The following is a 115,343-nucleotide window of genomic DNA, read 5'->3' as shown; positions in this document are numbered from 1 at the left end:
GCACTCAAACTGAACTTGGTACAAAGGCTTGGGATACTTTTATATCTTTGGTTGATACTACTCGTAAATTGGGAATTAGCTTTTTTGAATATGTGGCTGACCGTATTTCTGAAACTAGAAACATTCCACCTCTAGCAACCATCATTGAAGAAAAATCATCCTTTAATTTTTGGGGTGAATCTTGGCAAGTTTAATCCTGCCTTACCCCTAACTATTGAGTGGATACGTTGAAATTCCTAGTTTACCCGGTTGCATCAGTCAAGGAAAAACTCGTGAAGAAGCTATCTCTAATATACAAGAAGCGATGGAACTTTATATTGAGTCTTTAATTCAAGATGGGGAATTAATCCCTGAAGATCGTTATGAGGTAATCAAAATTTAGCAATGCCTTCATTACCTGTCATTTCTGGGAAAAAATGTGTTAAGGCTTTAGAAAAAATTGATTTTATTGTTGATTCCCAAAAAGGAAGTCATATTATTTTAGGGAGTTTGGGAAGGTTCGATCGAGTTTTGGGAAGGTTCGATCGTGCAGCGCCACTTTTAGTGATGGAGTTTTGAGAGTTTGGGGAGTTCGATCGCACTACTAAAGAACGATCGAGTTTTTTTCATGAAAAATTAGCACCTTACTTAGGGCTTTTGAAATAAGCCTCTAAAACCTCCCGCACGATCGGACCCGCTGTTGAGCCTCCGCCTCCTCCTGAGTGTTCCACAAAAGCCACTACTACAATTTCAGGATTTTCGTAGGGGGCATAAGCTCCAAACCAAGCATGGGATTTTCCCGGAGGGGCTTCGGCAGTGCCACTTTTCCCCGCTACGGCAACACCTGATAAGGCGGCTTTTCCTCCTGTCCCTCTAGTAATGACGGCTCGTAATCCTTCTTTAACGGCTTTGATGGTTTCGGGTTTAATGTTAAGGGATTCTCGTTTACTCATATAAGTAGCTTTATCTTGTTCTAAATGGGGTACGACTCGATAACCACCGTTGGCAGGTACAGCAAACATTACTGCTACTTGTAATGGAGTTGCTAGGGTAAAACCTTGTCCGATCGACATATTAACGGTATCTCCCACTGTCCAATCCCAGTTAAAACGCTTTTGTTTCCATTCATTATCTGCAATTAATCCTGCGCTTTCTTCTTTTAATTCGATGCCGGTAGGGCTACCAAAACCGTATTTTCTTGACCATTCGATGAGTTTTTCTCCCCCGATACCGTTGCCGATTTGTCCAAAAAATGTGTTGCTACTCCACGCCATAGCACTTACAAAACCCATGGGTCCAAAGCCCGATCGATTCCACTCTCCAAAGGCTGTACCTCCTACCCTAAGATAAGCATAGGTAGGTAATATGGTTGATGGTTTATACTTACCAGATTCCATTCCTGCGGTGGCGGTGACGATTTTAAAGGTGGAAGCTGGAGGGAATCCCACAACGGCACGGTTAATGAAAGGGTTGCCTTTTCCTTGTACTTCTTGCCAAATTTGTTCGGTGATGCGTCCTGAAAAGATGTTAGGATCAAAGGCTGGATAACTCACCATGGCTAAAACTCCACCATCACGAGGATCTAAGGCGACTACTGCCCCTTTTCTTTCCCCTAGGGCTTTTTCGGCTACTTTTTGTAATTCTAAATCGATGGTTAAGGTGACATCATTTCCTGCTTTGGCTTCTTTAATGCCCAGTTTTCGTATAACTTTTCCACTACCATCTCTTTCCATGAGGATTCCTCCCCATTCCCCTCGTAATTGGGATTCTAAACCAGCTTCTGCTCCCATTTTACCGATGACATCCCCCATGCGATATCCTTCACTTTGTCTAGCTTTTAATTCATCGCCATTAATTTCTCTGGTGTAACCTAAAACATGAGAACCAATTTTGCCGTGGGGGTAATATCTAACGGTGTCGGTGTCCACTTCGACTTCTGAGAGGATGTTACGATTTTCTTCTATGGCGGTAATTTGTTTTGGGGTTAGGTTACGAGCAATTCTGACTAAGGTGGGAGAATCATAACCTTCTTTTTCTAACAATTCTTGCAATTTGTCTTCTGATATGTTAAGAATATTGCTTAACATCGATCGAATTTCTAACCAGTTTTCCTGTTTTTGTACGGCAGGCCACAAGTAAGCTGAATGAGATAGTTTAGTAGCACTCAAAATACGTCCTTTTCGATCGAACAAATTACCTCTTACAGGGGGTTTAGGAATAATTTTAGTACGGTTACTATCAGCTTTTTGGGAATACTTGTCACCCTCGACTATTTGTAGGTATCCTAGACGAAGACCGATAGCGCCGAATAAAAAAAGACTAATTAAGATCATAATAAAGATAGGTTGATCTTTTTGTCCCACTGTTAACCAAATTTTTTTCGGCTCATTAACTCTAAAAGTGGTTTTTCTTACTGGCTTTTTGACTAAATTTGCTAATCCCATGTAATTATTATTGATTGAGTAATTATTCCTATTATGATCCAAAATAGCTTATCATCTTTACTATTTGAATTAGAATCCCATTGTAATTCTAGTGCCATTGTTACTTTTCTTGACAGTGATGGGGAAGTTTTTGTGGTAGATTTAGAACGCAAAAAACAGAAAGTAATTTATGGTTATCAAAAAGGTGTTAGAGAGCTATTTATGTTACGTTTATCAAAAGGTGTGAAAAATCAAGGCTCGATTATTTTACGATCGTTCACTGATGAAGTAGATGAATATACAAATCTACCTATTAAAGAGTTACGAGGTTATATTTTACAAAAAGAGGACGATCGTATTGAATTTACGAAAATTTCTGCTAAAATGATGTTTGCTTGTCATAATACTGACGCTGAAACAGGAGAGCCTCGATCGTTGGAGCAGTCCGTGCGCTATTGTTAAATAGTAAGAGAATTAATCAGTTTTTATAAACATCTTGACGATGTCTAACTCTAGTGATTTTAATGAATTTCTGACAATCATCAATATATGACGAAAAAAGATAAATTATGGCAGAAAGCAAAAACTAATCCTCAGAATCTTACCTTTGCTGAATTTAAAACTTGATTACAACAATGTGGTTGGCAATTTAGCCGTCAAAAAGGTAGTCATCGTTTGTGGTATTCCCCTCAAAATCAACCCTTACCAATTCAACCTCAAAAAGACGGCAAAGCTAAAGTTTATCAAGTCAAACAATTTTTTAATTATCAAGAGGAAATATAACTATGAGTATCAATAATTATGATTTTGACGGATTCACCATTAATCTTTATGTCGATGAGAATGGTGATTGGTTATGCCATTTTGTGGAAATGCCAAACATCTCTGCTTTTGGAGATACTTCAGAGGAAGCATTAATAGAATTACAAACGGCATGGGAAATGGTAAAAGAAGATTTTATCGCTAAAGGTTTAGAAATTCCCATAGCACCTCGTAAATTAGCTTATAGTTAATGATATGATAAACCGAAATCAAATAGAGGTATTTTAAGCTATCCCAAAGTCTTTATCTACTTCAAATTTTTTATATAGTTAAAATAAGTATATTTTTTAGTATCAAAATTTTTTTTTTATACCCTTTAATTCTTCTCTTCATTTTATCACTCAACTTATTAATTTTTCAGATGTAAGAGTCAATAACTATCATTTTATTACAGATCATGAAATTTTTATAGAGCTTACAAATAAACAATCAGAATCTGTTTGCCCTCATTAACCAAATAATTTAGGATTACAATATTTGCTATTATTATCAATTTTATGGATGAAAATTTATCGACAATTTTAACTAATTTACCCTCTGATGCTGGGGTTTATTTTATGAAGGATAAACAGGGTAATATTCTTTATATTGGTAAAGCTAAAAACTTAAAAAATAGAGTCAAATCTTATTTTAATGCCAGTCAAAAACATAGCAACAGAATTGCTTTAATGGTGCAACAAATTCGAGATATTGAATTTATTGTTACGGATACCGAAGCGGAGGCTTTAGCTTTAGAGGCGAATTTAATTAAACAACATCAGCCTCATTTTAATGTACTTTTAAAAGATGATAAAAAATACCCTTATATTTGTATAACATGGTCTGAAGATTATCCTCGTATTTTTATTACCCGTAAAAGGCGCTTAAATAGTAAGCTCGATCGATATTATGGTCCTTATGTAGATAGTGGTAAACTAAAAGATACCCTTGAGATTATTAAACGCACTTTTCCCCTGAGACAACGATCGAAACCCCTATATAAAAATCGTCCTTGTTTGAACTATGATATGGGAAAATGCCCCGGAGTTTGTCAAAATTTAATTACTTCTGAAGACTATCGAGAAATTATCAATAAAATTGCCTTAATTTTTCAGGGAAGAATTGATGAATTACTGCAACAATTGACAGAAAAAATGGCAAATTGTGCCGAGAATTTAGAGTTTGAAAAAGCGAGTAAATATCGAGATCAAATTCGCAGTTTAACTCAATTATTTACTACTCAAAAAGTAGCTTTACCTGATGATACTATTTCCAGAGATGCGATCGCACTAGCTCAAGACGACAAACATACTTGCATTCAATTATTCCAGATTCGGGCAGGAAAATTAATTAGCAGATTAGGCTTTTTTACTGATAATTTAAGCAATGAAAAAACCTCATTTTCACAGACAAAAAATGAGTCTCAAACTATTAATATTAACGAGAAATATGAACAAGATTTATACAATAATAAGGGAAAAATGTCATTTCGATCGATAGCTAAGGAATCTCAAACTATTAGTGATAAATACCAAGATTCTAGTAATAATAAAAATGATGATAAAGGAGAGATTCTACAAAGAGTTTTAGAAGAACATTATTCTAATATTGACTCCCTAGAAATCCCCTCAGAAATTTTAGTACAATATAACTTACCCCAAGAAGAAATTTTAACTAATTGGTTAAGAGAAAAAAAAGGTAAAAAAGTTACTATTATCACTCCTCAAAAACAGCAAAAAGCAGAGTTAATTTCTATGGTAGAAAGAAACGCACAAATTGAGTTAGAAAGGAGTCAAAAATTTACGCAAACTAATTTACAAGCTATGGAAGATTTAGCGAAAATTTTAGATTTATCTACTCTCCCAAGACGCATCGAAGGTTATGATATATCTCATATACAAGGTTCAAATGCTGTTGCTTCAAGGGTTGTCTTTATCGATGGTTTACCTGCAAAACAACATTATCGCCATTATAAAATACAAAATCCAGACATAAAAATAGGACATTCTGACGATTTTGCTTCCCTTCAAGAAATCATTAAAAGACGCTTTTCTAAAACGGAAGAATACCCAGATTTAGTGATAATTGACGGAGGAAAAGGACAACTTTCTTCGGTATGGGAAGTGTTAGAAGAAATGAATTTATCTTCCAAAATTAACGTTATTAGTTTAGCTAAAAAAAGAGAAGAAATTTTTATCCCTAATCAATCTCAACCTTTATCAACTAATAAGGAGCAAATGGGGGTACAATTATTACGCAGATTGAGAGATGAAGCCCATCGTTTTGCGGTGACTTTCCATCGTCAACAGCGATTAAAAGCTAGTCGTCGATCGATCTTAGATGATATTATCGGCTTAGGATTTGAACGTCAAAAATTGTTATTATCTCACTTTCATTCGATCGATTATATCAGGGAAGCTAGTGTTAAACAACTGCAAGAAGTGTCGGGAATTGGAGATAATTTAGCTCAAAATATTTATGATTATTTTCATCCCAATTTCTAATAATCTTTTGATAACTTAGATGTCTCATTAGTCACAAAACTATCCCAAAAATTTGCCAATTATTTTAATTATGTCAAAAACTCTTATCCATCAATATCGCCGAGACTTAGAAAGCCGTAAAATATACGGCGGTAGCAACAACGAAGGCTCAATTCGTTACGCTTTTGCAACCTTACTTAATGGTTATTGTAAGGGCAAGGATTTTTTATTGGTGGAGGAATTAACAATTAACAGCAGTTTAAATAAACCCATTCGCCTTGATGGTATTGTCAAAGATGCTTTGCGTCTTGATTGGGGATATTGGGAAGCAAAAGACGAAAAAGACTCTTTAGATGCTGAAATTGAAGCAAAATTTAAGAAAGGTTATCCTAACGATAATATTCTTTTTGAAGATACGAAAACCGCCGTCTTAATCCAAAATGGCACGGAATCCCTCCGTATTAACATGGCGGATGATGATGCTTTAGATACTTTACTTAATCAATTTTTAGACTACGAAAGGGCAGAAGTCAAAGATTTTCGTCAGGCTATCAGCAATTTTAGTCAAGATTTACCCACCATAATTGATACTCTCAGAAAATTGATCGATCGTCAAGACCTTCATTCCTCTAATTCTGCGGATTGCCCCCCTTCTCCCAATTCTGGGGGAGAATATCAACAAGTCCCCAAGTTTGGGGATTTAGGGGCAAAAAATGAAAAATTCATTTCAGCAAGGGATAAATTCTTAAAAGTCTGTCAAGAATCCATCAATCCAGACATCACAATAGATGATATTCGAGAGATGATTATTCAGCATATTTTGACAGAGGATATTTTTACCAATATTTTCAGTGATGCCCAATTTCATCAAGAAAATAACATCGCTAAACAATTAAATGAAGTCATCAAAACTTTCTTTAGTGGTAGCGTTAAAAAGAATACTTTTAAGACGATTCAAAGTTATTATAACGCCATTATTCGTACCGCTTCAAGTATCGTTAATCATCAAGAAAAACAAAAGTTTTTGAAAGTAGTTTATGAGAACTTTTATAAAGCCTATAATCCTAAAGAAGCAGACAGATTAGGCATAGTTTATACTCCTAATGAGGTTGTTAAATTTATGGTAGAAAGTACCAATCATTTATTAGAAAAACACTTTGATAAAACATTGGGAGATAAGGACGTAGAAATACTTGATCCTTGTACGGGTACTGGTACTTTTATTACAGAAATATTATACTATTTATTAGCAAGAGATATTGAATATAAATATAGAAATGAGATTCACTGTAATGAGATGTCAATTTTGCCTTATTATATTGCAAATCTCAACATTGAATATACTTATCAGCAGAAAACAGGAGAGTATTTAGAGTTTAATAATATCTGTTTAATGGATACTTTAGATCATAGCAACTTCGGCGGAAAACAGTTTGATTTGTTTGCTATGAGTCAGGAAAATACGGAGAGAATTAAGCGACAAAATGAGAAAAAAATATCCGTAATTATTGGCAATCCTCCCTATAATGCTAATCAACAAAATGAGAATGATAATAATAAAAATCGGGAATATCCTGATATAGATAAACGCATAAAAGAGACTTATGTTAAAGAAAGTAATGCCCAAAAAACAAAGGTTTATGATATGTATTCTCGTTTTTATCGATGGGCAAGTGATAGGTTAAATAATGAGGGAATTATTGCTTTTATTACTAATTCATCTTTCATTGATGCTAGAACATTCGATGGTTTTCGTAAAGTTGTTAGGGATGATTTTGACTATATTTATATCATCGATTTAGGGGGAGATGTGAGAAAAAATCCGAAATTATCGGGTACAACTCATAATGTTTTTGGTATTCAAACAGGGGTTGCTATTATATTTTTAGTGAAAGAAAAAGAGAACAAATCATCTTGTAAAATATTTTATACTAGAAGACCAGAATTAGAAATAGCTTACGATAAATTAAAGTTTTTAAATACTAATAAGTTAGAACAAATTGTTTTTCAAACTATTAATCCCGATAAAAATAATAATTGGATTAATTTAGCTGATGATAATGATTTCGATCGATTAATTCCAGTAGCTAATAAAGAGACAAAGTTAACTAAAAAACCTGATGAAGAAAATGCAATTTTTAAATTATATTCTAATGGCGTTGTGACGGCTAGAGATGAATGGGTAATAGATGAAAATGAGAAAAATTTAGTTGACAAAATTAAGTATTTTATTAAAACTTATAACTCTTTAAAAGAATTAAATAATAGAGAAAATAAATTAGATTATAGTATCAAATGGAGTGCTACTTTAAAAAATAATTTATCAAATTTAACTAAGTTAATTTTTGACAATAACTTAATAATAAAGTTTTATTATCGCCCTTTTGTTAGTAAATTTTATTATGCAGAAAAAATATTATCTGATAGATTAACCTCTAATCATTATGAACTATTTTGTAAAAATTTAACTCAGGATAATCGATTAATAACCTTTTCGGGTACAAGTTCATCTAAATTATTTTCGGTGTTAGTTACAAAACAAATATTTTGTTTAGATATTCTTGAAAAAACTCAATGTTTGTCATTATATCGCTATGAAAATAGAGAGAGAATTGATAATATAACAGATTATGCCCTAACAAAATTCAGAGAATACTATCATAACGTAAAACGGGCTTCTAGCCCGTCGGAGGATAACAGGCAGGATGCCTGTTTTACGGATAAAGAGAATCAAGAGATAAAACATAAGATTGAAAAAGAGGATATTTTTTATTATGTTTATGGGGTTTTACATAACCCAGAATATCGGGAAAAATATGAGTTAAATTTAAAGAGAGAGTTTCCGAGAATACCCTTTTATGATGATTTTTGGCAATGGGCGCATTGGGGTAAAAAATTGATGGATTTACACCTTAATTATGAAACTATTAAACCTTATAATTTAATCAGAATTGATTTATCTTTAAAAAATGCTGAAGCAACAATAAAAGTTAAATTAAAAGCTGATAAAGTTAACCATAAAATTATTATTGATGAGGTAACAACCTTAACAGAAATTCCGCCTTTAGCATGGGAATATAAATTAGGAAATCGTAGTGCTTTAGAGTGGATTTTAGATCAATATAAAGAGAAAAAACCGAAGGATAAAACCATAGCAGAAAAGTTCAATAATTACTATTTTGCTGATTATAAAGAGCAAGTAATAGATTTATTAATGAGAGTAACAACTGTAAGTATAGAGACAATGAAAATTATCAAACAGATGAGTAATTCCTGATAGTTTTATCCCATAATAACCCGTTTAAGGAAACCAAATTCTTACAAAAAATCAATTCAAAATTCGATCGAGTTTAAGAAATATGCTATATATTTAATTATTGATAAATTCCACTTAATCGTTATGGTAAAACCATGGAAAAATTAAGCTAAATGACGATAAACTTGAATGGGGATTCCCGTACGTTTTCTTACGTCTAATAAAGAGGTAAATTGTCCTTTTTTTGTTCTCTCCAACACAATTTTTTTTGCATCTTCTTCCCTGATATTATAAATCATTAATTCTTCGATCGTTAAACTATTTAATCTTCGCCAAGAAACATCTGCTTCTTTCCTTAAATCATAACCAAAAATCATTAAAGGCTCGATGCGTCTCAAAATATTTTCTGGTATTCCAGCTACTTCCGATAAATCATCAATATCCATAAACATATAACCTTCATTTCTTAAAGATTCAATGTCATTAGCATGAATAATTGATAAGCCTAATTGATACACAATATCATCTTTAGAACAATTATTTATATCAATTTGTCCTCGATATTCTGCCATTAATTGAGCAATTTTAACGGAAGGAATTAATACCCCTTTTGGGGCAGTTTTTATCAAATAAGTTTGTTTAATTTGAAAAGCAATAATAATTTGTGCTAACCAAAATAAATATACTGATGATGGTAATAAAGAGGAAAATAGAAGACAAACAAATGTTAATCCTCCCCCTAAGAATAACCATGAATTTGTTTTACTTTTCCATCCTGCATAAACTAAAGAAACACCACCAAAAATAGGCAAAAAAGACCACCATAACCAAGGAGGATTTTTATTAAACCAGTCTTTATGATAAGCCATAATACTTTATTTTTTTTGACTAAATTTTATATGGAATCTAAAAATTTTCTTCTTTTTTCTTCGTATTCTTCCGCAGTTATGATACCTTGATCATAAAGTTTTTTAAGTTCAGATAAAGTTTTCATACTCTCTGTTTTAGGTGGTAAATATGCTGGATTAAATGATGTACCGCCTAAATTATATTGAGCATTAAAAGTTTGATCTGACATTAATAATAACCCAATAAAATCAAAAATTGATAATAATGCAGGGATAAAAGTCCATGAAAATAATAGATATAAAACTCCTGCAAAATTATTACCTAAATAAAATTTATGGATACCTATATAACCAAGAAAAAAGGTTAAAAGAATAGCGACATTTTTATTTTTCATCTTAATTATTTATCTTTCAATTTACTTAATAAAAGGTTAGTTACTAATTTTGTAAATATTTTTTACTTTTTTTGATTTTTCTTAACTTCATCATGGTAAAATAAACAATGACGATCGAACTCTGAATTTCTAAAATCAAGAGATAATTTTTCAGAAAATAATTAAGTTCTAAAAAGGAATTGAGACAAAATATAGATAACCCCAATAGTAGAAATATCCCTAACTCCCACGAATAACCTTGAGATAATTTCCATCGAGTTCTTTTTTTTGCTAAAATTTTCATACATTGACAAAATTTTGATCTTGATTTTTTTATTGTACCTAAGAAATTTCTAATTTGTTTATTTTATTAATAATTATGACTAAAATTTTATTGTTTGGGAGTCTTGGACAAGTTGGCACAGAATTAACTTATACTTTACCAAATATTGGACAATTAATTAAGCTCGATCGAACTCTCGTTGATTTAACTAATGATGATAAAATTAGGCAAACTATCCACGAAATAAAACCAAATATTATTGTCAATGCTTCTGCTTATACGGCGGTAGATAAAGCCGAATCTCAACCTGATTTAGCTTACCAAATAAACTCGATCGTGCCTAAAATAATCGCCGAAGAAAGTAATAAAATTAAAGCAAAATTTATTCATATTTCCACTGATTATGTTTTTGATGGTAAAGCAAATACTCCCTATTTAGAAACAGATTTAACTAATCCTTTAGGTATTTACGGTAAAAGTAAATTATTAGGAGAAGCAAATATAAAAAATAATAGCGATAATTATATCATTCTAAGAACTGCTTGGGTTTATGGTATTTATGGGAAAGGAAATTTTTTGAAAACTATGATAAGATTAGGGAAAGAAAGAGAACAAATAAAAGTAGTAATAGATCAAGTTGGTTGCCCTACCTATGGGGAAGATATAGCTTTAGTTATTAATAAGTTAATTACTCAATTTTATGATGAAAAAAATAGTCAAAAAGTTTATCATTTTACTAATTTAGGTGTATGCAGTTGGTATGATTTTGCAATAAATATTTTTAAATATGCTCAAAAATTAGACTATAATTTAAAAGTAAAAGAGATATTACCTATTAACACTTCTGAATATCCTACCCCAGCAAAACGTCCAGCTTATTCTGTTTTAAGTACAAAAAAAATTAGTCAAGATTTAGATTTTATTCCTAGTTATTGGCAAGATTCTTTAGCTAAATATTTCCATAAAACTATTAATGATAATGAAGATTAGTTACTCAAATTTTAAAATCCAATCTTCTTCTATGGGCTCGTAACCTATATCAATTTCTTCTTTCATAATTATATCCCTTAGGGTATCAAAAACTTCTATGCCACTAGGTCGAACTGCTACTATAATATATTCTTTATCTTTATTTTGTTTAATTTCTTTGATAAACTTAGCTAGTTTAGAATTAGGTTTATTCATCTCATTTTTAGAAACAAATTCTTGACTAGGATAGATAACAATTCCATCTTCTTTACATTCAATATAACGAGGTTGTTTTTTCTGATTAAATCCCCCTTCACTTTTGGCAATAATTGTTACTTCTGGATTGTCATTTAATGTTTCTGTACTAACCACAATAATTAGTAAAATTAAACTACCAATAGTACAAGCTAATACTGATAAAAATGGGAATAATTCTAATTCTACTTTATTCGATTTCGATCGTCTTCTCATATTTTATTAATTAGATAATTTTTTGTTGATATTTTAAAATTAATTACCCCAAATTTACCTAAAACCTAAAACCTTTTAACACATTTTTATTGCTCAATTTGTTCAACTAAACGAATCACTCTAGGTTTACTTAAATCTTGTAAGGCAGGTTGTAAAAGTTCAATTTTATCTTGCATATTAACTAAAGTTTTCTGCATTTCACCAATATTATTTAACACTTGCACTACTTTTTCTAAACTAGATTGTAACTGATGAAGTTCGCCAATTTTGGCACTAGATTTTTCTAAGGAAATTACTTTTTCTTCTAGGCTTAATGCGGCTTTACTTAATTCATTACTAATAACTTGAGTTCGATCGTGTAAACTATTATCATTAGCCTGATTATTTTCCCTAACTAAATCCACTAATTCTTTAATATTAGTGATAATAGACTGATTTAAAGCATTTTGTTGTCCAAAACTATTGACAAAATTATCTCGATCGAGCAAAATAACCTGATTAATCTCTTTAATACTATCAATTAAAGTCGTTTCTTGTACTTTTATTTGTTGGAATTGTTCAATAAATTCTGATACTAAATTTTGAGCAGCTTCTTTAGCATAAATTTCCACTGGATTAATCAATTCTTGAGGAGTAGGTAAAGCATCTTTTATCGGTTGAATTAATTCCTCTTTTGAAGGTAATTTATTATTAATAGCATTGGTAACTGTTTGAATTAAAGTATCACTATTTAAGATAGATTTTTCCTGTTCATTATTCTCTTTTAAACGAGGTAAAATATGATCATTAATGTAAATTTCCGTTGCTAATAATAATTCTGATTCCATCTTTTCTATCAAAACTAAAGGAATCATTACAACCACACTGAGAAGAAGCGCTAATAAAGTGGTATCAAAAGCCACTGCCAAGCCACTGGTGACAGTGCCGATACCCTCTTTTATTTGGTCAATTTCGGCAGTATTATCAAGAAAACCCGAAAAACCATTAACAGCGCTACTAATACCCAATACAGTACCAATAAACCCTAATAAGGGAATCGCCCACACTAAAATTCTGGGTAAAGCATAGGAAGATTCGGAAGCACTGAGATAAAATGAGCTATCATCTAAGGCTAATTCTGTGACTATTTTACGACTACCTGAGAGAATATAAGCATTTAAGATACGACTTAATCGACTGGTAATCATGGTTGGGGTACGAGCAAAATCTTCTTGTAAATTAGCTAATTGTAAAGATTTATGATCATCAAAAATAAGATTTTCAGGTAATCCCATTTTTTTTAAAATTTTCGTTTCTTTAGTAATTGTTAAAAATTTATTAATGGTAATTACTATGACTAAAGATGCAAAAAAAACTGTTACATATTGAGTCAAACCTCTTTCAAATAATAATATACCTATATAGGTTTCTTTGAAGGGTAAAAACAAAACATAAATTAGAATTGTTAATACTAATGCACCAATAAAAACCGTAATAAAGTTGATGTCTAATTCTTGGCGACTATGCACTTTTATTTGAGCCATGATGTGTCTATTTTACAAATTAAAATTATAGTTTATACTAACATTGACTTGTTATACAAGTATATCCCAATAAATAAAATATTTGATAATTTATTATGGATAAATAACAGCATTTTTCAAATGATTGATAATTATTTGATTTTACCTAAATATTTAATAATTGTTAAAATTCGATCGAAATTAATTAAAATTTATAAAATTAAATTATAAGGATTTTTATTCAAAAATTCGACACTTTTGACCTTATTTTTAATAATATCTCTATATTTTTTTATATTATGCAAAGCATCAAAACCTTGATTTTTCATTCTTTAACCTAATACCTAACACCCTTTCCGATACCTATCCTCATCAAAAGACTATGAGGCAATCCCTAATTATTTTGTTACCAAAACTCCTTCGGTGATAACGACTGACTCTCCCCTGACTTTGATTTGAGTAATTTGATGATCTTGTTTAGAGGCACTGGCTATAATTTTACTAGGGCGATTAATTTCTAAACCTTGCTCAATTAACCATTGCCAATTACCATCTTTTTCAGGTTGATAAGTCGCTAAATAACCGGCAAAAGCAGTAGCCGCCGAACCTGTTGCTGGGTCTTCTGATATATTTAAACTAGGGGCAAACATTCTCACTTGCCATTGAAATTCCTCTACTTGATAACAAGGATAAATATGAGGAGCGATATGATTAGATAAGGTTTTTTGCCAATGGATTAAGTTAAGTTGTGCTTTTTTCAAGGCGGATAAACTATTAAGAGGAATAATGAGAAAGGGTAAACCGCAGGAAACTCCTTGAGGTGTATATTTATCGCTTAAATCCGCTTCTGATAAGGATAAAACCTCAGCTAAAGCTAATTTTGAGGGAATATCAGGGTAAAATTCAGGAGGATTAGGGGCACTTAATTCTGTGGCGAGAGCTTCGTTATATTGACTATAAATAGTAACAGGAACATTACCAACTCCTTCATGTAAAATAATTTCGGTGGTATCATCGGTTAAGTGTACCATACCCAAATATGCTAACAGAAAGGCTGTGCCAATGGTAGGATGTCCTGCAAAGGGAATTTCACCTGCTGGAGTAAAGATTCTTAAGTCAAAGTTGGCTTGAGGGTTGCTAGGAGGAAAAACAAATACTGTCTCGGAGAAGTTAAATTCCCTTGCAATTTTTCTCATAGTTTTGGAAGATAACCCTTCACTGTGGGGAAATACAGCTAATTGATTGCCTGTAAAGGGTTTATCGGTGAAAACGTCAAGGGTATAAAATTTCATTATAGGTTCGATCGAATTAGAGAAAATTTAAGATTAATAAAAATGTCATTAAGATAATCTAAAGTCTTTATCATTATAAAACTTTTTCAACAACCCCTAATTATTGAGGTTTTTCCGTTAAATCTACCACTACCCAGTCTAAAAAATCAATAGGTGCAGTAAACTCAATTTGTGCCTCTGGGGCTGGACTTTTGTTAAGATCGATCGAAGTTACCTTACCAATGGGAATATCAGGGGGAAAAATACTGCTTATATTAGAAGTTGTCACCACATCTCCCACTTTCACATCCGCAACTTTAGCGTAAAACTCCATTAAACCAACGGGAGTGCCTTGCCCTTTAATAAAACCTTGATAGCCCTTTCTGACAACCGTTGCACCCACACGACTGTTATAATCGCTAATCAATAAAACTCTGCTAGTATTTGCAGTTACATTAATAACTTTTCCTACCAATCCCCCGACACTCATCACCACATGATTAGGTTTAATACCTTTATTATTACCCACATCGATCGTCACAATTTGCCACCAAGCATCTGCACTTCTACCGATAACCCTCGCCGGAATCAAAGAATCAGAAGACTTTTCCTGATACTGAATAATTTTTTTGAGATTTTGATTTTGGGTTTCTAAAGCTACAATTTTATTACTCAATTCCTCAATGGTACGTTGTTCATATAATGCCTGTCGATCGATTTGAGGGTACAATAACCAAGAAGGAGAAAGACGATATAACATCTCAGAAATTAATGTACCCTGAGTATAATAAACTAACCACGCCATAAAGATACTAATTAGCCCGAAGACTAATTGACTGCCATATTTTTGCCACCAACGATAAATTAATTTCAAAGCCTCAATAAATAGTGAATAGTGGATATTGGATAATAGACTTCTCCAAAAAAGATTTTGAATTAGTTCTTAAGTACTTGTGCAAAATTAATTTTGCTTACTCACTTAGCCTACCTAAGAAGAAGAATCGAACTCACTTTAGTAGAGTTAAGCTATTAGCAATGAAATTTAATTCTACCCCGACTTTGAAAAAACCGTGCTTTTCAAAGAGCTTTTAACTGTTAACTAATAGTTTATTATAGTTGTTTATACCTACTCACGGGATAAAGGTTGACATTTTTTTTAAAATATGTTAGCTTTTAATGAAGTCGATAACCAAGACTGTTAAAACTATTTAATTTAAAGATTAAATTAAATAAAAAATTAGTTATTATTCAAGATTAATCAATTAATTAGAATAATAAAAGTAGGGTGGGTTACACCCGAATCAACGCTTGTGGACAGTATCAAGCCGACTTGACTGGTAGAAGCAAGAAGTAAACGTCATAGGTAACTATGAGTAAGTTTTATATAACAGCTTCTAACACCTTTTTTAAGCCTTAATTTTCAGAAATAAGGGGGGGAGGTTGTTCAATATTCGGACTTCCTCCATTTTTGTCGTCATCCTTTGGTTTACGAGGTGTTTTGTCTCCTTCTAAGATATTTTGTTCAAAACTCTTGATGACAATATAAAGGTTAGGTACAAATAATAAACTGAGAATTGTGGAAATAATCATCCCACCGAATACAGATGTACCTAGTGACCAACGGCTAATACTTCCAGCACCAGTAGCAACTAATAAGGGTAAAAAGCCAAATAGGGTGGAGATAGTTGTCATCAAAATCGGACGAAAACGCTCTGTAGCTGCATAAATGGCGGCTTCGGTGATATTCATGCCGAGGGTACGCGCTTGGTTGGCAAATTCCACAATCAGAATGGCGTTTTTACTGGACATCCCAATGAGCATTACTAACCCTACTTGTACATAAATATTATTGTCGAGAATGGGCCAAATACTCTCTGTGCCTTGGAATTGAACCCTTAACCAGATGCCTCCTAATGCTCCTAAAATCGATAGGGGTACAGTTAACATGATGATGGTAGGATCGATATAGCTTTCGTACTGGGAGGCTAATACTAAGAATACCATCACAAAACCTAACCCGAATACGATCGGAGCCGCCCCTCCTGCGGTTTTTTCTTCGGCGGCGGTGTTTGTCCATTCAAAACCAAAGCCGGGTTGTAGGGTTGCACTTGCTACTTCTTCCATGATTTGGATAATTTGTCCTGAGCTATAGCCTTGGGCTGGAGATACGTTAACTTTGATGGCAGGGTAAACGTTATAGTTGGTAACGATGGGTGGATAAGTACTTTCTTCGAGGGTTAATATATCACTCATTTGCACCATTGCACCGTTACGACTACGAACATAAATTTTATTAATATCGTCGGGATTCGATCGAAAATCACTGTCAGCTTGAGCGAAAACTCGATATAAACGCCCGTCTAAGACAAACTGATTCACAAAGTTTCCGCCGAGATAGGTTTGCAAGTTAGATAAAACTACGTTAATGTCCACATCCATCGCTTTCACTTTCTCTCGATCGATATTAGCTTGTAAGATAGGAGAATTAAAGGTAAAAGTCGTAAAAGCCCCTGCAATTTCAGGACGTTGATTAGCGGCGGCAATTACCCGTTGAGTATTATCAATTAAAGCATCCATCCCTGATAACTGACGATCTTGAACATAAAGCTCTAAACCACTAAAGTTACTTAAACCATCCACAGGAGGAGCATTAACGGCAAAAACCCTCGCATTGTCAATTTTTTGACGTAAAATCGGGTTTAAACGGCGTATAACCCCAAATACGGAATGATTAGCCCCTTCTCTCTCCGCCCAATTCTTTAATTTAACAAAGAATAAACCTTGATTACTGTTGATACCATCGAAGGAAAATCCCGTCAACGCCATAGCATGATCAACCTCTTCAAACTCCATGATTTCTGCCATGATTTTACTGTTAATCTCTTGAGTATAGTTGAGAGATACACCGGGTTGTGCCGTAGCAATCACAAAGAAATATCCTTGATCTTCTTCAGGAACGAATCCTTGTGGTATGGTTTGATACATCCATCCCGTGAGAATTAAACCACTGATAAAAAGAATCATAATCAAGGTTTTGAGCTTCGTTAAAAAAGTAATTACATTGCGGTATCCTGCTTTAAAAGCATCGAAGAAACGATTAAATAGTTCAAAAAATACCCCTAAAGGACCTTTTGTTTTTTTAGGGGCGGTTAACAATATCCCTGACATGGTAGGAGAGAAAGTTAAAGCGTTGAAAGTAGAAAAGACAACGGCGGCGGCGATCGTCAAAGCAAACTGTTTATAAACAATGCCCGTTGTGCCGGGGAAGAAAGAAACGGGAATAAATACCGCCATTAATACCACAGATGTGGCAATAACTGCTCCAAATAATTCATCCATAGAGTCAAAAGCCGCTTGAAGGGGGCGCATTCTTTGGGCTAATTTATTGGATACAGATTCTACAATTACAATACCATCGTCCACTACTAAACCTGTCGCCAATACACAAGCGAATAAGGTTAACTGATTGAGGGTAAAACCAAGGGCTTTGAGGGCAATCATCGAACCAATTAAGGCTACAGGAATGGCAACGGAAGGAATAATAGTTGTTCGCCAATCTTGTAAAAATACGAAAATAACTAATACTACCAGTGCGATCGCTTGTAATAAGGTAATAACTAAATCTTTCAGAGCGGCATCAATAAATTCAGTATTATCTAAAACAATTACATCTTTATATCCGGGGGGGAAGGATTTTCTTAGTTCTTCCATTTTGGCTTTAACCGCATTGGCAGTATCAAGGGCGTTACTACCGGGTAACTGATAAATAATTAGAGCAACGGCAGGAGTATCTCCATCAAGGCTAATTAAAGTAATATAATTTTCAACCCCTAATTCTGCTCTCCCAATATCCCCAATTCTGATCAAAGTACCATTATCTCCCACCTTCACCACAATATTTTCGGCTTCTTCTTCGTTAACAAAACGTCCTTGTACTTTTAAAGGAATTTCAAATTGTTGGTCATCGGGATTCGGTAGTCTTCCTATCCCCCCTGTACCAATATCAAAGTTCTGCTCTTGAATTGCTGACACCACATCTGTAGCGGTTAAACCTCGTGCAGCTAGTTTGTTAGGATCAACCCAAATGCGCATCGCATAGGTAGATGAACCTAGGGCGTTTAAATTTCCTACCCCTTCAATTCTGTTTAATTCATTCCACAAATATCGATCGAGATAGTTAAATAAAAATACTGGATCATATAAATATTTACCATCTTCCCCTTTTTCTGAATAAAAACCGTAAGCAAGAGTAACACTGGGAGAGGCTTGTTGTGTGGTAATACCAGACTGGTTAACGATGGGGGGTAAACTAGATTGAGCCTGAGCTACTCGGTTTTGTACTAATACTTGAGCAGTGTTACTGTCAATTTCTACGGGAAAACTAACGTTAATGTTGCTTTGCCCAGTATTAGCAGTATTGGAGCTAATCCAACGAATGTCAGCAGTACCGTTAATTTCTCTTTCTAACACGCTAGTAACATTATCAACAGTAGTTTTGGCATCTGCCCCCACATAGTTAGCGCTAACGGATATTTGTTTTGGGGCAATTTGCGGTAATTTATCTAAGGGTAACAGTGCCATACAGATTACCCCAATCAGGATAATTACGATCGTGCAAACCGTTGTTAATACGGGACGTTTAATAAATTCAGAAGAAAGAGACATGACGAATAAATAAAGACGATGAAAATAATGATACTGATAAAATCCAAAATAAACCAAGATTAGCTTAAATTAGACTAATAAGTTAAAAATCTTAATCAGATTCGATAGATTCGATCGAGTTTATACTTAAGACTAACCATAAAGTGACGATTACCAAATCAAGAAAAAAAATATAATTTCTAAAAATTACTTAACCATTTTTGTAAATCATCCATAGAAGTCATATCAAATAAATCCTCTGCTAATAATTCGACATCCTCAATATTTAGGGCTTTTATCCGTGTTTGTAAATCATCCTCAATTGTCCCTAATTTCCGAACTAATTGACGAATGATTAAGTCTTTATCCTTGTCAATTCTTTCTTGTAACTGTTGTAATCCTTGTTGTAAGCCTTTTTCCATACCGATTTTTTCTTTTTCGGCTAATCTTTCTAAATAAACTGGTGATAATTTCATAATTAATTTTCTATCCTCTGGTTGTAAAATGTTTCCTTCTTTTTGGTTCAATTCTAACACCGTGAATAAATTAAATACTAACTCAATTACGTTATCTCGATGAGGATAATTAGCAGGTAAGTTTTTTAACTCCTCAATGGCTTTTTCCTGTACACTCCCTCTACCTAGCATTCTTAACCATAAAGTTTCTTGATTCACCGGCAGTTGATGAATTATCACTACTGCTGTGTGTAAAGCTGGAGGTAAAAAATATATTCCTTCAGAATAAATATTTAAGTTTAATTTTCCTGAAAATTCCTCTAATTTTTTTTGAGATAAAGTTGGTGTTAAAATCCATAAAAAAGGTATGGAGTCAGATAATATTTTCTCTTTATTTTTACGTTTCTCCCTTCTTTGTAAATTTTGAATATCAAATAATTTAGCAATACATTCTTGAATTTGATAAGTTTCCACAGGATTGCGAAAAACCTCAAATAAACAAGTATTTTGAGCTAATTTACCTAATAATCCTAATGTATCAGGAGAAGTTGGCACTGGTTTTTGTGGAATAAAAAAAATGTCTATTTCTCTCATTTCACTGTTTAATGTTTCTCCAGCATTGGCGATACCATATTCATTTATTAATTCAGGAATATATTCTTTCACAAATTGGTCATGAGGAAATTGTGTCATTTTTGATTAACTTTAAGTACTAAATTTTTGTAATAACCAAGCCCCGACTTGACTATGATTAGAAACTCTTGTTTTTTGTAGTGCTTCCTCTAGGATGGACAGTTCAAGATTTAATAATACCTGAGATTGATTTATTTTTTTACTACCACCATCGTTAATGGCAAAAGCAATTATTTTCTGACTTTGTACATCCACAATCCAATATTCTTGAGTGCCAAAATTTTCATATAAAAGCCGTTTGATGCCTAAATCATCCCCTAGAGAATTGTTTGCTATTTCAATCACGAGATTAGGAGGAGGATAGATGTCTAAATCGACAATTCCAGTGCCATAGGGTACAACATCAACATTTTCCCCAATATAATAGGATAAATCAGGTTGTGCCGATCGAACCCCTGTTTTACGATAGGTACAATTATCTTGACAATTTAAGTTGATGCCTTTAAGCACACTATACAAATTAATTGCATTACTGATGATAGAATGATCCCTAGAATGTTCAAGTCCTAATGGTGACATTTCGATTTTAATTTTTCCTTGATGATAATAAATTTTAGCTTTGTTATAATCGGGATTATTTTCAGCCCCTTGGTATTCATCCCAAGTAGCATTTACCCAAGTATCACAATCTATTTTAGAAAGAAGTTGAGTCATAATAAACAATGGAAATTCATAATAAAAGAATTAATATTTAAAATTATAGTAATAATTTAGTTTAATGAAAAATAATGAGTTTTGATAATGTTTGTAAATTTTTAGCCCAACAATATCCTCAAGTTTTTGTAAAATGGTTACTTGATAGTGAAGAAACATCAATTCGAGTCTTAAAAACTGAGTTAAATGTTAATCCTATCCACGCAGATTCTGTGTTATTTTTAAGGGTAGGAAAACGGATTTTACATCTGGAATTTCAAACCGAACCAAAATCTAAACCTCCTTTACCTTTAAGGATGTTAGATTATTATGTTAGATTAAAAAGAAAGTATAATTATCCCATTACACAGGTGATTATTTTTTTACAAAAAAGTAATTCAGAGTTTGTTTTTAAAAAACAATATCAGGATGAAAACACCATTCATAAATATAGAATTATTCGTCTATGGGAAGAAGAAGCAACATCTTTTTTATCTGAACCTATTTTATATCCCTTTGCGGTGTTGGCAAAAACTGAATCTCCTCAAAACATCTTAGAGGAAGTTGCCACAAAAGTTAACGACATTGAGGAAAAGGAATTACAATCAGATTTAATGACGAGCATCAGTATTTTAGCAGGATTAAAATTAGATAAAAACTTCATTCAATCATTATTAAAGGAGGAAATTATGCGCAGTTCTGTTATTTACCAAGAGATCAAAAAACAAGGTAAAATTGAGGGGAAAATTGAAGGGAAAATTGAAGGGAAAGTAGAAGAAGCCTTAAACTTAATTATCAAAATTATTAATCAACATCTAGGAAAAATAGAACCAGATTTAACGGGTAAAATTCAGAGTTTATCTTTAGAAAAAATGGAAGAATTAACCCTTGCTCTTTTTGATTTTGATTGTTTAGAAGATTTAGAGTTATGGTTAGAATATAATACTTAAAAATATTCGATCGCCAAAGGCGGCACTGCGCGATCGAACCCTTAATTTCTAAGTATTTTCTCCTCCTTTTCCCCCTGTAATCTTCATTAAAAAACTTCTTCAGCAACTCCTAGTTTTATGAAACCATTAGCAAAATTAATTGGACAACCCCTTGCAGTAGAATTATTGGAAAGGGCGATCGAAATCAATCGTATTGCACCAGCTTACTTATTTGTTGGGGCGCAAGGAGTGGGTAAAGCCTTTGGGGCGAAGTGTTTTACGGAAATGTTGATGATTTCTCCCACAGAAAATTATGCTTCTGCTTGTAAAAAGTTATACGAAGGAAATCATCCTGATTTTTTATGGGTAGAACCAACTTACAACGATAAAGGAACGTTTCTAACCGCTAAAGAAGCCACAGAAAAAGGCTTAAAACGAAAAACTGCTCCGAAAATTAGAATTGAACAAATTAGGGAAATTAGTCAATTTTTAGCCCGTCCGCCTTTAAAGTGCGATCGATCTGTAGTAGTCATTGAATCAGCGGAATTAATGGCAGAATCCGCAGGAAATGCGTTACTAAAAACCCTAGAAGAACCGGGACAAGCTACAATTATTTTGATAGCGCCTAGTGTGGATTCTATTTTGTCAACCCTCGTTTCTCGTTGTCAAATTATCCCCTTTTCTCGTTTGAGTGAAGAACATTTAAAATTAGTTTTGTATCGTCAAGATGCCGCTCAAGTTTTAGATTATCCTCAATTAATGAAAATGTCTCAAGGATGCCCTGGAAAAGCGATCGCCGACTGGCAAAAACTTAGGGAAATTCCCTCAGAATTGCTCTCAAGATTGACTAAATTGCCAAATAATGTTATTGAGGGCTTAAATTTAGCAAAAGAAATAACCAAAGAATTAGAAGTAGAAACTCAAATTTGGTTAGCAGATTATTTACAATATTTATATTGGGATAAACACCGTAAAACTAATTTAATTGAAGGTTTAGAAAAAGTAAAAAAAACCCTAATGCGTTATGTACAACCTCGTTTAGTTTGGGATTGTTTTTTCTTGGATTGTCAAGATATATCTTAATACAACCTAATACCTAATACCTAACACCTCTCTAATTGTTTTCCAGTAAAGATTTAAACTCTTTTCTTAACCATTGAACATTCGCTACTCTAGCAACAATCAAATTTTCTTGAGTAGAATTATCAAAAGTGTTTTTCCATTGGTTGATGGTTTCTTCCTGATGTAGCCAAAAATCTACAATGGTTTCTACAACTTGATCCCAATTCCAATCAGGTTTTTCGAGGATCATTTCTGTAGATTGAATAAAACTATCTAAAGTACATTGATAACTACCAAGATAGGCTTTACTACGGTTAGGATTTTGTTCTAGTTTTTGCTGATAATAGAAAAAATCTAAAACAGGGGTGACTCCCACAATATCAAAGGAATAGGACATAATTAATTATCTTCTCCTCAATGTTAAACGACAAAAGTTATCAAAAATTTTGATACGAATAATTATATCAAGTTAACAAAATTACTTATCAAAAAAGTTTGTAGTGATGGCTTTAGCCATTAATCAATAACTTACAATGTATTATGTCTAAACCTTAAATTTTAATAGTCTTCTGGGTTATTCAGCAAACCCTAATTAATAAATCAGTAAAACAGATCGATCGAAATAGGATATATTAATAGATTGAGGATAAAATTAGTAGATCAAGGTAAAGCATAGTTATGGTTTTAAACACAAAAAGACTAAAAAACATTCCTTGCATTACAGTCTCTATAATCATCATTAAGGATAATCAATCAGCATAATTCACGATCATCGGTAAATATTCTTCCGTCAAGACTTTGAAACACCATCTTAAAAAAACGATTATTATTCATAGCAACAACCTCGTTTTTCTCCCTCAAAGTCATCATTATCTGAATTTGAATCTATCTTTATTTGTGTCTAAGACTACTAAATTTATTCTCAAGATAGTTTCTCTTAAATTTGAACATAACAATACTATGGCTAATGACTTAAATTTCTCTGGAAAGAATATTAGTCAAAAATATTAGAGAAACAAACCAACGTTATTATTTATAAATGAAAGGATATAGTCAATGGAGTTTTCAATCGCTACAATACTTTCTCACCTCAGTGTCGATAAACTTGTGCCGGGGAAAGTGTTAGAAAAAAAATTGGGTTGTGAAGAGTCTGAAGAACTCGAAAAACTACAAATTGCTCTCGATGTTTTAGAAAGGATTGGGGTAGTTACGAAAGAGTTTGGCAAATATCGCCGAGTGTTAGAAGAAGACGTGGTAGAAGCAAAATTACGATGTTCGAGTAAAGGTTTTTGCTTCGCTATTCAAGATGAGGAAGACGCAGACGATATTTATATTCGAGAAACTCATCTTAGTAATGCTTGGAATAGCGATCGAGTCTTAGTTAAAATCATTAAAGAGGGTACTCGTCGCCGTTCTCCCGAAGGTGAGGTAAAATTAATTGTAGAAAGGGCAAATCCTTCGGTTTTGGCGAGGGTAGTGGAAGATAAAGGGGATTATAGCGCTGTACCCCTCGACGATCGACTTTTGTTTGAATTAAGTCTGAAACAAAATGGGCAACCCTTAGAAGAAGCCGTTAATCACCTCGTTCATGTTAACGTTTTACGGTATCCCATCGGACAAAATCCCCCTGTAGGCAAAGTAATTCGAGTATTAGGTAGTGATGCAGAAACCGCCGCTGATACGGATATTGTTTCTTCTAAGCATGATTTACCCCAAGAATTTTCGGAGAGAGTTTTACAACAGGCACAAAGTTTAACCCCTAATATCACCGAAGCTGATTTAGAAAACCGTACAGATTTTCGGGATTTGTTAACCATTACCATCGAACAAGAAATCTCTAAGGAATTAGACTTGTTAATTGAAAATGCCCTTACTCTCGAAAAAACTGAAGATAATCATTGGCGTTTAGGGGTTCACATTGCGGATGTCGCTCATTATATTGAGTCTGACACTCATCTCGATCGAGAGGCAAGAAAAAGAGGTACAAGTGTTCACTTAGGGGATAAAGTGATTGATTTATTACCCAAATCAGTACAAAAATGTTGCTCTTTAGTCACTGGAGAAGATAGACTCTCCATTTCTGTGTTACTCACCCTCGATGATAAAGGGCAAGTATTAGAATATAACATCACTCCTTCGGTGATTCGAGTCGATCATCTGTTAACCTATAAAGAAGTACAAACCATGATCGGTTCAGGTACTACTAAGCCCGAATTATCGGATACACTACCATTTCTCAATCATCTATTCTTTGAAATTAGCCCTCTGGTTAAAGCTCAAAGGCTACAAAGAGGCGGTTTTGACATCACTTTAGATAAAATCACCTCTTACTTTAAGGATGAAGGCAGAATCGGTGCGATCGCATCCTATGCTACTTTACCTGTTTTATCCTTGATGACAGAATTAATGGTATTAGTGGGCAAAGTTGTCGCTGAACACCTAACAGAGTTACAGTTACCAGCTATTTATTGTACCCAAGCCAAACCAGATTGGGATGAGTTAGAAGACTTGTTAAAACTGGTGACAAACTTAAAACTCGATTTTCAACTGGAATCGGAGGAGGAATTACACCCCATTGATTACTACAATCTCATCCAAGAGTTTAGCAAATCAGACTATGAAAAAGTGTTACACTATCTTTTGTTAAATTCCCTCAAACCTGATAAATACTCTCATCACCCAGCCCCCCATTTTGGTTTAGCCTTACCTATTTATACCCATTGTGTCTCCCCCGGACAACGGTATATTGACTTACAAATACAACGAGTATTAAAAGCTCTTTTTGAACATGGGCGCGATCGACGTACTACTCGATCGAGTCAGGCTGTTGAATTAGGAAGTAATACTTGTCATGGTCAAATTAATTGGAATATCCTCCCTACCGCCATTCAAGCCTATCTGGAAACAGAATTACATTCCTTAATTACCCATCTCAACGAAAGAGAAAAAATTGCCCAAGACGCAGAAACAGACTTAGCAGGATTGAAAAAAGCCGAAAAAATGAAAGACTCCACTGGTAAAGTCTTTAGTGGCTTAATTACAGGGGTACAATCCTACGGTTTCTTTGTGCAAATTGAAGATACCTTAGTAGAAGGTTTAGTCCATGTTAGCTCTCTTAAGGATGATTGGTACGAATATCGATCGCGCCATACCTGTTTAGTGGGGAGAAAAAACCGTACCGCCTACCGCTTAGGGGATACCGTGGAAGTAGAAATTAAAAGCGTTGACTATTACCGCCAACAAATCGACTTAGTTACCGTGCGCGGCGGTAGTAGCGCCCTTGATGAAGATTTCGAGGATTAAATTTTCTCAAAAATTCGGGGGTTTTTAACCCCTCTTTTATCAATTTTTACCTCAGTTCGAGAAAAAAATCTTCTATATACCTGAGTTCGATATAAAATTTTAGGTGGTGTAAAGGTGTCAGGTGTCAGGTATCGGAAAGGGTTAAAGAATTGACAAAAAATATATCCTAATTGATTTTTTTATCTTCAATTCTTTGATCGAATTATATAATCTTCTGAAAATTACACCTGCAACCTGCAACCTGAAACCTGCCCTTATCAAACATTCTTGCATCGAACTGAGGTTGTTGTGGGTACTTAAATCCATAAATATTTATTGACTAAAGGCATTTTTACTATTGTAAATCAATTTGTGAATCTCAAGAAATCAAGAATAAAATTGAATTTTTGTGATATTTTTATTGAGATCGATCGAAGGTAGAATAACAGATAAACTAACTACAGTCTTAATCATCTTTTGCCATAAAATTAGTAAGCCGAGAAGTAATTATGCCGTCATCATCAATCTGGAAATATAAGCCTTGGTGGTGTCAACCTTGGTCAATTATACTAACAGGAATAGGAATTATCGCAGGAAGTTGGCTATTGTTTGAGCTAATGTGGTTAACCGCTTTATTTTTCACCTTAATCTGTGTTTGGTGGTTGCTTTTCCTCATCCTCATTCCCTATTTATACGGCAAACAAGAAACTATTAATACCACAACCCCCGAATAATCAAGAATAAAAATGGCATTATCGATTATTTAGCCGTCGATCGATCGAGCTTACGGAAAATGTCAAAAACTATTTTATTCTCATCATCAGAATTATTAAGGAAAAGGGCGAATTTGACTTTGATGAATCCAGCCACCACCGCATAAGGGTGTTTGATACCAACCATTTTGATCTTCTACATATACGGTAGTTACCAACTTTTTTGAGATACTGCAAAGTACTTTGCCATTAGGAGTTTGGCGTATATTGGAAGGTGGATCATAAATTAAAACTGTAGCTAAGTCTTCTTGTTGATTCTCAGTCAAAGTTTTGGCAGAACAAACAATACTAATCATATCACTGGTTGCTTTTGACTGTGGTGTATTTTCTCTACCTTTAGCCGTCCATTTACCCGTCTGACAATTTGCAGTGGAAGGCATCTTTTGTCCACCTAAATAGTAAGTAAAATTTACCTTTCCACTATTTGCACCAGTTTGTCTTTGAATACTTTGGGTATCCAACTTAATAATCGCCCCAGTGGAAGCCTTACCTAAATTTAACATTTCAGCCAGTGCGGGAGTGGAGATAAAAGCAGTACCTAACCCCAATACTAATGCCCAACCCTTTTTAATCATATAAATTCCTATCAAGTATTTAATAGACTTCGATCTCGATCGAATAGATTTTTAATTGACTCGTAGGTTTTAACCCTCATTATCCCTAAAATTGTCTAAGTTTTCTACTAATTAGTTGAAGTTCTCTTTTTTTGCAAAAAAACTATACTCTGACTCAGTATTTTTACTCAAAAAACTTCCCCAAGATTTTCCTTCGTAGTTCTTTTTTACTATTTCATTTCATAATCTAAATTTATACACTTTGACGTGCGGAATGTGGGTTCTAAAATTTTTTTGTGAATAATGTAAAGTTTTGTTGTCAACTTTGAAAATCTATGTTAAATTAGATTTAAGTTATTTGACACCAACGCAATTTTAATATATCGGAGACAAAAATCATGGACAACAAAGAAACTAAAGTCGGATTTACCGCATTTGCTGAAAACTGGAATGGACGTTTAGCAATGTTAGGTTTTGTAATCGGTATTGCTACCGAATTATTAACTGGAAAAGGTATTTTAGCCCAATTAGGCTTAATGTAATCTTTCTGTTAAAAGATAAATACAAGTGGTTAATTTAATTTAACCTGATAAAGAAGGGGGATAAAACCCCCTTACTCTTTTATTCTACTGAACCACATGGTATTCTAATAATCTTCAATGTCAAAAATAGTCTAAAATTTTTAATCGCCCATCTATTTGTTCTACCGCTGACTCTACCGCTTCAGAATCAATCGAACAAATTTGTTCTTCCCGATAATAGTAGTAATTGATGATAAGTACTAATGCAAAATAGATTGTGAATTTTTAAATTAATTAAAATAACTGACAATCTTTGTTGTCTTTTGCCTCTTGCATGAGTGCTTTTCATAAAGTAAACATACAATTAATTTTGCCTACTTACAGTAAAAATTTTAGTCCTCAAAGCCTGTGGCATAACGATAATGGGGGAATATCTTGAACAAATTTTTCTAAAATACTCGATAACATCGACTACATCCTCTGATAGATAATTTATAATCTAGTCTATCAAAGTCTTTCATTTTAGTATTCATGTACTGGTTGAAAGGGCTACATCTAATACCTAATTATTATTTATGCTCGAAATCTTAAAATCAAGCCTTATTATTTCCTGTCAAGCACCTAGCGATTCACCCTTACATCATCCAGACATCATTGCCGTTATTGCCCAAGCCTGTGTTAACCAAGGTGCTAAGGGTTTGAGAATTGATAGCCCAAGCCATATCAAAGCGGTGAAAAAATTGTTACCTGATATTCCTGTTATCGGTTTATGGAAACAAATGGGGCTTAATTCTTCTGTTTATATTACCCCTCGTTTTGAAGATGCTGTTGCTGTGAGTGAGGCGGGTGCGGATATTATTGCTATTGATGCTACCCTTCGTAGTCGTCCTAATGGTGAAACTATGGCTAATCTTATGACTAAAATTCAGCAGGAGTTGGGGAAGCCTATTATGGCAGATATTGATACTCTTGAAAGTTCGATCGAAGCGAATCAAGCAGGTGCAGATTTTATCGGTACTACCCTTTACGGTTATACAGAAGCAACACAAAATTTGATACCACCTAGCTTTGAATTTATCGAGAAACTGCTTAAAACCGTTGATAAACCTGTTATTTGTGAAGGTGGAGTTAAAACCCCCGAAGAAGTGAGAAAAGCTCTTGATTTAGGCTGTTATTCAGTGGTAGTTGGTACAGCGATTACAGGAATTGATTTATTGGCAAAAAAATTTGTTGAGGCAATAGAATAAAGGGTTAAAACCCTCACTACAAACCTTGTTTTATTCCCCCAAATTTGGGGGTTAGGGGGCAAAAATTTTACGAATGATGGAAGATTGCTATAGTTTTAAACTTAACAATATTCGATAATAATATGTTTTTGATTATCTCTTAATAATTTAACTAAATCTTCGATTAAACTTCTTCTAATGGAGATATTTTTAGGTAACAGTGGGTTTTGATAAAATTCATTAATTTGTTGCCCAATTAAGAAGTAAATAGAGTCAGCTTCTAAGATTTCTCTTGCTAATAAAACTGCTCCATTTTTTACGGTGGGTAATCTCGTTATATCGCATTTACATTTAATTAAAACTTCTTTTGCTTTAGAAATTGTTAAGATTCCTTCGGTGACTAAATCAACTTCTTTGAGTTTACCTATGGGGGGTAATTCTTTACTCATCGTCATTATATCCATTTCGATCGTCTCTCCCATATAATTGGCTACAATATTACCAGTCGTGCCTCCGCAAATAATTTTTCTGCCTGAAAAACTCAATAATTGTTCTGCATATTCTTCATCTTTGGTAACATCTAAAGGAGGACCAGAAAAAATCATTAATGGTTTAGGCTTACGAATATATACCCCCACAAAAGTGGCATCATCACCGATATAATCACAGTATAATTTTTTTGTTTCTTTAATAATTGGCTCAATAATATTACGGGAGTTTGTGGCTTTTGTACGAAAAATATGTTCCATAAATTTAGCTATATTTTCCCAACCCCAACCAAAATTCATCGTATTTCCTAACCCTGCATATAAAATTCCATCACTAGCCGCTCCTAAAAAATCTCCTCTTTCTAATACTCCTTGACAGGATTGAATTTTTTTGTTTAAGATTTGTTCTGTTTTATGTTTTAATGGAATAATTACACCTTTTTTTAATAAAAAAATAGGCGGATTATCAAAGTTAATTACATGAAATTTGTTATTATTATGATCGATCGAAATAATGGTAAAAGTAGCGTAAGCAATGTTTCTCACTTGGCAAATAGGCAAAGTACCGACAATAGTTTCAATGACTTCTTTTAAGGGTAAATCTGCATCAAGCATGGTGATTAAAATTTCGGTGGTTAAAGTGGCTAAAATACTCGCTTTTACTCCACTACCTAACCCATCTGAAAGCACGATCGTACTTTTATCTTTACCCTTAGTAAATTTTACTTGATCACCGCATAATTCTTCATTTTGTTTGTTTAAACTATAGTAATAAATATCAAAAAAATTATCTTCATTCATAAATCTTCTCAATTTATTTAAGATTTCTATATAGATGAAAAAACTAAAATTTGGTAATTAATTAAATTTAATTGACTAAAAATTTCTAATCCTTTTGCTGTCATGAAATCATTAAAATTATCAACAATTAATTTATTGATAACGGGGTAAGTTGGCTGTACATTCTTATTTATATCTATTACTTTTTCTAGTTTAAAGCCTGTTTTATTACCTATATTTTCATAGTCTTTTATGCCGATAAATTCGACTTGATTTGTTGCTTTTGAACCATAGGTATCCGTAATTAATCTACTTAGAATTTGAGTTTCAAACCATAGCCAAAATTTTCTAATATTGGGATTAATAATAAAGTCAACAATAATCAATTTTCCTGAAGATTTTAAATTTTTTTTGACTTGTTGAAAAAAGATTTCTCGACTGGGAAAAGCAAAGATACATTCTAGGGCGATCGAGTAGTCAAATAATCGATTAAAATTAGGTAAATCACAGGCATTAGCATTAATAAATTCAATACTATTATTATTTTGTGGTGTAATAACTTTTCTGGCTCTTTCAACCTGTGCGTTATCAATATTAACACCAGATAAATTTAAGTTATGGAAGGTTTCATTAAGTAAACTAATTGTTCCACCAAAGCCACAACCAGCATCGAGAATACTAACTCCGTCTTGGATTTCTGCGGTTTGAATTACTAATTTAGATAAATTATTGGCTGCGATCGCAAAATCCATTAAAGTACCAGTAGCGTTAGCAGGATTTTCCCAGTAACCCCAATGGATATGTTTTCCGAAGGCTTCTTCTAATTCGGGATTTTCGTCAAATTTTTCGATTAATGTATCAAAATAGCCCATGATTTTAATTAAGAATAAGGAATGAGAAATAAAGAATTAAACCGTCTTTAACAATTTTGAGTTCAATTTATTGAACGTGATTATGATAGTCGCACAATAAGTTGCACATTGGATTATTGATCAACACCTAACAATATAACTTAACATTTAACAACATAACTTAATTTAACTCTTCTTCATCATTGAAAGATAAATTTTCTAATGTTTGATTGGTAAATTTACGGGATACTCGCCGATATTTTTTGCTTTCTAATTTTGGCTCACTAGATTTTTTCCCGTCTGCCTTAAACTTGGTTTTCATAGTGGATTCTTGATCTTTACTATGAGCTATTTTTTGATTATACTCGATCGTCTCCTCTAAGAATTTCAGGTAGTATTGATAACGTTCCCATTCTCCTTTGACGGCGCACTCAGGTTCGTCTTTGTGAATACAATTATGAAATTTACAAATATTTGCTCTCAGCTTCTGTCTTGCTTCGGGAAAATAATTAATCAGGGATTCGGGGGGAAAATCGAAATTAGGTTGATTAAACCCCGGACTATCGGCAATAAAACCTCCTTCTAAAAGTTCAAATAATTCCACATGACGGGTGGTGTGACGACCTTTTTGTAATTTGCCTGACACTGCTCCGATGCGAATATCTAACTCTGGGATTAGTAGGGATGTGAGACTAGATTTTCCTACTCCACTAGGTCCAGCTAAAATAGTAATTTTGTTCTTAAGAATTTGTTGTAAGGAATCGATGCCTTCTCCTGTGTTGACACTGAAAAAATAAGGCTCATAGCCCCATTCTGAAAGTCTTTGATGCCATTTCTCTTTATGCTCAGGGGAGATTAAATCTACTTTATTTAATCCCAGTACCAGTTTTAAATTCGTGGACTCAGCTTTGACAAGAAAACGACTTAATTGTACTGTATCTAAGCTAGGTTCTTCTAAAGCAAATACTAATAATATTTGTTCAGCATTAGCCATGGGAGGGCGTTCTAATTCCGTCTCTCTTGGCAACACAGAATCGATCGCACCCCGTTCCGATTCACTAGATTTTATCATAACTCGATCGCCCACTAATACCGATTGACCGATTTTTTTCAAACGAGTAGGACGGGTACACAAAAGAGTTTCGTTATTGCCAAGACGAACCTGATAAAAATTAGCCAGATGTGCGATCACCGTACCTTGAACTAAATCTGATGGAGTAATGTTTGCAGAATTAATCATAAATCAGGCACGAACCGATAAAACAAAATACTCTCCTTTATCCTCAACCCCTTCAATATTATAGCCTTCCATGGATAAACTATTGGGAACTTGCTCGATCGGTTCACCGCCATCAAGACAAATTTCTAATAATTCTCCTGATGACATTTTTTCTAATTGTAACTTACTACGAATAAAATTAATCGGGCAGGGTGTCCCCCTTAAATCTAAAATTTTTTGTGTCATTATACAAATTTACTAATATTTAATAATTTATAGAAGCATTAGACATCTACCTTATTAGGACTTACTCACCGATCCGAAATGTAGGGTGGGCATTGCCCACCAAATACAACAAATAGTCTTAAAATTAGACGAAAATACTTATTTTACTTAACTCCTAGTTATTTCTGAAAAGAGGGCTGAAGCCCTTACTACGAACCAATAAAAATCTTTTCTAAAGAAGTCTATTGTAAAACTCTTGCCTTTGGCCTATCTTCATCAAAAAACTATGGTACAACACCTACTTATGAAAGATACTCTCGAAAAATCCTTCAAAACCTTTCTTAGAAGTATGTTCTCCTTTGATTTGAGCCAATTTTTCTAATAATTCTCGTTCTTCAGAATTAATCTTCGTGGGAATATCCACCTTAATGGTTAACAAATGATTACCACGACTGACAGAATTACCTAACTTCGGTACGCCTTTATCTTCTAAAGTCATCACCGTATTAGGTTGTAAACCGGCGGGAATAGTCAGTTCATAATCGCCGTCAATGGTGGGTACTTGCAAACGACAACCTAGAATTGCTTGTAAATAACTGATGGTAATTTCCGAAAGAATATTAATACCATCTCGTTTAAAGTGGGTATCATTTTCTACGGCTAAATATACATATAAATCCCCTGAAGGACCTCCACGACTACCAGCGTCTCCTTCACCACTAACCCTTAAACGAGTACCGTTATCAACCCCTGCTGGAATAGTGATTTTGAGTTTTTTGTTGACTTGTTTTCTACCTTGTCCTCCACAGGAGTCGCATTTTTCCTCGATAATTTGTCCTTCTCCGTTACAAGTGGGACAGGTGGAGACTTGAGCGAAACTACCAAAAGGCGTTCTAGTGGCTCGTTTAACTTGTCCAGTACCGCCACAAGTGCCACAGGTTTTAGGGGAGCTACCTGCTTTTGCACCACTACCTTTACAGGTTTGACAGGTTTCTAAATGGGGTATCTTGATCTCTTTTTCACCACCAAACACTGCTTCTCGGAATTTTAACCGAAGATCCAGCCGTAAATCATCCCCCCTAGTAGGACCACGACGACGAGTAGCAGTACCAGTACTACTACCTCCGAATCCACCGCCAAAAAAAGTCTCAAAAATATCGGCAAATCCTCCCATGTCATTGGGATCGAAGCCCACTCCTCCAGAACTTGCTCCCCCAACTCCTGCTTCTCCAAAACGATCGTAACGGGCTTTCGTTTCTGGTTCGGATAGCACCTCGTAAGCTCGATTTATTTCTTTAAAACGTTCTTCTGCTCCCGCATCTTTGTTCACGTCGGGATGATACTTTCGTGCCATTTTACGATAAGCTGATTTTAGTTCTTCTTTGGTAGCACTGCGGGAAACGCCGAGAATTTCGTAGTAGTCGCCTGACATATTAGTTGATAATTATTACTTTGATTGGTCTGCTCTATATACACTATCATCAATCATTCTAATATAAAATCTTAACATTTTTTAAAAAATATCTTGATCTATCTTGAAGTCAAGTCCTAATTTTTCTAATTTCACTTTTTAACTTCCATGGCAATAGCTTAATTTTTTCTTAAAGTACGATGAAACAACCCTTACTTATTGATTTATACTATTAGGTATTATCGATCGAACAATAATATATAGGTGTATTGAAAATTATGACCTCTACAGACTTTGTCATTTCCATTTCCTTTGACCTTTGGGCAAAATTAAATACATTATCATTACCAAATCGCAGTAATTTTCTCAATAATCTTTATCAATTATTACTTAATTCTGATGTAGGGAATAAAGTATCTTCAATTTTAGTCAAAACTCCTGAAATAGTTACTAGCTTTTCTTATCATAACTTGTTAGAAGTTTTAGTTTTTATTACCAAAAATAATAGTGATCAAAATATCATTAAAATTATTGATTTTATTGAACCAGAAAGGAAAATAAATAGTTTATCCACCATCAAAAATCATAGCAATATTCCCCTAAAAAATTTGGAGATAGTTCAAGGAAATAAGACACAAAATGAAGATAAGATTATTAATACTTTAATCAATAATAATTATCATTTTAATCCTCAAGATTTTATTTTAAAGGAAAGCGATTTTTTCTGTGATCTTTCCCAGTACCAAAATTCTACTGAAGTTTTTTTAGTTTCTCAGCAACAATATAATATTCTTAATCAAAATCCTAGTTTTCCTGTTTTAATCACTGGAAATAAGTCCACAGGAAAAACGATCACAGCTATATATTCAGCCTTAGGAAAAGCTCATCTATTGAGTAAAAAAGGAGAAGAAAAAATACTATTTTTAACTGATAATAAATTTTCCGTTAAGGAAATTAAAAAAAGTATTAATAATTTTACCTTTTATAGTCATCTTAATATCTATAATTATCAATTTTTGACGAAAAGTATTATTGATAAATATCCGTTAATTTTTACACAAAAATTTTTAGCTCAAAGACAAATAACTTTTTATAAATTTACGGAACATTTTTTTAAAGCAAAAAAAATATTTACTGTGAAAACTGATGAATTATGGCAGGAAATTCGACAAGTAATTAAAGGTTCAGATAAAGTTTTAATGACAGGCAGAAATTTAATTACTTTAGATGAATATTTAGCTTTTAAAAATCAAAGTACTTTACCCGTAAATACTGATTTTAAATATATTTATAGTTTAGCGACGGAATATCAAGATTGGTTAGAATCTCAAAATTATTGGGATGAATTAGATTTAACTCAATATTTATTAACTAAATTCCCTGACAATTATCAAGGAGAATATCAGGCTATTTATGTAGATGGGGTTGATAAACTTACCGAATTACATATACAATTTATTTTAAAATTATTAAAGGTTAATGATGATATTAATTACTTTCCTCAAATATTTTTAGTGGGAGATAATGAGGTTAATTTAATTGGGAAAAATTTGATTTGGAATAAAATCAAAAAAATCTTAGTGGAATCCTATCGTAAATTATCTAATTGGAAAACAATTCGAGAATTAATTGAACCGAAAGAGTTAACCCATAATTTTAGTTACTGTGATAATATTGCTAAATTAGGAGTTACTGTTGCTAATTTATCAGGTAAAAATCTGCATCATTTTTCTTGGTTAAAAGGTGATTGTAAGCCTTTGATTATTTCTGAAATTACTCCAGAATTTTTGATGAGCAAACATAGTTTGAGTATTGACAGTTCGATCGTAGTTTTTAATGAAGAAGAAAGAAATAAACTAAGTAATCTTTTTCCTAGTGATAGCCAGAGAATTATTCCTTTTTCAGAAATTGAAAACTTAGAATTTCAACAGGTTTTAGTATGGAAAATGTTTGCTAATATCTCAGAAATTAATCATGCTGTGGACGATCGAACCTTAAACAAAATAAAATATAATCAAATCTATACTTGTGCGAATATTGCCAAGAAAAAATTATATTTTTATGACGAATTTATCGATGATGTTTGGAATGAATCTAACATTAATAACTTAATTGATATAGGATACGAGACAGAATTAGAGCCTATTTTTGAAGATAAATATTCAGCAAAAGAAATGGCAAATATTGCTAATAATTATTTAGAAAAAAGTACCGATAAAGCCTATCAAATAGTAAGCCAAATTTATCATAGATATAATGATATAACAGGAGCGGCAAAAGTCGAAGCCTTATTAGAAGAAGAACAAGGAAACTGGGGCAAAGCAGGAGATATTTGGAGTAAATTAGGCATTTTTGATGAAGCGATTAATTGTTGGAATGAAGTTGACAAAAAACTATGGTTAGCTAAATGGGGCGTGTTAAGTTCAGAAGAATGGCAAAAAAGAGGGCTTTATTTTGAACAAGAAAACGATTATAAATTAGCCAAATTTTGTTATGAAAAAGCTGATGATTTTGAAGGGAAATTACGCTGTTTTGAAAAAGATAATCAGTGGGAATTAGCTGGGGATGAATGTCAGACAAAAAACCTCACCCTACAAGGCAATAAATATTATGAATTAGCTGATACATACTATCGAGAAAATGAACAAGCTACGTCTGCTATCAAAATGTGGACAAAGTTAAATAAATGGCATCGAGTCGCTATAATTTGGGAAGAAGAGCAACAGTGGGAAAAAGCGGGTAATTGTTGGCAAAAAGAAGGAAATGTGCAAAAAGCGGCTTACTGTTGGCAAAAAGCAGAAAAATGGACGGCGGCGCAAAAATGTTGGGAAGAATTAGGTAATTGGTACGAATTAGCCTTGTCATATGAGCAAGAAGAAAATTGGGAGTTAGCCGCTAAAACATGGCTAAAAATCGCAGAAACGGAAAAAGCTGCTCTATGTTATCAAAAGGCGAATCGATGGCGTAAAGCTGAAGATTTGTGGAAAGAATTGGGTTATTGGGGTTTTGTTGCTATTTGTTTACAGCAACAGGACAAATGGAGGGAAGCGGCTCAAGCATGGAGTAAAACTAATCCCCATGAGTTGGAAGCCTTATGTCATGAACGGTGTGAGGCGTGGGATAAAGCTGAAAAATGTTGGTTAGCGGCGAAAAATTGGACAAGAATTATTTTAGCCTGTGAAAAACAGGAAAAATGGCAGGAAGCTGCCGAAAGTTGGGAGAATTTGGGAGAATGGCAAAAAGCAGGTATTGCATGGGAAAAAGTTAATGAGACAGAAAAAGCAGGTTTATGTTATGAAGAAGGAGAATACTGGCAACTAGCCGAAAAATGTTGGCGTGAGTTACAAAGGAGCGATCGAACGGCTAAGATGTTAGAAAAACAGGAAAAATGGTTAGAATCAGCTCAAATTTGGGAAAAATTAGGTGAATGGGAAAAAGCAGGACATTGTTGGCATAACTTAGGGGAAATAGAAAAAGCCGCACTATGTTACGAAGAAGGTAAACATTGGCGATTAGCAGAAGACTGTTGGGCAAAACTAGAAAATTGGGAAAAGGTAGAGAATGCGTGTAAGCAACAGGGAACATGGCAAAAAGCGGCTTATGATTGGCTAAAAAGTAATCAAGTAGAAAAAGCGGCTCTATGCTACGAAAATTGTCAAGACTGGGAAAGAGCGGCTAAATATTGGCAACAATCCCGCAATTGGGAAAAATACGGTAATGCTTGTGAACAGTTACAACAGTGGGAAAAAGCCGCATCGGCTTATTTACAGGCAAATAAAGGGGAAAAAGCTGCTCAGTGTTATGAAAAAGTCAAGGATTGGGAAAAAGCGGAAGAATGTTGGCGTAAAGTCTGGAAATGGGAAAAAGTTGCCCTTATCTGTGAATATCAACAAAAATGGACGGATGCGGGTAAAGCATGGTTATTAGTCAATGAAATTGAAAGAGCTGGTTCATGTTACGAAAAAGCTCATAATTGGGAAAAAGCGGAAGAATGTTGGCGTAAAGTCTCGAACTGGGAAAAATTGGCGATCGTCTGCGAATATCAACAAAAATGGGAAGAAGTTGCCCAATTATGGCAATATTTGGAAAAATGGGACAAAGCCGCTTCTGCTTGTCTGAAAATGGAAGATTTTGAAACTGCTGTTAAATACTATGAAAAAGGAGGACATCAGGAAGAAGCACAAAAGTATCGATCGAAAATTAGCGATTAGGGAGTGGTGGGCGGTGCATCGCCCTACATTTAAAGTCTAATAACGAATACGAGGATCGATTAAAGCGTTAATTATATCAATCAAAATACTAGCAAAAACTACAATTACTCCAAAAAATACCATGATTCCTTGTACTGTAGGATAATCCCTTAAAGAAATAGCCTCATAAAGACGATTGCCTAATCCGGGCCAAGAAAATGTTACTTCTGTCAATACAGCTCCTCCTAACAAGGCGGCAAAAGTTAATCCCATGACGGTTATAACAGGAACTAAGGCATTTTTTAGAGCATGGTTGAGTAAAATCTTATTTTCGGGAATTCCTCTCGCTCTAGCGGCTTCTACATACTCCGATCGAAGGGTTTGTTTCAAATTCACCCTCACAATACGTTCAAAAATGCCACTTAATAAAATCCCTAGAGTAACACAAGGCAAAATTAAATAATAGACGGCGGTGAAAAACTGTCCAAAATTGAAGGTTAAAAGACTGTCAAGGGTATATAATCCCGTAATTCTTTCTGGGGAAGCCATACCTACGGGAAACCTTGTGCCAAGGGGAAACCATCTCAATTGTACGGCAAAGATTAGTTGTACAATCATCCCCACCCAAAATAAGGGTAACGAATAGGTGATAATGCCAAATAACCGCCCTCCCACGTCAAACACCGTATTGGGACGAGATGCGGATATAATACCAATACTGACACCTACCACGATGGCGACGGAAATACCAAAAAAAGCTAATTCTACCGTGGCTGGAAAATGTTGTTGAATGACATCCCACACGGAAAGCCCTCGACTACTTAAAGATGTGCCTAAGTCGAAATTGAGTATTTGCAGTAAGTAGCGAAAATATTGCACCAAAAGGGGAGCATTTAAGCCTAAATCTTCCCTTAAAGCCTGTTTTGCTGATTCTGGAGCTCTAGCACCTAATATAGCATCGGCTGGATCGCCGGGGGTAGCTCTTAATAGTAAAAAGACAATGGTGATAATTGTCCAAATCATCAAGGGTGCTAATAATAATCGTGCTAGTATATAGTATTGTAAGGATTTCGATCGAGACATTGATATTATACTCAGTAAGGAAGTAAAAAATGTTGGTGAGGATAGACAAAAAGCAACAGGGGGGGTTGAAACAGTGAAATTATAACCTTCGTCAGTATAAATGAAAATTAGGATTTTTTCATAAATTTAAGATTTAGTTTGTTTGAAACAAAAAAATGAAAATTGTCACCCTAAAAATTAAAAATTATCGAGTATTTGAAAACCTAGAAATTGATGATATACCATCTTTTTGCGTAGTTATTGGTGCAAATGGTACGGGAAAATCAACCCTATTTGATATTTTTGGTTTTTTGCGAGACGCTTTAAAAAATAATATTCGTCAAGCCCTTCAAGTTAGAGGAGGTTATAAAGAAGTTATCACGAGGGGAAAAGAACAAGAGAATATTGAAATAGAGCTACAATTTAAGATAAATATTTTAGAGACAGAAAGACTTGTCACCTATTTATTAATCATTGGAGAAGATAATAAACGCCCTGTCATTAAAAGAGAAGTTTTGCGTTATAAAAGAGGTGAATATGGCAAACCTTTTCACTTTTTAGACTTTAAATTAGGTCAAGGTTATGCTATTACTAATGAAGAAGATTTTAGTAAACCCGAAGAGCAATTAGAAAGAGAAGAACAAAAACTAGAATCTAATGATATTTTAGCCATCAAAGGTTTAGGACAATTTCAAAGATTTAAAGCCGCTAGTGCGTTTCGTTTATTAATTGAAAATTGGCACGTTTCCGATTTTCACATTAGTGAAGCACGAGGAACTAAAGATGCTCTTTATGCCGAACACTTATCCCTCACAGGTGATAATATGGCATCAGTTGCTCAATATATTTATCAAAATCATCCTGATATTTTTCAAATAATTCTAACAAAAATGCGGGAAAGAGTGCCGGGTATTTCTAAAGTAGAAGCAAAGGATACAGAAGACGGAAGATTAATTTTAAAATTTCAAGATCAAGCATTTAAAGACCCTTTTATCGATCGATATGTTTCCGATGGTACAATGAAAATGTTTGCCTATTTAATCTTGCTTTTTGATCCGAAACCTCATCCTTTATTATGTGTAGAAGAACCTGAAAATCAACTTTATCCAACCCTATTAAGAGAATTAGCTGAAGAATTTGCCAGTTATGCTCATCGTGGTGGACAAGTATTTGTTTCAACCCATTCTCCTGATTTTTTAAATGCAGTTTCTTTAGAAAATATTTTGTGGTTAATTAAAGAAAATGGTATTACTAAAATTTATAAAGCTAAAGATAATCCAATTCTCAAAAAGTTAGTAGAAGAAGGAGATTTACCCGGTTATTTATGGAATCAAGGTTGGTTTGAAGGAGTTGCCCCTTAATGAGTTATGACTTAATTTTTTTAGTAGAAGAACCCTCGATCGCCATTGTTTTAAACATAATTTTACCTAAAATTATACCCGATGAAATTTCTTTTATTTGTATTATTCATCAAGGAAAACAAGATTTAGTAAAATCAATTCCCAGAAAACTTAAAGCCTTTGAATTTAACCCTAATACTAAATTTATTATTGTCCATGATCAAGATTCCCATGATTGTCAAAAACTCAAATTAGAATTATTCAATCTTTGTCAAAAAGCAGGAAATTCTGATGTCATGGTGAGGATTATTTGTCATGAATTAGAATCATGGTTTTTAGGAGATTTACTAGCAATAGAAAAAGCCTATAATCTTGAACAAAATACCTTAAGTAAAAAACAAAATAACCAAAAATTTCGTAATCCAGATCAACTTAATTCGGCTAAACAAGAACTAAGAAATTTAGTTAAACAATATTATCCTGCAACTCATTCTCAAAAAATTGCGATATATTTATCTCTCACTGAAAATAAATCAAAAAGTTTTCAAGTTTTTCTTGATGGTATCAAAAAAATGATAAATTTTCTAAAATAATTGATCGCTTAAATCTACATCAACTTTTTTCACTTTTCCCTCTTTCCTTTCCCTTCACCAAAGATTTATAAGGGAAAATGCAAAATCTGAGTTATAAATCGATAACTTTCTTTACATTGTGAACTGAATCTCGAATCTAAGGATAAGCTAGTAAATAGGAGCTAGTTGGCAATGAATTTTTGCCCTAAAATCATGCTTTTCGATATAGCTAATTTAACTTATTGGATTTTTCTCGGTGTTGGTGTTTTTCTCTTTCTCCTCGTGATTATTTCTGGCGGTGGAGAAGATCAAGATTTGGATGTCGATGTGGATGTTGATGTTGACGTTGATGTTGATGTTGACGTTGATGCCGATGTTGATGCCGATGTTGATGGTGATATAGAAGGAAGTGTTAATGCAGATGTGGAGACTGACAGTGACATTAGTTTCCTTTCCTTTTTGTCTTGGTTTGGAGTCGGAAAATGTCCTCTCTTAATTTTATTGGCGATCGATTTTTCTGTGTGGGGGGTATCAGGATGGTTTTTAAATGTCACCATCGGTGGTTTTCTCAATGCCATACCCCAAGGTTTTATCGCCTTTTGCATTTTTGTTGTTTCTTTCTTCTTTAGCATTTGGGTTGGCAAACTCTTGTCTCATCCCATTGGTAAAATCTTCGCTAATTTTGGCGAAGAAGTCGATGGCGATCGACTTATCGGTTGTATCGGTTCTGTCACATCAAAACAAGTTCCCTATATCATCGAAGGTAGAATTGCTCAAGCTGATGTTTTAGACAATGCTCGTAACTTGGTTACGATCGAAATATGTTTACCTGATTGGGCTAAAGTAATACCCCATAGAGGACAAGATGTTCTTATTATCGATCGACAAAAACACTGTTTTATTGCGATCGCCAAAGATACCTCTGATGAGGATAAATGGCTTAATTCAAAGAATTAAGAATTAAGAATTAAGAATTAAGAATTAAGAATTAGAAAATCCCCGTTCATTACTTTGTCATTGCGAGGTAACGAAGCAATCTCAAAAATCTTTGAGGTTATGATACATCAGTTTTAAATTATATATAAAAAAAGGAGTAAAATCATGAATTTTTGGTTACAGTTTATTCAATCTTTACCTATTAGTAATTTAGAAAATTTAGAGCTAAATAATACTAATTCTTTTGACACTAATTCATCAGAAAATAGTAACTTTTTTACGAGCAATTTAATTAGAGAAATTCCTATTAATACGAATCAAAATTTAGCTCAATTAAATATGGGAAGTATGAGCTTTTTTGGCGGTTTAATTGGTGGTTTAGTTCTCCTCTTAGTCTTAGCCATTTGGGGTTATACAAGGGTTTATGTTGTTACTCCTAATAACGAGGCTTTTGTGCGCAATGGAGGCTTTTTTGCTAAGGAAAAAAAAGTGATTCTTAATGGCGGTTGTATCATTATCCCCGGTATCCATGAATTAACTAGAGTACCTTTAAGAGAAATTTCGATCGATGTCGTCAGACAGGGCAATTTGGCAGTGCGTACTAAAGACTATTTACGCGCTAATATGAGGGTGACTTTTTATGTCTGTATTAGTGCTGATAAAGATGCTGTTTTAACCGCCGCCCAAAGGTTATCAAAACAAGGTAAAATTTCCGCCGAAGATATAAAAGACGCTCTCGAAAAACGGGCTGATGATGCCATTCGTGCCGCAGCTAAAAAGAAAAGTATTGCTGAAATTGACTCCGATAAATTAGGTTTTGCTGAAGAAGTTTTAAATCTTATTCAACAGGATTTAAGAAAAGTTGGTTTAACCCTAAATAATATTGCAATTTCTGAAATTGAAGAAAGCGATACCTATGATGAAAATAATTATTTTGACGCTCAAGGGGTTCGTTTACGCACGGAAACTATCCAAGAATCTATCAAACAAAAATTAGGAGTTGAACTTGATAATCAACGGGAAAAAAGAGAAATTGAACTCAATACTCAAGTGGCGATTCAACAACAAGAATTAGCCGCCGAAAAACAATCTTTAACTATTAAGAAAGATCAAGAAGAAGCTAAATTAACTCAAATGAAAGAAATTGAGTTTCTTAAAGTGCAACGAGAAAGAGAAGTTCAAGAAGCAAGGGATCAAGAACAGGCTAAAATTGAACGAAATAAAATTCTACAACAACAAGCGATCGAGGAAGAAAGAATTAAGCAACAATTAGCAGTACAACAAAGTCAAATTGAGGCAAATATTGCTTTAGAAGAGCGCAATAAACAATTCCGAGTTGCTCAAATTGTCCAAGCCCAAGAGGGAGAAGTGGCTGAGATCGATCGACAACGTACCGTTGAATCTACTCGTTTACTCGCTCAAATTGCCATTGCGGAAGCGGATCAGCAATCTCAGATAGCACAACAAGAAGCATCGATCGCCATTACAGAGAAAGAAAAAGAAAGATTCACTGCCGAAGCTGAAAAAGCGAAAGCGGAAGAAGGAGTAAACACCGCCCGTCAAGTGGAAAATGCTGAAAGGGAAAAACAACTATCCTTGATTGTTGCGGAAAGAGAAGCCGCAGAAAAACGGATTACGGATCAAAACGTAGTGGAAATCGATGTTTTCCGTCGTCGCCGTCAAGCAGAAATTGCCCGTCAAGCCGCCGAGTTAGAAGCCGAATCTATCCGTACGTTAGCGGATGCTGAAAAGTATCGATTATTGGCTGAAGCCCAAGGTAAATTAGCGGTTATCCAAGCGGAAAATAACCTTAACAATGCCAATCGCACGGCTGACCTCATAAAAGTCATTTTCCCCTCGATCGCGCCTCAATTGCCTGAAATCCTCAAATCCTTATCCCCTCAACCGGGGGTGTTAGGAGATGCTCGAATTTATGCTTTTCCGGGGTTAAACGGTAACGGCACAAATTCCTCTAATGATATTAATAAAATCTTGCTTTCCACTAGCGGATTATCCTTAATTAATACCCTTTTAGATGAAGGAAAATTAGGTAATATTATCGGACAAATTAAAGGGTTATTACAGTCTAATGAAACAGGAAATAATACTACGCCCTTGGTGAATGATTTTAACTATAAACCTAATATTAATTTAGAAACTAATGACTCTGAAAATGTCCCCCAATATGAAGAAGAAATGGAAGACACCGAAGAATCAGAAAACTTGGATTTCTCCCCTTGGACTGAATCCGAAGCTCTGTAATAATAAATAGACATCGATCGTATTTGAAATAGAGACGTAAAATTTTACATCTCTACAATAGTTTTAGCTATGAAAAATTTAATTTTTGAAGAAATCTAATAGAGAAAGTCAAAAAAAGTTAAATTTATTGAACGTTATCTCGTTAGCCGTGTAATTCATTATACGGTGCTAATTAACGGTTTGCCTTTCTTTTAAATAGCTAAAAAATTCCTTTCCTTCTCGTAAACGTCTAACTAACATTTGCGGATCGGTTAACATTTCTGATACGATCGGAATGATAGCTTGAGGACGAAAATAAAAACGTCTATATAGTTGTTCTACAGCGTCTTCAATTTGAGTAGAAGAAAGGTTCGGATAAGCTAAAGTTGAAGTCTGAATGCCAGAAGAAGAAATGAGATTTTGACTACTAAACCAGTTATTTTCTAAGGCTTGACGGTATAATTCAGTACCCGGATAAGGGGCTGCGATCGATACTTGTATCGTATGAGGACTTACTTCACAGGCAAAACGGATAGTTTCCTCAATGGTTTCTTGACTTTCGTTGGGTAAACCAATAATAAACGTACCATGAACTTTGATACCTAACTTATGACAATTTTTCATAAATTTACGAGCAACGTCTAGCTTAATACCTTTGTTGATACCGTCTAAAATTCCTTGATTACCTGATTCAAAACCTACTAATAATAACCTTAAACCATTATCCCTTAATTGTTTTAGGGTATCATAATCGAGATTAGCACGGGCATTACAACTCCATGTTAACTTTAACCGTTTAAGATGTTCACTAATGGCGATCGCCCTTTGTTTGTCAATAGTAAAAGTATCATCATCAAACATATATTCTTGCACAGAATTACCAAAAAGACTCTTAGCCATTTCCATTTCTTTACCTACGGCTTCAGGACTTTTTGCTCTATAGTTGTGTCCTCCAATAGTTTGAGGCCATAAACAAAAACTACATTTTGCAGGGCAACCTCTCCCCGTATAAAAAGAGATATAAGGATGTAACAGATAACCGATAAAATATTTTTTGATGTCTAAATCTCTAGCATACACGGGCAAAACACTAGGCATAGCATCCCAATCGTGAATTAAATCTCGCTCAGGATTATGGACAATATTACCGTGAGTGTCTCGATAACTCAAACCTTTAATATCAGCAAAACTTTTGCCTTGGGCAACTTCCTGACAAGTATAATCAAATTCATTGCGACAAACAAAATCAATAACAGGATTATCTTGAAGGGTTTTTTCAGGTAAAACTGCTACATGAGCGCCAATGAAGCCGATAACCGTATCAGGATTTTGAGCTTTAATCGTCTCGGCACATTTTACATCATTAGCAAGAGAAGGAGTGCTAGTGTGCATAATCACTAATTCGTAATCTTTAGCAATTTTTAACACATCATCGACACTTTGATTATGGGGAGGTGCGTCAATTAATTTACTTCCTTCCACTAATGCTGATGGTTGTGCTAACCATGTGGGATACCAGAAAGATGTTATCTCCCGTTTAGCTTGATACCTAGCGCCTGCGCCACCGTCAAAACCGTCAAAAGAAGGAGGATTGAGAAAGAGAGTTTTTTTCATAGTTAAATATTATAGTAATTAATTATTAGTAATAATAGTATTTCTTAATTATCAATTCCATTGAGATAGGGTTGAACATATTTTTTACCTTTATTAATATAAAAATCGGTTTCTTGAAATTTTCGATCGGTTTCCTTCTGAGATTCGATTAATTCTGGTAATAATTTCCAAACATCATCCGCCGTAGTTGTCATAATTTTTCTCCTGATTTTATTTTTTTATTATAACTCTTAAAACTATCAATGTTAATATTCTAAGTTTAAGTTAATAATTAGATATTATGTCCTAATCATCAATTATTTATTTATAGTATTAAAATAATTTTTTAGCCATAAAGTATCATATTTTCTATCAGTTTTTAATTCCCAAAGATTAATACCTTTTTTGGGTAAATTTGTTAAGAAAATTTTAAATTCTTTCCAATTATTGATTAGTTTATAATCAATATTATAGGTTTTAGTTAAATTCTTAAAATCGATGGATTGAGGAGTGGCGAAATATTTTTCAAATAGGGGTTGATAATCAGAAATTGGTAACATTTCAAAAATTCCACCGCCGTTATTATTAACTAAAATAATGGTTAAACTTCCTTGAAAATATTGATTAATTAAAAAGCCATTAGTATCATGTAAAAGGGCTAAATCTCCTGTTAATAATACAGTAGGTTGATTTTGATGGGCAACGCCTAAAGCAGTGGATAAAGTGCCATCAATGCCGTTTGTGCCTCGACTAAAATAAATTTCTCTTGCTAAATTATTTTTTTGCCAAAAAAATTCGGCATATCTAATAGACATACTATTGGCGATAAAAATAGGAGTATTGACAGGAAGATATTTTGATAACATCCATGATATTTTTGCTTCAAATATTTCCTCTTTTTCCTCCATAATCTTTTTAAGTTTAATGGTTATTTTTTGTTCGATCGAACTCCATTGATTACTATAGTTTGATGAAGATTTTGTTTCTAAAGTTGGTAAATATTTAATGAGATTTTCTGGGTTAAGACGAAGATGAATAGAGTTGCTATGTAAAGCATCTAAATTATCATCATAGGGAGTAATAATATAGGTTTTTACTTTATGCTTATTTAGCCATTCTCTCAAGGTTTTACTGGTGGGATATTCTCCAAATAAAATAACTATTTCGGGGATTAATTGATCAGCATTATCAGCATTTCTTAAAATAGCATCATAGTTAATAATTAGATTGTAATTATTCTCGTGATAATTACGAATGGGAGATAAAGCCTCCCCTAAAATGGGAAAGTTTAAGAGATTCGATAAAAGTTCGATCGAGCGGGAGTATAATAAAGGATTATCTGAGGTATCAACACCAGCAATAATAATGCCTTTATCATATTTTTTCCATTGTTTTAAATATTTATTTAGATCAAAATAATACTCCAAAAAATTATTATTATTAACAGGAAAATTACTAAATAATTGTTGATAGATAAATTCTTGATTTTCTAAACTAATATCTAAGGTAGAAATGGGAGCTAAAGGTTCTCTAAAGGGTATATTGATATGGACAACACCCCTAGAAGTTAAGAAAGATTTTTCCCAACTATAAATAATATTTTGTCGTAAATAAAAAAGTCGATCAATTTCCATTGAAGGTAAAGATAATTGTGTTTGCCAAAGGGGATAACTATTGTATAAATTGACTTGATTTATAGTTTGTCCAGCATGACAATTTTGCAACTCAGGAGGTCGATCGGCTGTTAAAATAATTAAAGGTATATGACTATATTTAGCCTCAATTACCGCAGGATAAAAATTAGCAACCGCAGTACCAGAAGTGCAAATTAAAACGGTAGGAGAATTATTTTTTTTAGCTAATCCTAAGGCAAAAAAAGAAGCTGATCTTTCATCTAAAATTGGTATAGTATTAATAGAAGGATGTTGAGCAAAGGCAAGAGTTAATGGAGTCGATCGAGAACCGGGGCTAATGACAGCATTTTTTAAACCTAATTGAGCGAAAGTTTCTACTATTACCGAACTCCAAATAGTGTTAATATTACGAAAATTTAAAGACATTTTATAATAAAAATTATGATAGTATAGACGAATAAATTAAATCAAAAAAGTAAGATGAAAGCTATTATAAAAGATAATATTCTTTACATTCAAAAAGAAGATTTACCCCAATATCAAAAAGGTAAATCCGTAGTGAGAAATAACTATTTTTGGGCATTAAAATCCATTAGTGATTATGCACCAATGAATGGAGATTGGGAATTTAGTACAGAGGTTTGGATAGCCTTAAATAGAATGTTATTATTTTTCACCAATTCTGGTTATTTAGGTTATCGAGAAACCATGTTAGAATTTAGCGATGATACTTTAATTCCCGATATTTTACGATCGAGTTCCACAAAATTATAGAATAAAATTGTCATGGCAACATTTTTGCGTCCCCTAAGTTATAAATATCAATGGTTATATGATACTATTGCCAAATTGGCAGCGATACCTGTAGGCGGTGAAAGAAAATTTCGACAACTAGCACTCAAAAATCTACCAATTAACTCTAATACTAAAATACTAGACTTGTGTTGTGGAGCAGGACAAACTACAAAATTTTTGGTTAACTACTCCCAAGAAGTGACGGGATTAGATATATCTCCAGTATCCTTAGAAAAAGCGAAAAAAAACGTACCTCAAGCGCAATTTGTGGAAGGATTCGCCCAAAAAATGCCATTTTCCGACAATTATTTTGATCTTGTTCATACTAGCGTAGCTTTACACGAGATGACGACATCAGAATTAGAGGAGATTTTTCAAGAAGCCCATCGAGTCTTAAAACCAGAAGGAATTTTTACATTCATCGACTTACATCAACCACAAAATTTATTATTCATACCTCCCTTAACATTATTTATGTTGTTATTTGAGACAGAAACCGCATGGAAATTATTAAAAATAGACTTAGAAAATCAGCTAAAAAAAGTAGGTTTTAATATTGTTGATAATCAACTTTATGCAGGAGGAAGTTTACAAGTTATTCAAGCTAAAAAATAGTTTAATGTGACAAAAAAAATATATAATATGTAAAATAATTCCACAATTAATCATAATTAGGTTGTATTAAATAACCACAACGATGTTCTCCATTATTAATCCAATTGGTTCTTTCTATGTGGCAATCGGGAAATAATGCTGCAAACATTTCTAATTCATGACCACAAACTTGAGGATAAGATTCTGCAACTTCAGAAATCGCGCAGTTATGTTCAGTTAAAAAAAACTGTTTAATATTATCTTTTGATTCGTTTTCTACACAGAATAATTCTGCCATATATCCTTCTTGTTTTCTAATTTCTACTAATTGATTTACTCTTTCTGCTAGGGTTTTTCCGGTGATATATTGACGATAATTTTCAGCTTTTCTTTGCCATTGTTTCTCTAAAACTTTACTTACCTGATTTTTCCCTACGGTTTCTGTTAGGGTGTCTAAAAAAGACACGGCAAATTCTCCATAGTTTTGGGGAAATCGATCGCGCCCTTTTCTTGAAAGATAATATAAATATTGTGGTCTGCCTGTTTTTACTTGAATTGGGTCTCGATCGAGCAATCCTTGATCTTCCAATTCTTTCAGATGTCGCCGAGTGGCTTGAATACTAATGTTCATCGATCGAGCTATATCTTGGGCTGAAGCCTTCGTTTCTTTCAGCAGATATTGCAAAATCATCTCTTTACTAGATTGTTGTAGGGAAGTTACCATAATCTTCCTATTAAGTTGTATTTTATTGTATTTACTAACTATAAAACAACAAAATAGTTGCTTAACTATTCAGTATAGCTCAAATCACTCCCTTTTACATCTCAATACTGCTCGGTTAGTGTCGAAAACGTTTTGGTGAGGGTAATTAAGAATTAAGAATTAAGAATTAAGAATTAAAATTTCATTGAAGTTCTTACCCTTTGCCCTTTGCCCTACCTCAGTTCGACATAAAGAAAATGATGAAAACTAGACAGGTGGACAAGTGGACAGGGAGAAAAATTCTCAATATTTGATGTACTTTTGAGAGAATTTTATTCATTCATCAGAAATACAATCTTCCTGTCTTCCTGTCTTCGGAGTCTTCCAAGTCAGCCCTCACCTATTTTTATATCGAACTCAGGTTTGCCCTTTGCCCTATCCTAACCGACAATTATAAATTCCTTAACCGAGCAGTATTGTTTTACATCTGAGTGAACCATAAAATGATGAAGATAAGAAGGGAAGAGGGGGAGAGGGGGAAGAGAAAAATGCTAAAAATTGACTAAGCGGGTACGCAAAGTTTCTAATCCTAATCTTTTAGAGGCGCAAATAAATAACCCTTGGGGATATTTTTCTTTGGCTATTTCTAAATGTTCGCTATCGGCTCGATCGATCTTATTGAATACCATTAATTCTATAGTAGGGGCTAAAGGCATATCTGCTAAAATCGTTTTCACTGATTTGATGTGACTTTCCCATGCAGGGTGAGATAAGTCCACAACGTGCAACATCGCATCAGCTTCCGTCACTTCTTCTAAAGTGGCACGGAAAGAATCCATCAAGGAAGGCGGTAATTCGTGAATAAAACCCACGGTATCGGTTAACAAAATAATGCGAGTTTCCCCTGTTTCCTGATGGGTGATAGTTAGTCGTCTGGTGGTAGGATCTAAGGTTGCAAATAATTTGTCGGCGGCGTAAACTTCTGAGTTAGTCAGGGCATTAATCAAGGTTGACTTTCCTGCATTCGTATAACCCACGATCGCCACAGAGGGGATTTCCTGTTGTTGTCTTTGTTGTCTTAGTCTCGATCGATGATTTTGTAATTGATTAACTTCTTGCTGTAATCGAGTGATGCGTTTTTGGATAGAGCGCCTTTCTGTTTCTAGCTTAGTTTCTCCCGGTCCTCTTGTACCAATACCTCCTCCTAATCTTGACATCGCCCGTCCTCGACCAGTCAAACGAGGTAACATATATTCTAATTGGGCTAACTCTACTTGTAATTTTCCCGCTCCCGATTGCGCCCGTTGAGCAAATATATCTAATATTACTTCCGTTCGATCAACTACCCTCACACCAAATTGTAATTCTAAATTGCGCACTTGAGCAGGTGATAAGTCTCGATCGAACGCCACCAAATTCGCCCCTAAAGTTTGCACTTGTAAAGCAATTTCTTCCACTTTTCCCGCACCTACCAACGTTTGAGGATGAGGGTTAGCCCGTTTTTGCTCGATCGTCGCCAATACTTTCCCCCCAGCACTATCCACCAATAAAGCTAACTCTTGTAAACTATCTTGAAATTTTAGCTCTGTCATTTTACCCGTCATCAAGCCCACTAATAATACCCTATCCTCTTGAGATGACACATCTTGAGCGATAAATTCTCGACTAAATTCTCCTTCTAAACTATCCACTAAATCCTGAAAATCTTGTTCCGCAACAGTTTCAATATCCTGTGGTGGAGAAATTTCCCATAATGTATTATCATTGGATATGGGCAATAAATGAGCGACATAGGCATTTTCAATAAAACCCGTCGCCCCCCCGCCTTTACGCATCATGCCCTGTCCTGTTAAACTAAACATCACTAGAGCATCTAATCGTTGCCTTGCCATTGCCGTTAAACAAGCCTCACTCGGTGGTATCGGTTTCAATGAGGTTGCTAAACAACGAATCCCCGACAATCTTTGCACACCATAACGGGGCAATTCGAGGGGGGGAATTTGAGTTTGACGGGGTGTCCCCACACCCACTCTCATCACCTGTCCACGGCGGTTTAAATAGACGCAGACTGGCTGTTTTAACTCAGTACTAATGGCAGCAATTCTTTCCGCTAAATCTGTAGTAGTGATTCGATCGATCCGAATACGCTGATGATACAATTTTTGTAACTGTTTAAGTTGATTCGCTTTTAAGCCTTGAAGATTACCGTAAATATTTTCAGTTGTCATTCAGTAGAAAGATTTTAAGTGTCAGATTGATAAGGCGTGAACTTTACCCCTCTAATAATCAACTTTACTACTTTTATTGAATCTTTATCAAATTTATTGATTAGTATTGCATAAATTTAACATTTCCTTCCCTAAAATACCTGAGTTCGACATAATTTTTTGATGAAACCTTTATGATGTCTATTCTTCATCCTCGAATTTATAACCAACACCAACAACAGTTTTAATGAAAGTAGGTTGAGCAGGATTTGGCTCAATTTTTTTGCGTAAGCGCCGAATATGAGTATCCACTACCCTCTCATCTCCAAAAAAGTCTGCACCCCAAAGTTTATCGATTAATTGAGTGCGACTCCACACTTTACTAGGATAATTTACAAATACCGCTAATAAATTAAATTCTAGGGCGGTTAAGTCTAAGGTTTCCTCTTTGCCTTCATCTTTGCGAATAGCGGTATGTTCATCTAAATTCAGTATAAAATGGGGGGTTTCGTGGATTTGCGGTTGCGCAACCTGACGCATACTTCTTCTTAATAATGCCCTCACCCTTGCCACTAATTCTCGTGGGCTAAAAGGCTTCACTAGGTAATCATCTGCCCCTGTAGATAAGCCGATAACTCGATCGATCTCCTCCCCCTTTGCTGTTAACATGAGAATATAAGGGTCTTTTGTCATTGATGAATTTCTAATTCTAGTACAGACTTCTAAGCCGTCAAGTTTAGGTAACATCAAATCAAGAATAATTAAATCAGGTTGTATTATTTTTGCCTTTTCTAATGCGGATAAACCATCCGATGCGATATGACATTGAAATCCCTCTCTCGTGAGACAATTATTGATAAGTTGAGCAATTTCTTTCTCGTCTTCGACTATTAAAATTTCCATATTGAGCAATCAGGGATGAGAAATTAATTTATTATCTTAGTTCGATGCAAGAATATTCGATTGAGGCAGGTTTCAGATTTCAGGTAAAGATTTCTCGAACATTGATTAATTAATATAAAGAATTTAAAATAAGAAAATCAATTAAGATATATTTTTTGTGAATTCTTTAACCTAATACCTATACTTTTACACCACCGAAATTTTATATCGAACTCAGGTACTTGTCAAGGAGATAATATGACATAATCAGAGCTTTTAACTGTTAACTAATAGTTTATTATAGTTGTTTATACCTACTCACGGGATAAAGGTTGACATTTTTTTTAAATATGTTAGCTTTTAATGAAGTCGATAACCAAGACTGTTAAAACTATTTAATTTAAAGATTAAATTAAATAAAAAATTAGTTATTATTCAAGATTAATCAATTAATTAGAATAATAAAAGTAGGGTGGGTTACACCCGAATCAACGCTTGTGGACAGTATCAAGCCGACTTGACTGGTAGAAGCAAGAAGTAAACGTCATAGGTAACTATGAGTAAGTTTTATATAACAGACTATTATCTATTTCCAATGTTTATCAATGTCAAATTATTTTTGTGGTGACGATAACTGATAAAAATTGACTAAATTTCACTCAACATCGATATATATTAAAAATATTTATATAGAAATGTATATTTTTATTAATAAAGATAAAGTTTAAATAATTTTGTTATTAATTACTTTAGATAAAGAAAATAAGTAAACTTCTTCTTATATAATATGGTTAAAGACTTGTAATGATTTATATTTAATTATTCCATCAAAATACTGAAGATTTTGGAATATTTAAAGGTTATTAACGGAGAAACCTGATGCTGATCAATGATGTATTAAAAAGATATAAACAGGGCGATCGAGATTTTCGAGAAATAAATCTCAGTAAAAGTAATTTAAGTGGTCTAAAATTAAGTTACTCGAATTTATCTCGTTCAAAATTAGTCGAAGCTCACTTAGCATGGTCAGATTTAGAACGCTGTTCTCTCCTAGAATCAGATTTAAGAGGTGCTTTTTTATACGGGGCAAATTTAAGTTTTGTTAAGTTAAAAGAGGCATTATTAATCGAAGCCGATTTAACCAAAGCTGATTTACATGGCGCTCAATTACATAAAGTCGATTTACAAGGAGCAACTTTAAGTGGTGCAGTATTAACATGGGTGAATCTCTACATGGCAAATTTACCAAAAGTTAATCTTTGTGGCGCTAACCTAGACGGTATCAACTTGAGAGGAGCAAATTTACAGGGGGCAAATTTAAACTGGACTAATTTAAACCACGCCCGATTAAGTGGTGCAAATTTACGAGGGGCTAGTTTATACGGGATTAAGTTAAAAGGTGCATTTCTCAACGGTTTAGATTTACATGGCTTAAATTTTAGTGCAATGGATTTAACGGAAACAAAAATGAGCGGTGCAAAATTATACGACACCAATTTTGCAGGAAGCAACTTAGATCATGCCATGTTACGCCGTAGTGTCTTAGATGAAGCTAATTTGAATAATGTTAACCTCCATAAAGGGCAAATGAGGGGCGCTCATATCGTCAAAGCCAACTTGATGAAAAGTGATTTAAGTGAAACGGATTTGAGGGCTGCAGATTTAAGTTTTGCTAATCTCAATATGGCTAATTTGACGGGGGCAGATTTAACGGATGCTAATTTACAAGGTGCTTATTTATGGGGTGCGTGTCTTGACGGCGCAATTTTGAAAAACACTAATTTAATCGGTGCGAGTTTGCGAGATGTGGATTTGTCAGGGGTTGATTTATCGGAAGCGATATTATCTGATTAACAAATGGTTAATTCATTTATGGGTTGCCAGTTAATAACTTCTTGAAATAATGTTTCATAACCTTTAATATTTGGATGTAGTCCGTCTTCTGACATCTGAGATTCTCGCCAATGTTCCCCTCGACTCATCCATAAATCAAATACATCCAGATAGGGAATTTGTCTTGTTTCACAGGCTTTTTTCGTGGCTTCTTTATAGTGATATTGATCTCTGAGATTATAATAAAAACAGTCTAAAAAGGGCATTTTCTTTTCATCTACGGGAGTCATGCCTACAAATAGCACGGGAGATAATTCTAAGGCTCGATCGAGCAAATTATTCATATCTTCGGTAAACTGGTCATAATTGGTTAAATTGCGCCCTTGAATATGACCTAAACGGGGAGAATCGTTCACTCCTACAGATAAAATGATTAAATCTGGATATTTATTTCTTAATTCCCCACGATAGCTAAATTCTTGAACCAATCTACCTTGAACTTGACTGGTGCGATCGCCCCTAATACCTAAATTATACAATACATGATCTCGATCGCTCTCCATCCAAAGACGGCGCAATCTTTCTACCCAACCGCCTCCTTGGGTATCGCCATAGCCATAAACCAAGCTATCACCGATGGCAATAACTCTTAAAGGTTGAGAATTACTATAACTATGAGGATTTATATTTTTAACTATTTGCATTAGGCATCTCCAAAAAGGCTATGTCTTTTTTTCACAGAGAATGATCATTATACTGAAGGAAGGCAAAATTTCCGCTAATTTTTTGTAAAATAAATATATTAACTATAAATAATGTTAAACTATGACTAACCTAACGATCGATTTAACAGCAACAATTTTAACGAAAATCAAAGATTTACCCTTAGCACAACAACAAGAAATCATAGATTTTATTGAATTTATTAGAGATAAACATACTAAAGATTTAGTCGAAAAAAATAAATATCCGCAAAAAAGAATTGCAGGTTTATATAAAGGGAAAGGATGGATTAGTGAAGATTTTAATCAGCCTTTACCTCCTGACTTTTTAGGTTAAATTATATGAAAATATTGTTAGATACTCATGCTTTTATTTTGTGGACTTTATCCCCTGAAAAACTATCAATAAATGGACTAAATTTAATAGAAAATACTGACAACATTTTATACTTGAGCATTGCGAGTATTTGGGAAATGCAGATCAAAATCTCCATTAATAAATTATACTTTGATAATCCATTAGCAGAAATAATTACTAATCAAAGAAATATTAATAATATTGAAATTTTAACCATAGAATTAGAACATATTTGGCAATTAAACAATATACCTTTACACCATAGAGACCCTTTTGATAGAATGCTAATTGCTCAAGCTGTTACGAAAAAAATACCTATTCTTAGTATCGATTCTATTTTTAATCAATATTCTGTTAATATTATTTGGTAAATTCACCTAATTCTGCAATTTCATTTTTTTCTTGCAAACTCATGATATAATCCTTGTCTATTGTTGTTGAAAGAAAGTAAAATTCCCTTGGCACAGGTTATTATTGACAATCTCTACAAAACCTATATCCCCTCTGGCAGTAAGTTTTCTCCTTCTTTTGCCTTGGGTGTAACTGGGGTAAATAACCCCCCTGAAGAAACTAAACACTCCTCCACTAATGTTTTAAAAGGTATTAATCTTCACATTGAAGACGGGGAATTTATGGTTTTGGTGGGTGCTTCTGGATGTGGCAAAAGTACTTTATTGCGTTTAATTGCAGGGTTAGAAGATATTAGTGCTGGTAAAATTATCATTGGCGATCGTACTGTAAATGATTTGCCCCCAAAAGCTAGAGATATAGCGATGGTATTTCAAAATTATGCCCTTTATCCCCATTTAACGGTATATGACAATATTGCCTTTGGTTTAAGGCGCATGAATCAGGAAGTTAATGCTTCGGTGATGGATAAAGTTTTGACTGGGGTAACAGGTAAGTTGCCCAAATCTTGGCGTTATCTTTCCGATAGTGAAAAAAAAATTAGGGAAAAAGTGATCGATACGGCTCAAATGTTGCAAATAGAACATTTATTAGCAAGATTACCAAAGCAACTTTCCGGAGGACAAAAACAACGGGTTGCTTTAGGGAGGGCGATCGCTCGTAGTCCTCATGTATTTTTGATGGATGAACCATTATCTAATTTAGACGCAAAACTGAGAACAGAAACACGAGGGCAAATTGTTAAACTACAGAAACAATTAGGGGTGACGACAATTTATGTAACCCATGATCAAACAGAAGCTATGACGATGGGCGATCGTATTGCGATTATGAATCAAGGAGAAATTCAACAAGTTTCCACCCCTTTAGAGATATATCATCAACCGATTAATAAATTTGTGGCGCAATTTATTGGTAGTCCACCGATGAATTTTTTGGAGGTAAACTTAGAAAAACCTGATTTAATTATTCATTCTGATTTTAAATTGTCTTTATGCGCAAAATGGCAACAATTATTAAAAAATTATAATTATGAAAAAATTTGGTTAGGCATTCGACCAGAATATTTTAGTCTATCATCTCAGTCAGAAAATAATATTCCTGTGATTGTTAATTTAGTGGAAGCCTTGGGCAATGAATCTATTTTAAATGTTAATTTACAAGGGGATAAAGAATGTAATTTATTTGTTAAAATATTTACGGATCAAGTAATCAAAATAGGAGATAAATTAAACTTAAATATCAACTTAGATAAAATCAGTTTTTTTGATTATTATCAAGAGAGGAATATCCAGTTTATAGACAATGATTAAATATTTTTAAATGGTAATTAATCTAACTCTATAAATAAAAAAATTAAGCAAAAAATACTATGATTAGACCCTTTTTTTTCCGAGAAACCATAGATAAAATATGCTTTATTGTCATTACTATTCTTACTTTTATTATCGTTATTTTAGTGGGTGGTAGTTTATTTTGTCAGGATAATGAGTGTTTATTTAAAAATTTACCCCATGTAGAACAATTTAGTTGGCAAGATCAAAAAATTAGTACAAAAGATCGAGGATTTTCTTTGACGTTCGATCGACCGATGTCTCAAGAAAGTGTGGAAGAAAATTTAACGATCGAACCGCCCTTAGATGGTAAGATAAGCTGGTCTGGAAAACGGTTAGTTTATACCCTCAATAATATCATTCCCTACGGCAGAAATTATCGTTTATCCCTCAAAAATGCACAGGAAAAATTTAGGGGTAATTTAGGGGGGGATATAGAACCTTTTGTGTCAGAATTTCAGAGTAGAGATCGAGCATTTGCTTATATTGGTAGTCAAGGAGAAGAAAGTGGAAGATTAATTTTAAATAATTCAACAAAACAAAATAAAACTATTCTTACTCCTGAATATCTAACAGTAATAGATTTTAAATTTACTCCTGATTCAGAAAAAATTATTTTTTCAGCTTGGGACGAAAATGAAAAAAATGGCGATATTCAAAAATTAAATATTTATGAAGTTTCTACGGGTTTATCTAAAGACTTAACCACAAAAATACCTGCTCAATTAAGATTAATTTTAGATGGTAAAGAATTTCAGAATAATAAATTTGATTTAGTGGGAGAAAATGGCGAAATTATTATTGTTCAACGCATAAGTTATGATAATCCAGAGGACTTTGATTTGTGGAAGATTGAAAACGGTAAAATTCCTCAAAGATTAAATACCAAAGGAGGAGATTTTATTGTTACTCCCGATCGAAAATCGATTGCCATCGCCCAAGGAGAAGGCATTGCTATTTTACCTTTAGACAGTCAGGGAAATAGTCAGGCTGTGAATTTTTTGCCTAAATTTGGGCAAGTCGTCACTTTTTCGGCGGATGGAAATAGTGCGGTAATGATTAATTTTAATAAAGATAATGAGGCGTTACGCTATACTCGATCGTTATTTTATGTGAATAATCAAGGGTTAGAAAAAGAGTTAATTAATATTGATGGTTCGATCGTCGATTGTAAGTTTAATGGTAATGGAAAACAACTATTTTGTCTCTTAACAGAATTAATCGAAACAGAAACAGAATTCAAAGAAAAACCCTATTTTGTGGCGATCGATATTGAATCAGGAGAGATAATTCCTTTATTAGCCTTACCAAAATTTCAAGACATGAAAATAAGTCTTGCCCCCGATGGATTTGGGATATTATTTGATCAATTAGTCACAGAAAATGATGTACCTCAAAACTCCTTAAAAAGTGCCTTACCCGATGACGAATTATTCACCGATTCCGCAGAATTAATTTTAAGTAGTCGATTATGGTTATTAACTTTACCTTCTCAAGAATCCACTCAACCCCTATTAGAAGAATTACCCATCGCAGGATTTAAACCTCAATGGAGTCCCTAAATTTAATCAAAACAAAATTAAAAGAAACATCAGAAACAAAGATTAAATTATACTTTGTCTTATTACATACAATAAGTGTTTAAGACGTATTGTTTTTTTGACTTTTTCAGCAGACCCTAATTAACTTCCCCTTCTCATTAGCAAAATTCTCATTATTGATCAAGGATTGCTATATAATGAAAGGTTTAAAGTATAACCAGATAAGAGAGAATAAATTATGTTTTGGGCGGATAAAATAGCCGAGTCTTCACAACAACCAGAATTAGTTAACGATTCCAAAACCCCTTCAGGTAGAGTTCATGTAGGCTCAGTGCGCGGAGTGATTATTCATGATGTCATGTATCGCGCTTTAAAACGAGCAGGAAAACCCGTTAAATTTACCTATGGCGTTGATGATTATGACGCTTTGGATACTATCCCCCATTACTTAGATAAAGAAAAATTTGCCCCTTACTTGGGCTATCCCCTCTGTAATGTGCCTTCTCCTGATGAAAGCGCCCCAGATTATGCTAAATATTTTATGGAGGAATTTCTCGAAGTATTTGAATATTTAGGCGTTAAAGCTGAGATTTACTATCTAAGAGACTTGTATCGTAGTGGCAAATTAAACCCTTATATTGATAAGTTTTTACGTCATGCTAAAGAAGTTAGAGAAGTTTATAAAGATGTTAGTAAAGCCGATCGAGCTGATAACTGGTATCCTTTTCAGGTAATCTGCCCTAATTGTGGCAAAATCGCTACTACTACCGTCACCGACTATGACGGAGAAAAAGTTTTTTACACCTGCAAAGAAGACGCTACAGATTGGGTAAAAGGATGCGGTAGTGAAGGTTGGGTGTCACCTTTTGATGGTAACGGTAAACTCCCTTGGAAAGTGGAATGGGTGGCTAAATGGGATTTAGTGGGTGTTACCATGGAAATGGCAGGAAAAGATCACTCCCAAAAAGGTGGTTCTCGTGATGTTGCGAATGGTATTTGTCGTAAAGTTTTGCAGAAAAAACCTCCCTTCCATTCTCCTTATGAATTTATCCTAGTTAATGGAACAAAAATGAGTTCTTCTAAGGGTGTCGGCTCAAGTGCAAAAGACATGGCGGACTTATTACCTCCTGAATTATTACGTTTTTTAATGTTAAGAACTCAACCAAAAACTGTAATTAATTTTGCACCTAATTACGAGACAATTACCCGTTTATTTAGAGATTATGATAATTTATTAAATGACTATGCTCAAAAAGCTGAAAGTAATCAAAATGTTGAGTTAGATAAAACTTTATTACCTTTATTTTATGCTCAATTAGATGAGGAAATTAAACCTTTTTATACTTTTGATATTAGTACGATTATTTCTCTTTTACAAGTACCCCATTTAGATTTAAAAGAGGAAATTATTAAGAGAGCTGAACGTCCTTTAAACGATTATGATTGGGAGAAAATAAACCAACGTATTGCTGTGGCGAAAAATTGGTTAGAAAATTATGCCGATGAAGAAGAAAAACTGGTCATTTATTTCGATCGAATCCCTGAAATTACAGCTAATTTAACCGATGAACAAAAACAATATTTAGCTACTTTAAAAGAGATTTTAAGTACCGTAGAAAAGTGGGAAGGAGAAGAATTACAAACTGCCTTATTTACCGCAACAAAACAATTAGGAGTGAGTCCTAATATCGCATTTCCTGCGGTTTATTACAGCTTTTTAGGAAAAGAAAAAGGACCAAAAGCAGGGTACTTATTCTCTTATTTAGACAAAAATTTTGTTTTAAAACGTTTAGGTGAAGTTATTTAAGTTAAATTGTGGGGTGTGCATCACCCTACAATCTTGAGATTGCAACTCCTATAAGTACTCATGCAAAATAGATTGTGAATTTTAAAATTAATTAAAATAACTTACATCTTTGTTGCCTCTTGCCTTTTGCCTTTTGCCTTTCATAAAGTAAACATACAATTAATTTTGCCTACTCACTTATCTTTTATTCTCTCCTGAGTCTATCAACTATATGATAGAGTTTTAAGAGATAATTTTAATGTAATAATTATGGCTTGGTTAGCAAGAGTTTCTTTGACGGCATTATTTTTGTTTCTGCCAAATCCATTTCCTTCTTTTTCCTCAAAATCCGCCCTTTGTTTTTTAAGCGCTTCAGCGAATCAAATAATTGCTTTTGGCAAAGACGGACGAGAAGGCACAACGGGGAAAGATGGCAATAAAGGTAGAGATAGTGAAGCCTTAACCATTTTTGCTGATGGTTCACCTCTCAATCTCAATTTATCAGGGCAAGAGGGCATTGCTGGAGAAAGTGGAGTTAAAGGAGAAAATGCTCTCTGTGATAATCAGCCCGTTAACGTTAATTATAATCTTGTGGGTGCTAATGGTGGAGATGGTGGTAGTGGCGGAAATGGTGGAGATGGGGGCAATGGTGGCTCATTAACTATCTATGCTACGGATAAAAATTATCTACGACAGATTTATGTTTTAGCAAATGGTGGCAAAGGTGGAGATGGAGGCAATGGTGGCAATGGCGGAAATGGTTGTCAATGTCCTCAACCTTATTGGACTGTAGAGTCTTGCAGTGGCAGACCAGGTTCACCTGACTATAGTTGTGGTACTAAAGAATTTAGGTGTATCAATGGGGAAAATGGCAAAAATGGTCGATCGGGTCGTAACGGTAGAGAAGGAAAACTAGGCAGTTTAACCTTAATTAATACAAATCAACCCCTCGCCCCTGATCGATTGACGGCTTCCGTCACTATGAACGAGTTAAAAAATCGTGGTTTTAGTTTATCCAAAAATATTTGGGAAACTCGTACTGGTGCAACCAATTTATTCGCCCAAGGTTCGATGATTGAGGATCAATATTTAGAGTTAGTGGAAAGGGTAGAAAATTCCGTAGTTTTAATTTGGAATGCTCCTCAAGTTTTTGCTCCTTTTGGCGATCGAACTATTACTCTTAATTTACAGGACGATCGAAGTGTTGCCATGAAATTTCCTGAAGATTTATGGTTAGAAACCAATATTTTACAAAGAAATAACGTTACAGAATTATTTGTATTTAATGCCATAAGAGCGCAGGATGCAACCCGTCTCAAAAGTAATGGAATCAAAGAATTTGGACAAAACCTGCAACTAGAAATCCTTGACGAAGCCGAAAAATCCGATTTGATTGCCACGAATTTTTATATTAGGTATAGCGTTTCCAACTCTGCTGAAGCCCGTTTACGCCCGGTAAATGACTATACCTTACGTTTTGAAGGAGAAATCCCCCCCCAATTTATTCGTTATGCCAACAATCGTTTTATTCTCGATATTGGTCAATTATCGATCGATCCTCGCCATTTAGAAATAGGTAGAGCAGTACAAATACAAATAGAAGCTAGACGTAATTTTGGTAATTATACAGCTACTCAAACCCTTGTAGAAAGAACCATTTTAGGACCTTTTAAATAAGTAGTGGTTGCTTAAAAAGTCGAATGAGGAGGAGAGGAAAGAGGAGTTAGGAGTCGGGAGACAGGAGAAATACTGAAAAATTAACATTTTTAACCCTTAACTGTTTTTACTTGTAACCAACCAAAAATCTCTCCTAAAGTAATTTGTAAATTTTCGGCAAAACTAGGCACAGAAATAATCTCATTTTCTAACTCAAAAACTTGAGGATGACTACCATTTGTATAGGTAAAAATTAACTTTGAATGAGGATCAATTAACCAACCCATTGTTGTACCATTATTTAAACAACCGATGATTTTTTTCGTAACTAAACTCATAGATTGCTCAGGGCTTAATATTTCAATCATCCAATTTGGTGCAATCTCAAATTTATTGGCAATTGTACCATCCTCATTAACAGGTAATTGATCCCATATAAATACTGCCACATCAGGCACGATCGATCTGCCTCCAAAAGTACATCTTAATTCAGGAAACGCAAGGGCAATCTGAGAGTTTTCGGTGACGGCGTTAATAGCATTAGTTAGCTTTAATTGAATACGGCTATGTTGTCCTTGGGGCATGGGTTTTGCTAACATTTGATTATCAAAGTATTCTTGAGCAGGTTTCGTCTCAGGTTGTGTGAGAAATTCTGCTAAGGAGATTGTTTTTACTAGAGTTTGTACCATTATTTTCTTTCATTAATTAATTTTGATTATAAAACTATTGTATTTTTATTGGTTTACCAATTCTATCACGTTAAAACTTCTTGGCTAATCCTGCCTGTTTACAAATTTGATTTGCAGTAATTCGATCGAAAATTTTATGTTTTTTCACGGGAATTATTTTGCCTTGTTGTTGATAGGCTAATATCATCTCCTTTAAAGCATCTTCTAACATTAATCGACATTCTGACAAGTTTTCTCCCTCTGTAACAACTTCTTGCCATTCAATAATTTGCCCCATATATCCCGAAGGAATTTTGATATATTTAGCTGTATATTGATAATTCATAAAATTATTGATGCCTAAAAATACTCTTTATTATAGTTCAATAAATTCGATCGTCTTTCCATAAACCGAACAATATCTGTAACTTTTATAATGGTTTATTATTTGTTAGAAAATTGTGATATTCCTGAAGATAAAGTTAAAACCGTCAGACGATGAAATCATTGTAGAGGCGTAAAATTTTACGCCTCTACGGAAAATGTGGTAAATGTCTATTATTTTTCTCCCCAAATCTCCGTTAATCTTTGATCTCTACCGCAACGATAACGATAATATTTGTACAAAAGAGGATTTTTCTTGTAATAATCTTGGTGATATTCTTCCGCTCGATAAAATTCCTTAACGGGTTGTATTTGGGTATAAATAGGTTTTTTGAGTTGTTTTGCAACTTTTTCCTTAGTTTGTAATGCTAATTTCTGTTGGGTTTCGTCATGGTAAAAAATGCCACTACGATACTGATTGCCTACATCACAAAATTGTCTATTCTGTACAGTGGGATCAATATTTTTCCAGAAAATCTCTAATAATTGGCTATAATTGACTAAATTATTGTCATATTTAATCTCTACTGCTTCCGCATGACCTGTTTTTCCGTTACTTACTTGTTTATAAGTAGGATTTTTGACATTTCCTCCCGTATAACCCGAAGTCGTGGAAATAACTCCTTTCACTTCATCAAAAGGGGATTCCATACACCAAAAACAACCTCCTGCAAAGGTCGCTTTTTCTGTTTCAGCATGGGCAAAAGGTGTTAAAATTAAAAAAGTAAAAAGTATGATGGCTATTATTTTCTTCATTTTAGGCTTGAGGTATAAATTTTAAGGCTAAACCATTATTACAATAACGTTTTCCTGTGGGTTTTGGTCCATCATTAAACACATGACCTTGATGTCCACCACATTTGGCGCAATGATATTCCGTGCGTGGTAAGATTAGTTTAAAGTCTTTTTTCGTTCCTAAAGACTGCTCGATCGAATCATAAAAACTCGGCCAACCTGTGCCACTATCATACTTAGTACTGGAATTAAATAAAGGTAAATCACACCCTGCACAAGCATAAATTCCTTTTCTTTTTTCATTATTTAAAGCGCTAGAAAAAGGCTTTTCTGTTGCTTCTTTTCTCAGAATATTATATTGTTCAGGAGTTAGTTTTTTCTTCCATTGTTCATCGGATAAGGACATTTTTTGAGACTTATCACCATTAGATTTAGTTTGATTAAGGGCAAAAATTAAAGGCAATATCGAAAAAGTAAAAAAGGTACGTCTTTTCATCATTTTTATATATATAATTTTAGTATTATTAAGGGTTGTTTAATAACTTGAAAAAATTTTCTGTTGTGACAATTTGATAGGTATTTTTTTGTCACGCAAAGGCGCAAAGACGCTAAGGGATTTTAAAGTTATTGACAAGTTTTATTTTAAGATCGCAAAAGGCAATTTATCCTTTTTAATTCAAATTTACCTTAAAATCTTTTTAATGCTCTTGCCATTTCTCGTTGATCTTCTCGACGTTTCACCGTTTCTCGTTTATCATGGAGTTTCTTACCTTTGCCCACTCCTAAGCTCACTTTGATCCATTCTCCTTTAAAATACATCTTGAGGGGAATTAAAGTTAATCCTTGTTGTTCTAGTAAACCAATGAGTTTATTTATTTCTTTCTTGTGTAATAATAACTTACGATTACGCCGTGGCTCATGATTAAAATATTTACCTGTAGTTTCGTAGGGAGAAATATGGACATTACTTAACCATGCTTCCCCGTTGCGGATTAAAGCATAACCATCTCTTAAATTAACTCGTCCGAGTCTGATAGACTTAACTTCTGTACCTGCTAATTCGATTCCTGCTTCGTAGGTGTCTAATATTTCGTAGAGGTATCTAGCTTGACGATTATCGCTAATAATTTTGATGGTTGGTTTGTCAGTCATGGAATAATTATTTTTTGATGATAATTTGAGTATAACAAATCTTAAGAGATCACTATATAATATTCTCAATGAATCAAACTCAATTTTAACCTCTTATCTGGAAAATCGATCGAAGTGCTAGAAACTAAGTTAACATCACATCAGGAAAACGCCTCTGTTAAGTCTATATATCCTCTCTCTCATCATCATCTCGATCTTCAGGCTATCAATGACAATCTTGCTTTAGCTAATGCTCAAGACATTATAGCATGGGCAAATCAGGAATTTAACAAAAATTTGGTGATGAGTACCAGTTTTGGCATTCAAGCGGCGGTGATGTTGCATTTAGTCACTTTGGTAATCCCTAATATTCCTGTTATTTGGATTGATACAGGATATTTGCCCAAGGAAACCTATATTTTTGCCCATGAGTTAACCCAAAGACTTAATCTTAATTTGAAAGTCTATCAATCCGATGTTTCTCCTGCTCGAATGGAGGCAATTCATGGTAAAATCTGGCAAAATAAAGATATTGACTCTTTAAATTTGTACGATCGAATCCGTAAAGTTGAACCCATGCAAAAAGCATTAAAAGAGTTAAACGCTAAAGCATGGTTAGCAGGTTTAAGACAAAATCAAACTGACTATCGACAACAATTGAGTTTTGTCAATAAACAAGGTGAACAATATAAAATTTTACCTATACTTAGATGGAACTCTAAAGATATTTATGAATATTTAACTAAGTATAATTTACCCTATCATCCCTATTTCGATCGAGGTTATGTGTCTGTAGGGGATTGGCATTCCAGTCGCCCTTTGACGGCAGATGATGATAACGAAAGAGATACCCGTTTTCATGGGGTAAAACAAGAATGCGGTTTACATCTACCCACTACCACAGAAGAAGCACAAAGCCTTGATTCCAGTCAACTTTAACAATTAACAATTAACAATTAACAATTAATAGTCTCCCCCTATTCATTCTCAATTCTCAATTCTCAATTCTCCATTCTCCATTAACTTATGAGCCTAGATACTGCTACTTTACTCGTATCCTGTCCAGATCAACAAGGTTTAGTTGCCAAAATTGCTAATTTTATCTATTCTAATGGCGGTAATATTATTCATGCCGATCATCATACAGACCTTGAAGCGGGTTTATTTCTCTCCCGTATTGAGTGGCAGTTACAGGGGTTTAATTTGCCTAAAGACTTGATAGCCCGTGCTTTTAGTTCGATCGCACAACCGTTACAAGCTGATTGGCAACTACATTTTTCTGACACCATACCCAAAGTAGCCATCTGGGTAAGTCAACAAGATCATTGTTTGTATGATTTATTATGGCGTATTCAAGCTAAAGAATTAAAAGTGAAAGTTGGTTTAATTATTAGTAATCATGAAAAATTAGCGAAAATTGCTGAACAATTTGGGATAGAATATCATTATTTACCTATTAATAATGATAATAAAAAAGAACAAGAATTAAAACAATTAGAGTTGTTAAAAAATGCTAATATAGATTTAGTTATTTTGGCAAAATATATGCAGGTTTTAAGCTCTGATTTTATTAAAGAATTTCCCCATGTGATTAATATTCATCATTCTTTTTTACCTGCTTTTATTGGTGCAAAACCTTATCATCAAGCCTATAGTCGAGGAGTGAAAATTATCGGTGCAACCGCCCATTATGTTACTCAAGATTTAGATGCTGGTCCTATTATAGAGCAAGATGTGGTTAAAATTAGTCATCGAGATACTGTAGAAGATTTGATTAGAAAGGGTAAAGATTTAGAAAAAATTGTCTTAGCCAGAGGGGTAAGATTACATTTACAACATCGAGTTTTAGTCTATGGAAATCGTACGGTAGTTTTTGCTTAAAATCTAACATTTTGTCCTTTCACTTTCAAATAATATTTTCAACTTTTTATCTTCAATAAAATCAATAATTTTTTATCTTAAAATTTATGCTAATTAATGGAAAACATTATCAAACTATTTGGTTAAATGAGGAAAATAATCAAATTATACAAGTTTTTGATCAACGATTTTTTCCCCATAAAATAGAAATTTTTGACATCAAAAATACTGATGACGCAATCTTCGCCATCAAAGAAATGGTGGTAAGGGGTGCGCCTTTAATTGGTGTTACTGCAGCCTATGGAATATACTTGGCTTCTCTGGAAACACAAGTTCGATCGAACCCTGATAAATATATAGAAGAAGTCGCCCAAAAACTCGCCCAAACTCGCCCCACAGCGGTTAATTTGGTATGGGCAATTAAGCAAATGTTAACAGCAATTAATCAAGGTGAAAGCGTTGAACAAAAAATCAACATTGCTTTAGAAAAAGCTAATGACATTAAACAAGAAGACATTGAAATTTGCTTTAAAATTGGGGAGTATGGGTTATCTCTCATCAAAAAAATTGCGGAGGCAAAACATGGTGAAACCGTTAATATCCTTACCCATTGTAACGCTGGTTGGTTAGCGACGATCGACTGGGGTACAGCAACATCTCCCATGTATCAGGCACAACAAGCAGGAATCGATATTCATGTGTGGGTTGATGAAACGCGCCCTCGTAATCAAGGCGCAAATTTAACTGCCTTTGAGTTGAATCAGCAAGGCATCCCTCATACTTTAATTACTGATAACACGGGAGGGCATTTAATGCAACATGGCATGGTGGACTTGGTTATAGTTGGCACCGATCGAACTACTCGTAATGGGGATGTAGCTAACAAAATTGGCACATACCTAAAAGCCTTAGCCGCCTATGATAACAATATCCCTTTTTATGTTGCCTTACCTTCTTCTACTTTAGATTGCTCTATTGCTGATGGTATTACAGAAATCTCGATCGAAACACGAGATCAAAACGAAGTAAAGTATATACAAGGCAAAGTTGACGGTGAGATAAAATCTGTATTAATTTGCCCTGAAACTACTCCAGCGATGAATTACGGTTTTGATGTTACTCCAGCTAAATATGTGACAGGATTAATCACCGAAAGGGGAATCTGTGACGCTTCCGAAGAAGGTATTAGAAGTTTATTTCCCGAAAAATTTTAACATGATTTTGTATATTGTCATTGCGATATTCTCTTATATTGTCATTGCGAGGTACGAAGCAATCTCTCAAATCATATTAAGTTATTATCAGTATCAGCATAAAACTGGTAGGTTGGGTTGAGGAAACGAAACCCAACAAATATTCTATTTTTATCAAAATCATACATAATTTATTAAAGTAATGAAACCCATTAAAGAAATTATCTTTTTAGTCGAAGAAGCCCTAGAAGGCGGTTATATAGCCCAAGCATTGGGAGAATCTATTTTCACGGAAGCAGAAACTCTTGAAGAATTGAAAACAGAGATAAAAGATGCTGTTAATTGTCATTTTATTGATGAAGAAATTCGCCCTCAAATAATTCGCTTACATATTGTAAGAGATGAGGTAATAGCTTCGTGAAAATACCAAGAGATTTATCAAATAAACAATTAATTAAAGCATTAAAAAAATTAGGATATAAAATTAGTCATCAAACAGGTAGTCATATTCGTTTAACGACAGAAGAAAATGGAGAACATCATTTGACTATTCCAGCCCATAATCCCTTAAAAGTAGGTACATTAAACTCTATTTTTAGAGATATAGGTAATCATTTTCATCTTAATAAAAATGAGTTATTAAATAAACTTTTTAATTAAATTTTTCAGTTTAATATTAAGTTCGGATAATCACTTAAAGTAAAACTTTGCGTCTATGGGTGAAATGTTAACATCGAAATCTCACTTGACAAGATAAAATAGCATTTTAATCAATAAGTTTGTAAAACTAGAAAAGTAATTAAAGAGAAAAAAGAAACAACTATTAAAAACAAAAAAAAGCCTCCTGATACAAAACTTAATAATCCAAATCCCCTTAATAAATATAAAATTATGGTACTAGGAATTAAGACAATAACTAACCAACGTAAATTTTTACGAATTTTGACAAGATTTCGATTCATATTGCTATATAATAACTAATATTACTTTATTAAATTTTTCTCATGTTCAAACAATACTTAGAAAGTATAGCAAAAACTTGTTTACATGGTGATCAAAGAGAAGAAAGTTTTTATCCTGCCATTGCAAATTTAATCACCGATTTCGCTAATTCTCTACAGAAAAAAAAAGTAAGTGTCACTATTTTACCCAAAAAAACCGAAGCAGGAAATCCTGATTTTAGAGTATGGGATGGTGATCATGAAATTATCGGTTATATTGAAGCAAAAATCCCTAATACTGATTTAGATAAAACTCAAAATTCAGAGCAATTAAAACGCTATTTAAGCACCTTTCCTAACGTTATTTTAACTAACTTTTATGAGTTTAGATTATATCGTCAAGGAGAGTTAATTAAACAAGTTTCCATCGGCAGATATTTTGTTACGGACAAATTAAAAACCATTCCTCCACTAGAAAATCAAGCCGATTTTGAACAATTATTAACTAGATTTTTTGACTTTTCTTTACCTAAAATATTTACTGCGGAAATTTTGGCGATCGAACTAGCAAAAAGAACTAGATTTTTAAGGGATGAAATAATTACTAATGAGTTAAAAAACGAAGATAAGAAAAACTATATTAAAGGATTTTATCAGGCTTTTCAACAATATTTAATTGCAGGATTAGCCGAGAATGAATTTGCAGATTTATACGCCCAAACTATCACCTATGACTTATTTACAGCGAAAACAAGAGCAAAAGAAGACGAAATATTTAGTCGCAAAAATGCCATCGAAAATATACCGCCAACTATAGGTATTTTAAGAGATATTTTTGAGTATATTTCTTTAGGTAAATTATCTATTCAGATGGAAACAATTATCGATGATATTGCCGAAGTTTTAAGGGTAGCTGATGCTAGTAAAATTTTACAGGAATTTTATCAAAAAGGCAGAGGAGAAGACCCCATTATACATTTTTACGAAACTTTTTTAAATCAATATGATCCCACTACCCGTGAAAAAAGAGGAGTTTATTACACACCCTCAGCAGTAGTAAAATATATCGTTAATTCTGTGGAAGAAATCTTAAAAAAAGACTTTGATAAAATCGGTTTTGCTGATCATACCGTAAAAGTGCTTGATCCAGCAGGAGGTACTTTAACATTCTTAGCAGAAGCTGTCAAAAAAGCCCTAACAACTTTTGTGGAATACTTCGGAAATGGCAACCAAAAAAGTTTTATTAAAGGGCATATTTTACAGAATTTTTACGGCTTTGAATTAATGATGTCTCCCTATGCCATCGCCCATTTAAAAATGTCTTATTTACTGCAAGAATATGGCTATAATTTTGAAGATGTCGATCGATTTCAGCTATATTTAACTAATACCTTAGATGCCAAGATGGTAGAAATACCCCAGTTACCGGGGTTGTCATCCCTAGCAGAAGAAGCAACAGAAGCAAACTTAATCAAAAAAGAAACTCCTGTTTTAGCGATTATTGGTAATCCGCCTTATTCCATCGCTTCTTATAATAAATCTGAGTTTGAAACAGAAATAATGAAACTTTATAAAGAGGATGTAAAAGATGAAAAAAATATTCAAATTTTATCCGATGATTATATTAAATTTATCCGTTATTGTCATTGGAAAATCGAACAATCGGGAAGCGGAGTTGTTAGTTTAATTACCAAAAATACTTATCTCAATATTGCGGCGGCGAAAGGTTTACGCAAACAATTATTACTAACATTTGACGAAATTTATATCCTTAATTTACATGGTAAGTTATACGAAAAAACTCCCGAAGGAGAAAAAGATGATAATGTTTTTGATATTCGAGTCGGCACAGCGATTATATTTTTAGTCAAAAAAGAAGCTAAGAAAAAAACTACCTACGGCAAACTTTTTTGTCGAGATTTGTATGGCAATCGAGCTTTAAAATATGACTATTTAAACAGCAATAATATCTTAACTTCCTTTAGTCAAGAAGATGAAATAAGAATTGATGAAAAGCATTTTTTCTTTGAAAGAAAGAATTTTACTAATGCTGATTTGTATAACTCATTTTGGGCTATTGATCAAATTTTTGAGAAAAATACCAGTGGCATAAAAACCCATAGAGATAGTTTTATCATTGCAGATAAAAAAGAGATATTAATATCAAGATTAAGAAATTTTATAAACTTTGATCAAGGTTTAATTAAAGAAACCTATAATCTCGATAATTCAGAATCTTTTAATATTGAGAAAATTAAAGCAAAATTTCAAACTATTGATGAACAATTATTTTATCCTTATTTTCATAAACCTTTTTATTATCGTCAAATTTACTATGAAAGTTTATTTATTGACAGAGATAGAAAAGCAGTAATGATGAATTTTATTAACGATGATAATTTAGGATTTGTTATCAAAAAAAGACATACAGATAATATTTATAATCACTGTTTTATCACTAATAGTTTAACCGATATTAATTTTTTAGGAGGGCAATCTTATGTATTTCCTCTTTGGATTAATCGCAGTGAAGCGGAAATTAATCAAGAAATGTATGATAAACGCAAAAGAATTTCTAACCTTAATCCTCAATTTGAGCAACTTTTAGAAAAAACCTATCAAAGAGAGAATATAACAGAGGAAATTTTTTATTATATTTACGGCATTTTATACTCAAATATTTATCGTGATAGCTTTGCAGAGTCATTAAAAATTGACTATCCTAAAATACCTTTTACTGAAGATGTTGATTTATTTTTCAATATGGCAAAATTAGGCAAAGAATTAGCTAATTTACATCTACTCAAATCAAGCAAATTAAGTAAACCTTTAGTAAAATTTAAAGGAGAAGGGGAGGGCAAAATTGAGAAGATAAAATATGATAGTAAAAAACAAGTTATCTATATTAATAAAACCCAATATTTTGATAATATCAGTGATAAGTTATGGAATTTTGAAATCGGCAAAAATCGAGTTATTCAACAGTATCTTAAACGCAAAACTACCCTAGAATTTGCTGATGCGATCGAATTTAGTCGCATTGCCACAGCAATTTATGAGACTTTTAGTCTTCAAGATGACATAGATAAAATTTATCCTGAAATATTAACAGCATTACTGACAAATATTTAATCTATAAGACTTTTATCACATTTCCTGTAGATGCGTAAAATTTTACGCTTTTGCAATGATTTTAGTAGGGTGGGCATTGCCCACCAACTACCACCTATAGTGTTAAAAGAGTGTTATAGTTGAGAAGAAAGATACTTGAATAAATGTAAAAAATATGAGTGTTAGTACTGAAACTCGGATTAAATGGACAAGTGCTGACTTAGAATTGTTACCCGAAAATGGTAATAACTACGAAATTATTGACGGAGAATTATACATGACTAGAGCCCCTCATTGGAAACATCAAACGTCAATTGCTAGAATTACTAATGCCTTAGTTTCTTGGTCAAATCAGAGCAAATTAGGGCAAACTATTATTAATCCGGGTATAATTTTTAGCGATGATAATAATGTAATTCCCGACTTAATTTGGATTAGTAATAAAAAGCTGGAATCTTGTGTCGATGAGGCTGGACATTTTACCAGTGCGCCTGAATTAGTGGTAGAAATTTTATCTCAAAAACCCAATGATATAAAAAGGGATAAAGAAACTAAATTAAAACTATATTCTAATCGGGGAGTAAGAGAATATTGGATAGTAGATTGGCAATTAAAACAAGTAGAAATTTATCGCCGTTATGAGGGTAAATTAACCTTAATGATAACTCTCCTTGATGATGATTCAATTACCAGTGAATTATTACCTAATTTTAGTTGTCAAATTAGAGATTTTTTCTTATAAATCAACGATTTGTGAATAGACGATAACTTTAAGTAACATATCATAATTTACTGCGACATAAATGAATCTGTTGGTGAAACATTCTGTTACAGAAAGTTTGACAAAATTAACTATTTGTGAATGGGGAATGATTTAGGTAATATCTCATAACCCACCAAGAAATAAATTTCATGGCTTATAGCACAAGTCAGCTAAAGCGACTAATTTAAAACAGATTAAAGGTTATTTTTTCAAATAACACCTCCCCTCATCCTCATCAAAAGACTATGAGGCAAACCCTAATTATTGCAACTTTCTCGTTGTCGGGTATGCTCTCTTTCTAACCATGAATAGGCAAAATGACTGATGGATTGTACGGGTTTTGCGGATACCCTGATGGCTTCCATTTGCGACTCTAAAGAAGGGCGTTGCCCATCATTTCTGCCCCAAAATCCTGCTAATACGGGCTTGACATTTGAACCTTGAGAGGATGACGCTAATACTCTTTTGACTTGATCTACAATACAGTTAGGATTACCACATAAAGCATAAGACATAACGTGCCATTCCATACTTTGGGGAAAACTATCCCAAGGTTGCAAACGAGAATCAAAGCCAACATCTCCTACGACTTGATTGCCGTCGGGAAAAAATACTGCGCCTGTGGGAATGCCTCTTTGTTTAACTTGGTTGGAGGCAAAATTGAGAAAGTCTAAAACTCCCTGCGCCGCATGGGCAACGGTAAAATACCAAATATCTAATTGTACTGCGGATAGGTTACTCGGTGCTGATGGACTTCTTCCTTGCCATAGGGGAGTTGTTTCATTGGGGTATAAACTTCTCATTTGTGCTAAGTCGTTAGCGTTAATCACTCCTTGATTGAGGTATCTTTCTAATAACCATCTACCTTGTTGATTTTGCGCCCGTCGCAAAAGAGTTTGTTTTGACGCATCGCTATAAATCCATAAGTCTTTTACTTTACCCGCTACGGAATCTTTACCACTACCACGGGGATAACGTATATAATCGAATAGCACTCCGTCTGGTCTTCTTTGTATAACCGCTTGTAATAATTGTGTGTAGTCTTGACGAGCTTGGGCATTATATGGGTCAATGAAGGCTTGAGATCGATCGTGCACAAAGTCAACGCTAGTTTGTCCTCGACCATTACGAGCTAATACATTTTGTCTATCTGGTCTTTGGGAGTATAAATAGCCATAATTCATGGAAAATAGCCATGCGTACATTTTTAAGCCCCTTTCTCGTCCTTTTTGAAGAGTTTCCGCATATAAGTCTCGATTTTCATAACCTGCCATATCCACTACACTAGGCCATGGTGTGTAATTACCAGCTTTAGGTAACAATACTTGACTATCGAAAAACACTTCGATATAAACGGTGTTATAACCCCTATTAACTATAGTATCTAATACCTTTTCGATCGAACCATTACGCACATCACAAGGGTAAATCCGTAACCAAATTGCTTGTTCTTTTAACCAATGATTACGGCGACAGTTCAGCAATAAATCTCGGTGTTGTTGTAAAATTTGTTTGTATTCTTGTTGAACGCTGGAATTTCCAGTTATGGCATTTTCTCGTAAACTGTCTTTAGTGGCGATCGCATTTTGATCAAATTGACAATAAGGATTAGTTACGGCTTTGACTGGAAAGGAAATTACAGTTTGACTGATTAAAGAAATTAACGCAACGGTAATTTTAGCCCAAGAATTTTTCAACATTTTTACAACAAAATCTCAACGGATAACAATACGAATCTTAATTATAGATTAAATAATCGAAGTTGTTGGGAAAATGCCCCTAAATATTGTTAAAGTTTATAATAGTCAGTAATTAATGATTAACTATCCAATTATTTATTATGAATGATAAACTCGATCGAACAATTTTAACATCAATAGTTTTAGGTTTTTTAACTCCTAGTGTGATTATAGGTCAAAAATTAGGGAGTGAATTATTAGACTTATTAGAAGAAATAGGAAAAAGTAGTGAAGAAATTTTTAGAGGTGAAAGATTACCTTTATTAAAAGATCATAAAACTGATTTATTAGAGTAAAATTATTGATAATAATAAAGTCAAATTTTAATTAACTTAACCCAGAATTAATTATGTATTAATTTCCTGAAACTTATCTGAAAATCTATCACCCTAACACCCCAACACCCCAATACCCTATCACCTTTAAATGATTCAAAATGACCACTTCTTTATATTCCTTAGCTCGTAGTAGTTTACAACAGTCGATCGCATGGTATTCTAGTAAAAAACGTCATTGGAATTATCCCCCCAATATGGAATTACAATCCGCCGTAAGGGATGATTTAAGAAACTTAAAATCTGCAGTAGAAAAACTAGAACAACAGATGATAAAAATATCAGCTTTTGGTTTAGTAAGTCGGGGTAAATCATCGGTTATTAATGCCCTATTAGGAGAAAAAATATTAACCACAGGACCAATAAATGGGGTAACAAAATGGCCTAAATCTATTCGTTGGACTCCCCCCAGCGGTAAAATACAAATCGAGTTAATAGACACCCCCGGACTCGATGAAATTGACGGCGAAAATAGGGCAAATATGGCAAAAGAAATTAGTCAACAATCAGATTTAATTTTGTTTGTCATCTCAGGAGATATTACTCGTACTGAATATTTAGCACTATTAGAATTAAGACAAGCAAAAAAACCTTTAATATTAGTCTTTAATAAGATAGATTTATATCCCGAAACTGATTTAACATCTATCTATCAACAACTGCAACAATTAAGCAACCAAACAAAAAAACCTCTATTTACCCCCGATGAAATTGTCTTAATTTCTGCTGAACCTCAACCGATTAATTTAAGGATAGAATTAGCAGACGGTACAATTCAAGAAGAATGGGAATATCCTCCACCAAATATCACCTCATTACAAGAAAAAATCCTAACTATATTAAATAGAGAGGGTAAAGCATTATTAGCATTAAATTCTCTCAATCAAGCTAAAATTGCTCAAAAAAATATAGCCCATAAAACCATACAAATTAGAAGTAAAGAAGCAGAAGATATTATCTGGCGCTATGCTAAATATAAAGCCTTAATTGTAGCCATAAATCCGATCGTAATACTAGATTTAATCGGAGGATTAATCACCGATTTAACCATGATTCGTGCCTTAGCAAGATTATATGGTTTACCCATTACCAGTTATGAAGCAGGAAATTTATGGCAAACCATTGTTAAAAGTTTAGGGGGATTATTATTAACAGAAATTGTCTCAATAACAATGTTAGGTTTTGCCAAAACTAGCTATGCCATCAACAGTTTATGGGAAAATCCTAGTAGTTTTACCACTTTAGCAACCACTGCTCTTGCACAGGGTACAATGGCAGGTTATGGTTCATATTTAGTCGGAAAAACTGCTCAAGTATATTTAGAAAATGGTTGTACTTGGGGTAACTCAGGAGTTGATACTATCATCAGTGAAATTATCGCCCAAATGCCCCCAGAATCGATTATTTCTCGTCTTGCTTGATTATATTAATTTTCAAAGACAATGATTGATTTTCCCACCGTAAAACAGGCATCTTGCCTGTATTTTTTTACTGATTTTGTTGGATTTCGTATCCTCAAACCAACCTACAATATATTTAATTTTAAGTAACGATCGAAAATTGATATAATTCTTAATTCTTAATTCTTAATTCTTAATTCTCAATTTATGATTGCTAATAAAATATATCTAAAAAAAAATAATTATAAATCTCTTTCTAGTATTTTAATGTTAGTGGGATTGACTATTACTATTATCTTTATTTTTCTAGCTTTTTCTGCTCCTTTATTGCAAAATATGGGGCTGATTCAAAACCCTTTAGAATCCTTAAAAAATCCTATACATCAAGCTCCAAATGCTGAATATTGGTTCGGTACAAGTAGTCAAGGATATGATGTTTTTTCTAGAACAATTTTTGGAACACAAGCCGCTTTAAAAGTGGTTTTATTAGCAACATCTTTTAGTTTAATTATAGGAGTACCTTTGGGATTAATTAGTGGTTATTTTGGTGGAAAAACTGACAAAATTTTACTGTTTTTAATGGACACTATTTATACTCTCCCCGGTTTATTATTATCTGTCACCCTCGCTTTTGTGGTGGGTAGGGGAGTTATTAATGCCGCTTTAGCCTTATCGATTTCCTATATTCCTCAATATTATCGAGTCGTGCGTAATCATACCACAAGCGTTAAAACCGAGTTATATATTGAGGCGGCGAAGGCAATGGGAGCATCACCTATGAGAATTTTATCGAAATACTTATTTTTCAATGTAATTCAAAGTGTACCTGTTTTATTTACTCTTAATGCGGCGGATGCGATTTTGATTTTAGGGGGGTTAGGGTTTTTAGGTTTAGGATTGCCCGAAGATGTGCCAGAATGGGGGCATGATTTGAAAATGGCTTTAGATGCGTTACCGACTGGAATTTGGTGGACTGCATTATTTCCCGGATTGGCAATGACAACGATGGTGACAGGTTTATCTTTGTTAGGGGAAGGTTTAAGTGAGTTGTTTGGGAATAAGTCGTAAGGGATAGAAAATGGGTAATAAGGTGGTTTCCAAGAAAGAAGATTTGTCAAATTATTGTCAGAAATTATGGTTTTTGGTGGGCAATGCCCACCCTACATTTAGCTTTGGTTTGTGAAAAAATTAACTATTTCTTGGGCAATTATTTCTGTGCCATTTTTTTCTATTTGCTGATTACTTTGAGGGGGTAATAATTCTTGTTTTAAGAAATCCCAATTACTATCAAAAAATTCTTGATAATTAACTATTTGATGGTAACTATGATTTGCTAAACCCTGTAACAAAATTTCGGCTTCGGCAAAACCTTCTCTGGTGAGACTAATCACGGGAATATCTAACCGCATACTTTCAGAAAAGGTACTAAATCCGGGTTTAGACATGACTCTACCACATAAAGGCATGAAATCCACAGGTCGATCGAGCCTACTGGTAATATTCAGTAAATTAGGTAAATCAGGGGCATTATTCGCAAAAGTGATAAACTGCCAATCAGGGAAACGACTCAAATTTTCGTAGGGTATCGCATCAATACCTAAACCGCCAAAAGTCAATAAAACAGTTTTTTCTTTTGGGGTGGTAAGATTAAATTTTTCTCGCAACTCCGACTCAGTGTAACGGGGAATCCCTCCTGTTAAACCGACATTTTCTCTCACGGGAAAACTAGCCATTTCCTCAGCTAAAGGTAAACGAAACAAACGCTGACATTTTTGATAATTGTTACTTAACCAATCGGCAATATCATTAAATTCTCCTCCCCAACTGCGATAAATAAAATCCCAACCAAAATTACTCATCATCCAACAAGGAATATTTGCTTTTTGTGCGATCGATGTTACCATAGCTGGAATATCAGCTAAAATCAAGCCTACTTTGTTGATACTGATAAACTCAACTTCTCCCGCTACAATCTCATTTTCTCGAAGACGATACTCTGTCATTTTTTCTTTAGTCGCCTCTAAATCCATCTTCAAACTATCTAACTGAATGACTCCCACATCAAAGGCGCGATAACGATAAATAAAATCACCTTCAATATAAGATTCTAACAACCATCGAGGAGCAGTTGTCACTAATACTAATAGTATGTCTGAATTTAATTTTTGTATCTGTGATGCAATAGTAGCCATTCGCACTGCGTGACCGAATCCATGATTTGTGATAGCGAGGTATAAAACAGGTCGAGACATGGGAAAATTAATTAAGTATTAGGCAATTAATAATTATACTTGACTTGTTATATTTATCGGTCATTGTACATTATTCATTTTAAGTATTGATGTCGATTACTGTAACCATTCTTCACGAGATATATTAGCTTGACGTAATATTCTTTGCAATAATCCGATACTAATTTCTTTTTTATGGGGATTTGGGATAATTAACGTAACATTTCCTTTGCGCATTTGTGGATGTTTACCACCTGAAAATGGCCCTTCAAAACCTAATTCATTTAACTTTGTAACTAATTCTTTCCAAGAAACAGGTGTTAATTTGGGCATAATTTATCATGATTTTATACAGAAATAAGGGGTTGATTAATTTCATTAAGATTTATACCATTAATAATGGGTATTTCTAAGCCTAATTTTAAACGCAAAGCAATCCAATCACTTAATGCTTCTTTTAATTCACTTCTACAACCTTCTAAGGTTTCATGATTAGCCCATACACCTTGAAAGTTAGGAATTTCACCCCAATAACTATGATCATCTTCTATTATTTCATAAACAGCTATTTTCATCGCTTCATCAATATAATTCATTAACATTGTACTTCTTTTTTTGTTGATAATTGTTTATTATAATAAAACTTACTCAATATTTTAACTTTTTTATCTTTTTAACAAAATGTCGAAAATAATTCCTCTTTCCGAGTATAATTAAATATTTACAACTGCTTTAGAATTGCTATATGATAGCGAATCCATTTGATTTGTAAGATATTGATTAGGTATAATTTAGCAATTTGTAACAATAATCAATAAAATATTATTACAAAAGTATTTCAGAATATTATTTTATTTCTCACAAATGATTTCGGATTGCTATAGGTTTAATTTGGTTCTGATTAATATATCATAGATTTTATCTTAATAATGAGTAAAAAAACCGGTGAATGAGAGTTTAAATGATATTCGAGAGACAATTGTTTTAATCAAATATTATAATTTTGATCTGAATGGTTATAAGATGAGAGAATTGATTGTGAAATGGACAAAAATTTATCCTCATCATTGGTTGCCTTTAGGAGTAAAAGAAGCGATTTATCAAGGGAGATTAAAAGCTGTTTCTGTAGAGCAAATTTTAAATATTTGGTTAAAAAAAAGAGAAGTAAATCAGAGTTTTAATTATGAATTTTCTAGTTTAATTAAACCGAATATTATTTTTTCAGAAGCTGAAGATCAAGAATTAAGGTATATTTTTACTAATATTAATAATTCTGATAATTTGCCGTCAATTTCTGTGGAGAAAAATAATATTTCTGAAGATGTATCGATCGAGACAGACAATATAGAAAATTCAGGGGTAAATAATTTTGAGCCTGTCAATGATTATTCTCAATGTTTTCAGAAATTAAAAGGTTTTATTTCGATCGAATAATAAGTAAAATATTTACCCATTATTCTTGATGAAATCCCTGAAAATATCTTGAATCAGCCTTACGGAAATATTCTCTTATTTTGTTTTTTCTTATTGCTTATGAATAATTAGATAATTTATCAGCAGTAAAGTAATTTATGATATTTTTTGGGTATTAAGAGGATTTAACCATCGGGAAATTTCTCTATGTAAATTATATAAATCCCTTGAAAAATTATCCTTAAACCATTTTCCCACCACATCAAAAGAGGTAAACATTTCCCCCAGTTGCCAATCAATATCTTGCCCTAAAGGCGTTAAATGATTCCCTTGTAACGTTAATGTTGATACCATACTGGGAAATAAATTGGTTAATATGGGTTGTAAAGTGGAAGTTTGATCGATCGAATCGTTATTAAATTTAACTAATAAATTACGCCGAATTTGGTAATTTTCTTTAATAATAACTTTAGTTTCTTCGGGGCAGGGCGTAAATTCAAACTCTAAACTATTATCTATTTGTAAATAATTTTTTAAGTTATTTTGTAAAGATGGAATAATATTTTCCATGAAAGGAATTGCTTGTTTTAAGGGATAATTATTAAAAGAAATAAAAATATTTCCAGCTCTTTCAATATCAAATAAACTACCTATTAATAAATGCAATTTACACCCCATACTATGACCTAATCCATACATAGGTAAATATCTCAATTCAATACCTAGTCTATATTCTAAGCGAGAAAGGATATTTTCTAAACGGTTTTGTATATTCACTGCGATCGACTTGTGGTCTAAAGTATTAAGAAAAGAAGTCGCAATAATAATATACCCTTGTTTTGCCAAATTTTCTAATAACCAACGATAAGTAATATTCGGTGCAGTAGCCACAAAAGCGCCCCCTAAAAAATGAATAATACCATGGGGATTATTAGGAATTAAAACCCAACTTCCCGAAAATTCTTGCCACGACCCAACCATTTTTTATATATTTTTTAGCTTAATTATTCTTACTTTTATAGTAACATTATTTTCTCGTATTCGTGATCATACCTAACCTCAGTTCGATCGAGCCATTAGTTTATTATACATTTACTCTTGTTTGTAGTAAAGGTTTTAACTTTTATTTCATTTTTGCTTCTAAAGCGTTTTTATGATCAATAGCAAATTATAAATTAGTGGCTAATTCAATAGCTTTGGTATAATCAATAATCACTTTTTCATATTTTTTTTAATTCTTTTTTTGTATTATATAATGTATCAAAACCTTGATTTTTCATTCTTTAACCTAAAACCTAACACGCCATACCTAACGCCCTAATCGATAAATGAACTAAAGTTATACTGTTGATCATCTCCATAATGATTGGTTAAATAAATTAATAATTCTAAGGCATAATCATAAAAACCTAACACATCAGCGACACAAGCTAATTTTAATAGTTTAAGGGGCGATCGTACCTCCTTAGTAAAATTTTCTGATAATAAATCTCGAAGGTAAAAAGCGTCTCCCCATAGTAATTGTCCATGAGGATGTTTAGACGATTTCACATTTAATAGATGACGAGGGCGATGAGCTAAAAATATATCAAATAAGGAAAATTTTTGGTTTCTTAAAAATATGTCCACATCAGAAAATAAGGGTTGATTTAGATATAAATGGGAAAATTCTACCTCAATTTGAATAGCAGAAATAGTCTTATTTAAGAGATTAATTGCACCTTTTAAAACATCTAAATCTGCTCCTTGTACATCTATTTGTAAAAAGTCAATTTCATGAATTTTTTCCTCTAGACAAAAAGCATCTAATGTGGTAGTTTCAATACCAATAGAAAAATCCAAATTTACTAATTCTGGTAAGCCTTGAAAACGTGCTAAATAACTTTCATTGGGAGGATATAAAGAACTACACATGGGGGCTTTCGTAACATAAAGTTCTTTTTCCCCGATAGAATCAGATAATCCTAAAGGAATATGTTGTTCTTGCCAATTAATTCCCCGTTGTTGTAATTCTTCATTAGCTTGGTTACAAGCATCTTCATCGGCATCAAAACCATAAATACTTAAATTCGGAGCAAAGATTCCCCAGCCCTGATTTGAATAATCATCTTGAATACTTAATTTTCTTGAACCCACATTCATGATGGTAAAATGTAGATTGTCTAAATAACCTTCATCTTTTAACTTTTTGGCAAAAATTGACATATTTTTATTTTTCTGAATGTTGAGCGATGATATTTAATTTACCTGATAATTCTTCTAAGGATTCTAATTTAATTAATTGTTTCAGAAAAGGTTGATAATAAAACAATTCATAACCAATACTTAATAAAAATTTAGCAACGGGAATATTACTTGAGTGAATACCAGCGATATTTTCATATAAAATATGAGGTTTAAATTCTGAGAGAATACGGCTACTGCCTTGTAGAACTTCGATTTCGTTACCTTCGGCATCCAATTTTAACCAGTCAACGATCGAAAGTTGATGTTTTTCCACTAAACTATCAAGGGTGAAACATTCCACTTCCTCATAGTTGCCTGTGATGTCGCTATCGTCTTTGATGATTTCGTTTAATTCACTGGCTTGATGTAAGGATAGTTTAACGGTTTTATTGCTTTCTCCTGCCGCACCGGCACAAATTTCTACCCATTGTAAATTATTGATTTTACGGGTTTCTTCTAAACATTCTACACATTTTGAGAAAGGCTCAACGGCGATAACTTTTCCATTTTTGCCGACTCTGTTGGCGGAGCTAAAGGTATAAACTCCCACATTTGCACCAACGTCAATTACTGTCATTCCTGATTTTATCTCATCTCGCCACATTTCCATTTCTACCTCGAACCAATCTTCTTGAGCTAATAATACAGCAGTGACAATGGATTTGAAACTAGCTTCTACGGTTAGTAATAAATTATCATCAAATTTTAGATACGTCCAGTTATTTGTGATGGGTAAATTAGCCCATTTCCAGCTTAAATTATGAGAATTATTTTGATAAAATTTATTACCTTTTTCTAAATATAAATTAGCTAATTTTTGATTGTTTAAATTAAGATAAGCTAAATACATAGCTTGAATTATTTTACTATTTTCTGGTTGTAAATTTAAGGCTTGATGGAGATATAATAAACCCTCATAAAGATTATTAAATAGATTACTTAAACCCAAGTTTAATTTAATATTAAAACTATTAGGAATTATTTGATTAGCATAGTTAAGTAATCTTAAACCACTAGAATTGTAAAATACCATTTGGGATTGTTCACAATCTGCTATCAATAAATATAATGCTTGTTGATAACTATTATTTTCTTTAATTATTAACTCTAAATTTTCTTTATTTTTACTTTGATTACGGTTAAAAATTGGTAAATAAATTAAACCTGCAATACTTTCTTCTTGAGAGGAAAAAATAAGGGGTAATATTTCGATTATTTTGGAATACTCTAAATTATGAGCAAAATTTACTTCTCCTGTTAAACTTTTAATGATGGCTAAATGTGCCACACAAAGGGGATGATTTTCGTTTTCAATGGCGGTTTCTAAGGCTTCTATGGCTAACTCTAAATAGAATTGTCTTAATGCTATATCTTGACTATTTTTGGCTTCGAGGATTTGGATAACGGCAAAATTATTTAATTCAATGGCAGTAGAGGGATTTTCCCAGTCTGTTTTTTCGGCACTTTTCCCCATGGGTAGTGAGGATAAATCCAAATGGGGTAAATTCTTTTGTAAATATTCTTGATAAATGTTAAGGGGAGAATTGTTAGCCATAAAAGAGAATCTGTTGTTATTTAATTATTAGCATAAACTATTTTAGGTGCGATCGCTTTTTTCCGCTTCTAATCACATCCTCAAAAAAGTTCAATTTAATTGCCTTCTACTTCTAGTTTACCTAGCATAATTAAACTTTCTAAATCTTCCATGGCAGTGGGTAAATATTGTTCCACAACCTGCCTAATTTTGATTAATTCTTTCTCTTTTGCTAAACCTAACATTCTACTAATATCTGCTAAATCTTGAGTTCGACTAGCTGATAATTTCATCAGAATGAGATAAGGTAAAGGAATTATCGGCAAACCATCTGGGGCATAATTGGGTTGATAAATAGCCTCCGAAACCCATTCATCATCCCCAACCAATACATCTAAAGAAGTATTGTCTGCTAATTGCCATTGGCTACCCGAAATACTTAAATCCCCAATTTTTTTGCTATTAGCATTTTGTAAGTTTTGATAGACAAGCTCACAATCTTCAGCTTTAATTAAAATATTGATATCTAACGTCATTCTTTCAGGCATATACAACCGAGTTGCTACTCCTCCCACAATGACAAAAGGAGCTTGTTTAATGATGGAATTTAAGTTACTTACAGGATAAGTCCAAGTTCGTTTATGTAAAAATTCTCTACTGCTACCTGTACCAGATTTTACTCTTTTTTTGATTAAAGTAATAAAAAACTGTCTTTTTTGTAATGATAAATCTTGAATTAACATCTTCCTTTGATTGTGTTTAGCATGGTTATTAGTTAGGAATTAAAAACAATTCTTTGATAAATCTGGGAAAAAGAAATCGAAAAATCAACACTAGCTAAAGAAAGATGATTATTTTCTCCTTCAATGGCATTAAATAACCATTGTTGCTCTGTTTGTTTGATAAATTGTTCTATATAGTAGCTAGATTGAGAAATAAGGATATATTCTTGTAAACTAGGTAAAGAACGATAGACTCTAAATTTTTCCGTTCGATCGTAGTTTTGGGTAGAATGAGACAAAACTTCAATAATTATTTTGGGATTGGTGACGATATTACTATTTTCAGATTGATAGACTGGTTTACCTTCAATGATCATTAAATCAGGATAGGTATAAAAACGATATTCTGGTATCCATAGTTTCACATCATTGATATAGATATAATAATCTCGATCGTCGATGGTGAGGGGAAAAGCTCGACAAAAGTTACCTGCAATTTGATTGTGATTAGTTGTGCCTCCTGCCTTATGGATTATTTCTCCATCAAGATATTCATTTTTTGTGTCCGATTTTTCCTCTAATTCCAGATATTTTTCTGGAGTATAGTATTTAAGTTGAAGTTGAGCAACCATATTTTGAGTTGTAATTAATAATAAATTAATATAGAGTGATGCACACCTCACCATTTTAAGTTGAAGTTAATCCCAATAAATAAACTAAAATAAAATTCGATCGAGCCTTATAATAATTACTTCTGGTTGAGTCAAGGTAAGGGAATCTTGAGAAGAGAGTTTTGTTATATTTTGATAATAATTTTTCTGGGGATTTTGATATACTTCTAATAAATTTTGATTGAGATCAACTAACCACACTTCTTTAATTTTATTTTCTGCATAAATGGGAATTTTAAAGTTTCGATCGTACTCAATACTGCTATCAGCTACTTCAATTAATAAAAAAATATCTTCGGGAGTAGGATGTTGATTCGCATAAAAATCATCACGAGGTTTGAGTAAAACTAAATCTGGTTGTGGTTCTGAGTTATCATTAAGTTTAATGGGATCTTGTACCCCAATTATTACTTTTGAACCTAACTTTTCCGCAAATAAGTAATTAATTTTTTTTACACAAGAAGCGTGTCTAAATCCTACGGGTGACATTTCAAAAATTTCTCCATTAATTAACTCAATTAAATAGTCTTCTCTCAACACTCCCGATGCAATTATTTGATGATATTCTTCAAGAGCAAATTTCTTACGAGGTAAAGTTAACATATTCTTTGATTTCTATTTATTTCGATCGAGCAGCACCACTTTTAGTGATCGAGTTTAGGGAAGCCATTTTTCATCGAGGATTTGTTCTAAGGGTGCGATCGGTTCTTCGGGGAAGGTATTAAGAGGGAGTTGAGAATGTTTAGAAGCAAGATCTCGTCCATCTTCATAAGATTCCTCAAATATTTCTGTTAAGTAACGTTTAAGACTTGGACTTGCTTTTAATTCTTTTCTAATTTGTTTTCTAAAATTAGCAATTTCTCTTTCCCAATGTCCTTTATTTCTGTCTTTTTCAGAATCCCAATACTTGAATATCAGTAAATGTTCTATCAATCTCATTAATAAACTTTCTAGTTTTCTTTTGTCACTTCGGCTCAAACTTAACACCTCCTCAATTAAATTGTCCCAATCAACGGAGTTAAAATCACGAATTTCTAGTTTTTTAACGGTTTCTAATATCCAAAGATTATAATCAGTATCGTATAAATTTGTTTGGTTTTTGATTAATTGGGCTACCATTACCACTACCTCCGATTATTTTGTTAGCTTATTATAAATTATTTTCATAGATTAGGTTCGGTGCGATCTAGTTTCGAGAATGAGGGGGTTCGATCGCGCAGCGCCACTTTTAGTGATCGAGCTTTTAGTTAAATTTTGTGACGATTTAAGGAAGCCAGTTTTCATCGAGGATTTGTTCTAAGGGTGCGATCGGCTCTTCGGGGAAGGTATAAAGGGGAAGTTGAGACTTTTTCGATACTATTGTTCGACTATCTTGATAGCATTCTTCCAAAAAATCTTTCAGATAAAGTTTTAAACTAGGACTATCTTTTAAAAGACGTTTAATTTGTTTCCTAAAGTTTATAATTTCTCCTTCCCAATGCCCTCTATTTCTTTCTTTTTCTGTTTCCCAATATCCTAATTTTAAGAGATGTTCAATCAACCTCATTAATAAACTTTCTAGTTTTCTTTTATCACTTCGGCTCAAACCTAATACCTCCTCAATTAAATTGTCCCAGTCAACAGAATTAAAGTCATGATTTTCCAGTTTTTTAACGGTTTCTAATACCCAAAGATTATAGTCAGTATCGTACAAATTTGTTTGGTTCTTGATTAATTGGGCTACCATTACCACTACCTCCGATTATTTTGTTACCTTATTATAAATTATTTTCATCGAATTTTTGGGAATGGGGGGAGTTCAATCGAGTTTTGGGTAATGGGGAGGTTCGATTGGGGGTGGGAATGGGAAGGTTCGATCGCCCCTATTCACAGACTATCATAATGAAAACGACAAGTAAGAAAATCAATTTGAGTGGCACTAATGCGATAAACTAAACGATGTTCTAAATCAATCCTTCTTGACCAAATATTACCTTCCATGTATTTTAAAGGTTCTGGTTTGCCGATGCCTTGAAAGGGATTTCTCATCACTTCAGTAACTAAATCTAGTATTTTTTCCGCCTTTTTTTTGTCATTTTTAAACCACCACTGCAAATCACTTTTAAACTGACTACTAAAACCCGGAATGTGGGGAAAACTTGGTTGCATATCCCCTGAAAGAGAATTTTGTTTCTTGTTTTTACTCAATTCCCAATTCCCCTTTCAATTCTTCTAAAGATTGGGGTTTAATTTTACCTGTCATGGATTCTTCTAACGCATCGAATAAATGACGAGAATTAGCAGGATTTCTCAATAAATAGACAGTTTCAACTAAGCTACGCAGGTCAGACTCCGCAATTAAGGCAACATTTTCACACTGACGACGATTAATAATAAAAACTTGATGATCTTCTACGACTTTATCTAAAAGTTTAAACAATCCGTTTCTGGCTTCGGTGGGGGAAGTTATTTCATAGCTAAACATAATTTGCTCTCAGTTTTTTTATGTACATGATTAAGTACACTATATCATGATTTTTATTTTTGCCTATTTTTCTAAAGTTTGAACTGCTTTTTTCCCTGAACTAATGGGCAATTTAGGCATAACTTAATTCTCCGTAAGTTACTTCCATCGTTGTTACTAATTTTGGTTGAGTTTCCACAAATGGACATTCTTCTAAATATAATTTCGTTGCTTCTCTCAAGTTATTAATGGCTTCTTCTATACTTTCGCCTTGATCTACCGACCTAACTCCACACACTCAGCAACATATATATTATCTTCTTTATACAGAATTACAGTTAATGTTTGTTTCTTCATATGAATCTTTCTCTTGATAATTTAGTATTACTTTAACATTGTTTTGAGAAATTAAAGAACAGCGATGGAGCGATCGCCACTTTCAGTGATCGAGCTTTAGGGAAGCCAATTTTCATCTAAGATTTGTTCTAAGGGTGCGATCGGTTCTTCGGGGAAGGTATTAAGAGAGAGTAGGGAATGTTGGGATGCAATTTCCCTGCCGTCTTGATAACATCTATCTAACCTAGTTTTTAAATGATTTTTTAGACTAGGACTATCTTCTAATAATCTTTTGATCTGTTTCCGAAAATTGATGATTTCCTTTTGCCAATGACCTCTATTTCTCTCTTTTTCTGATTGCCAATATCCTAAGATTAGTAAGTGTTCAATTAATTTTATTAATAAACTCTCTAGCTTTCTTTTATCCCTTTTACTCAAATCTAAAACCTCCTCAATTAAATTATCCCAATCAAGGGTATCTAAATCTCTATTTTCTAACTTTTTAACTGTATCTAATACCCAAAGATTATAGTCAGTATCGTATAAATTTGTTTGGTTTTTGATTAATTGGGCTACCATTACCACTACCTCCGATTATTTTGTTAGCTTATTATAAATTATTTTCATAGATTAGGTTCGGTGCGATCTAGTTTCGAGAATGAGGGGGTTCGATCGAGCAGCGCCACTTTCAGTGATCGAGCTTTTAGTTAAGTTTTGTGACGATTTAAGGAAGCCAGTTTTCATCGAGGATTTGTTCTAAGGGTGCGATCGGTTCTTCGGGGAAGGTATTAAGAGGAAGTTGAGATTTATCACTAGCAATATTGCGACTATTTTGATAGCATTCATCAAATATGTCCCTAATATAAGGCTTTAAGCTAGGACTATCTTGTAATAAACGTTTAATTTGAAGACGAAAATTACGGATTTCCCCTTTCCAATGATTTTTATTTCTGTCTTTTTCTGTTTCCCAATAGCCTAATTTTAAGAGATGTTCAATCAATCTCATTAATAAACTTTCTAGTTTTCTTTTGTCACTTCGGCTCAAACTTAATACCTCCTCAATTAAATTGTCCCAATCAACGGAGTTAAAATCACGAATTTCTAGTTTTTAACGGTTTCTAATATCCAAAGATTATAATCAGTATCGTATAAATTTGTTTGGTTTTTGATTAATTGGGCTACCATTACCACTACCTCCGATTATTTTGTTAGCTTATTATAAATTATTTTCATAGATTAGGTTCGGTGCGATCTAGTTTCGAGAATGAGGGGGTTCGATCGAGCTTTAAGGAAGCCAGTTTTCATCGAGGATTTGTTCTAAGGGTGCGATCGGTTCTTCGGGGAAGGTATTAAGAGGGAGTTGAGAATGTTTAGAAGCAAGATCTCGTCCATCTTCATAAGATTCCTCGAATATTTCTATTAGGTAACGTTTAAGACTTGGACTTGCCTTTAATTCTTTTCTTATTAGTTTACGAAAATTAGTTATTTCCCCTTCCCAATGTCCTCGATTTCTTTCTCTTTCTAATTCCCAATACCCTAATTTTAAGAGATGTTCGATCAATCTCATTAAGAGACTTTCCATTTTTCTTCTTTTGCGTTCGCTCAAATCTAAAACCTCCTCAATCAAATTTTCCCAATCAAGGGAATCTAAATCCCTATTTTGTAATTGTTTAACGGTTTCTAATATCCAAAGATTATAATCAGTATCGTATAAACTTGTTTGGTTTTTGATTAATTGGGCTACCATTACCACTACCTCCGATTATTTTGTTAGCTTATTATAAATTATTTTCATGGATTAGGTTCGGTGCGATGGATGTTTGGAAATGGGGAGGTTCGATCGCGCAGCGCCACTTTTAATGATCGAACTTTTAGTTAAATCTTGTAACGATTTAGGGAAGCCAGTTTTCATCTAAGATTTGTTCAAGAGGTGCAATCGGGTTTTCGGGGAAGGTATTGAGAGGTAGTTGAGAATGTTTAGAAGCTAATTTGCAACCTTTTTGATAACAGTCAAGAAACTTATTCTTCAGATGATTTTTTAAACTAGGACTATCTTCTAATTCTCTAATAATTTGTTGTTGAAAATTCAGAATTTCTCGCTCCCAATGTCCCTTATTTCTCTCTTTTTCTGATTGCCAATACCCTAAGATTAGTAAGTGTTCAATTAATTTTATTAATAAACTCTCTAGCTTTCTTTTATCCCTTTTACTCAAGTCTAAAACCTCCTCAATTAAATTGTCCCAATCAACGGAGTTAAAATCTTTATTTTCTAGTTTTTTAACGGTTTCTAATATCCAAAGATTATAATCAGTATCGTATAAATTTGTTTGGTTTTTGATTAATTGGGCTACCATTACCACTACCTCCGATTATTTTGTGACTTTATTATAAATTATTTTTATGGATTAGGTTCGGTGCGATCTAGTTTTGAGAATGAGGGGGTTCGATCGCGCAGCGCCTTTAGTGATCAAACTTTTAGTTAAATGTCGTAACGATTTACGGAAGACAATCTTCCTCTATTTTTTGTTCTAAAATACCAATAATTTTTTAAAATTCTTCTTGGTGAAAATAGTTAATAATCTCATTTGTTAATGTTGAATTTTGAGTCATTTTTCATGATAGGATATTTCTTAGTATTTTAATCATATCTAATCTTTTTCCCCCTTGATCTAAACTTTCCTATGAATGCAAAAGATAAACTTCGTCAGGCTTATGAAGAATTCGATCGAACCAACTATGGTGTAGCTAGTGATTTATTTGCAGAAGCGATCGAACTTCAACCCAGTTTATTACAATCCGGGGTAGGAGTGGCTTTAGCCCATAGTTTAATTTTGTCTTTGGATTGGGAAAAAGTAACTAATTACTTGCCCCCTAACTCTAATATTTTCGACGCTAGTGGCTGGTTAAAATCTTTAGCTTCAGAGAAACCCGTTGATAGTTTATCACAACCAATTCCTTGGTACACTTATCCTGCTATTGAGTTTATTGAGGATAAGATTAAGTCTGATTTTAAGGTTTTTGAATATGGTAGTGGACATTCTACTTTATGGTGGGCAAATAAAGTTCAGGAAATAGTGTCTATTGAAAGTAATAAAAATTGGCATAATTATTTAAAATCTTCTTTAACTAAGTTAGAAAAATCGGAGAATATTAATTTATATTTATCCGAGGAAGCTCAAGATTATATTCAGAAAATAAATGAGTTTCCTCCCCATTATTTTGATGTCATTATTGTTGATGGGGAGCATCGCCCTGAGTGTGCAAAAGAGGCATATTTGCGATTAAAAGAAAATGGTTTTATTATTCTTGATGATACCGATCGAGAATATTATGATGATATTCTACGTTTTTTAGATCAAGAAGGTTTTTTTCGCATTGATTTTGTGGGCATGACTCCCTCTTTAGTCTATAAAAACAGCACATCTATTTTATTTAAAGATATTAATTTCCTGAAAAATAATATTACTCCTAGTCAGAAAGAATCCTGTTTAGGGAAATCTTTTTTCCAACCAGATGAAGAGCAGAACTTATATTTTGATGATCTTGAACACTTATATTTATTTGATTGAGGAAATAAGTATAAATTTATTGACACTCACCCGTTACAATTTTTGATTTAACGGGCGATTCTTGATTCACGGACACTTAACTAGCTTATTATGATTCTATTTTAGTTTGTTGATTAACATAGATTTCCCACATTTGTTGATAAGCCTTTTCCATTTGTCTGGTAAATTGTTTTCCATTCCATAAAGGAGATGTTTTTTTCGATCGTCGCAATTTCCAACTAACTCCTTTTCTTAAATCTTTATCTGTGCCTAACTTTATACCCCATTCAATATATTCTTCATCACTCCAAGCAATGCCTTCGATGATACCTGCATTCATCATAAAAGTATAACTGTTACGAGCGGCGAACTGTTCACCCACTCTAGTCACTAATGGTACTTCCATCCATAGGGTTTCAAGGGTTGTGGTTGCGCCATTATAGGGATAGGTGTCTAAAACTACATCTGCTATTTTGATGTTAGCTCGATGAGTTGCTTCCGTGGGAGTCATCTCTAAAAATTTTATTCTCTCTTGCTCTATTCCTTCTTGTTGTGCGATCGTATGATATAATTGTTGTGCTAGTTGATCATCTCCACTACCTTTGATTAAGAGATAACTATCAGCTACAGACTTAATTATTTTCATTTGTAAATGAATGATGTGAGGATTACGCTTAAAAGCATTTTGAATGGTTAAGTAAATAGTACTTTCTGAGGGAATATCTAAATTTTCTCTTGTTAAGGTAGGCACATTTACTTCAAAACCATTGATTCCTAAATAGGTATAAGGCAAACGCCAAATTTTTTCGGTATAGTATTTCTGGGCATTACTGGGTAACACATAAGGATCGGCAATAAAGTAATCTATTGATGGTATTCCTGACGCATCACTCCCTAACCATGTTACTTGAATTGGTGTAGGTTTTAAACTCATGACGGCAGAAGTGGTTTGATTAGTTATAGCGTCTAAATCAATTAAAATATCTATTTGATTATTAATAATTTGTTGTGCTATTTTATCTATTTCACCAGATAATTTATAGCTATAGTCCACTTTATTTTTAAACCATTTTTCTGTCATTTCATCTTCGGATTGATTGATTAGATAGATATAGATTTCAAATTTTTCTCGATCGTGTTCTTGAAATAACCATCGGCATAACCAACCTACTGAGTGCATCCGAAAAGTATAACCAATATAACCTATTTTCAGTTTCTTTTTTTGCTGTTTATCATAGTTAATTTCTTGGATTTTATCAACTATATAATTATGTTTGATATTCTCTTCAAAAAGTTGAGCTAGAGAATTTTGAAGGAGTCGATTTTGTTGAGGATTATCTTCAGAATGTAATAATGGTCTAATTAAACTGACTAATCCATTATCATAAAAATTACGGTATTCTTTTTTTTGAATAATGGTTTCTAATAGTATTTTATGCCGTTGAAAAATCTCGTCACATTCTAGCCATAAATTACTTTTGTGCATTAGCTCTAACAAGAATCCGTTAAGATATATTTTTATTTCTATATTATTTTCTTGATCATAAATTTTTTTTGCTAATTTTATAGCTTGTTGATTATAACCATCATGGAAAAGATATAAACAAAGATTTTTTTGTAAACGCCAATCATCGGGTGTTTTCTGTAAGCATAAATTGGTTAATTTAATTGCTAAATTAGGGTTTCTATAGCAAAAATATTGAGCAGTATCACTAATTTTTTGGATACAAGTTGATAAATGATAAATCTGATAAGATAAACAAAATTCGACAAAATTTAAAGAGTGTTCTTGCTCAATTATAATTAATTTAGGTAAAAGTTCCCACAAAAATATTAAGTTAATATTAGGTGTTTGCTGGAGAAGTAAATTTTTTAAGTTCCAGTTATCTAAACTTCCTATTATATATTTATTAAGAATAATTTCTAAATCAATTAAGGACAAAATATTATTAATAGAATCGGGATTAATTTCTTTTAAATAACTACGAATTAACCAAGCCTTTTTATGATCTTCTAATCTTAATTGTCTCTGAGCTTCTTGTTCTAAAATATCACTTAATAAATTTACTAATTCTTCATCTTCTTGGGTTAAGATATAAAACCATGTGCTTTGGGCTTCTGCTTCATTTCCTGTTAATAAATAAGCTAATCCTAAGTAAATATAATCTTGAATATGATCGGGATTATTTTCGATTAAATCTTCATAAAAACTGAGGATTCGATCGAACTTTTGCTCTGGTAAAAATTGTTCTATTTCTGAATGCCAACTCATAAATTTATATTTATTCCCTAGATTACTTTTATTGTTAGTATTATTTATAACTTATCGTTTATAAATTAAAATGAGATTCCCATTAAGTTAACATGAGCTATGATAGTATTTTAAAATTTTTGGTAGAAGAATCACCACAAGTTTTTGTTCATTGGCTATTGAATGAAGACATCAACGAAAAAGTGGAAATTCTCAATGTAGAATTAAATCTAGAACCGATTAGGGCGGATGGATTATTTTTTCTTACCGTTGCTGATAAAATTTTACATTTAGAGTTTCAGACAAATCCTCAATCTCAACCATCAATTCCTTTGAGAATGCTAGACTATTGGGTGAGATTATATCGTCAATACGAGACAAATATTGAACAAGTGGTGATTTATCTCAAACCTACCACATCTCCTGATGTCTTGATCGATCGATTTCAAACTCAAAATACATCCCACCGCTATCGAGTAATTAGAATTTGGGAAGAAGATGTTAGTCTTTTGCTACAGTCTCCAATTTTATTTCCTTTAGCGGTATTGGCAAAAACTGACAACCCTGAAAGTTTATTAAGCCAAGTAGCGGAGGAAATTAGTAAAATTGAAAACAGGAGAGAAAGAAATAATGTTTCTACCTGTGTACAATTATTAGCAGGAATTAAATTTGATTTATCATTAATTAACTTTTACTTTCGGGAGGATATTATGCAAGAATCTGTAGTCTATAATCAAATTATTAATAAAGGTATTCAACAGGGTATTCAACAGGGTATTCAACAGGGTATTCAACAGGGGATTCAACAAAGTAAGTATTTGGAAACTCAATTAATTCTACGTCAACTTCAAAAACGCTTAGGAAATATTGATAGCCAATTAGAAAGTCAACTTAGTAATTTATCTTTTTCAGAGCTAGAAAATTTAGGACTTGATTTATTAGATTTTAATAGTGTATCGGATTTAGTGAATTGGTTAAATTCTCTTACCAGTGATTCAGAGTTCGATCAATCTTAAAATAGATTTTAACGGAAAAATGGGAGGAATTAGGACAAGTAAAATTTTACCCTCTCTACCGTATTTTTTTTGATGTCTAGCTATTTACATAAACATTCCACATTTGTTGATAAGCTTTCTCCATTTCCCTCGTAAACTGCTTCCCATTCCACAACAGAGAATTTTGTTTAGATTACTTTAATTTCCATACAACCTCCTGCCTCAAAGATTCATCTGTAGATAAAATTTTTCTAATGCTTTCACACATTCTAAATCTTCATAAAGTCGATCGAGCTTAACTTTTATTTTCTCTCTAATCATTTGATTATAAGCTCGATCGAGCCCCAACTTAACAGCAATTTGGATATATTCTTTTTCGGAATTAGCAATAGTTTCTGTCACTTCTAACATTTTCAAAATACCGTAACTGTGACGAGTGCGCATAAATTCTCTCGGTAGTGTCACCACAGGTAAATGACAAGATAAAGCCTCTCTAGTGGTATTGTCTCCAGACCATGCTAAACTATCTAAAAAAACATCCGATAACAAATTCAAATTAAAATAATCATCCTGTGATAGAGAAGGAAGAAAAACACAATAATTTTTAAAATTCAAGTCATATTTACTAAAAACTTTGTCTAATCTTTCTTGAAAAATTTTTGTTAGATAAGGATAAGATTCAATAAAAATAAACTTAGAATTATCAACTTTTTTAGCGATCGCAGAAAATAAATAATCATGTTGTGGCAAATACTTGAAAAGCATTTGGCTACATAAATAAATAATACTTTGATGATCTAAATTAAAGTCTTTTCTTGATTTATTTACATTATTAATAGGTTTTTTTTCTAAACACATTCCAATATTAGGTAAAACAAATAATTTTTCTGAATAATAATTTTGTGCTTCTTGAATCTCCATTAATTCTCTTGAAATATAATAGTCAATATTACTTAACCCAGAAGTTAAAGGATGTCCGATAGTTGAGCATTGAATTGCTGCTAATCTTAAACTACCCATGAGGATGGTTTGCGGTAACATTCCGATTTCTGTGTAAGTTAAAACATCTAATTTATCTTCAGATATTTTTTGACAACTTTTTTCAAAATTATCAGGAATTAAGTAATAAAAATCAGCTATTTTTTCAAAATTTTGACCTATACTATAGTTAATATTTTCAATGATATAAACATAAATATGAAAAATATTTTTATCCAAATTTTCTAACCATTTTAATAACCATTTAGCACGATTACTACTACCTCCAGTGACAAAGCCTAATTTTATTTTTTTGCTTTCTTTATCACCAAAATTTGTATTATATTTTATCCATTGGGGATAATTAATACTGGTTATTTTGGTAACTAATTCCCCATATTTTTTCTGTAAATCTAAATCATTTAAACCTTGATAAGCGAGGTAAAAATTAGTATGATTAGATATTGCTTTAAGGGCATTTTTTTTCTTAATGTCCGTTGATAAATCTAAATTTATGATTAAATTATCTAAACCTTTAGTAAATTTTTGTCGATAATATTTAATTTCTTCTTCTGTGGAATAAATTATCGGTAAAAATAGGTTTTTTTGTAATTTCCAGACAAAATCATCAGGAAATAACTGAGAGGCTTTTTCTGCAAGGGCGATGGCATCTCCAACTTTACCTAATTCTTTTAACGTTAAAAATAAATTAAAATAAGTACCTGAATGATTAGGATTTATTTTGATAGCTTCTTGATAAATAAACTCGGCTTTTTCTGGTTGATTTAAAAATAAATAAATATTTCCTAAATTATTATAAGAATCAATCAAATTGATATTAATTTCAATAGCTTTTGTATAGGCTTTAATGGCATTATTGTGATCATTTAAACCTTGAAAAACTAAACCAAAATGATAGTAATATGATCCCCAATGAGGTTTATTTCTGTTTTCATTAATTAATAATTCATGAATTTTATTATAAATTTTTAAGGCTTGTATAAAATTATTTTTTTGTAATTGATTTACCCCCTGTCTATCTAAAATAGTTAAAAGATTTTGTAAATCATACTCAAAATTATCAGACTCTAAAAGTATTGACATCCACAATGCTTCTGCTGTTTCTATTTCATCTGATAGTAAATAAGCTAAACCTAAATGGAAATAATTATTTAATTTTTGATTCTCATTTTCTATGTTTTCTTGAAACCAATTAATTGCTTGAAAATAGTTGTCATTATCAATGTAAGTTTCACCTAATGATTTATTTTTTATCTGATGATTATTCATATATCTTTACAATTATTATAATGGAAATAATTAAATCAATGAGAGAATAAAAATATAATATATAACATATATTCTTAATCTAAATAGTAATGAAAGAAAAAAAAGCTATTCCGTCATTTTATGAATTATTTTCCTTTATGGAACTACCTGATATTAAGATTTTAGATGTCGGAGCAAGTGCTATTGACGGTGATCCACCTTATCATAATATCAAACAAATCGATAAAGCTATTATTTATGGGTTTGAGCCTAGTCCTAAAGAATACGAAAAATTAACTTCCCAAGCAAAGGAGAAAGAAATATACTTACCCTATGCTTTAGGAGATGGAAAAGAAGCAACTCTTCATATTTGTCATGCACCGGGGATGACTTCTTTACTAAAACCTGATTATAAGGTTTTAGATCATTTTCATGGTTTTTCTCAGTGGGCAAAAATAATTGACACACAGACTATCCAAACCCATCGATTAGATGATCTTAAAGAAATAGATACTATTGATTACATTAAGTTAGATGTTCAGGGTGCGGAATTAGATATTATTCAAAATGGCATGAATATTGTTGGGAATAGTTTAGTTATTCATACTGAAGTTGACTTTATTGGTTCTTATGAAAATCAGCCTTTATTTGCCGAAATTGATATTGTTTTAAGAAAACTAGGTTTTACATTCCATACTTTCTCTCCCCTTAATAAAAGAGTTTTTAAACCTTTACTTATTAATAATAATATATATGAAGGTATGAACCAAGTTATGTGGACTGATGCGGTTTATGTCCGAAATTTTACTGATTTTGCTCAATTATCATCAGAAGAATTGATAAAAATAGCCATTATTATGCACGATTTATATGGTTCTTTTGATTTAGCAATGTTAGCCTTAAAATATATTAATGAAAAAGAAGAATTTGATTTTGTGGAATTTTATCTTGAAATTTTTAATAACTAAACCAAAAATATGAACCAACCATCAAACAATTTACTGGAACAACAATACGATACTTCTCCCTATCCTCATATACCCATTGAGAAATCTCCCGAAAATGAATATAATGCTCTTTTTCTCAATAATTTAACAACTTCTTATTATCTTTATCGCCAAAAAGTAATAGACACTACTGATAAAGTTATTTTAGATGTCGGTTGTGGTAGCGGATGGACGACTTTAACCTTGGCATTTGCTAATCCCAACGCCAAAATTATTGCGATCGATCTCTCTCAAAACTCCTTAGATTTTGCCAAAAAAAGACTCGATTATCATAATTTTAACAATGTAGAATATCATCAAATATCCATAGAAAATATTGGTCAATTAAATTATCAATATGATTATATGAACTGTAGTGATGTTATTTATATTTGCGATAACCCTCTTGAGATTCTCAAAACATTAAAATCTGTGTTGAAGCCTGAAGGAATTATGAACGCAAATTTTCATAGTTACTATCAAAGATTTTATTTCTACCTTTCTCAAGAATTATTCCGTAGTTTGGGTTTAGTCGAAGATAACCCTGAAGATTTTGAAATTGAAGTAGTAGCGGACACAATGAAAAGTTTAAACCCTGGTACTATTTTAAAGAGAAATGTTGGGGGCATTTTTAATAATCAAGACTTAGATTTAACATCCGAAAAAACGAAACAATCTATTCTTATGAATCATTTACTTCAAAATGATAAAGGCTATACTATTCCTCAAGTATTTGAAATGCTAAGATTAGCTCAATTAAGTTTTTTAAGTATGACTAATTGGAGACAATGGGAAGTGAGAGACTTATTTAAAGATAGAAATAATATTCCAACGGTGTGGGAATTTGCCTTAGAAAATGCTTCCGAAGAACAAAGATTACATTTTTTTGAATTACTTAATCCTTGTCATCGTTTAATTGATTTTTGGTGTGTTCAAGAAAATAGTATTTCTCCCATGCAATCTTTATCAACATGGACTGAAACTGATTGGCAAACAGCAAAAATATATCTTCATCCTCAATTAAAATCTCCCCAAATTAAAGAGGATTTCTTAAACACCATTAAACAACAAAATCCATGGGAAATAAGTAAATACATTACCGTACCTACTTTAACCCCCATTTATCTTTCTAGTAACCAAGCCGCAGTATTATTACCTTTATGGGAGAAATCCTTAACTTTAGAAGAATTAGTCTCCTATGCGCTAAAAATTCAACCCATAAATTTAGTTACTTCAGAAGAAAAAACTGTCATAGAAACTACTCAAGAAATCAAGGATTTAATTATTAAGTTAGAAACTTTTTTATATTTATTAGTGGAAAAATAATCAACATCTACCACCAAATAAAAAAATTACGAGCAAACATCTTGATAGAATTTTTCTAATCCCTTTACACACTCTAAATCATCATATAAATTATGGTGATTTACCTTGATTTTTTCTTTGATTTCCTCCCGCCATAATTGATCATTTCCTAGTCTTACCGCTATATCAATATATTCCTGTGGTGAAGAAGCGATCGTATCTGTAACTCCTAACATTTGTAAAATACCATAACTATGTCTGCCTCGCATCAATTCACTTGGATAAGTTACTAATGGTAAGTTACAGGCGATCGCTTCTAGTGTTGTTTTACCTCCAGACCATCCAAAAGTATCTAATCCTACATTTGAAATTAATATTAGATTTAAAAAGTCTTCTTGACATAATCCCTGCATAAAAATGCAATAATCTTCAATGTTAAGATTGTATTTTTCAAATGCTTTTTTTAACCTTTTTAGAAACTGATTATTAACAAATTGACTTAAAGGAAATTCAATAAAAATAAACTTACTATTGGTGACTTGAGATGCGATACGAGGAAAGATATAATCATATTGGGGCAAATACTTAAACAAAGATTGACAACTCCAATAAATCACTGCATCTTCTGGTAAATTAAACATTTTTCTGGATTTAATTATATTAGGAAGTTTTGGGCGAGGATAAGAAAATGCTAAATTTGGTAATCTGATTAATTTCTCATTGTAATGTTTCTCCCCTTGAGGATTTTCCATTAAATCACTGGTTAAAAAATAGTCAATCATAGGAGAGCCTGATGTTACAGGTGGCCCCCATCCCTTGCATTGAATAGGTGCTAATCTTAATCCTGCAATTTTAGTTAACTCTGGAGACATTCCTAAATCGAGAAAAATTAAGATGTCTAATTGATCTTCAATAATAGTTTTACATACTAATTCAAAATTACTTTGAATGTGTGAAAATTTATCACTATTTTCTTGATATATTTTTGTTATTTGATCAACTTTATGACCAATATAATAGCAATTAACTTCAAACAATTCTTGATTATGATATTTAATCCAATTATAAAATAATTCACCGATAACATTATCAAACATTTTGCTTGAGATATATCCTACTTTTATTTTTTTATTTATCTTTAAGTTTTTACCCTGAGATTTTCCAGATAAATAGTTTAAATGGGGATAATTAGCATTAATAATATTATTGACTAATTGACCATATTTAACTTGTAAAGTTAGAGTAGATTTTCCTTGATATTGTAAATAAAAATTAGTGGATAAACTAATAGCATTTAGAGCTTCTTGTTTTTCTGCTTCTGTTTTTAAAGATAAATTATTAATTATGTGATCTAAACATTGATCAAATCTTTGATAATAAAATTCTATTTCTTCTTCATTGTCATATAATATAGGAAAAATTCGAGCATTTTCTATTTGAAAAATCAGATTATTAGGGTTTAATTTTAGTCCTTCTTCCGCAATAATTATAGCTTCTTTTGCTTGTCCATATCCTCTAAAACCCAACATCAAGTTAAAATATAAACTTTGCTCATTAGGAAATTTATTGAGAGCAGTTGTTAAAAGATTAATAACCTCTGAATAACGATATTGCTTGAGTAAAAGTTGGCTATATTTTAAATAAATTAAAGTATTAACGAACTCATTATCAATTACTTTTATTAAAGTATCTTCCGCTAAATTTTCTTTTCCTAAATGTAAATAAAGATCAACTATTATTAAAGAACTTTCTAAATTATTCTCATCTAAAATAAGTATTTGTTCATAAATTAATGTAGCTAAATAAAATTTTTGATTCTCAATTAATAATAGTCCTATTTCCTTGAAAATATTAATTAATATTCTACTATTTTCTTCTACGTCATTACTTTCTAAAAAAACAGCCATCCAAGTAGCTTCTGCTAGATCACGATCGCCATTTAATAAATAAGCTATTCCTAAATAATAATAAGAATAAACATTGGTAGAATCATCATTAATTGTTTGTTCAAAAATATTAATTACTTGATCAAATTCTTCTTTAAGAATAGAATTAATAAAATCTTTTTTTAAAATATTAATTTTGTCAGCCATAGTATTAAGAGATAAAAAATAATGAATCAAACAGATAAACTGAATTTAGCTTATGAATGCTATAGACTAAAAAAATATTCTCAAGCCGCTCAATTATTTGAAGAAGCGATCGAAGAAAAACCCACATTACTACAATCAGGTTTAGGAGTTACTTTAGCTCATAGTTTAATCTTATCTTTAGATTGGGAAAAAATAGCCAGTTATTTACCTCCTAAAACAAATATATTAGAAGCCTCTGGATGGTTAAAATCTCTACAATTAGGAAAGCCTGTTAATAATGAAACAGAATCGATTCCTTGGTACACATATCCTGCCATTGAGTTTATTGAAGATAAAATAAAATCAGATTTTGTAGTATTTGAATATGGTAGCGGTCAATCTACTTTATGGTGGGCAAAAAAAATTAATCAATTAATCTCCATTGAAAGTAATAAAGATTGGTTTAATTATTTACGATCGACATTAATAAAAGACCCTAAAATAATTTTAAAATTAATTGAAGAACCTGATGTATATATTAAAACAATTAACGAATTCCCCGACAAATATTTTGATGTAATTATTATTGACGGAGATAATAGAGAAGAATGTGCCAAAGAAGCATATTCTCACTTAAAAGAAGATGGTTTTATCATTTTTGATGATACTGACAGAAGTAGTTATTCAGAAATTTTGACCTATCTTGACTCAGAGGGTTTTTATCGTTTAGACTTTTTTGGCATGACACCATGTTTAGTATATAAAAACTGTACTTCAGTACTGTTCAAAGACTTAAATTTTTTAAAAAATAAATCATCTCCAAGTCAAAAAAAATCTTGTTTAGGAAAATCATTTTCTCAACCCGACAAAGAAAAAGAAATGTATTTTGATGATCTCGATTCCTTATCTATATTTGAAGAATTAGGTAATATTTAGAAGCTAAAATCACAAACAAACATCTTGATAGAATTTTTCTAATCCCCTTACACAATCTAAATCATCATATAAATTATGGTAATTAGCCTTGATTTTTTCTTTGATTTCCTCTCGCCATAGTTGATCATTTCCTAACCTTACCGCAATATCAATATATTCCTGTGGGGAAGATGCGATCGTATCTGTAACTCCTAACATTTTTAAAATACCGTAACTATGTCTGCCCCGCATAAATTCCCCCGGATAAGTTACCACTGGTAAGTTGTAAGTTATAGCCTCCAATGTTGTACTACCACCAGACCACCCAAAACTATCTAAAAACACATCAGAAAGAAGATTAAGATTCAAATAGTCATTTTTAGTTAAAAGAGGTAAAAAAATCCCATATTCTTCAAGATTTAATCCTAAATCCGCAAAAGCCTTACTTAATCTTTGTTTAAATTGCTCCGCAATATTTGGATTCGGGCGAGTGAGGAATAGAAATTTACTATTCGGTACTCTTTGAGCGATGGCAGCAAGGATGTGATCATTTTCTGGTAAATATTTAAAAACACTTTGTCCACAAAAATAAATCAAAGCATCGGCAGGTAAGCGGAAAAAGTCTCTATTTTTTGGTACTTCTATCAAAGCTGGTTTCGGGTAAGAAATACCAATATTAGGCAGACGCACTAAATTTTCTGAATAATGTTCTTGTCCATTTTCAGGTTCCATTAAATCACTAGACAAGAAATAGTCAACATTCCGTAACCCAGAAGTTTCAGGGTGTCCCCAAGTAGTACACTGAACAGGGGCAAATCTCAAACTACCCAACATCGCCATATATGGCGACATTCCTATTTCCAGAAAAACCACTATATCTAAATCATCCGCCATAATTTTCTTTGATGCAGTCTCAAAACCATCAATATGATAAAAAAAATCACTATACTGCTCATATTCTTGGGTAAGCTCATCACTGGTAAAACCAATATAGTAAGAATAAATCTCAAATTGTGTAGGATCATGATGACGCAACCAACCTAACATCAATCTTGACACCACGTGTTTACACATACACTGAGAAACATAACCCACTTTAATTTTTCTTGATTTAACAGGTTTTTTTTCCTTTGGTTGTACATAATCAGGATAATTAGCAGAAACGACTTTATAAATTAAATTACCATATTTTTGCTGTAATTCTTTATGATTAAACTTTTGATAAGCTAACTCAAAATTAACATTATTTTTAAAAGTTAATAGAGCTTTTTTTCGTACTTCTTGATTTTTTAAATCTAAATTTTCCACCTCATCAACAATTTTTTGTAAACCATCTATAAATCGTTGACGAAAGATCATTATTTCTTCTTCATTTTGATATACTAAAGGTAAGATTAAATAATTTCTAATCTTCCAAAGTAAATCATCAGAGAATTTTTCTTGAGCCAAGTTCGCAGTATTAATAGCTTCCGTTATGTTTCCTGACTTGTGTAAAGCCGCGAGAAGATTCACATATCCAAAAGTATAATCAGGGTGATCATTTATTTCTCGGCGATAAACCTCTATGGCTTTTTCCATAATTCCCCCATCAAAATACATCCCCCCAAGATCATTATAGGCTTCTTTTATTTGACCAATATCAATAGCTAATTGAAAACATTTTTCTGCCTCAATGAGTTGCTTGTGCATTTTATAGACAAAACCAATAGCATGATAAGATATAGCTTCATTGGAAGTAAATTCTTCTCGGTTAGTTAATAACTCCTCCAACGTTTGATAAATAATTAGAGCTGATTTTAATGTACCAGTGGCTAACTGTTTTTTTCCCTGTTGATGTAAAACTTGTAAAAGGTTTTTTAACTCATCTTGAAAATTATCTGCTTCTAATAATACTGACATCCAGATAGATTGAGCTGTATCGATTTCTCCCTTCATCAAATACGCTAAACCTAAATAAAAATAATTAGTAATTTCTGTAGGATTATTATTGATGATGTCCTCATAAATTTTAATTACCTCTTCATAGTTTTTGTTTTCCCAATATTTTTCTACTGATGGATGCCACTGATTCATTTTTTTCCTCAACCGATTAATAATTCTAATTATGTCTGTTATTTGCTAATTTTTTTTACGATAGTAACCCGATGTGAGTTGTAAAATTTTCCCTCCTCTAACCTCCCAAAATTGTGGGAATAAAAAACGAGATTATTCACGAATCATTCACCATTGCTATATATTAATTAAACTTCTTCAAAAAATATTTTTTCCTCTTTGTCCTAGTCAAGATTTTAAACCTTATTTGATCAATTATAAAAAATAAAATTTCCCCTGCCTTGTGGGAGAAGGGGCTGGGGTGAGGGTAAAACAAATTAACCCTTTCCCCTTATAGAAGAGAGGCTGAAGGCATAATTTCTAATCTTTTTCTGGTAACTTTACCTCTACCTTACCATCATCAGAAATAATCACCTTTCCTCCTAGACTATGAATAGTATTGATCGCCCTCTGTCTAGTTTCATCATCAAAAGCACTACTTAACACCGTTACCCAAGCACTAACCTGAGCTTTTTTACTATCAGGATTGTTAGCTAAAAATTTTGCTGTTTCTAAACTGCGATTAGCAATGATTTTTCCGTCTTCATCTCCCCTTGCTAAAGCCCATTCAGCTGATTTTTCATAGGATTTTTTTGCTTCTGCCATATTACCTAAAAATAAAATTTCATCTACCCCTTTATAAATCCAGAGAAACAAAGCATTAGGATTAATATGTGGTGAAAGATTCGATAAAATTTTATTCAGTAAAAAAACTGTTTTTTCAGGTTGCGCCGCATAAATAGAGTTCGCCGTAGAAAGAATCATATAAGCATTTACAAAACGAGGATCATAATCACTAATTATTTCAAAATAATCTGTTACCGCAGAATATCCTGTTTTTGTTCGGGCATTACCATCTCCAAAATATTGAATAAATTGTAAATATTGCCAATCTGCCAAAATATTGTCAAAACCAAAAGTTGGCATTTTTTTTTGTAAAGCTAATGCTGTTTTCAACTTTTGTTCTTCTAAAACATAATCAACTTGGTTATTTTTATTTTCTAAAAATTGTTGTGTATATTTATATTGTATTAAAAATATTCCTCCCCCAAGGAAAACTAATATTACAAAAGGTAAAATAGTATCTAATTTCCACTTAAACATCACAATCAATTATTACATTATTTTAATTTAACAGCAGTTCCCACACAATCAGCACTAGAACTGTCTCCTACATTTACTGTGCCATCTATTTCTATGGATTGACAAAGAGAAATGGTATATTGCCCCGCATCATAATAAACCCCAACGGCAAAATTTCTGACTTGATCTTTTTGTCCATTAAGAGCAAAGGCTTGATGTTTAACTCTAGCATTACTGACATCCGTGGGGTCAGGTATATTATGATATTTAGCAGTAACACCTCCTAGACTTCCTGTACCCAATAACTGTACCTGAGTTGCAAAAGTCCCTTTTTCCCAATGATAACCCTGTTGAGCTCTAGCAATTAAGCCTAAATAACTTTTTGTTTCACTCTCTCTACTTTTTCCGATTTGGTTAATAAAATTAGGTATGGCAGCAGCAGCTAATATTCCCACAATAATCACGACTACTAACAATTCTATTAAAGTAAAACCTTGATTAATTTTTTTGCCATGAGAGAGCTTCATCACCCATTGATAATATAAACTCATTTTTTTTCAATGAACTCTACTTAGTGTTAGTGTACCCAAATAACCCTTTCAATATTGCACTAAAAAATAGCTAAATTTTAATAATTTTTCCCAAAAAAATAAAGGGAAGCAAACGCCACCCTTTTTAATTAATTTGATGAAGTTAACGGTAATTAGCTGACTAATTTCTATTTCAAAGATGTACCACTTCCACAGGTTGTACCATCACCATTCGCAGCTGCTGTACCACCAATATCATCAGACTGACAAATAACACTGGAGTAGTTACCACCAGCGAAACCTACACCACCAGAGTAGTTTCTGACACCATCTTTAGTAGCTTGTTTCGCAGTAGTTTCATTACTAGAAGTATCGGCGGCACCAGTGACGGCGAAGGTGTAGTAGTCACTAACAACTACAGTACCGAGGGCATTTGTTGCTACGGTTACATCGGTACCATTCGCAAAGGTCTGTTTTTCAAAGTGGTAGGATTGTTGTGCACGGTTGATAGCACCTACACCATTTTTAGCTTCAGATTCTCTGGCTTTACCAACTTGTCCTAATAAGTTAGGTAGTGCAACAGCGGCGAGTACACCGATAATAATTACTACGACTAATAATTCAATTAAGGTAAAACCTTCTTGTCCTTTATTTTTTTTGTTGGCAACGTAGGATAAATATTTTAAAGTTACTTCGGGTTTCATAATTCTTTCTCCTGTGAGAGTTATTTTTAAAGTTTTTTCTTTTTCGATATTTATACCTTACCCACGATCGATCTAAAACCTATCACCCTATCAAAACTTTTTTTTCCTCACCCCCAAGTTTGGGACAGGGCTGTTTCATTTTCAATTTTTTGGTTAAGAGGGAGTAATGAGTAATAAGTAAAGAGTAATGAGTTTTGATAATTTACTATCATAAATTGATTCTTTTAAGATTTTTTATTATTATTTAAAATCTATAAGTAAAAAAAACCCTAATCCCCTAATACCCTAACACCCCAACATTTTTACCAACTTACTTTGAAACAGCCCTGCCAAGTTTGGGGGCAGATGCGTAAATTCTAATAAAATAAGATAAAAAATGCTCTTAATAAGAATGACACAGAAACAAAGAATCATACCGCTGATTGGTTGGAGGGAATCTTTGGCTTTACCTACTTTGGGTATTGACAAAATTAATGCCAAAATTGATACAGGCGCTCGGACTTCGGCTTTACACGCTTTTCAGATTAAAATTTATCGAGAGTTCGATCGCGCAGCGCCACTTCTTAGTGATCGCGCAGTGCCACTTCTTTGTGATCGTGCAGCACCACTGCATGAAAGAGATATGGTAAAATTTCGAGTGCATCCAATACAAAGGGATACTCACACTACGATCGAATGTATAGCACCCTTGATAGAATATCGTCACGTCACCAATTCGGGAGGGCATACCCAACTAAGACCAGTAATTGAAAGTATGGTAAAATTGGGAGATTATCAATGGACGATCGAATTAACCTTAACCAATCGGGATGCCATGGGTTTTAGGATGCTATTAGGGCGCCAAGCTGTCAAAAATCGCTTTTTAGTGGATTGTCAAAAATCCTTTATTTATTTACCTAAGAAACTTTAGTCTAAGACATTGCCTCGCTTCTTACTTCTTACTTCTTACTTCTTACTTCTTACTTTTTACTTTTTACTTCTTACTTTTTACTTTTTACTTTTTACTTCTTACTTCTTACTTCTTACTTTTTACTTCTTACTTCTTACTTTTTACTTTTTACTTATACTAACGGGGGTTTCTCCTCCTTGTAAGCCCAATTCTGCTAACATGGCGTGATCATCTTCGGGAGATTGTCCTAAAGTGGTAAGGTAATTACCGATTAGCATAGCGTTAATGCCAGATTTTAAGCCTTGACGTTGCCATTCTCCTAATACTGCTTCTCTACCTCCTGCGTAACGTAATATCTGAGTGGGTAAAATAAAACGAAAAATGGCGATCGCTTTTACCGCTTCTAAGGGAGTGAGTTTTCTTTCATCACCTAAAGGAGTGCCTTCTCTGGGATTGAGTAAATTAATGGGTACAGACTCCACTTCTAATTCCCTCAGAGATAGGGCTAAATCGACTCTATCTGTCCATGTTTCCCCCATGCCCATGATGCCCCCCGTACAGGCTTGAATACCCGCTTTCTTGAGGTTTTTAACGGTTTCTACTCGATCGTTCCATGTGTGGGTAGTAACGATTTTCTCGTAAAAATTAGCAGAGGATTCCAAGTTATGATTATAACGGGTAACTCCTGCTTCTTTTAGGGCTTGAGCTTGTTCGAGGGTAACTTCTCCTAAAGCGCAACAGGGTTTAACGTTGGTTTCTGCGATAATTTGTTTAACGGTGGCTAAAATTTCGTCAAATTCGTTATTTTTCGGGCTATTATATTTTAAGCCTCGCCCTTGGGATACTAAACAAAATCTTTTTGCCCCTGCTTCGTCGGCGGCTTTGGCATATTCCAAAATTTCCTCTCTGGATTTTAAGCCATAAACGGGGGAGTCTTTACCTTGATGATGTACTGATTGAGAACAAAAACTACAGTTTTCTGAACAGTTACCAGATTTGATGTTGACTATACTGCACAAGTCCACAATATTTCCGCAACGCTCTTGACGGATTCGATCGGCATATTCGCATAATAATAAGATATTGTCTTCTCCTTCTATTTCTGTCAGTTTTAAGGCTTCAGCTCGATCGAGATAGTCACCTTTGATAATTCGATCGGTCAATGCTTCTAACCATTGATTTAGTGTTGTGGTGGCGGTGGTGTTTGGTTTATTAATCGTGTTTATCACCTATAAATTCCCCTTGTTTGTGAGTAATCTTTGTCATTATATCATCGTAGATGCGATGAAAATATTTGCTCAGGGTTAAAAATAGACAACAAAAAATACCCCCTGATAATTCAGAGAGTATCTTTGATTTATTTGATTAAAAATGATAAGATTTTTGCTAGAGATAATTCGATCGAGTTTAAGGGAAGTACCTAAAAGTGTTTTGTGTTTTTTAATACTTCTTGGGTTCGATCGAGATTAACCGTTGATCATAGGTGCAGATACAGGTTCAGCAGAAGCCAAATCGAGGGGGAAATTATGAACATTGCGCTCGTGCATAACTTCGATACCGATATTAGCTTGGTTGATCACATCTGCCCAACTATTGATCACACGACCATCACTGTTTAAGATAGAGTGATTGAAATTAAAACCATTGAGGTTAAAAGCAAAACAACATACTGCTAAAGCCGCAAACCAGATACCAATAACAGGCCAAGCGCCTAAGAAAAAGTGTAAAGCACGACTGTTATTAAAGGAAGCATATTGAAAAATTAAACGTCCGAAATAACCGTGAGCCGCTACAATATTGTAAGTTTCTTCTTCTTGACCGAATTTGTAACCCAAAGATTGAGATTCAGTTTCAGTAGTTTCTCTGATTAAAGAGGAGGTTACTAAAGAACCGTGCATAGCGGAAAATAATGCTCCACCGAACACTCCCGCAACTCCAATCATATGGAAAGGGTGCATTAATACGTTGTGTTCAGCTTGAAGGACAAACATGAAATTAAAAGTACCACTGATACCTAAAGGTAATCCATCGGAGAAAGAACCTTGTCCGATCGAGTAAACTAATAATACAGCAGTCGCAGCAGCCACTGGAGCACTATAAGCAACACAAATCCAAGGGCGCATTCCTAAACGATAAGATAATTCCCACTGTCTGCCCATGTAGCAGTAAATACCGATGAGGAAATGGAAAATAATCAACTGGTAAGGACCACCATTATATAACCATTCGTCTAAGGTTGCCGCTTCCCAAATGGGATAAAAGTGTAAACCAATGGCATTAGAAGAAGGAACGACTGCGGCAGTAATGATATTATTACCGTATAACAAAGCCCCAGAAATAGGTTCACGAATGCCGTCAATGTCCACTGGAGGAGCAGCGATGAAAGCGATAACGAAACAAGTGGTTGCAGTTAATAACGCAGGGATCATTAATACACCAAACCAGCCTACATATAAGCGGTTGTTGGTAGAAGTAACCCACTGACAAAACTGCTCCCATGAGGAAAGCCGTTCTTGTTGTAAGATTGTTGTCATGGTTTTATGATTTCTTATGATTTTTTCGAGGTACGAATATGATGATTAACTTAACCACCATATTTTTATATTACTATATGGCGATTTAATTTGTCAAGTGATTATGAGATTTTTTTTTGAGCCTATTCTATGGGGAGTATGAAATCAGGAATGGATAAAGGAGACAGGTGGACAGGTGGACAGGTGGACAGAGTGATATTTTGTTAATTGTTTTCTAAAGATTTTCCTCTAGTTTCAATTCTCAAGAAATAGGTTAAAATTCCGGCAACAAAACAAGCGATGGCTAAAATATATAAAAGGTTAGAAACTCCTAAATCTTCTTTTAATATTGGTAATAAAAATACCCCTAACACAGCACCTAATTTGGCGATCGAAGCCGCAACTCCTGCTCCCGTTGCCCTGATAGAAGTAGGGAAAACTTCCCCAGAAAGTAAAAAAGTAGTGGAATTAGGACCTGCATTCATGAATAAATTAAACACTAAAAATCCTGTAAATACTAAGATTAAATTAGGATGTTGATTAAGACTTGGATCACCTGCTATTCCTAATAAAATTAAGCCTAAAGTCATGCCCATAAAACCAACTATTTGTAAGGGTATTCTACCTACTTTATCCACTAATAAAACCGCAATAATAAAACCCATGATTAAAAATATATCGACAATAGCTGAACCTTGGCTCGATCGAACTTGTTGTAAAATAAAATCATCTTGATTACTAAAAGCCAAAATAGCGATAATTGTCGGGGTAAAAATTCCGATTCCGTAGGTAGCAATATCTTGTAAAAACCAAGGAATAGAAGCTAAAAGAGTATTTTTAAGATATTTTTGCGAAAATAAAGAACCATAATTAAGAGTTGTTTCTAAGGGTTGAGGATCGGTTTCTGCATTGATAATAATATCGGTTTCTAATAATTCTCTCCCTGCTAATTCGGCATTTTTATAGTCTCCTTTAGCAATATAATAAAGAGGACTTTCTAATAAAAATTGTAACCGCAAAAAGCCCACTAAAATAGCTAATAATAAACCAATACCTAACATTATTCTCCATCCATAACGAATTAAAATATCGAGAGAATTAGGGAAAAATTGCGTAAAAAGATCGATCGTAATTATCCCCGTTAAAGCGCCACATAAAGCCCCAACAGCTTGAAAAGTAAAAGCACCAATAACCATTCTTCCCCGTAAACGTGAAGGCATATTTTCCGTGATATAAGCCACACTAATAGGATAATCTGCACCGATCCCAATACCTACTAAAAAACGGAAAAAAATTAAAGAAAAAGCATTCCAAGCTAAAGCAGTTCCCGCACTAGAAATGATAAAAATAAGGACATCAATTAATAACATTTTTTGTCGTCCAATTTTATCGGTAATTCCTCCTAAAGTTAGTGAGCCAATTAATGAACCAATAATAGCAGAAACTGCGATCGAGCCTATTTCAGCACTACTTAAATTAAAGTCTTTTTCGAGAAAAGGTAAAGCAATACCGATGATAAAAAAATCAAATCCATCTAAAGCAATTAATCCGGCGGATAACAACCATAAAAACCACATCGGTTTAGTTAATTTAGAGTTATTTAAAGCTGATTCAAAATTATTCATCGAAAATCTTTTAATGGTATTTTTTTAGTATTTTTAATATTTATAGATTAAGTTTTTTTTGCACGTCACTTAATGTCACCATGAGAGTTAAAGGATTAACAGGAGACACTTTAAAACCACATTTATTCTGATAAAATTGTTTTGCCGATTCATCTAAAGCATGAACTAAAATAGCCCTAATTCCTGCAATTTCTGAGGCTTGTAAAGTCCGCAAAACGGCATCTTTAACTAAACCAAAACCGATACCACTTCCTTGATGATTAATGTCAATCCCTAATCTCCCTAAAACCATAACGGGTATTGGTTCGGGCATATTTCGTCTAACACTTCCATGAGCGATATTTCTCGTGATGCTTCCAGTGGCTAAACAATAATAAGCAACTACTTTATTGTCATTGCAGACAACATAAGTACGAGATGCACCTTTTTGCTCATTTTCGTAGGCTTTTAGTTGCAACCAATCATTAAGCAGAGGTTGCCCACAATCACCTGAGTTCGATATAAAAATAGGTGAGGGCTGACTTGGAAGACAGGCAGACAGGCAGACAGGAGGATTGTGTTTTTTTTGAGTCAATAAAATTATTTTTAAAACCCACAAATATTGGGAATTTTTCTACCTGTCCACTTGTCCACTTGTCTACCTGTCTAGTTTTCATCATTTTCTTTATGTCGAACTGAGGTACAATCAAACTCTGTAATGTCATGGAATGGTTTTAAGGGTGTTGGTGTACTGTATTTTATTCCCACGGTGCTTTATGGTTCAGTAAATGGGATAATTTGTCATTGTCAGTGGGAGAAGTATCTAAAAGTTGGTTAAATGCTTCCCATTGTGTCTCATCCAAATAGAATAAGCGTCTGTCGAGGAGAGTTTCTTGGGCTTTTTGATAAGCGGCTTCTAACATAAATGCAGTGCGAGTTTTGCCACTGACATTGGCGGCTAAGTCTATTAAATCTTTTTGACTTGATTCAATTCTCAAATTAATCGTTTTCGATCGTTTATTTTTTTCTATTTTACTTACTTTCATCGCAATTTTAGTTATTAGTATCTACATTGTAATGACATTTTTATATTTTGTTCATAATTACCTTAAGAGATTTTCATTCTCAAGAAAAAATTTGTTTCAGAATTTACGCAATAGACTTCTCCAAAAAAGATTTTTTGTTGGTTTGTAGTAAGGGCTTCAGCCCTCTAAATCAGAATTAAGGTCGAAGTCTAATAGACATTGACTACATTTTATAAAATAAGGGTTAAAACCCTCACTACGAACAAATTAAATTTTAAGAAGCTGAAATCATGGTAGTTGCTAATATGCGGATATTTTCCTAATCGATTAACTTTGTGTCGAACTCAGGTTCACTTCTGTATAATAAAGGGTTATCCCTTTAAAAGATTAAATTATGCGTTTATCTCAAATGTTATTCTTAACTTTGCGTGAAGTTCCCGCAGAGGCTGAAATTAAGAGTCATCAGTTATTGTTAAGAGCAGGTTATATTCGTCGTATTGGTAGTGGGGTTTATGCTTATCTTCCTCTTTTAAATAGAGTATTGCAAAAAATTTCTAATATCGTTCGAGAAGAAATGAACGCTACGGGCGCAACGGAATGTTTACTTCCTCAAATGCAACCTGCTGAGTTGTGGCAGGAGTCGGGACGGTGGGAAACTTATACGAAAGCTGAAGGTATTATGTTTTCTTTGATCGATCGACAAAACCGTTCTTTAGCTTTAGGACCTACCCATGAGGAGGTTATAACTACGATAGCGAAGGATATGATCAAATCCTATCGTCAATTACCCGTACATTTGTACCAAATTCAAACGAAATTTAGGGATGAAATTCGCCCTCGTTTTGGTTTGATGCGGGGTAGAGAATTTATCATGAAAGATGGTTATTCCTTCCATACTTCCCCAGAATGTCTCAAAAAGACTTATTTAGACATGGATCAGGCTTATCGCAATATTTTTTCTCGCTGTGGCTTGAAATTTCAGGCGGTAGAGGCGGATTCTGGGGCGATCGGCGGTTCTGGTTCTCAAGAGTTTATGGTGTTGGCGGAAGCTGGAGAGGATGATATTGTTTACACCGATGATGGTAAATATGCGGCAAATGTGGAAAAAGGGGTTTCCCTTCCTGCGGATGGGATTCCTTCTCCTTTTACTTCCTATGAGAAAAAAGCAACTCCTAATACAGACTCGATCGAAAAAGTTACTAAATTTTTAGGGTGTAGTGCTACTAATATTGTTAAAAATGTTTTATATCAGGCTGTTTATGATTCAGGCAAAACCGTTTTGGTTTTAGCAAGTATTCGAGGAGATCAAGATGTTAACGAGGTGAAATTACAAAATGAATTAGTAAAATTAGCCCCTAATTATAATGCTCAAACCCTTCTTAGTTTAAATGTACCCGATCGAACCGCTCAAGACAAATGGTCAACAAAACCCTTACCTTTAGGTTATATCGCTCCCAATTTACCTGATGATTATATTGCCAAATCAGAACAAATTGAAGGTACTTTTTTAAGATTAGTCGATCGAACCGCCGTTGATTTAGAAAACTTTGTCACGGGAAGCAATGAGTCAGGTTATCATGTCCTAGGGGCAAATTGGGGCAAAGAGTTTATCCTACCTTCTTTAATTGTGGACGTGCGTAAAGCCCAAGTAGGAGATCGATCGATCCATGATTCCTCTCAAGTATTACAAACCGCTAGGGGCATTGAAGTTGGTCATATTTTCCAATTAGGTACAAAATATTCCGAAGCGATGGGCGCAACCTATACCGCCGAAGATGGTACAGAAAAGCCTTTTGTGATGGGGTGTTATGGTATCGGTGTTTCCCGTTTAGCCCAAGCCACCGTAGAACAATCCCACGATAAAGATGGTATTATTTGGCCTGTTTCGATCGCACCCTATCATGTAGTGATTGTAATTCCTAACATCACCGATGAAGAACAAGTTGCCGTAGCCGA

Annotated in this window: 107 protein-coding genes and 2 pseudogenes (2 of these 109 running past the window's edge); 47 read left to right on the top strand and 62 right to left on the bottom strand. The window is 33.2% G+C overall.

Going from position 1 to position 115,343, the window contains the following annotated elements; translation table 11 throughout:
- The 3 genes in view from SYN6308_RS25265 to SYN6308_RS24845 are tightly spaced (at most 20 nt apart) and all read left to right on the top strand, a layout consistent with a single transcriptional unit that may run on beyond the window.
- Positions 1–194 carry the end of an IS66 family transposase gene (locus SYN6308_RS25265; RefSeq protein WP_306301637.1) on the top strand. The gene continues 442 nt to the left of window position 1, outside the view, so 194 of the gene's 636 nt are visible here — the last part of the coding sequence; its start codon lies off the left edge, out of view; the stop codon is at positions 192–194.
- A gap of 20 nt (positions 195–214) precedes the next feature.
- Positions 215–382: a type II toxin-antitoxin system HicB family antitoxin gene (locus SYN6308_RS23825; protein ID WP_017293879.1), complete on the top strand. Its 168-nt coding sequence runs from the start codon at positions 215–217 to the stop codon at positions 380–382.
- 2 nt (positions 383–384) lie between these two features.
- On the top strand, positions 385–558 hold the full coding sequence (locus tag SYN6308_RS24845) for a type II toxin-antitoxin system HicA family toxin (protein ID WP_017293878.1): 174 nt from the start codon (positions 385–387) through the stop codon (positions 556–558).
- A 65-nt stretch (positions 559–623) separates the two neighbouring features.
- Here SYN6308_RS24845 and mrdA read toward each other — a convergent pair whose 3' ends face one another.
- Positions 624–2,423: a penicillin-binding protein 2 gene (mrdA, locus tag SYN6308_RS07770; protein ID WP_017293877.1), complete on the bottom strand. Its 1,800-nt coding sequence runs from the start codon at positions 2,421–2,423 to the stop codon at positions 624–626.
- 33 nt (positions 2,424–2,456) lie between these two features.
- On the opposite strand from mrdA, the gene SYN6308_RS07765 reads away from it, so the two are divergent.
- The 5 genes and pseudogenes from SYN6308_RS07765 to SYN6308_RS07745 all read left to right on the top strand — a co-directional run bounded on the left by SYN6308_RS07765 (position 2,457) and on the right by SYN6308_RS07745 (position 8,963).
- Positions 2,457–2,864, top strand: a complete 408-nt coding sequence (locus SYN6308_RS07765; RefSeq protein ID WP_017293876.1) for a hypothetical protein — start codon at positions 2,457–2,459, stop codon at positions 2,862–2,864.
- Positions 2,865–3,041: 177 nt separating this feature from the next.
- Positions 3,042–3,185: pseudogene (locus tag SYN6308_RS25465) on the top strand (type II toxin-antitoxin system HicA family toxin); the annotation flags it as partial.
- A 2-nt stretch (positions 3,186–3,187) separates the two neighbouring features.
- Entirely contained in the window at positions 3,188–3,415 is a 228-nt protein-coding gene (locus SYN6308_RS07755; protein ID WP_017293874.1) for a type II toxin-antitoxin system HicB family antitoxin, read from the top strand.
- A 306-nt stretch (positions 3,416–3,721) separates the two neighbouring features.
- Positions 3,722–5,707: an excinuclease ABC subunit UvrC gene (uvrC, locus tag SYN6308_RS07750; RefSeq protein ID WP_017293873.1), complete on the top strand. Its 1,986-nt coding sequence runs from the start codon at positions 3,722–3,724 to the stop codon at positions 5,705–5,707.
- Positions 5,708–5,777: 70 nt separating this feature from the next.
- Positions 5,778–8,963 (top strand): type ISP restriction/modification enzyme, encoded by a 3,186-nt coding sequence (locus SYN6308_RS07745; protein ID WP_017293872.1) that lies wholly within the window; start codon positions 5,778–5,780, stop codon positions 8,961–8,963.
- Positions 8,964–9,106: 143 nt separating this feature from the next.
- Here SYN6308_RS07745 and SYN6308_RS07740 read toward each other — a convergent pair whose 3' ends face one another.
- Genes SYN6308_RS07740 through SYN6308_RS07730 form a run of 3 tightly spaced genes read right to left on the bottom strand, consistent with a single transcriptional unit; the run spans position 9,107 to position 10,468 of the window.
- Positions 9,107–9,811 carry a helix-hairpin-helix domain-containing protein gene (locus SYN6308_RS07740; protein WP_017293871.1) on the bottom strand — a complete coding sequence of 235 codons (705 nt, stop codon included), beginning with the start codon at positions 9,809–9,811 and terminating at the stop codon, positions 9,107–9,109.
- 26 nt (positions 9,812–9,837) lie between these two features.
- Positions 9,838–10,185: an NINE protein gene (locus tag SYN6308_RS07735; RefSeq protein ID WP_017293870.1), complete on the bottom strand. Its 348-nt coding sequence runs from the start codon at positions 10,183–10,185 to the stop codon at positions 9,838–9,840.
- Positions 10,186–10,228: 43 nt separating this feature from the next.
- The gene (locus SYN6308_RS07730; RefSeq protein ID WP_017293869.1) at positions 10,229–10,468 is read right to left on the bottom strand and encodes a hypothetical protein; all 240 of its coding nucleotides are present in this window, start codon (positions 10,466–10,468) and stop codon (positions 10,229–10,231) included.
- A gap of 75 nt (positions 10,469–10,543) precedes the next feature.
- Here SYN6308_RS07730 and rfbD point away from each other — a divergent pair, with 75 nt between their 5' ends.
- Positions 10,544–11,437: a dTDP-4-dehydrorhamnose reductase gene (rfbD, locus tag SYN6308_RS07725; RefSeq protein WP_017293868.1), complete on the top strand. Its 894-nt coding sequence runs from the start codon at positions 10,544–10,546 to the stop codon at positions 11,435–11,437.
- Here the strand turns inward: rfbD and SYN6308_RS07720 are convergent, their stop codons facing one another.
- The 7 genes from SYN6308_RS07720 to SYN6308_RS07680 all read right to left on the bottom strand — a co-directional run bounded on the left by SYN6308_RS07720 (position 11,438) and on the right by SYN6308_RS07680 (position 21,106).
- A complete protein-coding gene (locus SYN6308_RS07720) occupies positions 11,438–11,887 on the bottom strand; it encodes a hypothetical protein (RefSeq protein WP_017293867.1) in 450 nt (149 codons plus the stop codon). It lies immediately after the preceding gene.
- Positions 11,888–11,973: 86 nt separating this feature from the next.
- On the bottom strand, positions 11,974–13,410 hold the full coding sequence (locus tag SYN6308_RS07715) for a MotA/TolQ/ExbB proton channel family protein (protein WP_017293866.1): 1,437 nt from the start codon (positions 13,408–13,410) through the stop codon (positions 11,974–11,976).
- A 377-nt stretch (positions 13,411–13,787) separates the two neighbouring features.
- Positions 13,788–14,681: a PhzF family phenazine biosynthesis protein gene (locus SYN6308_RS07700; RefSeq protein ID WP_017293863.1), complete on the bottom strand. Its 894-nt coding sequence runs from the start codon at positions 14,679–14,681 to the stop codon at positions 13,788–13,790.
- Positions 14,682–14,781: 100 nt separating this feature from the next.
- Complete coding sequence (gene mreC / locus SYN6308_RS07695) at positions 14,782–15,534, bottom strand: rod shape-determining protein MreC (RefSeq protein WP_017293862.1); 753 nt, start codon at positions 15,532–15,534, stop codon at positions 14,782–14,784.
- A 539-nt stretch (positions 15,535–16,073) separates the two neighbouring features.
- Positions 16,074–19,325 carry an efflux RND transporter permease subunit gene (locus SYN6308_RS22070; RefSeq protein ID WP_040466832.1) on the bottom strand — a complete coding sequence of 1,084 codons (3,252 nt, stop codon included), beginning with the start codon at positions 19,323–19,325 and terminating at the stop codon, positions 16,074–16,076.
- A gap of 179 nt (positions 19,326–19,504) precedes the next feature.
- Entirely contained in the window at positions 19,505–20,452 is a 948-nt protein-coding gene (locus SYN6308_RS07685) for a DUF4351 domain-containing protein (RefSeq protein WP_017293860.1), read from the bottom strand.
- A 12-nt stretch (positions 20,453–20,464) separates the two neighbouring features.
- Positions 20,465–21,106, bottom strand: a complete 642-nt coding sequence (locus SYN6308_RS07680) for a Uma2 family endonuclease (RefSeq protein WP_017293859.1) — start codon at positions 21,104–21,106, stop codon at positions 20,465–20,467.
- 74 nt (positions 21,107–21,180) lie between these two features.
- Between SYN6308_RS07680 and SYN6308_RS07675 the strand changes: the two genes are divergently transcribed.
- Both SYN6308_RS07675 and SYN6308_RS07670 read left to right on the top strand, forming a co-directional pair.
- Entirely contained in the window at positions 21,181–22,035 is an 855-nt protein-coding gene (locus tag SYN6308_RS07675; protein ID WP_017293858.1) for a DUF4351 domain-containing protein, read from the top strand.
- Between the two features lie 117 nt (positions 22,036–22,152).
- The gene (locus tag SYN6308_RS07670; RefSeq protein WP_017293857.1) at positions 22,153–23,097 is read left to right on the top strand and encodes a DNA polymerase III subunit delta'; all 945 of its coding nucleotides are present in this window, start codon (positions 22,153–22,155) and stop codon (positions 23,095–23,097) included.
- A gap of 31 nt (positions 23,098–23,128) precedes the next feature.
- On the opposite strand, the gene SYN6308_RS07665 is transcribed toward SYN6308_RS07670, so the two are convergent.
- Positions 23,129–23,473, bottom strand: coding sequence for a hypothetical protein (locus tag SYN6308_RS07665; RefSeq protein ID WP_017293856.1), 345 nt, complete (start codon positions 23,471–23,473; stop codon positions 23,129–23,131).
- 659 nt (positions 23,474–24,132) lie between these two features.
- Between SYN6308_RS07665 and SYN6308_RS07660 the strand changes: the two genes are divergently transcribed.
- Positions 24,133–26,379 (top strand): ribonuclease R family protein, encoded by a 2,247-nt coding sequence (locus tag SYN6308_RS07660; RefSeq protein WP_017293855.1) that lies wholly within the window; start codon positions 24,133–24,135, stop codon positions 26,377–26,379.
- Positions 26,380–26,867: 488 nt separating this feature from the next.
- Positions 26,868–27,092, top strand: coding sequence for a DUF6737 family protein (locus SYN6308_RS23820; RefSeq protein WP_071590980.1), 225 nt, complete (start codon positions 26,868–26,870; stop codon positions 27,090–27,092).
- A 95-nt stretch (positions 27,093–27,187) separates the two neighbouring features.
- On the opposite strand, the gene SYN6308_RS07650 is transcribed toward SYN6308_RS23820, so the two are convergent.
- Entirely contained in the window at positions 27,188–27,706 is a 519-nt protein-coding gene (locus SYN6308_RS07650) for a hypothetical protein (RefSeq protein ID WP_017293853.1), read from the bottom strand.
- Positions 27,707–28,083: 377 nt separating this feature from the next.
- On the opposite strand from SYN6308_RS07650, the gene SYN6308_RS07645 reads away from it, so the two are divergent.
- A complete protein-coding gene (locus SYN6308_RS07645) occupies positions 28,084–28,227 on the top strand; it encodes a high light inducible protein (RefSeq protein WP_017293852.1) in 144 nt (47 codons plus the stop codon).
- Positions 28,228–28,781: 554 nt separating this feature from the next.
- Positions 28,782–29,453, top strand: a complete 672-nt coding sequence (locus SYN6308_RS07640) for an N-acetylmannosamine-6-phosphate 2-epimerase (RefSeq protein WP_017293851.1) — start codon at positions 28,782–28,784, stop codon at positions 29,451–29,453.
- 101 nt (positions 29,454–29,554) lie between these two features.
- On the opposite strand, the gene SYN6308_RS07635 is transcribed toward SYN6308_RS07640, so the two are convergent.
- From SYN6308_RS07635 to dnaJ, 5 genes are all read right to left on the bottom strand, one after another.
- Positions 29,555–30,721: a SpoIIE family protein phosphatase gene (locus SYN6308_RS07635; protein WP_017293850.1), complete on the bottom strand. Its 1,167-nt coding sequence runs from the start codon at positions 30,719–30,721 to the stop codon at positions 29,555–29,557.
- Positions 30,722–30,747: 26 nt separating this feature from the next.
- A complete protein-coding gene (locus SYN6308_RS22065) occupies positions 30,748–31,572 on the bottom strand; it encodes an SAM-dependent methyltransferase (protein ID WP_017293849.1) in 825 nt (274 codons plus the stop codon).
- Positions 31,573–31,732: 160 nt separating this feature from the next.
- On the bottom strand, positions 31,733–32,791 hold the full coding sequence (gene rsgA / locus SYN6308_RS07625; protein ID WP_017293848.1) for a small ribosomal subunit biogenesis GTPase RsgA: 1,059 nt from the start codon (positions 32,789–32,791) through the stop codon (positions 31,733–31,735).
- A gap of 3 nt (positions 32,792–32,794) precedes the next feature.
- Positions 32,795–33,016: a sulfurtransferase TusA family protein gene (locus tag SYN6308_RS07620; protein ID WP_017293847.1), complete on the bottom strand. Its 222-nt coding sequence runs from the start codon at positions 33,014–33,016 to the stop codon at positions 32,795–32,797.
- A 277-nt stretch (positions 33,017–33,293) separates the two neighbouring features.
- Positions 33,294–34,427, bottom strand: a complete 1,134-nt coding sequence (gene dnaJ / locus SYN6308_RS07615) for a molecular chaperone DnaJ (RefSeq protein WP_017293846.1) — start codon at positions 34,425–34,427, stop codon at positions 33,294–33,296.
- Positions 34,428–34,684: 257 nt separating this feature from the next.
- Here dnaJ and SYN6308_RS07610 point away from each other — a divergent pair, with 257 nt between their 5' ends.
- Complete coding sequence (locus tag SYN6308_RS07610; protein ID WP_017293845.1) at positions 34,685–38,617, top strand: hypothetical protein; 3,933 nt, start codon at positions 34,685–34,687, stop codon at positions 38,615–38,617.
- A 36-nt stretch (positions 38,618–38,653) separates the two neighbouring features.
- Here SYN6308_RS07610 and SYN6308_RS07605 read toward each other — a convergent pair whose 3' ends face one another.
- Entirely contained in the window at positions 38,654–39,679 is a 1,026-nt protein-coding gene (locus SYN6308_RS07605) for an ABC transporter permease (RefSeq protein WP_017293844.1), read from the bottom strand.
- 155 nt (positions 39,680–39,834) lie between these two features.
- Here SYN6308_RS07605 and SYN6308_RS07600 point away from each other — a divergent pair, with 155 nt between their 5' ends.
- The 4 genes from SYN6308_RS07600 (at position 39,835) to SYN6308_RS07585 (ending at position 44,768) form a co-directional block, all read left to right on the top strand.
- On the top strand, positions 39,835–41,019 hold the full coding sequence (locus tag SYN6308_RS07600; protein WP_017293843.1) for an AAA family ATPase: 1,185 nt from the start codon (positions 39,835–39,837) through the stop codon (positions 41,017–41,019).
- Positions 41,019–41,591, top strand: coding sequence for a DUF4276 family protein (locus tag SYN6308_RS07595; protein ID WP_017293842.1), 573 nt, complete (start codon positions 41,019–41,021; stop codon positions 41,589–41,591). The genes SYN6308_RS07600 and SYN6308_RS07595 overlap by 1 nt, the downstream gene beginning before the upstream one ends.
- 192 nt (positions 41,592–41,783) lie before the next feature.
- A complete protein-coding gene (locus SYN6308_RS07590) occupies positions 41,784–42,527 on the top strand; it encodes an OB-fold-containig protein (protein WP_017293841.1) in 744 nt (247 codons plus the stop codon).
- A gap of 144 nt (positions 42,528–42,671) precedes the next feature.
- Positions 42,672–44,768, top strand: a complete 2,097-nt coding sequence (locus SYN6308_RS07585) for a flotillin family protein (RefSeq protein ID WP_017293840.1) — start codon at positions 42,672–42,674, stop codon at positions 44,766–44,768.
- A gap of 168 nt (positions 44,769–44,936) precedes the next feature.
- Here the strand turns inward: SYN6308_RS07585 and hpnJ are convergent, their stop codons facing one another.
- The 3 genes from hpnJ to menD form a co-directional block, all read right to left on the bottom strand.
- Positions 44,937–46,361, bottom strand: coding sequence for a hopanoid biosynthesis associated radical SAM protein HpnJ (gene hpnJ, locus SYN6308_RS07580; protein ID WP_017293839.1), 1,425 nt, complete (start codon positions 46,359–46,361; stop codon positions 44,937–44,939).
- 44 nt (positions 46,362–46,405) lie between these two features.
- Positions 46,406–46,555, bottom strand: a complete 150-nt coding sequence (locus SYN6308_RS24840; protein ID WP_017293838.1) for a hypothetical protein — start codon at positions 46,553–46,555, stop codon at positions 46,406–46,408.
- 102 nt (positions 46,556–46,657) lie between these two features.
- Positions 46,658–48,400 carry a 2-succinyl-5-enolpyruvyl-6-hydroxy-3-cyclohexene-1-carboxylic-acid synthase gene (gene menD, locus SYN6308_RS07570; RefSeq protein WP_017293837.1) on the bottom strand — a complete coding sequence of 581 codons (1,743 nt, stop codon included), beginning with the start codon at positions 48,398–48,400 and terminating at the stop codon, positions 46,658–46,660.
- A 54-nt stretch (positions 48,401–48,454) separates the two neighbouring features.
- Between menD and SYN6308_RS07565 the strand changes: the two genes are divergently transcribed.
- Both SYN6308_RS07565 and SYN6308_RS07560 read left to right on the top strand, forming a co-directional pair.
- The gene (locus SYN6308_RS07565; RefSeq protein ID WP_017293836.1) at positions 48,455–48,748 is read left to right on the top strand and encodes a hypothetical protein; all 294 of its coding nucleotides are present in this window, start codon (positions 48,455–48,457) and stop codon (positions 48,746–48,748) included.
- A gap of 12 nt (positions 48,749–48,760) precedes the next feature.
- The gene (locus SYN6308_RS07560; RefSeq protein ID WP_017293835.1) at positions 48,761–49,384 is read left to right on the top strand and encodes a class I SAM-dependent methyltransferase; all 624 of its coding nucleotides are present in this window, start codon (positions 48,761–48,763) and stop codon (positions 49,382–49,384) included.
- 46 nt (positions 49,385–49,430) lie between these two features.
- Here SYN6308_RS07560 and sufR read toward each other — a convergent pair whose 3' ends face one another.
- From sufR to SYN6308_RS07545, 3 genes are all read right to left on the bottom strand, one after another.
- Entirely contained in the window at positions 49,431–50,087 is a 657-nt protein-coding gene (sufR, locus tag SYN6308_RS07555) for an iron-sulfur cluster biosynthesis transcriptional regulator SufR (protein ID WP_017293834.1), read from the bottom strand.
- Positions 50,088–50,617: 530 nt separating this feature from the next.
- Complete coding sequence (gene hflX / locus SYN6308_RS07550; protein ID WP_017293833.1) at positions 50,618–52,294, bottom strand: GTPase HflX; 1,677 nt, start codon at positions 52,292–52,294, stop codon at positions 50,618–50,620.
- A 180-nt stretch (positions 52,295–52,474) separates the two neighbouring features.
- Positions 52,475–53,176 (bottom strand): response regulator transcription factor, encoded by a 702-nt coding sequence (locus tag SYN6308_RS07545; RefSeq protein ID WP_017293832.1) that lies wholly within the window; start codon positions 53,174–53,176, stop codon positions 52,475–52,477.
- A gap of 858 nt (positions 53,177–54,034) precedes the next feature.
- On the opposite strand from SYN6308_RS07545, the gene SYN6308_RS07540 reads away from it, so the two are divergent.
- Positions 54,035–55,009, top strand: coding sequence for a pentapeptide repeat-containing protein (locus SYN6308_RS07540; RefSeq protein WP_017293831.1), 975 nt, complete (start codon positions 54,035–54,037; stop codon positions 55,007–55,009).
- Here the strand turns inward: SYN6308_RS07540 and SYN6308_RS07535 are convergent.
- Entirely contained in the window at positions 55,006–55,692 is a 687-nt protein-coding gene (locus SYN6308_RS07535) for a GDSL-type esterase/lipase family protein (protein ID WP_017293830.1), read from the bottom strand. The genes SYN6308_RS07540 and SYN6308_RS07535 overlap by 4 nt on opposite strands.
- Positions 55,693–55,813: 121 nt before the next feature.
- Here SYN6308_RS07535 and SYN6308_RS07530 point away from each other — a divergent pair, with 121 nt between their 5' ends.
- From SYN6308_RS07530 to SYN6308_RS07505, 6 genes are all read left to right on the top strand, one after another.
- Complete coding sequence (locus SYN6308_RS07530; protein WP_017293829.1) at positions 55,814–56,047, top strand: DUF2281 domain-containing protein; 234 nt, start codon at positions 55,814–55,816, stop codon at positions 56,045–56,047.
- A gap of 5 nt (positions 56,048–56,052) precedes the next feature.
- On the top strand, positions 56,053–56,439 hold the full coding sequence (locus tag SYN6308_RS07525) for a type II toxin-antitoxin system VapC family toxin (protein ID WP_017293828.1): 387 nt from the start codon (positions 56,053–56,055) through the stop codon (positions 56,437–56,439).
- Between the two features lie 66 nt (positions 56,440–56,505).
- Entirely contained in the window at positions 56,506–57,789 is a 1,284-nt protein-coding gene (locus SYN6308_RS07520) for an ABC transporter ATP-binding protein (RefSeq protein ID WP_017293827.1), read from the top strand.
- Between the two features lie 59 nt (positions 57,790–57,848).
- A complete protein-coding gene (locus SYN6308_RS24835) occupies positions 57,849–59,372 on the top strand; it encodes a hypothetical protein (protein WP_017293826.1) in 1,524 nt (507 codons plus the stop codon).
- 217 nt (positions 59,373–59,589) lie between these two features.
- Complete coding sequence (gene lysS, locus SYN6308_RS07510; RefSeq protein ID WP_017293825.1) at positions 59,590–61,158, top strand: lysine--tRNA ligase; 1,569 nt, start codon at positions 59,590–59,592, stop codon at positions 61,156–61,158.
- 249 nt (positions 61,159–61,407) lie between these two features.
- Positions 61,408–62,814, top strand: coding sequence for a hypothetical protein (locus SYN6308_RS07505; protein WP_017293824.1), 1,407 nt, complete (start codon positions 61,408–61,410; stop codon positions 62,812–62,814).
- Between the two features lie 89 nt (positions 62,815–62,903).
- On the opposite strand, the gene SYN6308_RS07500 is transcribed toward SYN6308_RS07505, so the two are convergent.
- The 5 genes from SYN6308_RS07500 to smpB form a co-directional block, all read right to left on the bottom strand.
- Positions 62,904–63,482, bottom strand: a complete 579-nt coding sequence (locus tag SYN6308_RS07500; protein ID WP_017293823.1) for a Uma2 family endonuclease — start codon at positions 63,480–63,482, stop codon at positions 62,904–62,906.
- Between the two features lie 70 nt (positions 63,483–63,552).
- Complete coding sequence (locus SYN6308_RS07495) at positions 63,553–63,807, bottom strand: type II toxin-antitoxin system HicB family antitoxin (protein WP_017293822.1); 255 nt, start codon at positions 63,805–63,807, stop codon at positions 63,553–63,555.
- Positions 63,808–64,019: 212 nt separating this feature from the next.
- A complete protein-coding gene (gene msrA / locus SYN6308_RS07490) occupies positions 64,020–64,601 on the bottom strand; it encodes a peptide-methionine (S)-S-oxide reductase MsrA (protein WP_017293821.1) in 582 nt (193 codons plus the stop codon).
- A gap of 1 nt (position 64,602) precedes the next feature.
- Positions 64,603–65,076 carry a peptide-methionine (R)-S-oxide reductase MsrB gene (gene msrB / locus SYN6308_RS07485; protein WP_017293820.1) on the bottom strand — a complete coding sequence of 158 codons (474 nt, stop codon included), beginning with the start codon at positions 65,074–65,076 and terminating at the stop codon, positions 64,603–64,605.
- Positions 65,077–65,267: 191 nt separating this feature from the next.
- Positions 65,268–65,732: an SsrA-binding protein SmpB gene (gene smpB, locus SYN6308_RS07480; protein ID WP_017293819.1), complete on the bottom strand. Its 465-nt coding sequence runs from the start codon at positions 65,730–65,732 to the stop codon at positions 65,268–65,270.
- Positions 65,733–65,846: 114 nt separating this feature from the next.
- On the opposite strand from smpB, the gene cysH reads away from it, so the two are divergent.
- The 7 genes from cysH (at position 65,847) to SYN6308_RS07440 (ending at position 73,558) form a co-directional block, all read left to right on the top strand.
- On the top strand, positions 65,847–66,650 hold the full coding sequence (gene cysH, locus SYN6308_RS07475) for a phosphoadenosine phosphosulfate reductase (protein WP_017293818.1): 804 nt from the start codon (positions 65,847–65,849) through the stop codon (positions 66,648–66,650).
- Between the two features lie 87 nt (positions 66,651–66,737).
- Complete coding sequence (gene purU / locus SYN6308_RS07470) at positions 66,738–67,592, top strand: formyltetrahydrofolate deformylase (protein ID WP_017293817.1); 855 nt, start codon at positions 66,738–66,740, stop codon at positions 67,590–67,592.
- A gap of 86 nt (positions 67,593–67,678) precedes the next feature.
- On the top strand, positions 67,679–68,785 hold the full coding sequence (gene mtnA / locus SYN6308_RS07465) for an S-methyl-5-thioribose-1-phosphate isomerase (protein WP_017293816.1): 1,107 nt from the start codon (positions 67,679–67,681) through the stop codon (positions 68,783–68,785).
- 181 nt (positions 68,786–68,966) lie between these two features.
- Entirely contained in the window at positions 68,967–69,185 is a 219-nt protein-coding gene (locus SYN6308_RS07460; RefSeq protein WP_017293815.1) for a hypothetical protein, read from the top strand.
- Positions 69,182–69,424 carry a type II toxin-antitoxin system HicA family toxin gene (locus SYN6308_RS07455; protein ID WP_017293814.1) on the top strand — a complete coding sequence of 81 codons (243 nt, stop codon included), beginning with the start codon at positions 69,182–69,184 and terminating at the stop codon, positions 69,422–69,424. Before SYN6308_RS07460 ends, SYN6308_RS07455 begins: the two co-directional genes overlap by 4 nt.
- A 344-nt stretch (positions 69,425–69,768) precedes the next feature.
- Complete coding sequence (locus SYN6308_RS07445; protein ID WP_017293812.1) at positions 69,769–72,837, top strand: type ISP restriction/modification enzyme; 3,069 nt, start codon at positions 69,769–69,771, stop codon at positions 72,835–72,837.
- Positions 72,838–72,991: 154 nt separating this feature from the next.
- Complete coding sequence (locus tag SYN6308_RS07440) at positions 72,992–73,558, top strand: Uma2 family endonuclease (protein WP_017293811.1); 567 nt, start codon at positions 72,992–72,994, stop codon at positions 73,556–73,558.
- A 278-nt stretch (positions 73,559–73,836) separates the two neighbouring features.
- Here the strand turns inward: SYN6308_RS07440 and SYN6308_RS07435 are convergent, their stop codons facing one another.
- Complete coding sequence (locus SYN6308_RS07435; RefSeq protein WP_017293810.1) at positions 73,837–75,279, bottom strand: family 10 glycosylhydrolase; 1,443 nt, start codon at positions 75,277–75,279, stop codon at positions 73,837–73,839.
- Between the two features lie 140 nt (positions 75,280–75,419).
- Here SYN6308_RS07435 and SYN6308_RS07430 point away from each other — a divergent pair, with 140 nt between their 5' ends.
- The 3 genes from SYN6308_RS07430 (at position 75,420) to SYN6308_RS07420 (ending at position 78,121) form a co-directional block, all read left to right on the top strand.
- Positions 75,420–75,614: a hypothetical protein gene (locus SYN6308_RS07430; RefSeq protein ID WP_017293809.1), complete on the top strand. Its 195-nt coding sequence runs from the start codon at positions 75,420–75,422 to the stop codon at positions 75,612–75,614.
- Positions 75,615–75,754: 140 nt separating this feature from the next.
- The gene (locus SYN6308_RS07425) at positions 75,755–77,074 is read left to right on the top strand and encodes a GTP-binding protein (RefSeq protein WP_017293808.1); all 1,320 of its coding nucleotides are present in this window, start codon (positions 75,755–75,757) and stop codon (positions 77,072–77,074) included.
- A 186-nt stretch (positions 77,075–77,260) separates the two neighbouring features.
- On the top strand, positions 77,261–78,121 hold the full coding sequence (locus SYN6308_RS07420) for an ABC transporter permease (protein ID WP_017293807.1): 861 nt from the start codon (positions 77,261–77,263) through the stop codon (positions 78,119–78,121).
- A gap of 98 nt (positions 78,122–78,219) precedes the next feature.
- Here the strand turns inward: SYN6308_RS07420 and SYN6308_RS07415 are convergent, their stop codons facing one another.
- The 3 genes from SYN6308_RS07415 to SYN6308_RS07405 form a co-directional block, all read right to left on the bottom strand.
- Positions 78,220–79,305: a hypothetical protein gene (locus tag SYN6308_RS07415; protein WP_017293806.1), complete on the bottom strand. Its 1,086-nt coding sequence runs from the start codon at positions 79,303–79,305 to the stop codon at positions 78,220–78,222.
- A gap of 96 nt (positions 79,306–79,401) precedes the next feature.
- Positions 79,402–79,617 (bottom strand): type II toxin-antitoxin system HicA family toxin, encoded by a 216-nt coding sequence (locus tag SYN6308_RS07410; protein WP_017293805.1) that lies wholly within the window; start codon positions 79,615–79,617, stop codon positions 79,402–79,404.
- A 14-nt stretch (positions 79,618–79,631) separates the two neighbouring features.
- On the bottom strand, positions 79,632–79,880 hold the full coding sequence (locus SYN6308_RS07405) for a type II toxin-antitoxin system HicB family antitoxin (RefSeq protein WP_237741267.1): 249 nt from the start codon (positions 79,878–79,880) through the stop codon (positions 79,632–79,634).
- A gap of 427 nt (positions 79,881–80,307) precedes the next feature.
- Here SYN6308_RS07405 and SYN6308_RS07400 point away from each other — a divergent pair, with 427 nt between their 5' ends.
- Positions 80,308–80,718: a hypothetical protein gene (locus SYN6308_RS07400; protein WP_237741266.1), complete on the top strand. Its 411-nt coding sequence runs from the start codon at positions 80,308–80,310 to the stop codon at positions 80,716–80,718.
- Between the two features lie 135 nt (positions 80,719–80,853).
- Here SYN6308_RS07400 and SYN6308_RS07395 read toward each other — a convergent pair whose 3' ends face one another.
- The 15 genes and pseudogenes from SYN6308_RS07395 to SYN6308_RS07325 all read right to left on the bottom strand — a co-directional run bounded on the left by SYN6308_RS07395 (position 80,854) and on the right by SYN6308_RS07325 (position 90,983).
- On the bottom strand, positions 80,854–81,678 hold the full coding sequence (locus SYN6308_RS07395; protein WP_017293802.1) for a DUF1350 family protein: 825 nt from the start codon (positions 81,676–81,678) through the stop codon (positions 80,854–80,856).
- Between the two features lie 336 nt (positions 81,679–82,014).
- Positions 82,015–82,902: an FkbM family methyltransferase gene (locus tag SYN6308_RS07390; RefSeq protein ID WP_017293801.1), complete on the bottom strand. Its 888-nt coding sequence runs from the start codon at positions 82,900–82,902 to the stop codon at positions 82,015–82,017.
- A 4-nt stretch (positions 82,903–82,906) separates the two neighbouring features.
- Positions 82,907–84,478 carry an FkbM family methyltransferase gene (locus tag SYN6308_RS07385; RefSeq protein ID WP_017293800.1) on the bottom strand — a complete coding sequence of 524 codons (1,572 nt, stop codon included), beginning with the start codon at positions 84,476–84,478 and terminating at the stop codon, positions 82,907–82,909.
- 95 nt (positions 84,479–84,573) lie between these two features.
- A complete protein-coding gene (locus SYN6308_RS07380) occupies positions 84,574–85,200 on the bottom strand; it encodes a hypothetical protein (protein WP_017293799.1) in 627 nt (208 codons plus the stop codon).
- A 32-nt stretch (positions 85,201–85,232) separates the two neighbouring features.
- Positions 85,233–85,811 carry a Uma2 family endonuclease gene (locus SYN6308_RS07375; RefSeq protein ID WP_026101975.1) on the bottom strand — a complete coding sequence of 193 codons (579 nt, stop codon included), beginning with the start codon at positions 85,809–85,811 and terminating at the stop codon, positions 85,233–85,235.
- Between the two features lie 84 nt (positions 85,812–85,895).
- Positions 85,896–86,453: a Uma2 family endonuclease gene (locus tag SYN6308_RS07370; RefSeq protein ID WP_017293797.1), complete on the bottom strand. Its 558-nt coding sequence runs from the start codon at positions 86,451–86,453 to the stop codon at positions 85,896–85,898.
- Between the two features lie 54 nt (positions 86,454–86,507).
- A complete protein-coding gene (locus tag SYN6308_RS07365) occupies positions 86,508–86,969 on the bottom strand; it encodes a DUF29 domain-containing protein (protein WP_017293796.1) in 462 nt (153 codons plus the stop codon).
- A gap of 145 nt (positions 86,970–87,114) precedes the next feature.
- The gene (locus tag SYN6308_RS07360; protein ID WP_017293795.1) at positions 87,115–87,576 is read right to left on the bottom strand and encodes a DUF29 domain-containing protein; all 462 of its coding nucleotides are present in this window, start codon (positions 87,574–87,576) and stop codon (positions 87,115–87,117) included.
- A gap of 140 nt (positions 87,577–87,716) precedes the next feature.
- Positions 87,717–87,998, bottom strand: coding sequence for a Txe/YoeB family addiction module toxin (locus tag SYN6308_RS07355; protein WP_017293794.1), 282 nt, complete (start codon positions 87,996–87,998; stop codon positions 87,717–87,719).
- A gap of 31 nt (positions 87,999–88,029) precedes the next feature.
- Positions 88,030–88,314 (bottom strand): type II toxin-antitoxin system Phd/YefM family antitoxin, encoded by a 285-nt coding sequence (locus SYN6308_RS07350; protein ID WP_017293793.1) that lies wholly within the window; start codon positions 88,312–88,314, stop codon positions 88,030–88,032.
- A gap of 112 nt (positions 88,315–88,426) precedes the next feature.
- On the bottom strand, positions 88,427–88,591 hold the full coding sequence (locus SYN6308_RS22055; RefSeq protein WP_017293792.1) for a type II toxin-antitoxin system HicB family antitoxin: 165 nt from the start codon (positions 88,589–88,591) through the stop codon (positions 88,427–88,429).
- A 155-nt stretch (positions 88,592–88,746) separates the two neighbouring features.
- Positions 88,747–89,208 carry a DUF29 domain-containing protein gene (locus SYN6308_RS07340; protein WP_017293791.1) on the bottom strand — a complete coding sequence of 154 codons (462 nt, stop codon included), beginning with the start codon at positions 89,206–89,208 and terminating at the stop codon, positions 88,747–88,749.
- Between the two features lie 145 nt (positions 89,209–89,353).
- Positions 89,354–89,814 (bottom strand): annotated as a pseudogene (locus SYN6308_RS22050) (DUF29 domain-containing protein).
- A 100-nt stretch (positions 89,815–89,914) separates the two neighbouring features.
- Positions 89,915–90,376, bottom strand: coding sequence for a DUF29 domain-containing protein (locus SYN6308_RS07330; protein ID WP_017293789.1), 462 nt, complete (start codon positions 90,374–90,376; stop codon positions 89,915–89,917).
- A gap of 145 nt (positions 90,377–90,521) precedes the next feature.
- Positions 90,522–90,983, bottom strand: coding sequence for a DUF29 domain-containing protein (locus SYN6308_RS07325; protein WP_017293788.1), 462 nt, complete (start codon positions 90,981–90,983; stop codon positions 90,522–90,524).
- Between the two features lie 327 nt (positions 90,984–91,310).
- On the opposite strand from SYN6308_RS07325, the gene SYN6308_RS22045 reads away from it, so the two are divergent.
- Positions 91,311–92,198 carry a class I SAM-dependent methyltransferase gene (locus tag SYN6308_RS22045; RefSeq protein WP_017293787.1) on the top strand — a complete coding sequence of 296 codons (888 nt, stop codon included), beginning with the start codon at positions 91,311–91,313 and terminating at the stop codon, positions 92,196–92,198.
- Positions 92,199–92,286: 88 nt separating this feature from the next.
- Here the strand turns inward: SYN6308_RS22045 and SYN6308_RS07315 are convergent, their stop codons facing one another.
- Complete coding sequence (locus SYN6308_RS07315) at positions 92,287–94,449, bottom strand: O-linked N-acetylglucosamine transferase, SPINDLY family protein (protein WP_017293786.1); 2,163 nt, start codon at positions 94,447–94,449, stop codon at positions 92,287–92,289.
- Between the two features lie 92 nt (positions 94,450–94,541).
- On the opposite strand from SYN6308_RS07315, the gene SYN6308_RS07310 reads away from it, so the two are divergent.
- A complete protein-coding gene (locus tag SYN6308_RS07310) occupies positions 94,542–95,444 on the top strand; it encodes an Rpn family recombination-promoting nuclease/putative transposase (protein WP_017293785.1) in 903 nt (300 codons plus the stop codon).
- A 201-nt stretch (positions 95,445–95,645) separates the two neighbouring features.
- On the opposite strand, the gene SYN6308_RS22040 is transcribed toward SYN6308_RS07310, so the two are convergent.
- Positions 95,646–97,691 (bottom strand): O-linked N-acetylglucosamine transferase, SPINDLY family protein, encoded by a 2,046-nt coding sequence (locus tag SYN6308_RS22040; protein ID WP_017293784.1) that lies wholly within the window; start codon positions 97,689–97,691, stop codon positions 95,646–95,648.
- Positions 97,692–97,780: 89 nt separating this feature from the next.
- Between SYN6308_RS22040 and SYN6308_RS07300 the strand changes: the two genes are divergently transcribed.
- Both SYN6308_RS07300 and SYN6308_RS07295 read left to right on the top strand, forming a co-directional pair.
- The gene (locus SYN6308_RS07300) at positions 97,781–98,638 is read left to right on the top strand and encodes an FkbM family methyltransferase (RefSeq protein ID WP_017293783.1); all 858 of its coding nucleotides are present in this window, start codon (positions 97,781–97,783) and stop codon (positions 98,636–98,638) included.
- A gap of 9 nt (positions 98,639–98,647) precedes the next feature.
- Complete coding sequence (locus SYN6308_RS07295; protein WP_017293782.1) at positions 98,648–99,982, top strand: class I SAM-dependent methyltransferase; 1,335 nt, start codon at positions 98,648–98,650, stop codon at positions 99,980–99,982.
- Positions 99,983–100,008: 26 nt separating this feature from the next.
- Here SYN6308_RS07295 and SYN6308_RS22035 read toward each other — a convergent pair whose 3' ends face one another.
- A complete protein-coding gene (locus SYN6308_RS22035; protein ID WP_017293781.1) occupies positions 100,009–102,054 on the bottom strand; it encodes an O-linked N-acetylglucosamine transferase, SPINDLY family protein in 2,046 nt (681 codons plus the stop codon).
- A 21-nt stretch (positions 102,055–102,075) separates the two neighbouring features.
- Between SYN6308_RS22035 and SYN6308_RS22030 the strand changes: the two genes are divergently transcribed.
- Complete coding sequence (locus SYN6308_RS22030; protein ID WP_017293780.1) at positions 102,076–102,969, top strand: class I SAM-dependent methyltransferase; 894 nt, start codon at positions 102,076–102,078, stop codon at positions 102,967–102,969.
- A 9-nt stretch (positions 102,970–102,978) separates the two neighbouring features.
- Here SYN6308_RS22030 and SYN6308_RS25260 read toward each other — a convergent pair whose 3' ends face one another.
- From SYN6308_RS25260 to SYN6308_RS07265, 4 genes are all read right to left on the bottom strand, one after another.
- Positions 102,979–105,021, bottom strand: coding sequence for an O-linked N-acetylglucosamine transferase, SPINDLY family protein (locus SYN6308_RS25260; RefSeq protein WP_017293779.1), 2,043 nt, complete (start codon positions 105,019–105,021; stop codon positions 102,979–102,981).
- A 339-nt stretch (positions 105,022–105,360) separates the two neighbouring features.
- The gene (locus SYN6308_RS07275; protein ID WP_017293778.1) at positions 105,361–106,143 is read right to left on the bottom strand and encodes a hypothetical protein; all 783 of its coding nucleotides are present in this window, start codon (positions 106,141–106,143) and stop codon (positions 105,361–105,363) included.
- Positions 106,144–106,160: 17 nt separating this feature from the next.
- Entirely contained in the window at positions 106,161–106,673 is a 513-nt protein-coding gene (locus tag SYN6308_RS25750; RefSeq protein WP_017293777.1) for a prepilin-type N-terminal cleavage/methylation domain-containing protein, read from the bottom strand.
- Positions 106,674–106,840: 167 nt separating this feature from the next.
- On the bottom strand, positions 106,841–107,356 hold the full coding sequence (locus tag SYN6308_RS07265; protein WP_017293776.1) for a type IV pilin protein: 516 nt from the start codon (positions 107,354–107,356) through the stop codon (positions 106,841–106,843).
- Positions 107,357–107,747: 391 nt separating this feature from the next.
- Here SYN6308_RS07265 and SYN6308_RS07260 point away from each other — a divergent pair, with 391 nt between their 5' ends.
- Positions 107,748–108,266, top strand: coding sequence for an ATP-dependent zinc protease family protein (locus tag SYN6308_RS07260; protein ID WP_017293775.1), 519 nt, complete (start codon positions 107,748–107,750; stop codon positions 108,264–108,266).
- Positions 108,267–108,406: 140 nt separating this feature from the next.
- On the opposite strand, the gene bioB is transcribed toward SYN6308_RS07260, so the two are convergent.
- The 5 genes from bioB to SYN6308_RS07235 all read right to left on the bottom strand — a co-directional run bounded on the left by bioB (position 108,407) and on the right by SYN6308_RS07235 (position 113,408).
- A complete protein-coding gene (gene bioB / locus SYN6308_RS07255; protein WP_017293774.1) occupies positions 108,407–109,474 on the bottom strand; it encodes a biotin synthase BioB in 1,068 nt (355 codons plus the stop codon).
- A 237-nt stretch (positions 109,475–109,711) separates the two neighbouring features.
- Positions 109,712–110,779 (bottom strand): photosystem II q(b) protein, encoded by a 1,068-nt coding sequence (gene psbA / locus SYN6308_RS07250; protein ID WP_017293773.1) that lies wholly within the window; start codon positions 110,777–110,779, stop codon positions 109,712–109,714.
- Between the two features lie 203 nt (positions 110,780–110,982).
- On the bottom strand, positions 110,983–112,383 hold the full coding sequence (locus SYN6308_RS07245) for an MFS transporter (protein WP_017293772.1): 1,401 nt from the start codon (positions 112,381–112,383) through the stop codon (positions 110,983–110,985).
- Between the two features lie 40 nt (positions 112,384–112,423).
- A complete protein-coding gene (locus SYN6308_RS07240; RefSeq protein ID WP_237741265.1) occupies positions 112,424–112,957 on the bottom strand; it encodes a GNAT family N-acetyltransferase in 534 nt (177 codons plus the stop codon).
- Between the two features lie 163 nt (positions 112,958–113,120).
- Positions 113,121–113,408, bottom strand: coding sequence for a type II toxin-antitoxin system TacA family antitoxin (locus SYN6308_RS07235; protein WP_017293770.1), 288 nt, complete (start codon positions 113,406–113,408; stop codon positions 113,121–113,123).
- Between the two features lie 373 nt (positions 113,409–113,781).
- On the opposite strand from SYN6308_RS07235, the gene proS reads away from it, so the two are divergent.
- Positions 113,782–115,343: the 5' portion of a proline--tRNA ligase gene (gene proS / locus SYN6308_RS07230; protein WP_017293769.1), read on the top strand. The gene runs 241 nt beyond the window's last position; only the first 1,562 of its 1,803 coding nucleotides appear in the window; the start codon lies at positions 113,782–113,784; its stop codon lies off the right edge, out of view.

Origin of the sequence: Geminocystis herdmanii PCC 6308 (genome assembly GCF_000332235.1) — a bacterium.
GTDB lineage: Bacteria > Cyanobacteriota > Cyanobacteriia > Cyanobacteriales > Cyanobacteriaceae > Geminocystis > Geminocystis herdmanii.
Note: the sequence above shows the minus strand (reverse complement) of the source record. Positions and strands in the feature narration are given on the sequence as shown.

Excerpts from the sequence above, each read along its gene's own strand:
- SYN6308_RS07400 (WP_237741266.1), top strand. The coding sequence starts at position 80,308 with ATGAGAGAATTGATTGTGAAATGGACAAAAATTTATCCTCATCATTGG.
- sufR (WP_017293834.1), bottom strand. The coding sequence starts at position 50,087 with ATGGTAACTTCCCTACAACAATCTAGTAAAGAGATGATTTTGCAATAT.
- SYN6308_RS07235 (WP_017293770.1), bottom strand. The coding sequence starts at position 113,408 with ATGAAAGTAAGTAAAATAGAAAAAAATAAACGATCGAAAACGATTAAT.
- SYN6308_RS07700 (WP_017293863.1), bottom strand. The coding sequence starts at position 14,681 with ATGAAATTTTATACCCTTGACGTTTTCACCGATAAACCCTTTACAGGC.
- SYN6308_RS07420 (WP_017293807.1), top strand. The coding sequence starts at position 77,261 with ATGATTGCTAATAAAATATATCTAAAAAAAAATAATTATAAATCTCTT.
- SYN6308_RS07680 (WP_017293859.1), bottom strand. The coding sequence starts at position 21,106 with ATGACTCAACTTCTTTCTAAAATAGATTGTGATACTTGGGTAAATGCT.
- SYN6308_RS07325 (WP_017293788.1), bottom strand. The coding sequence starts at position 90,983 with ATGGTAGCCCAATTAATCAAAAACCAAACAAATTTATACGATACTGAT.
- SYN6308_RS07500 (WP_017293823.1), bottom strand. The coding sequence starts at position 63,482 with ATGGTACAAACTCTAGTAAAAACAATCTCCTTAGCAGAATTTCTCACA.
- mtnA (WP_017293816.1), top strand. The coding sequence starts at position 67,679 with ATGCTAATTAATGGAAAACATTATCAAACTATTTGGTTAAATGAGGAA.
- SYN6308_RS24835 (WP_017293826.1), top strand. The coding sequence starts at position 57,849 with ATGATTAGACCCTTTTTTTTCCGAGAAACCATAGATAAAATATGCTTT.
- hflX (WP_017293833.1), bottom strand. The coding sequence starts at position 52,294 with ATGACAACTGAAAATATTTACGGTAATCTTCAAGGCTTAAAAGCGAAT.
- SYN6308_RS07385 (WP_017293800.1), bottom strand. The coding sequence starts at position 84,478 with ATGGCTAACAATTCTCCCCTTAACATTTATCAAGAATATTTACAAAAG.
- smpB (WP_017293819.1), bottom strand. The coding sequence starts at position 65,732 with ATGACTGACAAACCAACCATCAAAATTATTAGCGATAATCGTCAAGCT.
- SYN6308_RS07545 (WP_017293832.1), bottom strand. The coding sequence starts at position 53,176 with ATGGAAATTTTAATAGTCGAAGACGAGAAAGAAATTGCTCAACTTATC.
- SYN6308_RS07605 (WP_017293844.1), bottom strand. The coding sequence starts at position 39,679 with ATGTCTCGATCGAAATCCTTACAATACTATATACTAGCACGATTATTA.
- SYN6308_RS22065 (WP_017293849.1), bottom strand. The coding sequence starts at position 31,572 with ATGGGCTATTTTGATACATTAATCGAAAAATTTGACGAAAATCCCGAA.
- SYN6308_RS07670 (WP_017293857.1), top strand. The coding sequence starts at position 22,153 with ATGAAACCATTAGCAAAATTAATTGGACAACCCCTTGCAGTAGAATTA.
- SYN6308_RS07505 (WP_017293824.1), top strand. The coding sequence starts at position 61,408 with ATGGCTTGGTTAGCAAGAGTTTCTTTGACGGCATTATTTTTGTTTCTG.
- psbA (WP_017293773.1), bottom strand. The coding sequence starts at position 110,779 with ATGACAACAATCTTACAACAAGAACGGCTTTCCTCATGGGAGCAGTTT.
- SYN6308_RS07620 (WP_017293847.1), bottom strand. The coding sequence starts at position 33,016 with ATGACACAAAAAATTTTAGATTTAAGGGGGACACCCTGCCCGATTAAT.
- SYN6308_RS22040 (WP_017293784.1), bottom strand. The coding sequence starts at position 97,691 with ATGAATAATCATCAGATAAAAAATAAATCATTAGGTGAAACTTACATT.
- SYN6308_RS07405 (WP_237741267.1), bottom strand. The coding sequence starts at position 79,880 with ATGAATTATATTGATGAAGCGATGAAAATAGCTGTTTATGAAATAATA.
- SYN6308_RS07530 (WP_017293829.1), top strand. The coding sequence starts at position 55,814 with ATGACTAACCTAACGATCGATTTAACAGCAACAATTTTAACGAAAATC.
- SYN6308_RS07740 (WP_017293871.1), bottom strand. The coding sequence starts at position 9,811 with ATGGCTTATCATAAAGACTGGTTTAATAAAAATCCTCCTTGGTTATGG.
- SYN6308_RS07565 (WP_017293836.1), top strand. The coding sequence starts at position 48,455 with ATGAAAGCTATTATAAAAGATAATATTCTTTACATTCAAAAAGAAGAT.
- SYN6308_RS07375 (WP_026101975.1), bottom strand. The coding sequence starts at position 85,811 with ATGGTTGCTCAACTTCAACTTAAATACTATACTCCAGAAAAATATCTG.
- SYN6308_RS07495 (WP_017293822.1), bottom strand. The coding sequence starts at position 63,807 with ATGAATTATCAATATACAGCTAAATATATCAAAATTCCTTCGGGATAT.
- SYN6308_RS07640 (WP_017293851.1), top strand. The coding sequence starts at position 28,782 with ATGCTCGAAATCTTAAAATCAAGCCTTATTATTTCCTGTCAAGCACCT.
- SYN6308_RS07315 (WP_017293786.1), bottom strand. The coding sequence starts at position 94,449 with ATGAGTTGGCATTCAGAAATAGAACAATTTTTACCAGAGCAAAAGTTC.
- SYN6308_RS07415 (WP_017293806.1), bottom strand. The coding sequence starts at position 79,305 with ATGTCTCGACCTGTTTTATACCTCGCTATCACAAATCATGGATTCGGT.
- SYN6308_RS07645 (WP_017293852.1), top strand. The coding sequence starts at position 28,084 with ATGGACAACAAAGAAACTAAAGTCGGATTTACCGCATTTGCTGAAAAC.
- SYN6308_RS07730 (WP_017293869.1), bottom strand. The coding sequence starts at position 10,468 with ATGAAAATTTTAGCAAAAAAAAGAACTCGATGGAAATTATCTCAAGGT.
- SYN6308_RS07380 (WP_017293799.1), bottom strand. The coding sequence starts at position 85,200 with ATGTTAATTCAAGATTTATCATTACAAAAAAGACAGTTTTTTATTACT.
- SYN6308_RS07300 (WP_017293783.1), top strand. The coding sequence starts at position 97,781 with ATGAAAGAAAAAAAAGCTATTCCGTCATTTTATGAATTATTTTCCTTT.
- SYN6308_RS07660 (WP_017293855.1), top strand. The coding sequence starts at position 24,133 with ATGGAGTTTTCAATCGCTACAATACTTTCTCACCTCAGTGTCGATAAA.
- SYN6308_RS24840 (WP_017293838.1), bottom strand. The coding sequence starts at position 46,555 with ATGACAACTACGGCGGATGATGTTTGGAAATTATTACCAGAATTAATC.
- SYN6308_RS07310 (WP_017293785.1), top strand. The coding sequence starts at position 94,542 with ATGAGCTATGATAGTATTTTAAAATTTTTGGTAGAAGAATCACCACAA.
- SYN6308_RS07460 (WP_017293815.1), top strand. The coding sequence starts at position 68,967 with ATGAAACCCATTAAAGAAATTATCTTTTTAGTCGAAGAAGCCCTAGAA.
- SYN6308_RS07540 (WP_017293831.1), top strand. The coding sequence starts at position 54,035 with ATGCTGATCAATGATGTATTAAAAAGATATAAACAGGGCGATCGAGAT.
- SYN6308_RS07765 (WP_017293876.1), top strand. The coding sequence starts at position 2,457 with ATGATCCAAAATAGCTTATCATCTTTACTATTTGAATTAGAATCCCAT.
- msrA (WP_017293821.1), bottom strand. The coding sequence starts at position 64,601 with ATGAAGAAAATAATAGCCATCATACTTTTTACTTTTTTAATTTTAACA.
- purU (WP_017293817.1), top strand. The coding sequence starts at position 66,738 with ATGAGCCTAGATACTGCTACTTTACTCGTATCCTGTCCAGATCAACAA.
- SYN6308_RS07410 (WP_017293805.1), bottom strand. The coding sequence starts at position 79,617 with ATGCCCAAATTAACACCTGTTTCTTGGAAAGAATTAGTTACAAAGTTA.
- SYN6308_RS07745 (WP_017293872.1), top strand. The coding sequence starts at position 5,778 with ATGTCAAAAACTCTTATCCATCAATATCGCCGAGACTTAGAAAGCCGT.
- SYN6308_RS07390 (WP_017293801.1), bottom strand. The coding sequence starts at position 82,902 with ATGTCAATTTTTGCCAAAAAGTTAAAAGATGAAGGTTATTTAGACAAT.
- uvrC (WP_017293873.1), top strand. The coding sequence starts at position 3,722 with ATGGATGAAAATTTATCGACAATTTTAACTAATTTACCCTCTGATGCT.
- SYN6308_RS07425 (WP_017293808.1), top strand. The coding sequence starts at position 75,755 with ATGACCACTTCTTTATATTCCTTAGCTCGTAGTAGTTTACAACAGTCG.
- SYN6308_RS07330 (WP_017293789.1), bottom strand. The coding sequence starts at position 90,376 with ATGGTAGCCCAATTAATCAAAAACCAAACAAGTTTATACGATACTGAT.
- SYN6308_RS07350 (WP_017293793.1), bottom strand. The coding sequence starts at position 88,314 with ATGTTTAGCTATGAAATAACTTCCCCCACCGAAGCCAGAAACGGATTG.
- dnaJ (WP_017293846.1), bottom strand. The coding sequence starts at position 34,427 with ATGTCAGGCGACTACTACGAAATTCTCGGCGTTTCCCGCAGTGCTACC.
- SYN6308_RS07395 (WP_017293802.1), bottom strand. The coding sequence starts at position 81,678 with ATGGTTGGGTCGTGGCAAGAATTTTCGGGAAGTTGGGTTTTAATTCCT.
- lysS (WP_017293825.1), top strand. The coding sequence starts at position 59,590 with ATGTTTTGGGCGGATAAAATAGCCGAGTCTTCACAACAACCAGAATTA.
- SYN6308_RS07675 (WP_017293858.1), top strand. The coding sequence starts at position 21,181 with ATGAGTTTTGATAATGTTTGTAAATTTTTAGCCCAACAATATCCTCAA.
- SYN6308_RS07370 (WP_017293797.1), bottom strand. The coding sequence starts at position 86,453 with ATGTTAACTTTACCTCGTAAGAAATTTGCTCTTGAAGAATATCATCAA.
- SYN6308_RS07445 (WP_017293812.1), top strand. The coding sequence starts at position 69,769 with ATGTTCAAACAATACTTAGAAAGTATAGCAAAAACTTGTTTACATGGT.
- SYN6308_RS07275 (WP_017293778.1), bottom strand. The coding sequence starts at position 106,143 with ATGTTTAAGTGGAAATTAGATACTATTTTACCTTTTGTAATATTAGTT.
- SYN6308_RS07585 (WP_017293840.1), top strand. The coding sequence starts at position 42,672 with ATGAATTTTTGGTTACAGTTTATTCAATCTTTACCTATTAGTAATTTA.
- SYN6308_RS07715 (WP_017293866.1), bottom strand. The coding sequence starts at position 13,410 with ATGGCTCAAATAAAAGTGCATAGTCGCCAAGAATTAGACATCAACTTT.
- menD (WP_017293837.1), bottom strand. The coding sequence starts at position 48,400 with ATGTCTTTAAATTTTCGTAATATTAACACTATTTGGAGTTCGGTAATA.
- SYN6308_RS22070 (WP_040466832.1), bottom strand. The coding sequence starts at position 19,325 with ATGTCTCTTTCTTCTGAATTTATTAAACGTCCCGTATTAACAACGGTT.
- SYN6308_RS07265 (WP_017293776.1), bottom strand. The coding sequence starts at position 107,356 with ATGAAACCCGAAGTAACTTTAAAATATTTATCCTACGTTGCCAACAAA.
- SYN6308_RS23820 (WP_071590980.1), top strand. The coding sequence starts at position 26,868 with ATGCCGTCATCATCAATCTGGAAATATAAGCCTTGGTGGTGTCAACCT.
- SYN6308_RS07610 (WP_017293845.1), top strand. The coding sequence starts at position 34,685 with ATGACCTCTACAGACTTTGTCATTTCCATTTCCTTTGACCTTTGGGCA.
- SYN6308_RS07650 (WP_017293853.1), bottom strand. The coding sequence starts at position 27,706 with ATGATTAAAAAGGGTTGGGCATTAGTATTGGGGTTAGGTACTGCTTTT.
- SYN6308_RS07560 (WP_017293835.1), top strand. The coding sequence starts at position 48,761 with ATGGCAACATTTTTGCGTCCCCTAAGTTATAAATATCAATGGTTATAT.
- SYN6308_RS07595 (WP_017293842.1), top strand. The coding sequence starts at position 41,019 with ATGAGTTATGACTTAATTTTTTTAGTAGAAGAACCCTCGATCGCCATT.
- SYN6308_RS07440 (WP_017293811.1), top strand. The coding sequence starts at position 72,992 with ATGAGTGTTAGTACTGAAACTCGGATTAAATGGACAAGTGCTGACTTA.
- mrdA (WP_017293877.1), bottom strand. The coding sequence starts at position 2,423 with ATGGGATTAGCAAATTTAGTCAAAAAGCCAGTAAGAAAAACCACTTTT.
- SYN6308_RS07430 (WP_017293809.1), top strand. The coding sequence starts at position 75,420 with ATGAATGATAAACTCGATCGAACAATTTTAACATCAATAGTTTTAGGT.
- SYN6308_RS07245 (WP_017293772.1), bottom strand. The coding sequence starts at position 112,383 with ATGAATAATTTTGAATCAGCTTTAAATAACTCTAAATTAACTAAACCG.
- msrB (WP_017293820.1), bottom strand. The coding sequence starts at position 65,076 with ATGAAAAGACGTACCTTTTTTACTTTTTCGATATTGCCTTTAATTTTT.
- SYN6308_RS07355 (WP_017293794.1), bottom strand. The coding sequence starts at position 87,998 with ATGCAACCAAGTTTTCCCCACATTCCGGGTTTTAGTAGTCAGTTTAAA.
- SYN6308_RS07365 (WP_017293796.1), bottom strand. The coding sequence starts at position 86,969 with ATGGTAGCCCAATTAATCAAAAACCAAACAAATTTATACGATACTGAT.
- hpnJ (WP_017293839.1), bottom strand. The coding sequence starts at position 46,361 with ATGAAAAAAACTCTCTTTCTCAATCCTCCTTCTTTTGACGGTTTTGAC.
- SYN6308_RS07665 (WP_017293856.1), bottom strand. The coding sequence starts at position 23,473 with ATGTCCTATTCCTTTGATATTGTGGGAGTCACCCCTGTTTTAGATTTT.
- SYN6308_RS07600 (WP_017293843.1), top strand. The coding sequence starts at position 39,835 with ATGAAAATTGTCACCCTAAAAATTAAAAATTATCGAGTATTTGAAAAC.
- SYN6308_RS07755 (WP_017293874.1), top strand. The coding sequence starts at position 3,188 with ATGAGTATCAATAATTATGATTTTGACGGATTCACCATTAATCTTTAT.
- SYN6308_RS07360 (WP_017293795.1), bottom strand. The coding sequence starts at position 87,576 with ATGGTAGCCCAATTAATCAAGAACCAAACAAATTTGTACGATACTGAC.
- SYN6308_RS22035 (WP_017293781.1), bottom strand. The coding sequence starts at position 102,054 with ATGGCTGACAAAATTAATATTTTAAAAAAAGATTTTATTAATTCTATT.
- SYN6308_RS07340 (WP_017293791.1), bottom strand. The coding sequence starts at position 89,208 with ATGGTAGCCCAATTAATCAAAAACCAAACAAATTTATACGATACTGAC.
- SYN6308_RS07435 (WP_017293810.1), bottom strand. The coding sequence starts at position 75,279 with ATGTTGAAAAATTCTTGGGCTAAAATTACCGTTGCGTTAATTTCTTTA.
- SYN6308_RS07635 (WP_017293850.1), bottom strand. The coding sequence starts at position 30,721 with ATGAATGAAGATAATTTTTTTGATATTTATTACTATAGTTTAAACAAA.
- rfbD (WP_017293868.1), top strand. The coding sequence starts at position 10,544 with ATGACTAAAATTTTATTGTTTGGGAGTCTTGGACAAGTTGGCACAGAA.
- SYN6308_RS07590 (WP_017293841.1), top strand. The coding sequence starts at position 41,784 with ATGCTTTTCGATATAGCTAATTTAACTTATTGGATTTTTCTCGGTGTT.
- SYN6308_RS25260 (WP_017293779.1), bottom strand. The coding sequence starts at position 105,021 with ATGAATCAGTGGCATCCATCAGTAGAAAAATATTGGGAAAACAAAAAC.
- SYN6308_RS24845 (WP_017293878.1), top strand. The coding sequence starts at position 385 with ATGCCTTCATTACCTGTCATTTCTGGGAAAAAATGTGTTAAGGCTTTA.
- SYN6308_RS07535 (WP_017293830.1), bottom strand. The coding sequence starts at position 55,692 with ATGCAAATAGTTAAAAATATAAATCCTCATAGTTATAGTAATTCTCAA.
- SYN6308_RS07295 (WP_017293782.1), top strand. The coding sequence starts at position 98,648 with ATGAACCAACCATCAAACAATTTACTGGAACAACAATACGATACTTCT.
- rsgA (WP_017293848.1), bottom strand. The coding sequence starts at position 32,791 with ATGATTAATTCTGCAAACATTACTCCATCAGATTTAGTTCAAGGTACG.
- SYN6308_RS07735 (WP_017293870.1), bottom strand. The coding sequence starts at position 10,185 with ATGAAAAATAAAAATGTCGCTATTCTTTTAACCTTTTTTCTTGGTTAT.
- SYN6308_RS07260 (WP_017293775.1), top strand. The coding sequence starts at position 107,748 with ATGACACAGAAACAAAGAATCATACCGCTGATTGGTTGGAGGGAATCT.
- SYN6308_RS25750 (WP_017293777.1), bottom strand. The coding sequence starts at position 106,673 with ATGAGTTTATATTATCAATGGGTGATGAAGCTCTCTCATGGCAAAAAA.
- SYN6308_RS07685 (WP_017293860.1), bottom strand. The coding sequence starts at position 20,452 with ATGACACAATTTCCTCATGACCAATTTGTGAAAGAATATATTCCTGAA.
- SYN6308_RS22030 (WP_017293780.1), top strand. The coding sequence starts at position 102,076 with ATGAATCAAACAGATAAACTGAATTTAGCTTATGAATGCTATAGACTA.
- SYN6308_RS22045 (WP_017293787.1), top strand. The coding sequence starts at position 91,311 with ATGAATGCAAAAGATAAACTTCGTCAGGCTTATGAAGAATTCGATCGA.
- SYN6308_RS07720 (WP_017293867.1), bottom strand. The coding sequence starts at position 11,887 with ATGAGAAGACGATCGAAATCGAATAAAGTAGAATTAGAATTATTCCCA.
- SYN6308_RS07525 (WP_017293828.1), top strand. The coding sequence starts at position 56,053 with ATGAAAATATTGTTAGATACTCATGCTTTTATTTTGTGGACTTTATCC.